Here is a 114,219-nt window from a genome sequence, read left to right on the forward strand (position 1 = left end):
CAGTTCCGGCTCGTCCGTGCCGGCGATCAGCGCGGGGTCCCAGCTCGGGTCGGCGTCGACCAGCACGAACCGGTCGGGGTGCTCGGCGGCGGCGCTGCGGACCAGGCCCCGGACCATCGCGTGGTGGAGGCCGACCACGTCACCGGGCGCGGCGGCGACGGCGTTGCGGGTGACGACCGCCAGCCGCGTCCGCCCGCCCGCCAAGTGGTCCCGGATCACGGCGAGCACGCTCCGCGCGCTCTCGTACGCCGCCTCGACGGGGTCCGCGCCGGGCGCCGCCTCGGGCACCTCGTGGACGATCGGCTCCGCGAGGTCACCGCCCGTCGAGGCCGGTTCGACGGGGACCCAGTCGAGTGCGTACAGGCTGTCCGGCACGGCGGCGGCGTCGCGGACGGTCAGCGACGTGATGACGGCGACCGGGGTGCCGTCCGGCTCGGCCACGGCCACGGTGTACGTGTCCGGCCCGGTGGCGGACAGGCGCACCCGCAGCGGCCCGCGGCCGGCGGGCCGGATCGCCACCCCGGTGAACGCGAACGGCAGGCCGGTGCGGTCGGTGAGGAACGCCATGGGGTGCAGGGCGGCGTCGAGCAGCGCGGGGTGCAGGGCGAACGGCTCCTCGGCGGGGAGCTCCACCTCGGCGTAAACGGTGTCGCCGACCCGCCGGGCCGACGTGACGCCCTGGAACGCCGGCCCGTACGCGTAACCGAGCGCGGCCAGCGAGTCGTAGAGCCCGTCGACGTCGAGGGGCTCACCGGTCGACGGCCAGTCCCAGGCGCTCAGCACCGGCTCCTCACCCAGGGTCCCGGTGGCGTGCCGCACCCACGCGTCGCCGTCGCGCGAGTACACCGTGAGCGGGTGGCGGCCGTCGTCCTCGGGTCCCACGACGACCTGGAGGTGCACCGGCGTGTCGTCGAGGACGAGCGGCGTTTCGAGCACCAGCTCCTCGACCGCCCGGCCGAGCCGGCCGGCCGCGTGGGCGGCCAGCTCCGCGAACGCGGTGCCGGGCAGGAGGACGGCGCCCGCACGGCGTGGTCGGCCAGCCACGGGTGGGTGGTGAGCGAGATCCGTCCGCTGAGCACCGCGCCGTCGCGCAGTTCCACGAACGTGCCGAGCAGGGGGTGGTCGCCCGACGCCGCCGGGACGGGCCGCAGCCAGTACGGCTCGCGCTGGAAGGCGTACGTCGGCAGGCTGACGGGCTCGGTGGTGTCCGGGAACCGCCAGTCGACCGGGACGCCGTGGACGTGCAGGCGGCCGAGCGGGGCGAGGAAGTCGTCCTGGTCGCGCCGGAGCGTGCCGGTGACCAGGAGGTCGGAGCCGTGCCGGTGGCCGGTCTCCTCGACAGCGGCGACCAGGACCGGGTGCGGGCTGACCTCCACGAAGACGGTGTGGCCGTGGTCGAGCAGCAGCCGGGTGGCGAGGTCGAATCGGACGGGTTCGCGCAGGTTGCGGTACCAGTAGGCGGCGTCGAGGACGGAGGTGTCGACCGGCTCGCCGGTGACGGTGGAGTAGAACGGGACCGCCGCCGGGTGCGGGGTGATGCCGGCGAGGTCGGTGAGGAGTCGGTCGCGGACCGCCTCGACCTGCGCGGAGTGGGCGGCGTAGTCGACGGGCAGGCGCCTGGCGCGAATGTCGTCGGCCTCGCAGGCCGTCAGCAGTTCGTCCAGCGCGTCCAGGTCACCCGACACCACCACACTGTCCGCCGAGTTGACCACCGCCACCGTCAGCCGACCGTCCCAACGGGCCGTGAACTCGACGGCCTGCTCGTGCCCGAGACCGACCGACACCATCCCGCCCCGGTCCGCCAGCGCCACCAGCGCCCTGCTGCGCAGCGCCACCACCCTGGCGGCGTCCTGCAACGACAACACCCCGGCCACGTACGCCGCCGCGATCTCGCCCTGCGAATGCCCGACGACGGCGTCCGGCTCCACGCCGTGCGCGCGCCACAGTTCGGCCAGCGCCACCATCACCGCGAACAGCGCGGGCTGCACCACATCCACCCGCTCCAACGAGCCACCGCCGGTCAGCACCTCCACCAACGACCAGTCCGTATAAGGCTCCAGAGCAGCGGCACACGCGTCGATCGCCGCCCGGAACACCGGCTCCGCGCCGTACAACTCCGCGCCCATCCCCACCCACTGGGCACCCTGCCCCGGGAACACGAACACCGACCGACCCAGCGGACGGACGACCCCGGTCACCAGACCCGGCGCCGTGCCACCCTCGGCCAGGGCGTCCAACGCCTCCGCACCGCGCACCACCGCACGGTGCTCGAAACGCGACCGCCCCGCCAACGCCCGACCCACCGCCACCGCGCCGGCTCCCGGCTGCTCGGCCAGGAAAGCGCCCAGCCGACGTGCCTGTTCGCGCAGCGCCGCGTCCGACTTCGCCGACAGCACCCACGGCACCATGCCACCCGCCGACCCCGCCGAAGCCCCGACCGGCTCCTCGGCCACCGCCTCGATCACCACGTGCGCGTTCGTCCCGCTGATGCCGAACGCCGAGACGCCCGCGCGGCGCGGATGGCCAGTCTCCGGCCACGGCCGGGCCTCGGTCAGCAGGGCGACCCGGCCCGCCGACCAGTCGACGTGGGAGGTCGGCGCGTCCACGTGCAGCGTCGGCGGCAACTGCCCGTGCCGCATCGCCATCACCATCTTGATCACACCGCGACACCGGCAGCGGCCTGCGTGTGCCCGAGGTTCGACTTCACCGACCCCAACCACAACGGCTCGGTGCGCCCCTGACCGTACGTCGCCAGCAGCGCCTGCGCCTCGATCGGATCACCCAGCGTCGTCCCCGTACCGTGCGCCTCCACCACGTCCACGTCCGACCCCGACAACCCCGCATGGGCCAACGCCTGCCGGATGACGCGTTCCTGCGACGGACCGTTCGGCGCCGCGAGCCCGTTGGACGCACCGTCCTGGTTCACCGCCGAACCCCGCACCACCGCCAGCACCCGGTGCCCGTTGCGGCGGGCATCCGACAACCGCTCCAACAGCACCAGACCGGCGCCCTCGCCCCAGGACGTCCCGTCGGCCGCCTCGGCGAACGCCTTCACCTTGCCGTCGACGGCGAGCCCCCGCTGCCGGGAGAACTCGACGAACCCCGCGGGCGTCGCCATCACCGTCACCCCGCCGGCCAGCGCCAGCGAGCACTCCCCCGCCCGCAGCGCCTGCGCCGCCAAGTGAATCGCCACCAGCGACGACGAGCACGCCGTGTCCACCGACACTGCCGCGCCCTCCAGCCCCAGCAGGTACGACACCCGCCCGGAGGTGGCGCTGGTGGCGATGCGGTGGCGAGGAAGCCTTCGAGGTCCGGCGGCGGCTGGTGGCCGTAGCCGGACGACCACAGGCCGGTGAAGACGGCCGTGCGGCTGCCGCCGAGTGCGGTCGGGTCGATCCCGGCGTGCTCGAAGGTCTCCCAGGCGGTCTCCAGCAGGACCCGCTGCTGCGGGTCCATCGCCAACGCCTCGCGCGGCGAGATGCCGAAGAACCCGGCGTCGAACCCGGCGCCGTCGGCGAGGAAGCCGCCCGACCGGGTGTAGGTCGTGCCCGGCCGGTCCGGGTCGGGGTCGTGGACGACGTCCCAGCCGCGGTCCGGCGGGAACTCGGTGATCGCGTCGACACCGTCCGAGACCAGCCGCCACAGGCCGTCCGGGGACTCCACCCCGCCCGGGTAGCGGCAGCCCATGCCGATGATCGCGATCGGTTCGCGCGCGGCCTCCTCCAGGTCGGCGAGGCGCCTGCCGAGCACCCCCAGGTCGGCCGTGGCGCGCTTGAGGTAGGTGCGGAGCTTCTCTTCGTCAGACATCGCTACTCCTCAGCGTGGCGGACTCGCCCGAGCGGATGACCTCGGTCCTGCGGTGCGCATCGTCCAGAAGGCTGAACAGTTCGTCGTCGCTGGCCTCGTCGACGCCGGCCGCGGAGCCGGTGCGCCGGGCGGTCCAGGCCGCGAGCAGTGCTTCGAGGCGGGCCGCGACGGTGTCGTGGTCGGCGTCGGCGGCCGCCGCGTCCAGGCTGGACTTGAGCCGGTCGAGTTCGGCGAGCAGGGGGTCCGGGCCGCCGGTGCCGTGCAGTCGCGCGTGCACGAAGGCGGCGAGGCGGGCCGGGGTCGGGTGGTCGAAGACGAGCGTGGCGGCAGGCGCAGGCCGGTGTCCGCGTCGAGCTGGTTGCGCAGCTCCACGGCGGTCAGCGAGTCGAACCCGATGTCGGTGAACGCCTGGTCGGGGTCGACCGCCTGCGGCGACGCGTGCCCCAGGACGAGGGCGACCTGGCCCACGACCAGGTGCAGCACGTCGGCCTGCGTCCATACCCGCTCGGCGGCCGGCCTGCGCCGGGGCCGCACCAACTCCCGCAGCAGCGCGGGCGGGTCACCGGCCCGGCGCAGCGCCGGCAGGTCGAACCTGACGGGGGCGAGGGTCGGGGTGCCCGCGGTCAGCGCGGCGTCGAACAGGGCCAGCGCGTCCGCCGTCGGCAGCGGCCGTACCCCGGCCCTGGCCAGGCGGTGCCGGTCGGTGGCGGTCAGGCCGCCGGTCATCCCGCTGGCCTCCGCCCAGTAGCCCCAGGCGAGCGACACGGCCGGCTGCCCCTGGGCGTGCCGGTGCGCGGCGAGGCCGTCGAGGTAGGCGTTGGCCGCCGCGTAGTTCGCCTGGCCCGCGCCGCCCAGCACGCCGGACGCCGAGGAGAACAGGACGAACGCCTCCAGGTCGGCGGTCAGTTCGTGCAGGTGCCGCGCCGCGAGGGCCTTCGGCTCCCACACCCGCGCGAACTGCTCCGGGGTGAGGGACTCCACGACGGTGTCGGCCAGCGTGCCCGCGGCGTGGACCACCGAGGTGACCGGGTGGTCGGCGAGCAGCCGCGCCACCGCCGCGCGGTCGGCCACGTCGCACGCCAGGACGTCGGCGGTCGCGCCCAGCGCCGCCAGCTCGGCGGTCAGCGCGGCCGCGCCGGGGGCGTCCGGGCCGCTGCGGCTGACCAGCAGCAGGTGCCGCACGCCGTGCTCCGCAGCGAGGTGGCGGGCGATCGTGGCGCCCAGGGTGCCGGTGCCGCCGGTGACCAGCACCGTGCCCTCGGGGCCGAGCAGCGAGGGCAGCGGTTCGGTCCGGGCCCGTTCGAGGCGGGGGACGTGAACGGCGCCGCCGCGGATCGCGAGCTGGGGCTCGTCGCCGGCCAGCCGGATCTCGTCGCCGTCGGCGGCGTCGACCAGCACGAACCGGCCGGGGTGCTCGGTGGCGGCCGACCGGACCAGGCCCCAGACGGCGGCGGCCTGCGGGTCGACGTCCTCGCCCGGCCGCACCGGCACGGCGTTGCGCGTGGCGACCACCATCCGCGGGGTGTCCGTGGCGAGGAAGTCCTGGACCACCCGCAGGGTCTCGACCGGCGAAGTGGCGTGGTGGACCGGGATGTCCGGCTCGCCGGTCGCCGCCTCCAGGAGCGGCCACGCCACCTGGTACGGCACGTCCTGCGTGGTGGCCGCGGCCGGTCGGCGCAGGGTCAGCGAGGCGATCTCGGCGACCGGTGCGCCCGACCGGTCGGCGAGGGCGATCGCGCAGGTGTCCTCGCCGGTCACGGTCAGCCGGATCCTGGCCGGCTCGGCGCCGCTCCGGCAGGAGATCCCGGCGAAGGCGAACGGCAGCTTCGCCCGGTCGTCGGCGACGGTCACGGTCTGGATCGCGGCGTCGAGCAGCGCGGGGTGCAGGGCGAACCGGGTGTCACCGGCGGGTGCGGCCACCTCCGCGTAGAGGGTGTCGCCGTCGCGCCAGGCCGCGCGCAGCCCCTGGAAGGCCGGGCCGTAGGCGAATCCGGCGTCGGCCAGGTCGTCGTAGAAGGCGGCGAGGTCGACGGCTTGGGCGGGCGGCGGCCACTGCCGGGCCCGCGCCCAGGGTGGGGTGCGTGCCGCACCCACGCGCCGTCCGTGCGCGAGTGGACCGAGACGCTGCGCCGGCCCGCCCGGTCGGGGCCGACGGTCACGGACACCTGCACGCCGTCCGCGACCACCAGCGGTGTCTCAGCGTCAGGTCCGACCGCCGGGCAGTCGACGTGTTCGCCGGCCCGGAGCACGAGGTCGACGAACGCCGCGCCGGGCAGCAGGGGCGAGCCCGCGATGACGTGTTCGGTGAGCCACGGCTGCGCGGCGGTGGCGAGCTGCCCCGTCAGCACGACGCCGTTGCCGTCCGGGAGTTCCATGGCGTCCCGCAGCAGCGGGTGGTCGATCCGGCCGTCACGGTCGGCGCGGGGGTGCCGGGGTGCAGCCAGTAGTGCTGGTGCTGGAAGGCGTACGAGGGCAGCCGCGCGCCCGGCTCCCGACCGGTGGGTTCCAGTCCACCGCGCCGTCCGCCCACAGCCGCCCCAGCGCCGAGAACAGCCGCTCCACGGAGTCATCGTGACGGCGCATCAGGCCGTTCGGCACCAGCGACGGGTGCGGGCCCACCTCCAGAAAACCGGTCACCCCCTGGGCCTTCAGCCACTCCATCGCGTCCGCGAACCGCACCGGCTCCCGTACCTGCCGCACCAGTACCCGGCTCCCCAGGTCCACCGGATGCCGGCCACGTGGAGACCACCGGAATCACCGGCTCACCGAACGACAACCCACGTGCGACCTGCGCGAGTTCGTCCAGCACCGGGTCCATCCGCGCCGAATGGAACGCGTGGCTGACCTCCAGCCGCCGCACCCGACGCCCACGGGCCCGCCACACCTCGGCAACCGCCGCCACCGCAGCCTCGTCACCCGACACCACGACCGCGTCCGGCGCGTTCACCGCCGCCACTCCACACCAGGCACCAGCGACTCCGCCACCTCCTGGACGCGACGCCTGCACCGACACCATCGCCCCACCACCGGCAACCCCTGCATCAACCGACCGGTGCTCACCAGGACACAGGCATCCTCCAGGGACAGCACCCCCGCCACATGGGCCGCCGCCACCTCGCCCACCGAATGCCCCACCACGAAATCCGGCCGAACCCCGCCACTCCACCAGCCGGAACAACGCCACCTCCAACGCGAACACCGCACCCTGGGTGAACCGCGTCTCCCCAACACCCCCTCCCCGTCCTCGAACAGCACCTCCACCGGCAACCCCAACAGCCCGCACACCTCGTCCAAACCCGCGCGAACACCGGAAACACCCGTACAGACCCCGACCCATCCCACCCACTGACCACCCTGACCGGAGAACACGAACGCCGACGCCCAGGGGAGGCGGCAGTGCCCGTGACGGGTCCGGGCTCTCCGTCGATCAGCGCGTCCAGGCCGGCCGGGCCCGTCAGCACGGCACGGTGCGGGAACCGGGCCGCGCGGCCAGGTCGGCGGCCACCTCGGCCGGTGTGACCTCGGGGTGCTCGGCGAGGAACCCGCGCAGCCTGCGGGCCTGTTCGCGCAGCGCCGCGTCCGACTTGGCCGACAGCAGCCACGGCACCGGCACGGCGACCACGGGGGTGGCCGTGGCGGTGGCCTCGGCCGGTGCCTCGATCACCACGTGCGCGTTGGTGCCGCTGATGCGAACGCCGAGACGCCCGCGCGGCGGGGACGCCCGGTCTCCGGCCACGGCCGGGCCTCGGTGAGCAGGGCGACCCGGCCCGCCGACCAGTCGACGTGCGAACTCGGCTCATCCACGTGCAGGGTTCGCGGCAGTTCCCCGTGCCGCATCGCCATCACCATCTTGATCACACCCGCCACACCCGCCGCGCCTGGGTGTGCCCGATGTTCGACTTCACCGACCCCAACCACAGCGGCTCGGAACGGTCCTGACCGTACGTCGCCAGCAGTGCCTGCGCCTCGATCGGATCACCAGCGTCGTGCCGGTGCCGTGCGCCTCCACCACGTCCACGTCCGACCCCGACAGTCCCGCGTTCGCCAACGCCTGCCGGATCACCCGCTCCTGCGACGGACCGTTCGGCGCCGTCACCCGTTCGACGCACCGTCCTGGTTGACCGCCGAACCCCGCACCACCGCCCGCACCCGGTGACCGTTGCGCCGCGCATCCGACAACCGCTCCAACAGCACAGACCGGCACCCTCACCCCACGCGTCCGTCCGCCGCCTCCGCGAACGCCTTCACCCGGCCGTCGGCCGCGAGGCCGCGCTGGCGCGAGAACTCGACGAACCCCGATGGCGTCGCCATCACGGTCACCCCGCCGGCCAGCGCCAGCGAGCACTCCCCGCCCGCAGCGCCTGCGCCGCCAGGTGGATCGCCACCAGCGACGACGAGCACGCCGTGTCCACCGACACCGCCGGACCCTCCAGCCCCAGCAGGTACGACACCCGCCCGGAGGTGACACTCGTCGCCGTACCGGTCGAGAGGTAGCCCTCCAGGTCGGGCGGCTGTGCCCCGGCGCCGTAGCCCGAAGACCAGATGCGGTGAACACGCCCGTCCGGCTGCCCCGCAGCGAGGTCGGGTCGATCCCGGCGTCCTCGAACGTCTCCCACACCGTCTCCAGCAGCACCCGCTGCTGCGGGTCCATCGCCAACGCCTCACGCGGCGAGATCCCGAAGAACCCGCATCGAACCCGTCGCATCCGCGAGGAAACCACCCCATCGCGTGTACGACCTCCCCGGACCACCCGCCGGATCGTAGAGACGACCCACGTCCCACCACGGTCCGACGGGAACTCACCCACCGCGTCCACCCCGCCCGCGACCAAGCCCCACAACTCCTGCGCCGAGCCCACCCCACCGGATACCGGGCCCCCAACCCCACCACCACGACCGGATCACCCGACACCGCGACCCGACCGGCCCGGGCGCGGCGGGGGCTTCGCGCCGGGCGCCGAGCAGGAGGCCCGCAGGTGGCCGGCCAGTGCGTCGGGGGTCGGGTAGTCGAAGACCATCGTCGCGGGCAGCCGCACCCCGGCGGCCGCAGCGAGGCGGTTGCGCAGTTCCACCGCCGTGAGCGAGTCGAAGCCCAGGTCCTTGAAGGCCCGGTCGGCGCTGACGGCCGAGGTGTCGGTGTGGCCGAGGACGGCGGCCGTCTGGCCGGTGACCAGGGCCAGGACGCGGCTGTGCTGCTCGGTCTCCGGCAGGGCCGCGAGTTCCCGGCCCAGGCCCGGCCGGTCCGTGCGCCGGGCGGGCCGGGTCCGGGTGAGGCGGCTGAGCAGGGGGCGGGTGGACGCCGCCGACAGGTCGAGGCGGGCGGGGACCAGCGCGGGTTCGGCGGCCCCCAGCGCCAGGTCGAACAGGGCCAGCGCCCGGTCCGTGGGCATCGGCAGCACACCGGCGCGGGCGAGGCGCTTGCGGTCGGTGTCGGTGAGGTTCCCGGTCAGCCCGCTGTCCTCGGCCCACTGTCCCCAGGCCAGTGACACGCCCGGCAGGCCCAGGGCGCGCCGGTGCACCGCGAGGGCGTCCAGGAAGGCGTTCGCGGCGGCGTAGTTCGCCTGGCCCGGGCCGCCCAGCACGCCGGCGGCGGACGAGAAGAGCACGAACGCGCTCAGGCCGAGGTCCTTCGTCAGCTCGTGCAGGTGCCAGGCGGCGTCGGCCTTGGGCCGCAGCACCCGGTCGATCCGGGCGGGCGTGAGGGATGCGACGACGCCGTCGTCGAGCACACCGGCCGCGTGCACGACCGCCGTCAGCGGGTGCGCGGCCGGAATCGCGTCCAGCACTGCCGCCAGCGCGTCCCGGTCGGCGACGTCGCAGGCCACCACCTCGGCGTCGAAGTCCACCTCCGCCGCGCTCCTGCCGAGCAGGAGGAGGTGCCGGATGCCGTGCCGCTCGCGCAGGTGCCGGGCGACGAGACGGCCCAGGGTGCCGGTGCCGCCGGTGATCAGCACGGTGCCGTTCGGGTCGAGCGGGCCGAGCGGGCCGGGTGCCGGGGTTGCCTCGGCCCGTACCAGGCGGGCGGCGCGGGCGGCGCCGTCGCGGACGACGAGCTGCGGTTCGTCGCCCGCGACGAGCACGCGGTCGTCGGTGTCGACGAGTACGAACCGGTCGGGGTGTTCGGCCTGGGCCGCGCGGACCAGGCCCCAGACGACGCTGGACGGCAGGTCGACGGGGTCCGGCCGGCCGCCCCGCGGGTCACCACGGCCAGTCGGCCGTCCCCGTCGCGCAGGAAGTCCTGGAGCACGCCCAGCGTCTCGGCGGCGACGGTGTGCGCGGCCGCCACGGGGTCCCCCGCCGGAGGCGTGACGTGGTGGACGGCCGGGGCTTCGCCGGTGCTCTCGACGGGCACCCAGTCGAGGCGGAAGAGCTGGTCGGTCCCGGCGGCCGGCAGGCCAGGCGCCCGGTGGCGCACGGTCAGCGCGTCGATCACTGCCAGCGGCCCGGAGTCGTCGGCGAGCGCGACCCGGAAGGTGTCGGGGCCGGTGGGGGTGAGGCGGACCCGGGCCGTGGAGCCGGCCTTGCGCATCGACACCCCGGCGAAGGAGAACGGCAGGCGGCCGGCCGCCAGCAGGGTCAGCGGCTGGAGTGCGGCGTCGAGCAGCGCGGGGTGGAGACCGAAGCGGTCGCGGGTGTCGGCGGGCAGCGCCACCTCGGCGTAGAGCTCGTCGCCCTGCCGCCGGATCTCGCGGACACCCGCGAACACCGGCCCGTACTCGTAGCCCTGGGCGGCGAGGTCGTCGTAGAAGTCGGTCAGGTCGACGGGTTCACCGGCCGGCTGCCAGGGCTCGCCGGTGTCGTACGGGTGGGGGCGGTCGGCGGTCGCCAGCACGCCGGTGGCGTGCCGCAGCCAACTGCCGTCCGTCCGGGAGTGCACGGTGACGGGGCGTCGGCCCGTCCCGTCCGGTGCGCCGACGACGACCTGGATCGGCACGGAACCGTCCTCCGGCAGGACCATGGGGGCTGCCAGCACCAGTTCGTCCAGGACGTCGCAGCCGACCTGCCGTCCGGCGTGCAGGGCGAGTTCCACGAACACGGTGCCGGGCAGCAGCACGGAGCCGAGGACGACGTGGTCGGCCAGCCACGGCCGGGTGGCCGTCGAGAGCCGGCCCGTGAACAGGACGCCCTGCTCCCCGGCCAGTTCGACGGCGGCCCCGAGCAGCGGGTGCCCGGCCGGGTCCAGTCCCGCCGCCGACACGTCGGTCTTCCCGGCGGTCGGGGTCAGCCAGTACGGCCGGTGCTGGAAGGCGTACGTCGGCAGCGGGACGTGGTGGGGCTCGCCGGGGAGGACCGGCGTCCAGTCGACGGCCACGCCGTGCGTGTGCAGGCGCGCCAGGGCGAGGTGGAACTCCTGCCTGCCGCTGCCGCGGCGCAGCGTGCCGGTGGCGGCGACGTCCAGCACCGGCACCAGGACGGGGTGCGGGCTGACCTCCACGAACACGCCGTGCCGGTCCTGCGTGAGGGCTTCGACCGCGAGGTCGAAGCGCACGGGTTCGCGGAGGTTGCGGTACCAGTAGGCGGCGTCGAGGGTGCGGGTGTCGACCGGCTCGCCGGTGACGGTGGAGTAGAACGGGACCGCCGCCTGACGCGGCGTGATGTCGGCCAGATCGGTGAGCAGGTGTTCGCGGATCGCCTCGACCTGCGCGGAGTGGGCGGCGTAGTTGACGGGCAGGCGCCGGGCGCGGATGCCGTCGGCCTCGCAGACCGTCAGCAGCTCGTCCAGCGCGTCCAGGTCACCCGACACGACGACCGAACCGGGGGCGTTGACCACCGCCACCGTCAGCCGACCGCCCCAACGGGCCGTGAACTCGACGGCCCGCTCGTGCCCGAGACCTATCGACACCATCCCGCCCCGGTCCGCCAAGGCGACCAAGGCCCTGCTGCGCAGCGCCACCACCTTCGCGGCATCCTCCAACGACAACGCGCCCGCCACGTACGCCGCCGCGATCTCCCCCTGCGAATGCCCCACCACCGCATCCGGCTCCACCCCGTGCGCCCGCCACAACTCCGCCAGCGCCACCATCACCGCGAACAACGCGGGCTGCACCACATCCACCCGCTCCAACGAGCCACCGCCGGTCAGCACCTCCACCAACGACCAGTCCACGTACGGCGCCAACGCCGCCTCACACGCATCGACCGCCTCCCGGAACACCCGCTCCGAGCCGTACAACTCCCCACCCATCCCCACCCACTGGGCACCCTGCCCCGGAAACACGAACACCGACCGGCCCGCCGCACCGGCAACTCCCGTGACGATGCGAGGGTCTCCGTCGGCGAGGGCGGCCAGGTCCGCCATGAGGTCGGCCCGGGTGCTGCCCACCAGGGCCGCCCGGTGGGCGAGTGCGGTGCGGGTGGTGGCGAGGGCCCGGCCGATCGCGGCCGGTCGGAGGCCGGGGTGGGCGGTGAGGTGGTCCGCGAGCCGCCGGGCCTGGGCGCGGAGGGCGTCGTCCGTCTTGCCGGACAGCAGCCACACGGTGGGCTCCGCGGAGTCGTCCGCGGCGGGCTGTTCGGGGGTCTCCTCGGGGCACTGTTCGATGACGACATGGGCGTTGGTGCCGCTGGCCCCGAAGGCCGAGATGCCCGCGCGGCGGGGACGCCCGGCCTCCGGCCACGGCCGGGCCTCGGTCAGCAGCCGGATGTCACCGGTGTCCCACTCGACGTGCGGCGTGGGCTCCTGGACGTGCAGCGTCGGCGGCAGTTCGGCGTGCCGCATCGCCATCACCATCTTGATCACACCCGCCACACCGGCGGCGGCCTGCGTGTGCCCGATGTTGGACTTCACCGACCCCAACCACAGCGGCTCGGAACGGTCCTGACCGTACGTCGCCAGCAGGGCGTGCGCCTCGATCGGGTCGCCGAGCGTCGTCCCCGTACCGTGCGCCTCCACCACGTCCACGTCCGACCCCGACAACCCGGCATTGGCCAGGGCCTGCCGGATCACCCGCTCCTGGGAGAGGCCGTTGGGCGCGGTCAGCCCGTTGGACGCCCCGTCCTGGTTGACCGCCGAACCCCGCACCACCGCCAGCACCCGGTGACCGTTGCGGCGGGCGTCCGACAACCGCTCCAGCAGCACCAGCCCCGAACCCTCACCCCACGCCGTACCGTCGGCCGTCGACGAGAAGGGCTTGCACCGACCGTCGGGAGCCAGCGCGCGCTGGCGGGAGAACTCCGTGAACTGCAGGGGTGTCACGCTCACGGTCACCCCGCCGGCCAGGGCCAGCGAGCACTCCCCCGAGCGCAGCGCCTGCGCGGCGAGGTGGATCGCCATCAGGGACGAGGAGCAGGCGGAGTCGATGGAGACGGCCTGGCCCTGGAGGCCCAGCAGGTAAGAGACCCGGCCGGAGGTGATGCTCGGCGAGATGCCGGTGGCGAGGTAGCCCTCGGTGTCGGGCGGCGCCTGGTCGGGGCTGCCGACGTAGCCGGAGGACCAGATGCCGGTGAAGACACCCGTCTGGGTGCCCCGCAACGAGGTCGGGTCGATCCCGGCGTGCTCGAACGTCTCCCACGCGGTCTCCAGCAGCACCCGCTGCTGCGGGTCCATCGCCAACGCCTCACGCGGCGAGATGCCGAAGAACTCCGCGTCGAACCCCGCCGCGTCCGCGAGGAACCCACCCGACCGCGTGTACGACGTCCCCGGATGATCCGCGTCCGGATGGAACAGCCCCTCCACGTCCCACCCACGGTCCGACGGGAACTCGCCCACCGCGTCCACCCCGCCCGCGACCAGATCCCACAGCTCCTCCGGCGACCCCACCCCACCCGGCAGCCGGCACCCCATCCCCACGATCACCACCGGATCGACCCCACCACCCACCGACGCCACCGACACCACCGGATCAACACCCTTGGGCGCGCCGGAGAGTTCGGCCGCGAGGTGGTCGGCGAGGTCGGCGGGGGTGGGGTGGTCGAAGACGAGGGTCGCGGGCAGCCGCAGGCCGGTGGCACCGGCGAGGCGGTTGCGCAGTTCGACGGAGGTCAGGGAGTCGAAGCCGAGGTCGCGGAAGGCGCGTCCGGGGGTGATCGCGGCGGCGTCGGAGTGGCCGAGGACGGTGGCGGTGTGGGCGGACACCAGGGACAGCAGGTCCGACGCGGGGGCCTTGGGCGTCGGCAGGGCCTGCGGCATCGCGAGGTCGGCCGTGATCAGTGCGGGACGTCCGGCGGCCAGCGCGGTGTCGAACATGGCCAGGGCGCGTTCGGTGCCGAGGGGGCGGACGCCCTTGCGGGCGAGGCGTCGGCGGTCGACCGCGGTGAGGTGGGCGGTCATGCCGCTCTCCTGCTCCCAGTGGCCCCAGGCCATCGACACGGCGGGCAGTCCGAGGGCCTGCCGGTGTGCGGCGAACGCGTCGAGGTAGGAGTTCGCGGCGGCGTAGCCGGCCTGGCCGGCGTTGCCGAGCACCCCCGCGGCCGCGGAGAACAGCACGAAGGCGGCGGGGTCGTGCTCGCGGGTCAGCTCGTGCAGGTGCCAGGCGCCGTCGACCTTGGGGCGCAGCACCCGGTCGAGCTGCTCCGCGCTCAGCCGTGCCGTGACGGTGTCGTCGAGCACGCCGGCCGCGTGGACGACGGCGGTGAGCGGGTGCGCGGCCGGGATGGTGTCCAGGACGGCCGCCAGCGCGTCGCGGTCCGCGACGTCGCAGCCCACGACCCGCACGTCGACGTTCTCCAGCTCCTCCGGGTGCGGCACCGCGCCGCCGCGGCGGCTGACGAGCAGCAGGTGCCGCACCCCGTAGCGGGAGACCAGGTGCCGGGCGACGGCCTGGCCGAGGGTGCCGGTGCCGCCGGTGATCAGCACGGTGCCGTCGGGGTCGATCGGTCGGGGCACGGTGAGGACGATCTTGCCGGTGTGCCGGGCCCGGCTCATCAGCCGGAAGGAGTCGACGGCCTGGCGGAGGTCCGCGGCGGTGACCGGCAGCGGGTCCAGCGTCCCGTCGGCGAGCATCGCCACGACCCTGGCGAGGATGTCGCCCCGCCGCGCGGGGTCGACGTCGTTGAGGTCGAAGGCCCGGTAGATCAGGCCCTCGGGCGAGCGGACGTCCGTCTTGCCCAGCTCGACGAACCGGCCGCCGGGCGCGAGCAGCCGGAGGGAGGCGTCGGTGAGTTCTCCCGCGAGCGAGTGGAGGACGACGTCCACGGCCGGGAACCGGTCGGCGAAGCGGGTGTCGCGGGACGAACCGATGTGGTCGTCCGCCAGTCCGAGGCGCCGCAGGGTGTCCCACTTGGCGGGGCTCGCGGTGGCGAAGACCTCCGCGCCGCTGTTCAGGGCCAACTGGACGGCGGCCATGCCCACCCCGCCCGCGCCGGAGTGGACCAGGACCCGGTCGCCGGGGCGCAGTTCGCCGAGGTCGAACAGCCCGTACCAGGCGGTGGTGAACGCGACGGGCACCGACGCCGCCGCGGTGAAGCTCCAGCCGTCGGGGATCGCCGTCAGGAGCCGGTGGTCGGCGACCGCGCGCGGCCCGAAGGCGCCGGGCATCATTCCCGTGACGCGGTCGCCGGGCCGCCAGGCCGTGACGCCGGGGCCGACCTCGATGACGGTGCCGGCCGCTTCGCCGCCCAGCGGGGGCCGGTCCGGGTACATGCCGAGGGTGATGAGCACGTCGCGGAAGTTCAGGCCGGCCGCGCGCACCGCGACCCGTACCTGCCCGGGTTCCAGCGCGGCCTCCGGGCAGGGCAGCAGGGCCAGGCCGTCCAGGCGCCCGGTGCCGGACTCGCTCAGCCGGTACGCGCCGTCGGGGGCGGCCGCTTCCGGCACGTACCTGGCCTGCCGCGGTACGAGGACGCCTTCCGGGCGCAGGGCCAGTTCGGGTTCGTCGCCGGCCGTCGTGGCGGCCCGGACCGCGTCCTGCTCGGACGCGTCGCCGACGTCGACCAGGACGAACCGGCCGGGGTGCTCGGCGGCGGCGCTGCGGACCAGGCCGCGCACGGCCGCGCCGGCCACGCCACGGGTCAGGACGGCCAGGCGGGCGGCCTCCCGCTCCGGGTGCTCGGCCAGGAAGTCCTGGACGAGGGCGCGGGCCCGTTGGACGAGGGCGTGCACGGAGTCCGCGTCGGCTTCCGCGGTGAGCACCGGGCTCGGCACCACCTCGGTCGGCGGGCCCGGGGTGAGGGGCACCCACCGGGTGTGCAGCACCGCGGCCCGGGCCTCGGCGGCCGGACGGACGGTCAGCGCGGTGATGTCCGCGACCGGGTGGCCGGACAGGTCGGTCAGTGTCGCGCGGTAGGTGTCGGTGCCCGTGCGGACCAGGTGGACCCGGGCCGACGACACACCGGCGGTGTGCACGGCGACGCCGGAGAAGGAGAACGGCAGCCGGACCCGGGTGTCGGGGCTGAGCAGGATCAGCGGCTGGAGCGCGGCGTCCAGGAGCGCGGGGTGGAGGCCGAAGCGGGCGCCGTCGGGGACGGACACCTCGGCGTACAGTTCGTCCTCGCCCTGCCACAACTCCCGCACGCCCCGGAACGCCGGTCCGTACCGGTATCCGAGTCCGGCGAGGACGGCGTAGAACCCTTCGGGGTCCACGGGTTCGGCGTTCCTCGCGGGCCAGTCGAGGCGACCGGCCGTCACCTGGCCGCCGAGGGTCCCGGACGCGTGGCGGACCCAGCCGTCGCCGCCCTTGGAGTGCACGGTGACCGGGCGGCGGCCGGCGTCGTCCGGGACGCCGACCGAGACCTGGATGTCCGTGGGGGTGTCCGAGAGCGCGAGGGGCAGGTGCAGGACGAGGTCGTCCAGGGTCCCGCCGGCCAGGGTGGCGAGTTCGAGGAAGGCGGTGCCCGGTAGCAGGACCGTGCCGTCGACGGCGTGGTCGGCCAGCCAGGGGTGGGTGCGGGTGGAGACGCGGCCGCTGTGCACGGTGGTCCCGTCGGGCAGTTCGACCGTGCTGCCCGCCAGCGGGTGCCCGGTGCCGTGGTCGCCGGCCGCGGGGGTCAGCCAGTAGGTGCTGCGCTGGAAGGCGTAGCGCGGCAGCTTGACGCCGTGCGGGCGGTCGTGCGGCCAGGTCACGGCGACGCCCTGGACGTGGAGGCGGGCCAGGGCGGTGTGGAACTCCCCTGCGGCGCCGTGGTCACGACGCAGGGTGCCGGTGGCGGCGACGTCCAGCGCGGGCACCAGCACCGGGTGCGGGCTGACCTCGACGAAGACGGTGTGGCCGTCGGCGGTGAGCCGGGCGACGGCGAGGTCGAAGCGCACGGGTTCGCGCAGGTTGCGGTACCAGTAGGCGGCGTCGAGGACGGAGGTGTCGACCGGCTCGCCGGTGACGGTGGAGTAGAACGGGACCGCCGCCGGGTGGGGCGTGATGTCGGCCAGGTCGGTGAGGAGTTGGTCGCGGATCGCCTCGACCTGCGCGGAGTGGGCGGCGTAGTTGACGGGCAGGCGGCGGGCGCGAATGTCGTCGGCCTCGCAGGCCGTCAGCAGGTCGTCCAGCGCGTCCAGGTCACCCGACACCACCACACTGTCCGCCGAGTTGACCACCGCCACCGTCAGTCGACCATCCCAGCGGGCCATGAACTCGACAGCCTGCTCGTGCCCGAGACCGACCGACACCATCCCGCCCTGATCGGCCAGCGCCACCAGCGCCCTGCTGCGCAGCGCCACCACCTTCGCGGCATCCTCCAGGGACAGCGCGCCCGCCACGTACGCCGCCGCGATCTCGCCCTGCGAATGCCCCACCACCGCGTCCGGCTCCACACCGTGCGCCCGCCACAGTTCGGCCAGCGCCACCATCACCGCGAACAGCGCGGGCTGCACCACATCCACCCGCTCCAGCGAGCCACCGCCGGTCAGCACCTCCACCAACGACCAGTCCACGTACGGCGCCAACGCCGCCTCACACGCATCGACCGCCTCCCGGAACACCCGCTCTGAGGCGTACAACTCCGCACCCATCCCCACCCACTGCGCACCCTGCCCCGGGAACACGAACACCGACCGACCCACCGCACCAGCCACGCCGGTCACCAGACCCGGCACCGACCGCCCCTCCGCCAGCGCCCTCAACGCCTCCGCACCACCCACCACCACGGCCCGGTGCTCGAACACCGTCCGGGCAGCCAGCGCACCCCCGACCGCCGCCGGACCCACCTCGGGGTGCGCGGCGACGAACGCGCCCAGCCGACGCGCCTGCTCCCGCAGCGCCAGCTCGGACCTGGCGGAAAGCGGCCAGAGGACCTGGTCGTCCGCGCGGTCCCGGGGAGAGGGTGCGGCGGAGTCGGCCTCGGCGGGCGGTTCGAGGGTGCTCTGCTCGATGATGACGTGGGCGTTGGTGCCGCTGATGCCGAAGGCGGAGACGGCGGCCCGCCGTGGCCGCCCGGTCCCGGGCCACGCGACCGGTTCGGTGAGCAGGCGGACCGCGTCGGAGGACCAGTCGACGTGGGAGGTCGGCGCGTCCACGTGCAGGGTTCGCGGCAACTGCCCGTGCCGCATCGCCATCACCATCTTGATCACACCCGCCACACCCGCCGCCGCCTGGGTGTGGCCGATGTTCGACTTCACCGACCCCAACCACAGCGGCTCGGAACGCCCCTGACCGTACGTCGCCAGCAGCGCCTGCGCCTCGATCGGATCACCCAGCGTCGTCCCCGTACCGTGCGCCTCCACCACGTCCACGTCCGACCCCGACAGTCCCGCGTTCGCCAACGCCTGCCGGATCACCCGCTCCTGCGACGGACCGTTCGGCGCGGTGAGGCCGTTGGACGCGCCGTCCTGGTTGGTGGCGGAGCCCCGGACGACCGCCAGCACCTCGTGGCCGTTGCGGCGGGCGTCCGACAGGCGTTCCAGCAGCAGCAGGCCGGCGCCCTCGGCCCAGCCCGCCCCGTCGGCCGCGGCGGCGAAGGGTTTGCTGCGGCCGTCGGGCGCGCTCGCCCCCTGCCGGGACATCTCGGTGAACAGGGTGGGTGTCGCGTTGACGGTGACGCCGCCGGCCAGGGCGAAGGAGCACTCTCCCGAGCGCAGCGCCTGGGCGGCCAGGTGCAGGGCCACCAGGGACGAGGAGCAGCCGGTGTCCAGGGACAGGGCCGGGCCGAGCAGGCCCAGCTGGTACGCCAGTCGGCCGGACCCCACGCTCGACGCGGTGCCGGTGACCTGGTAGCCCTCCAGGTCGTCGGGGACCGGTCCGGCGGCGTAGCCGGTGGACCAGAGGCCGGTGAACACGCCGGTGGGTGTGCCCGCCAGCGTGGTCGGGTCGATGCCGGCGTGTTCGATGGTCTCCCACGCGGTCTCCAGCAGGATGCGCTGCTGCGGGTCCATGGCGAGCGCCTCGCGGGGCGATATCCCGAAGAACGCCGCGTCGAAGTCGCCGGCGGCGTCGAGGAAGCCGCCCCGGGACGTGCTCGACGTGCGGGGGCGGCTTCCCGTCGGGTCGTGGAGGCGGTCGGTGTCCCATCCCCGGTCGGCCGGGAAGTCGCCGACCGCGTCCACGCCGTCCGCGACCAGCCGCCACAGGTCCTCGGGGGTGCCGACGCCGCCGGGGTAGCGGCAGCCCATGCCGATGACCGCGATCGGTTCGTCCGTCGCGGCCGGGGCCGGGGCCGGGGTCTGCGGTGCGTCCTGGTCGCCGGACAGGTGGGCGGCCAGCCGTGCCGGGGTGGGGTGGTCGAAGACGAGGGTGGCGGGCAGTTTCACCCCGAGCGCGGCGGTCAGGCGGTTGCGCAGTTCCACCGCGGTCAGTGAGTCGAAGCCCAGTTCCCTGAACGCCCGCCGGGGGTCGAGCCGTTCGGGGGCGGCGTGTCCCAGCACCGCGGCGACGTGGGTGGTGATCAGCTCCAGCAGGTCGGTGCCGGCGGCGGGGGCGCGGGTCGGGGGTGCTGCGTCCGGCCGTGGGTCTCGGGCAGGTCCCGCAGCAGGCGGCTCGGCCGCGCGTGGGTGTAGGCGCGGGCGAACTGCGCCCAGTCGGCCTCCGTGACGACCGCGAGGGCCTCGTCGTGGTCGAGGACGTCCTGGAGCGCGTCGAGTGCCCGGCCCGGGTCCAGTTCGCCGAGTCCGAGCAGGGTGCGCTGGCGCTGCACGGGCTCCAGGGCCGCCATGCCGCCCTCGGCCCAGATGCCCCAGGCGACGGAGGTCGTGGCGCGGCCCCGGGCGCGGTGCTGGGCGGCCAGGGCGTCGAGGAAGGCGTTGCCGGCGGCGTAGGCCGCGCCGTGGCCGTCGCCCCACACGCCCGCGGTGGAGGAGAACAGGACGAAGGCGTCGAGGTCCGGGAGGAGTTCCGCCAGGTTGGCCGCCCCGGCGACCTTGGCCGTGACGACCTCGGCGAACTCCGCCGGTGTCGTGTCGGCCAGCCTGGTCGCCCTGATCGCGCCGGCGGTGTGGAAGACCGCGCGGATGTCGCCGACGCGCTCGACCAGGTCCCGCAGGGCGTCCCGGTCGGCCACGTCGCAGGCCGCCACGGTCACCCGTGCCCCGGCTGCTTCCAGTTCGTCGCGCAGTCCGGCCGCGCCGGGCGCGTCGGGGCCGCGGCGGGCGGCCAGCACGATGTGCTCCGCTCCCTGCCGCGCGAGGCGGCGGGCCACGTGTCCGCCGAGCGCGCCGGTGCCGCCGGTGACCAGCACCGTTCCCCGCGGCCGCCAGGACCGGGTGGCCGGGCCCGCCGGGGCCCGGCGGCGCAGCCGCTTGGCGAGGCGCCGGGCGCCGCGGATCGCCACCTGGTCCTCGCCCGTGCCGGCGAGCACCACGAGCAGCGCGTCCACGCTCTCCTCGTCGGGCACGGCGGGAAGGTCGACCAGGCCGCCCCAGTGGTGCGGGAACTCCAGCGCCGCGGACGCGCCGGTGCCCCACGCCAGGGCCTGGGCCGGGTGGGTGACCGGGTCGGTGTCCGAGGTGCTCACGGCGCCGCTGGTCGCGCACCACAGCGGGACGGCCGCCGTCCTCACCGGGTCCGGGCTGCGCGCCGGGTCGAGGGCGCGGACCAGGTCCAGGGTGCGGACCAGGCCCGCCGGGAGCACCGGGTGGTCGGGGTGCGGCTCCTCGTCCAGCGCCAGCAACGACAGCACGCCGTCCGGCCCGGGCCGGGCGTCACCGGTGTCGGCCGCGTCCCAGGTGTCGGCCACCGGGAAGCCCCGTGCGCGCAGGGCCTCGGCCCACGGGTGCCCGGTCGCGGCCAGGACGAGCCAGCGACCCGGGTCCACCGGGGCTGCGGCACCGCTCGTCGGTGCCCAGGCCACCTCGTACCGCCAGTCGTCCCGGGGCACCGGCGGGGTCGCGGTCACCCAGTAGGGCTCGCGCTGGAAGGCGTACGTGGGCAGGTCCGCCCGGGGTGCGGTGCGGGGCAGGACCGGCGTCCAGTCGACGTCGGTTCCGGCGGCGTGGAGGCGTCCCGCCGCGGCGAGGAACTCGGTGAGGCCGCCGTGGTCGCGGCGCAGGGTGCCGATGGCGGCGACGTCCAGCACCGGCACCAGGACGGGGTGCGGGCTGACCTCCACGAACACGCCGTGCCGGTCCTGCGTGAGGGCTTCGACGGCGAGGTCGAAGCGCACGGGTTCGCGCAGGTTGCGGTACCAGTAGGCGGCGTCGAGGGCGGAGGTGTCGACCGGCTCGCCGGTGACCGTGGAGTAGAACGGGACCGCCGCCTGACGCGGCGTGATGTCGGCCAGGTCGGTGAGGAGTCGGTCGCGGACCGCCTCGACCTGCGCCGAGTGCGCGGCGTAGTCGACGGGCAGGCGCCGGGCGCGGATGCCGTCGGCCTCGCAGACCGCCAGCAGTTCGTCCACCGCGTCGAGGCCGCCGGACACCACGACGGCCGAGGCGGAGTTGACCACCGCGACGGTCAACCGGCCGTCCCAGCGCGACACCAACTCGCCCGCCCGCTCGGCCCCGAGGCCGACCGACACCATCCCGCCGTGCCCGGCCAGCGCGACCAGCGCCCTGCTGCGCAGCGCCACCACCTTGGCCGCGTCCTGCAACGACAACGCGCCCGCCACGTACGCCGCCGCGATCTCCGCCTGGGAGTGGCCGACCACGGCGTCCGGCCGCACGCCGTGGGACCGCCACAGGTCGGCCAGCGCCACCATGACGGCGAACAGGGCCGGCTGCACCACGTCGACGCGGTCCAGCGCGCCGTGGCGCAGTTCGTCGACCAGCGACCAGTCGGTGTGCGGGGCCAGGGCGGCGGCGCAGGCGTCGATGCCGGCGCGGAAGACCTCGGACTGCTCGTACAGGTCACGGCCCATCCCCGCCCACTGCGCGCCCTGCCCGGGGAAGGCGAACACGGTCCCGCCGGTACGGGTGGGCGGTCCCGGCGGGAGCGCGGCCAGGCCGGACAGCAGGTCGTCCCGGTCGGTGCCGACCACCGCGGCCCGGTGCTCGAACCGGGTGCGGGCGGCCAGGGCGCGGCTGATCCCGGCGGCCGGGACGTCGGGGTGGGCGGTCGCGTACGCGTGCAGCCGCTCGGCCTGGGCGCGCAGCGCGGCGCCGGTCTTCGCGGACAGCAGCCAGACGGTGGGGGCGGCCCGGTCGGCGGGCTCGGGAAGGCGGCCGGGGTCCGGGTCGGAGGACTGCTCGATGATCAGGTGGGCGTTGGTGCCGCTGATGCCGAACGCCGAGACGCCCGCGCGGCGCGGGCGGCCGCTGTCGGGCCACGGCCGGGCCTCGGTCAGCAGCCGGAGGCCGCCGGAGGCCCAGTCGACGTGCGGGGTGGGCGCGTCGACGTGCAGGGTCCGCGGCAGTTGCCCGTGCCGCATCGCCATCACCATCTTGATCACACCCGCCACACCGGCGGCGGCCTGGGTGTGGCCGATGTTCGACTTCACCGACCCCAGCCACAACGGCTCGGAACGGTCCCGGCCGTAGGCGGCCAGCAGGGCGTGCGCCTCGATGGGGTCGCCGAGGGTGGTGCCGGTGCCGTGCGCCTCCACCGCGTCCACCTCGGACGGCGCCAACCCGGCATGGGCGAGGGCCTGGCGGATGACGCGTTCCTGGGAGGGGCCGTTGGGCGCGGTCAGGCCGTTGGAGGCGCCGTCCTGGTTGACCGCCGAACCCCGCACCACCGCCAGCACCCGGTGACCGTTGCGGCGGGCGTCCGACAGGCGCTCCAACAGCACCAGACCGGCGCCCTCGGCCCAGGACGTCCCGTCGGCCGCGGCGGCGAAGGGCTTGCTGCGGCCGTCGGCCGCGAGGCCGTGCTGGCGGGAGAACTCGGTGAAGCCCAGCGGTGTCGCCATGATCGTGACACCGCCGGCCAGCGCCAGCGCGCACTCGCCGGCGCGCAGGGACTGGGCGGCCAGGTGGACGGCGACCAGGGACGAGGAGCAGGCGGTGTCCACGGACAGCGCCGGGCCGCGCAGCCCGAGGTGGTAGGCGACCCGGCCGGACGTGACGCTGGTCGCGACGCCGGTGAGCAGGTAACCCTCCAGGTCGTCCGGCAGGCCCGGTCCGGTCGCGTAGCCGGACGACCAGAGGCCGGTGAACACGCCGGTGTGGCTGCCGCGCAGCGAGGTCGGGTCGATCCCGGCGTGCTCGAAGGTCTCCCAGGCCGTCTCCAGCACGAGCCGCTGCTGCGGGTCCATGGCGAGCGCCTCGCGGGGCGATATCCCGAAGAACGGGGCGTCGAAGCCGGGTGCCGCCGCCAGGAACCCGCCCCGGTTGACGTACGTGGTGCCCGCGCCGCGCAGTTCGGGGTCGTACAGGGCGCCCAGGTCCCAGCCGCGGTCGTCCGGGAAGCCGCCGATCGCGTCCCCGCACTCCGCGACGAGCCGCCACAGGTCGTCCGGCGAGGCCACCCCGCCGGGGAAGCGGCAGCCCATGCCCACGATGACGACCGGGTCGTCGTCGTGGGCGGCCGGCGCGGCGGGGGCCGGCCGGTCGCCGGGGCCGGTGCGCAGCCAGTCGATCAGCTCCGCAGGCGTCGGGTGGTCGAAGACGAGGCCGGAGGGGAGGGGCCGGTCCAGGGCGGCGGCCAGGCGGTTGCGCAGTTCGAGCCCGGTGATCGAGTCGAAGCCGAGGTCCTTGAAGGTGAGCGCGGGATCGATGTCCGCGGGGTTGTCGTGGCCCAGCACGAGCGCGATCTGCGCGGTGACCACGGCGGCCGGGTCGCCCGCGTCGGCCGCGTCGCCCGGTTCGGGGTCGCCCGGGTCCGGGCCGGGCGCGGCGGTGTCCGCCGCGCGCGTCCCCGGGTCGGCCGGGGTCCGGCCGCTCTGCCCGGCTGCCGCTTCGGGCAGCCAGTACGGACGGCGCTGGAAGGCGTACGTGGGCAGGTCGACCGGCGCGGCCTCGGCGACGGCCGGGGACCAGTCGACGGGCACGCCGGCCACGAACAGCCGGGACAGCGCGGTCAGGAAGACGTCCGGCCCGCCCCGGTCGCGGCCGAGCGTGCCGGTGGCGACGCCGGGCGCGCCGGTCCGTTCGCGGGCCTGTTCCAGGAGCTGTTCGAGGGCGGGCAGCAGCACCGGGTGCGGGCTGACCTCGACCACGACGTCGTGCCCGTCCGCCAGCAGGGCGGCGGCGGCCAGGTCGAAGCGGACCGGCTCGCGCAGGTTGCGGTACCAGTAGTCGGCGTCGAGCGCCGTGGTGTCGGCGAGGAGGCCGCCGGTGACCGCGGAGTAGTACGGGACCGCGGCCTGACGCGGCGTGATGTCGGCCAGGTCGGTGCGCAGCTGCTCGCGGACCGCCTCGACGTGCGCGGAGTGGGAGGCGTAGTCCACCGGGACCACGCGGGTGCGGACGCCGTCCGCCGCGCAGGACTCGACCAGTTCGGCCAGGGCCTGCGTGTCACCGGACACCACGACCGAGCCGGGGGCGTTGACCACGGCGACCGTCAGCGCGCCGCCCCAGCGCGCCACGTAGTCCTCGGCCCGCTCGGCGGGCAGGGCCACGGACACCATGCCGCCCCGGCCGGTCAGCGCGACCAGCGCGCGGCTGCGCAGTGCCACGATCCGGGCCGCGTCGGACAGCGACAGCGCGCCCGCGACGTGGGCCGCGGCGATCTCGCCCTGCGAGTGCCCGACCACCGCGTCGGGCTCGACGCCGAAGGAGCGCCACAGGGCCGCCAGGGACACCATCACCGCGAACAGGGCGGGCTGCACGACGTCCACACGGTCGAGCGGGGCGCCGTCCAGGACGTCGGCCAGGGACCAATCGGTGTACGGGGCCAGGGCCCGGGCGCACTCGTCCATGGCGGACCGGAAGGCGGGGTGGGCGTCGTACAGCTCCCGGCCCATGCCGACCCACTGCGCGCCCTGGCCGGGGAACACGAAGACGGTGCGGCCCGGGGTGCCGGCCCGGCCGGCGGCGAGCTGGGCGGAGTCGAGCAGGACCGCGCGGTGCGCGAAGCGGGTCCGGGTGGTGGCCAGCGCGTGCGCGACCTCGGCGGCGGTCAGGTCCGGGTGGCTGCGCACGTGTGCGCGCAGGCGTCCGATCTGCGCGCGCAGCGCCTGTTTGGTCCGCGCCGTGACGATCCACGGCGCGGGCCGGGCCTCCGGGGCGGGCCGGGCCTCCGGGGCGGGCCGCCGGACCGGCGGCGCGGCCGGGTCGGGCGCCTGCTCGATGATCACGTGCGCGTTGGTACCGCCCATGCCGAACGAGGACACCCCGGCGAGCAGGGGCGCGTCCGGCCGCGGCCAGGGGGTCAGCGCGGTCTGGACCCGCAGCGCCAGTGCGTCGAGGGGGATGTCGGGGTGGGGGGTTTCGTGGTTCAGGCTGGGCGGCAGTGCGCGGTGGTGGACGCTGAGGACGGTCTTGAGCAGGCCGACGATGCCCGCGGCGCCTTCCAGGTGGCCGACGTTGGTCTTGGCGGACCCGACCCGCAGGGGGCCGTCGGCGTCGCCGGACCCGGCCGGGCCGCGGTAGGCCGCCGCGAGGGCGGCGGCCTCGACGGGGTCGCCGACGGCGGTGCCGGTGCCGTGCAGCTCCACGTACTGCACGTCCGCGGGACGCACGCCGGCGCGGGCCAGTGCTTCGCGGATGACCTGTTCCTGGGCCTGCGCGCTGGGCACGGTCAGGCTCCGCGTGGCGCCGTCGTTGTTGACCGCGCTGCCCCGGATGACGCCGTAGACGCGGTCCCCGTCGGCCAGGGCCCGGTCCAGCGGTTTCAGCACGAGGAGGGCGCCGCCCTCGCCGCGGACGAAGCCGTTGGCCCGGGCGTCGAAGGTGAAGCAGCGGTCGTCCGGGGACAGGCCGCCGAACTCCGCCGCCCCCGCCTCGCGGGCGGCGGTCAGGTTGAGGTTCACCCCGCCGGCCAGGGCGAGCGCCGACTCGCCGCGGCGCAGGCTCTCGACCGCCAGGTGCACCGCGACCAGTGCCGACGACTGGGCCGTGTCGACCGTCATGCTCGGTCCGCGCACCCCGAGGAAGTGCGAGACGCGGTTGGCGATGACCCCCCGGCTGGTGCCGGTGAGGGTGTGCGGCGTGACGGGGCCCGGGTGGGCCAGGGCGGTGTAGTCCTCCCACATCGAGCCGACGAACACCCCCGTCGGGCCGCCCGTCAGCGTGCCCGGCACGATCCGGGCGTCCTCCAGGGCCTCCCAGGCGAGTTCGAGCATGAGCCGCTGCTGCGGGTCCATGCCGGCGGCCTCGCGGGGGGAGATCCCGAAGAACGCCGCGTCGAAGCCGTCCACCCGGTCCAGGTAGCCGCCGTGCCGCACGACCTGCCGGCCCGCGGGCGGCGCGGTGATCGCGTCGGTCCCGTCGCACAGCAGTCGCCAGAACGCCTCCGGGTCCGGGGCTTTCGGCAACCTGCCCGCCATGCCGATGACAGCGACACGATCGGCGTCCGAATCCAGGGGAAAGCGCATCGCAGCGACACCTCGTGAGCCGGGGAATGAAGGAAGGCGGGGTGTTTCCGTAGCAGTCCCGATGGTGCGGCCCCGCCGCGCGGGCGGCCGGGGCGTGGAGCACGCGGGCAGCCCGGCGGCCCGGTGATATCCGAACCGGACTCGACCGCGCTTCGGGCGCCTGGATCAGTGGAGCGGTCCTCGGAAGGGACAGCGTGGACGACGCTCTCCGAGGAAGATGCGCTGGTGAGCTGAGCGTGGGGGGCCGAAGCGATGATCGTCCCGCCGCGGAGACGAGCATGGCAGCAACATCACGCCGTCGCCATAGGCCACGCGAAGGCTGGCTCAAACGAGGCACCTCGCAATGTCATATGCCTGCACGACAAAGGCGCCGTGGCGCGATTCGTGCTGTTCCCGGGAAACGCGCCGTTTCTCGCGGAAGTCCGTACGCCCCCCGCACCGTCACGCCCGGAACGGGTTCACGGGGCACCATCGACGCCGCCGGTGACAACGCCCTAGAATCCCGTTCGCACTCGCGCAGAAGAACGTCCTCGACCGTCGTCCGGCCACCCGGAAAAACCGCCGCACGGCGCTCACCGCCCGGATCGGGCGAACCGGCCACCGACGCCACCGAAGCCGTCGGCGACCCACCACCCGGCCGTCACCGTTCCCCGCACCGGTCCCGGCCGTTCGTGGCCCGGCGCCCGGCGCCCGGTCCTGGTGACGCCCAGTCAGGAGGCAGCGATGCAAGCCACGTTCCCCTTCACCACGCCGCACCACCTCGACAACGAGCCCGAAGCCGAGGCCCTGCTCGCGCAGGCCCCGGTCGTCCTCGCGACGATGGGGGCCGCGGACGTCTGGCTCGCCCTCTCCCACAAGGCGGTGCGGCAGGTCCTGAGCGACAGCCGGTTCAGCCGGGAGGCGGCCACGCTTCCGGGCAGCCCGCTGAAACTGTCCGTCGCCGCCGACCCGTTACTGGTCACCAGCCTGGACGGCGAGCGCCACGCCCGCCTGCGCAAACTGATGTCGCAGGCGTTCAGCCCGCGCATGGTCGACCGGCTCGAACCGCGGGTGCAAGCCGTCGTGGACTCCTTGCTCGACTCCCTCGAAGCCCCCGCGGATCTGGTGGCGGGTCTCTGCGCCCCCCTGCCGCTGATGGTCATCTGCGAGCTGCTCGGCGTGCCCTACTCCGAGGCGGGGGCCATCCGCAGGTGGACCAGGCGGCTGTTCGTCACGGACATCACTCCGGACGAACTGCGGTCCGCCCAGGGCGAGATGCAGGACTGGCTCGCCGATCTGGTGCGGCAGAAACGGGCGCGGCCGGACGACGGGCTGATCTCGGCCATGGTCGCCGCCAACGACGAGGGCGACCACCTCACCGAACCCGAGCTGCTGGCCAACCTGGAGGGCCTGCTGATCGCCGGCCACGAGACGACCGTCAACCAGCTGGGCAACTCGTTCCTGACCCTGCTGCGCCACCCGGACCAGCTCGCGCTGCTGCGGTCGGCACCGGACCTGATCGGACCGGCGGTCGACGAACTGCTGCGCTACAGCAGGCTCTTCAGCTCGGCGGAGGTCCGGGTCACGACCGAGCCCGTCGATCTGGAGGGCGTCCGCCTGGCGGCGGGCCAACCGGTGCTGCCGGTCATCGTCGCGGCCAACCGCGACCCCGGCGTGTACCCGGACCCCGGCCGCTTCGACATCACGCGCGAAGGACCGGCCGCGCACCTCGCCTTCGGGCACGGGCCGCACTTCTGCCTCGGCGCGGTGCTGGCCCGCCGGGAGATGCGGGTGGCGATCGGGTCCGTGCTGAAACGGTACCCGGGACTGCGCCTCGCCGTGGACGAGTCCGAGCTCGCCTACGTGCCGGAACTGGTCTTCCGCGGCCTGCGGGCGTTGCCGGTCACGTGGTGAGCCGCGGCCTCCCGGACCGCGGGCGCGGGAACCGGACGGACCACGGACGCGGGGACCGGACGGACCACGGACGCGGGACCGGACGGACCGACGGGACCGCCGGGCGGTCGACCGCCCGCGCCGACGCGAACACCCCCGTCCCGGGGGCGCTCGCCGGGCCGCGGTAAGCGCCGCCTAGGCTGGGCCCGAACGAAACCGGACCAAACCGGACCGGGCCACACCGGGCCGGCCGGGCCGCCGCGCGCGCGGCGGCCCGGCCGGCATGGACGAAAGCGGGGCCGCCCGATGGGCGACGGCATGACGGGGATGCACCACCACGGAGGGGGACCACTCCCCCCCTTCACCTTCTCCCGCGCCCTGGAGTGGTCGCCGGACTGGCCCTACCTGGTGTTCTGCGCGCTCGCCCTCGGCCTGTACCTGGCGGGCGCCGTCCGGCTGTGGCGGCGCGGCGACAAGTGGCCGGCCGGCCGGGTGGTCGCCTGGACGGCGGGCGTCGGCACCGTCCTGCTGGTCACCAACACCGGCCTGAACGACTACGGCATGGTGCTGTTCAGCGCCCACATGATGCAGCACATGGTGCTGTCCATGCTCTCCCCGATCCTGCTGCTGCTCGGCGGCCCGATCACCCTGGCGCTGCGCGCCCTGCGCCCGGCCCGCAAGGGCAGCGGCCGGGGCCCGCGCGAACTGCTGGTCGCCCTGCTGCACTCCACCTACGTGCGGATCGTCTCGCACCCGGCGTTCACCATCCCGGCGTTCATCGCCAGCCTGTACGTGCTGTACTTCACGCCGCTGTTCGACTTCCTGATGCAGTACCGGGTCGGGCACCTGGCGATGATGCTGCACTTCCTCGCCGTCGGCCTGCTGTTCTTCTGGCCGATCATGGGCGTCGACCCCGGCCCGCACCGCCCCGGCTTCGTGATGCGGATCATCGAGCTGTTCATGGGCATGCCGTTCCACGCGTTCTTCGGCGTCGCGGTGATGATGGCCTCCGGGCAGCTGGTGTCCACCTTCTCCGCCGCGACGGCACCCGCCGGGACGAACCTGCACGACGACCAGCAGCTGGCCGGCGGCATCACCTGGGCGTTCGGCGAGATCCCCACCGCGATCGTGCTGATCGCGCTCACCCTCCAGTGGGCCAAGTCCGAGGAGCGCCAGGCCCGCCGCCGCGACCGGGCCGCCGACCGGGACGGCGACGCCGAGCTGGAGGCGTACAACCGGTACCTGGCCTCGCTGGAGCGGGGCGCCAACCGCGCCACCGGCTGACCCCCGTACGGGACGACCCGCGACCCGCCACCCGCGTCCCGCCACCGCACGACGCACGACGCACCGCCCGGAACGGCTCCCGTTCCGGGCGGTGCGTCGTTCCGGTGGGGGAACCGGAGGGGGGTCAGCCGATGCCCTGGCGGTCGGGGGTCAGTGCGAAGGCGCGGTTGTCGGCGTCGCGGACGGCTTCGGCGACGGCGCGTTCGAGGAGGGCGCGCTGGAGCAGCAGCGGGGCGCGGCGGGGTTCGGGGGTGATCCGCAGCAGGTCGTCGAGGGCGGCGGCCAGGCGGCGGGTGACCTGGGGCTGGCCGGCGCCGCAGCCGCGGATCTCGGTGAACGCCAGGTCGACGGTGGCCTCCCAGCCGGGCACCGGTTGGACCAGCCGCACCGCGCCGTCCCGGTCGCGGTGGCGCAGCTCGCCGAGGTGGACCGGGGCCAGCACGGCGAGCAGCTGGTGGATCCGGTCGACGGCCTGGACGGCGGTGGTGGGGTCGTTGACGGCCGGGGAGAGCGCCCGGATGGCGATGTCGACGAGCTGGCGGAAGCCGAAGCTGAGGTCCTGGTGCATGGTCCGGTCGACGCCGACGTTCAGCGCGGTGGTGATCCGGCGCGGCCGGGGCGGGGTGCCGCCGACCACCACCACGGTGGGGGTGCCGGGGGCGATGAAGTCGCCGATCCGGGGCACCTGGTGCAGCACCGTGCCGTGCCGCCGGGCGACCCGGATCAGCCGGCGGATGTTGACGTCCCGCAGGACGCCGCCGCGTCCCTCGTGCAGCAGGGTCGGTCCCTCGTGCAGCGGGGTCGGTCCCTCGGCGGCCCCGCCGGGCGCCGGTCCGGCGGCCGGGGCCAGCCAGCGGTAGTCCTGGAGCACCCGCAGCGACTCGCCGGTGACCCGGTCGATCACGTGCGGCACCCGCAGCAGGCGCAGCGTCGCCTGCACGTACAGCACGAACAGCGCCAGGCTGAGCATCACCAGGGCGAGCGCGACCACGGTGGAGACGATCGGGACGGACACCGCGCGGGCCGGGTCGGTGGTGTCGTCGTAGCCGAGCTGGACGAGCAGCGTGTAGACGAAGGTGGCCAGGCAGGTGGCGAAGGTCGCCTTGATCAGGCGGCTGCGCACGTACAGCCGCAGCACCCGGGGGCTGAACTGGCTGGCGGCCATCTGGAGCGAGACCAGCGAGATCGAGAACACCACGCCGATGAAGGTCAGCATCGCGGAGCTGACGGTGGAGACCACGCTCTTGGCGGCCGAGCCGAACGAGAGCAGGGTGTCGGCGGCCTGCTCGGCCGCGGCCTCGGCGAAGATCTCCCGGTCCAGCAGGTCGGTCAGCCCGGCCAGCAGCACCGCGCCGAGACAGGTCAGCAGCGGGGCGAACCAGAACGCCTCGCGCAGGTGCTCCCGCAGCGGCGACAGCGCCCGGTACCGCGGCCGCCGCCCCTTCCCGCCGTGCTGCTCGCTCATCGGGCCAGGCTAGTCGCGGGGCGCGGCGGCGGGCGGGAAGGACGCGGCCGGGCGGGCGGCGGGGCGCGGGCGGCGGCGGGGCGGACTGCGGTGGCAGAGTGTGGACGGCGGCGGTGGGGCGCGAGCGTCGGTGGGCGGGCGCGCGGGGGTGGGGCGAGCGCCGCCGGTTGGGTGCGGTGAGGGGTGCGGCGGTCCGGGGGCGGGTAGGTCGCCCTCCTACGGGCGGCGGTCGGCCGTCCGGCCGCGGCGAGAGGAGCGGGTGTGGACGCCGGAGTGCAGAGGGCCGTCACCGGGCTGGAGGAGTCGCGGACCAAGCTCCGCGAGGAGGCGGTCGTCCCGCTGCGGGTGCGCCGCGAGGCCGTTCCGGCGGCGGACGAGCACCTGCTGCTGGGGGCGATCGCCCACCTGATGGAGTCCCTGCAGGAGCTGACCGACGTCACCGGCGACCGCCGCACCACCCCCGACGCCGGGCTGGCCCTGACCACCGCGGCCGGTCGGCTGGCCGGTGCCGCCGAGCTGCTGCGGGCGGCCGAGCAGCGGGCCCGGAAGAACGCCTGATCCGCTCCGGGCGCTCAACGGGTGGTGTGGGCACCGCCGTTGACGTGCAGGGTCTGCCCGGTGAGGTGGCGGGCGCCCGGCGAGGCGAGGAAGTGCGCGGTGGCGGCGACGTCCTCGACCGTGCCGGGGCGCTTGTCGTGGGTCTCCTCGATCAGGGCGCGGCGGCGCTCCTCGGCGAGGGCCCCGCCGAAGAAGCCGGTGCCCTCGACGTAGCCCGCCGCGATGACGTTGCAGCTGACCCCGCGGGGCGCCAGCTCGGCCGAGAGCGAGGCGTTCCAGGCGGCGAGGGCGGCCTTCGCGGCCCCGTACGCGCCGCCGCGCCGCTCCGCGCCGATCGAGCCCAGGCTGATCACCGTCCCGCCGGGTGCGAGCAGGGCGCGCACGGCCTCGGTGGTGAGGACGGCGCCGAGCAGGTTCTGCGCGAGGTTGGCCTGCCAGGCGGCGAGCACGTCGCCGAGCGGCGTCCCGGTGGCGGGGGCGGCGGGCAGCCCGCCCGCCGCGTTGACCAGCACGTCCAGCGTCCGGAACCGTCCGGCGAGCGCGGCCGTCGCCACCGGTCGGTCGCGTCGCACACCACCCCGTGCGCACCGAGCTCCGCGGCGACCCGCCGCACCGCCTCCGCCCGCCGCCCGGTCAGGTGCACCTCGTCCCCGTCGGCGACGAACCGGGCCGCGACGGCCCGACCGATCCCGCTGGTTCCCCCGGTGACGAGCACGGTACGGGTCACTGCTTCCTCCTGCGGCCGCGACTGCTACGTTTAGCGCTAAACATAGCCCAGGGACAGCAGGAGGCAACCCCCATGGCCGAGCCATCGGACCCGCCGGACGGCTCCACGGACGGCCGCAACGCGCCGGACGGCGCGCCGGACGGGCCTGGGTCGGAGGCGCTGGGGGACCGCTCGGCGGCGGCGATCGCGGCGGCGTGGCAGCGGGAACGACCGGGCACGCCCACCGACTCGATCGAGATCGTCACCCCGATCTGGCGGCTGGCCAAACTCTTCGCGGACGACCGCAACCGGGTGCTGCGAGCCGCCGGGATCGACGCGGCCACGCTCGACCTGCTGGCGGTGCTGCGCCGCTCCGGCGCGCCGTACGAACTGACGACCCGCGAGCTGACCCGGCGAACGCTGGTCACGGCGGGGGCGATCTCCCAACGGGTGGCCCGGGCGGAACGGGAGGGCCTGGTGCGCCGCTCCCCCGACCCGGCGGGCGGCCGGGCGGTGCTGGTCGCCCTGACGCCGGACGGACACGCCCTGATCGAACGCTCGGTGGACGCCGTACTGGGCCGCGAGGCGGACCTGGTCACCGGCCTCTCCCCCGCCGAACGCCACCACCTCGCCACCCTGCTCGACCGCCTGCTCACCGACCTGCACGAACGGATCGGGCCTACCGACCAGACCGCGCCGCCGCAGACGAAGTGACGGCTTAGCGGCACGGCAGCTCGACGGCCCGACGACCTGCCGGCACGGCGGCACAGCGGCACGGCGGCACGGCGGGCCCGATCGAGCCCGGCGACCAGACCGCACCGCCGCAGGTGAAGTGACCGCCCGACCACCCGGCCACCTGTCGAACCGACGGCCCAGCGGCCCGACGACCCGGCAACCTGGCAACCCGGCGGGCCCGATCAAGTCCACCGACCAGACCGCACCGCCGCAGGCGAAGTATCGGCCTGACCACCCGGCGGGCCCGATCGAGCCCACCGGCCAGACCGCACCGCCGCAGGTGAAGTGACCGCCCGATCACCCGGCGGCCCGTCCAACCAGCGGCCCGAAGACCCGGCGACTCGAGGACCCGGCGACCCGACGGCTCGATCCGTCGGCCCGGGACGCCCGGCCCCGGGCCCGGCGGGCGGGGGCTCGTCGGCGGGCCCGGGCCGGGCGGCTTCCTGTCGGCCGGCGGTGGGGCCGGCGGGGTCAGGGGCCGACCGGGAGCAGGGTGCCGTGGGTGAGGCGGAGCAGTTCTTCGGTGGTGGTGGGGAACACCGTGTGCGGGGTGCCGGCGGCGGCCCAGACCCGGGGTAGTCGGTGAGGGCCTGATCGACCACGGTCGGCAGCGGGCGGGGGTGGCCGGTCGGGGCGACGCCGCCGATGGGCTGGCCGGTGGCCTCCCGGACCTGCTCGGGGTGGCCCGGTGGAGCGGGCCGCGGCCCAGCGGGCGGCGAGGGCGGCGGTGTCGACGCGATGGCGGCCACTGGTGAGGACGAGCACGGGCTCGCCGTCGGAGACGAAGACCAGGCTGTTGGCGATCGCGCCGACCTCGCAGCCGAGCGCGGCGGCGGCCTCGGCGGCGGTGCGGGCGGAGTCGGCGAGGCGGCGGACCGTCCCGGGGAGGCCGGCGGCGGCGAGGGCGTCCGCGACCAGGGCGCTGCGGGTCGGGAGGGCGGAGGGTGCTGCTGGTTCCACGGTGGCTCCTCGGGGCATTCGCGTTCCACATACGGAACGTTCCGTGTGTGGAACGATAGACCGCATGCGAGCAACGGATCAACCGGCTTCGGCGAGCGCCGACCTCTCGGCGCGGATCGGCCTGCGGCTGCGCGAACTGCGCACCGCCCGCGGGCTCTCCCTCTCGGAGCTGGCCCGCCGTGCGGGCCTCGGCAAGGCCACCCTCTCGGGACTGGAGGCGGGCACCCGCAACCCGACCCTGGAGACCCTGTACGCGCTGACCACCGCGCTCGGCCTGCCGCTGAGCGCCGCCTTGCAGGCGCCCGAGCAGGCCGCCCGGGAGGCCGCGACCGGGCGGGCGCTGAACGCCGAGGTGTCCGGGCGGGTGCTGGACGCCGTGCTGCTGGAGCGGTTCGAGGACGCGGCGGCGGTCTCGGAGACGTACCGAATCCGAATCCGGCCGGGCGGGGTGCGCCGTTCGGCCCCGCACCCGCCGGGCACGGTGGAGCACCTGGTGGTGCTGACCGGCACCGCGCTGGTCGGCACCGAGGCGTCACCCGCCACGGTCGTCCCCGGCGGGCACCACAGCTGGGCGGCGGACGTCCCGCACCGCTACGAGGCGGTGGCGCAGGAGGTCGAGGCGGTGCTGGTGGTGCGCCACCCGCACGGCTGAGGCCACCCGGCCCCCGCCGAACCGGCCCCACGGCCCCACGGCCCGGGCGGCCTCAGCCCTGGAGCAGCAGCGTCCCCTGCGGGAAGCGTTCGCCGGGGGCGGGGGCGCGCAGGGTGCGGGCGGTCTCGGTGAAGCCGGCCGCGCGGAAGAGCCCGGCGAGGGTGTCGATCGGCCAGCGGTGGGCGGTGGTGACCTTGTGGTCGAAGGGGACGGGGCGGTCGGTGTCGCCGAGTTCGGGGTCGGCGGCGAAGAAGCCGGTGAGCAGCAGCCCGCCGGGGGCCAGGACGCGGCGCAACTCGGCCAGTACGGAGGGGAGTTCGGCGGGCGGGAGGTGGATCAGCGAGTAGCGGGCGAGGATCGCGCCGAGACCGGCGTCCGCCAGCGGGAGCGCCGTCAGCGAGCCCCGCACGAACGGCCGGGCCGGGTGGGCGAGTCGGGCCTGTCGCAGCATCCCGGCCGAGAGGTCCAGGCCGAAGGCGCGGACGCCGAACCCGGCGAGCAGTTCGGTCGCCTCTCCCGGCCCGCAGCCGAGGTCGCCCACCGGCAGTCCGCGCCCCGCCACCGCGGGTGCCGCGACCAGCCGCCGGATCGCCGCCAACTCGTCCTCCCGGCCGCCGAGTTCACCCCGGAACAGGTGGGCGTACAGCTCCGCCACCCCGTCGTACGCCTGCCCGACCCCACCGGTCGCCGTCATCGCCGCGTCCTTCCGCCGCCCCCGGTCTTCCCGTGGCGGCGCTCAGCCTAGCGGCGGGCGTCAGGCGGTCGCGGCCGGTCGCGGCCGGTCTCGGCCGGTCGCGGGGCGGTCGCGGGGCGGTTGGAAAACGGGTTGCGGGGGCTCGGGGCGAGGTGCCTAGACTCCAGGTATGGCCGTCGTCGCGCTCTGCCGCCGATTTACCGGCCCCCCGGCTCCCGATGGGTGCCGCAGGGGGCGGGTTCCGTCGCGCCGGTAGCGAGAGAGGCAGTGCTCCGGCGGAGCGGGTCGGCCCCCGGTGGCGGGTCGTGCCCAGGGGCCGGGGGGTGTGGTGTTACCCCTCGTCGTCCCGTCCGTCCGCCCAGTCCCGGAGGCCGCCATGTCCACCGACCCTGCCCGCAACACCGCCCCCATCGCCGTCCGCCACCTCTCCGCGGAGCAACTCGCCCGCGACCTCGCCGTCCGCGACCTGACCGACCCGGCCGCCGGGCCGCACGCCCTGCAACTGCTCGTCGACCGCGCGGCGGAGGCGCTGGCCGGGCGCTGGGGCTGCGCGGTGCGGGTGCACCGGGGCGAGCGGACGGTGACCGTCGCCGACAACTACGACCACCTCAACTACCGCGCGGACGACGTCACCCGGGACGCCCGCTACACCCGGTACGTCGACGACCGGCGGATGCTGCGCAGCCACTCCAGCGCGCTGGTCCCGGGCGCGCTGCGGGCGCTCGCCGCGCAGGAGGCGGCCGGGGAGGCGCCGGACGCGGTGCTGCTGGTCTGCCCGGGCCTGGTGTACCGGCGCGACAGCATCGACCGGCTGCACAGCGGCACCCCGCACCAGCTGGACCTGTGGTACCTGACCCGCCGGCCGGTCCCGGCCGGTCCGGCGGACCTGGCGGAGATGATCGCCGTGCTCGCGGACGCGCTGCTGCCGGGTACGGAGTACCGCACCGAGGAGCGGGTCCACCCGTACACCCTGGCGGGACGCCAACTGGACGTCGCGGCGGGCGGCGGCGGGCAGGGCGGCGGCGCGGAGGACAGCGCCTGGGTGGAGGTCGCCGAGTGCGGGCTCGCCCATCCGCGGGTGCTGGCCGGGGCCGGGCTGGGGCCGCGGTGGAGCGGGCTGGCGCTCGGGATGGGCCTGGACCGGGTGCTGATGCTGCGCAAGGGCGTTCCGGACATCCGCCTGCTGCGCTCGGCCGATCCGGCCGTCGCCGCCCAGCTCACCGATCTCGCGCCGTACCGGCCGGTCTCCGCGCTGCCCGCGATCCGCCGCGACCTGTCCGTCGCGGTGGACGGGGCCGACCTCGCCGAGGACCTCGGCGACCGGGTCCGGGACGCCCTCGGCCCGGACGCGGACCGGGTGGAGACGGTCGAGATCCTCTCCGCCACCCCGTGCCGTGCCCTCCCCCCGCAGGCCCTGGCCCGGCTGGGCGCACGCCCGGACCAGCAGAACCTGCTGCTCAAGGTCGTCCTGCGGGACCTGCGCCGCACCCTCACCGACGCGGACGCCAACGCGCTGCGCGACCGCGTCTACGCCGCCCTGCACCAGGGCGCCGTCCACCAGTGGGCCGCCCGCCCGGCGGGACCGTCCGCGCCGGAGGGACCGTCCGCGCCGGAGCGATGATCGGATCATCGTCCCGCAGGCGCTGAGCTGCCCGGACGTGCGCGCACGCGGGCTCGCTTGAGCCGGACGCGCGGCGGGAATCCAGCCGTTGACCGCACCTGCCGGCGGCGGCCCGCGCCGTCGCCGGACGCACCGAGGAGGGGAACCGTGGCACCGCAGAAAGCTCCGTCCGGGAAGCCGACCGGCATGGGCGGCGCGCCCCCGCCCCCGCCCGGTCCGGCCAACCCCCCTCCCCCGCACGGGAAGTGACCGGACGAACGGTCACTTCCCGTAGCGGGCGACGCGCTCCCGGAGGGCGGCCCCGGCCTGCGGCCACTCCTCGTCGGTGATCGAGAACATCGCCGCGTCCCGCAGCCGGCCGCCCTCCCCCGGGGCCCAGGAGCGCGACCAGTTGCGCAGGACGCCCTCGAAGCGGGCGCCGACGGCGGCGATCGCGGCGCGGGAGCGCTCGTTGCGGGCGTCGGTCTTGAGGTCGACCCGGCGGACGTTCCACTCCTCGAAGGCGTGCCGGAACAGCAGCAGCTTGGACTCGGCGTTGACGCCGGTGCCCTGCGCGGAGGCGGCGAGCCAGGTGAAGCCGATCTCGACGGCGTACAGGACGCCGGTGTCGGGCAGGGTGCGCGGGTCCAGGAAGGCGGTCGCGCCGACGGCCCGGCCGGTGGCCGTGGAGATCTGCGCGTACGGGGCGACCAGCCCGGTGTCGGCCCGGCCGCGCTGGGTCTCGACGTACCCGGCGACCTCGTCGGCGCGCGGCACCCAGGTGAAGCCGTAGCTGTCCCGGCCCTCCTCCGCCGCCCGCGCCAACTCCGCGGCGTGCCGCTGCTCCAGCGGCTCCAGCCGCACCAGCCGCCCCTCCAGCACCGGGCCCTGCAGTCGGTACGCCATGCGTGCTCCACCCTCCGTACGTGCGCGCGGGATCGTTCCCGGCAGCAGCGAACCGGGCGCGCCGGCGCGGCGTCAACGGGGTTTCGCCCGCCGGAAGCGGCCGGGGCGGTGGGGGACGGCCGCGGACGGCGGCGCCGCTCCCGTCCCGGGCGGCCCCGCCGCCCGCGGGGTGGGGGGCGGATCGTCAGGACCCGGCGGTGAGTTGGGTGAGGACGGCGAGGAACTCGGCCTCGGCGGCGGCCTTGTCGAGGCCGAGGGAGGTGAGGACGCCGTCGCCCGCCTCGTGTTCGAGCAGGGCGAGCAGCAGGTGCTCGGTGCCGACGTAGTTGTGGCCGAGGCGCAGGGCCTCGCGCATGGTGAGTTCGAGTGCCTTCTTGGCCCCGGCGTCGTAGGGGACGAGTTCGGGGGCGTCCTCGACGGCGGGCGGGAGTGCGGCCAGGGCGGCCCGGCGGACGGTGTCGAGGGGGACGCCGCTGGTGACGATGTAGGCGGCGGCGAGGCCCTCGGGCTCGGCGAGCAGGCCGAGCACCAGGTGCGCCGGGCGGACCTCGTCGTTGTGGGCGTCCTTGGCGGCCTGGTGGGCGGCCATCACCACGTTGCGGGCGCGCGGGGTGAAGCGGTTGAAGCCCTGCGCGGTGTCGATCGCGGTGACCTCGCCCGGGTCCTTGGGGACGAAGCGCTTCTGGGCGGCCTGGCGGGTGACGCCCATGCTGCGGCGATGTCGGTCCAGGACGCGCCGGAGCGGCGGGCCTGGTCGACGAAGTGGCCGATCAGGTGGTCGGCCACTTCGCCGAGGTGGTCGGCGACCAGGACCGCGTTGGAGAGCTGGTCGAGCGCTTCGGGGTACGAGTTCTTGATGCCCTCGATCAGGTCGTCGAGCCGGACGGAGGGTTTCGCTCCAGAGGTGTCAGCCATGAGGCAACCTTAGGTTGACAGTCGCGGAGTGTCAACCTTCGGTTGACAGTAGGTGGCGGGGCCGGTTCCTACCCGCCGGTAGCGGGTGTTTCGGCCGAGTTCACCCGACCGCCGTCCGCTGTCTTGTCCGTGTCACGGAGGCCCGAGTTGACTGCACAACATCGACCGGCCCTCACCCCCGGAGTTCCCGTGACCACCAGCCGCAGCACCCGTCTCGCCGCCGTACTCACCGCCGCCGCAGCCCTGTTGACGGTGCCTCAGGCCGCCGCGCACGCCGAGACCGCGCCCGCCGCCGTCGCCCCGCTGGACGTGCTCAGCTACAACACCTTCCTGATGAGCACCTCGCTCTACCCCAACTGGGGCCAGGCCCAGCGCGCCCAGGCGATCGCCGGCGCGGACTTCTTCCAGGGCCACGACGTGGTCGTCCTCCAGGAGGCGTTCGACAACGCGGCCTCGGACGCGCTGGCCGCGAAGGCGTCCGCCGCCTACCCGTACCGCACGCCGGTGGTGGGCCGCTCCACCGCCGGCTGGGACGCCACCTCCGGCAGCTACAGCAGCACCACCCCGGAGGACGGCGGGGTGCTGCTGCTGAGCAAGTGGCCGATCCTGCGCAAGGAGCAGTACGTGTTCAAGGACGCCTGCGGCTCGGACTGGTGGTCCAACAAGGGGTTCGTCTACGCGCAGATCAACGTGAACGGGCAGCGCACCCACGTGGTGGGCACCCACCTCCAGTCCACCGACTCCGGCTGCGCGAGCGGGCAGGCCGCGGACGTCCGGGCCAAGCAGCTACGGGCGATGCGGGCGTTCCTGGACGCCGAGCAGATCCCGGCGAACGAGCCGATCGTGCTGGCCGGCGACCTGAACATCGACTCGCACGGCGGCGAGTACCCGGCGCTGCTGGCCAACGGCAACCTGGCCCCGGCGACCACCCGCACCGGCTGGGCGAACTCCTTCGACACCGTCGACAACTCGATCGCGGCCTACCGGTACCCGGGCGAGCCGAAGGAGGACCTGGACTACGTGCTGTACCGGGCCGACCACGCCCGCCCGCAGCAGTACACCAACACCGTGCACCGCTTCCACTCCGCGCCGTGGACGGTCAGCAGCTGGGGCACCTCGTACACCTACACCGACCTGTCGGACCACTACCCGCTGCTCGCGGGCTGAGCCCGGCGGGAGACGGCGGCCGGACGCGGCCGGACGCGTGCGCCGCCCGGGAGTCCCGGGCGGCGGCGCGCGGGGCTACCCGCGGGGCTGGGCGAAGCGGACCATGTTGCCCGCCGGGTCGCGGAAGGCGCAGTCGCGGACGCCGTAGGGCTGGTCCATCGGCTCCTGGAGCACGTCGGCCCCGGTGGCGCGGATCTTCTCGAAGGTGGCGTCGCAGTCGGAGGTGCGGAAGTTGACGGCGCGCAGCAGGCCCTTGGCGAGCAGTTCGGCGGCGGCCCGGCAGTCGGCCTCGGTGGCGCCCGGGTCGGCGACCGGGGGCTCCAGCACGACCTCGACCTCGGGCTGGGCGGCCGAACCGAGGGTGACCCAGCGCATCCCCTCGAAACCGACGTCGTTGCGCACCTCCAGGCCGAGCGCGTCGCGGTAGAAGCCGAGCGCGGCGTCGTGGTCGTCGACGGCGATGAAGCACTGCGAAAGCTTGATGTCCATGCCCCGACGCTACTGACCCGCCCCGGCCCGCGCTTCTCCGTTCCTGATCCGTTCCCGGCCCGGCCCGCCGCGACCGGCCGGGCGCGGGCCGGTCACCGCGGCCGTCCGGTGTCGGTGCCGCGGATCGGCCGGGTCAGGTACATCGCCACGCACGCGGTGATGTGCTCGGCGGCGCTGTGGTCACGGGCCCGGTACGCGCTGGGGCTCTCGCCGACCAGCTCGGTGAACCGGGTGCTGAACGAGCCCAGCGAGGTACAGCCGACGGCCATGCACACCTCGGTGACGGACAGGTCGCCCCGGCGCAGCAGCGTCTTGGCCCGCTCGATCCGGCGGGTCATCAGGTAGCTGTACGGGGTCTCGCCGTACGCGGCGCGGAAGCTGCGCTGGAAGTGGCCGACGGACATCAGCGCGACCTTGGCGAGGGCGGCGACGTCCAGCGGTTCGGCGTAGTCGCGGTCCATGGTGTCGCGGGCCCTGCGGAGGCGCTTGAGGTCGTCGATCTGCACGGCGCCCAGGGTAGTCGCGGAGCCGGACGACGGGCGGCGAGCGGCGAGCGGGACGTGAGGGACTGGAGGTGAGGAGTAGGGGCGGGCGCAGGGGGTAGGGAGCGAGGGCGGCGAGCAAACCCGATCATCTGCTGATCGATCGTCACATTTCGGGGCAGGGTCGGCATTCGGGTGAGTTCCGGGTGCGTCGGATTCCCGCTCCGGGTTTTCCCGCTGCTAGTTTCTGAGTCACGCGAGGGAGCCGGGTGGAGTGGCCGAGAGGCGAGGCAGCGGCTTGCAGGGCCGTGTACATGGGTTCGATTCCTATCTCCACCTCCTCGCTCCCCTCGATGTCCGCCCCCCGCCCGGTTGGCCGGGCGGCAGTCGAGGAAGGAATGGCCCGATGGCCATCGCCACCGTCAATCCGGCCGACGGCCGCACCGTCGAGGTCTTCGATCCGCTGGACGAGGCGGGCGTGGAGCGCCGGCTCGCCCGGGCCCAGTCCGCGTTCGAGTCCTGGCGGCTGACCACCTTCGCGCACCGGGCCGAGCTGATGCAGCGGGCCGCCGAGCTGCTGGAGCAGGCGAACGAGCAGGTCGCGCGGACGATGACGCTGGAGATGGGCAAGCCGCTGGCGCAGGCCCGGGCCGAGGCGGCGAAGTGCGCCAAGACGATGCGCTGGTACGCGGAGCGGGCCGAGGGGCTGCTCGCCGACGAGCACCCGGAGCCGGGCGACGTGGAGGACTCGGGCGGGGTGTCGGCGTACGTCCGGTACCGGCCGCTGGGGCCGGTGCTGGCGGTGATGCCGTGGAACTTCCCGTTCTGGCAGGTGGTGCGGTTCGCCGCGCCGGCCCTGATGGCGGGCAACGTGGGCCTGCTCAAGCACGCCTCGAACGTGCCGCGCACGGCGCTCGCGCTGGAGGAGCTGTTCGCCCGCGCCGGGTTCCCGCAGGGGTGCTTCCAGACCCTGCTGATCTCCTCGGGCACGGTCGAGGCGGTGATCCGGGACGAGCGGATCGCCGCGGTGACGCTGACCGGCAGCGAGGGCGCGGGCCGCTCGGTGGCGGCGGTGGCCGGGGACGAGATCAAGAAGACGGTGCTGGAGCTGGGCGGCAGCGACCCGTTCCTGGTGCTGCCCTCGGCGGACGTGCCGGCCGCAGCCGAGCGGGCGGTGACCGCACGGGTGCAGAACAACGGGCAGTCCTGCATCGCCGCCAAGCGCTTCATCGTGCACACGGACGTGTACGAGGAGTTCCTGTCCGCGTTCACCGCGCGGATGCGGGCGCTGACGGTCGGCGACCCGATGGCGGACGGCACCGAGGTCGGCCCGCTGGCCACCGAGCAGGGCCGCACCGACCTGGAGGAGCTGGTCGCGGACGCGGTGGCGCTCGGCGCGACCGCCGAGTGCGGCGGCGGCCGGCCGGACGACCCGGCGCTGGCGGACGGCTGGTACTACCTGCCGACGGTGCTGACCGGCGTCACCCCCGGATGCGAATCCACCGCGAGGAGGCGTTCGGCCCGGTCGCCACCGTGTACCGGGTCGCCGACCTGGACGAGGCCGTCGCCGTCGCCAACGACTCGCCGTTCGGCCTGAGTTCCAACGTCTGGACCCGGGACGACGCGGACCGCGAGCGGTGCGTGCGCGACCTGCGGGCGGGCGGGGTCTTCTTCAACGGGATGACCGCCTCGCACCCGGCCCTGCCGTTCGGCGGGGTCAAGCGCTCCGGTTACGGACGGGAGCTGTCCGGTCACGGCATCCGGGAGTTCTGCAACATCACCACGGTGTGGTCCGGGAGCTGACCCGGCCCCCGGCGCGGGCGCGGCCGTGGACGCGGCCGCGCCCGGGGCGGGAGGGCTCAGGCGTGGTGCGGGTGGGCGTGGCGCGGGTGGGCGTGCTCGTGGCGGCCGACGAACTGGGCGGCGAACGCGACGATGGTCACGCCCCACACCACCGAGAACACCAGCAGCAGCCAGAGCTGGCCGACCTGCGGCGCGACCAGGCCCAGGCCCAGCGACAGGGCGAGCAGGAAGACCAGCGAGGAGTTGTGCTTGGCGGTCAGCCAGGCGGCCATTCGACGGATCGGGTTGGATCGCGGCGTTCCGGTAGCGGTCGCGGACATCGCTCTCACCTCCGCAGAGTTCAACGTCTGTTCGAGTATCCCGCTGGTCAGCGCACCCGGCAGCCCGGGTAGCATCACGGCGAGTACCGACGAGGGGGCCGTTGATGCCGATACGCGGGGACCTGCGCGGGGGGCTGCGCGCGCTGGAGCGGCAGGCGTCCGGGCTGCCGGACGGCGCCGAGCTGTACCGGCTGCGCCCGGACGGGCGGGTGCTGCGCGCCGACCGCGCCGGCGCCCGGGAGCTCGGCCCGCAGGACCCGGACAGCGGGCTGCTGCGCTTCATCGACGACCGGCAGTGGGCGCACTACTTCGTCGGGGACGCCGCGACCTCCCCGGAACGCCCGTCGAACGCCACCTACAAGCTCGGCCTGGTCGCCCCGCACAGCGCGTTCACCCCGCACGCGCACGGCGGTGAGCACCTGGTGCTGGCGCTCGGCCCGGCCTCCTGCGGCCTGTACGACGCGCGCCGGCGGCAGGTGGTGGAGGTCCGGCTGGCACCGGGCACGCTGATCCGGATACCCGAGCTGATGCCGCACTCGTTCGGCAACCGGGGCCGGGACCGGCTGGCGATCCTGGCCGCGAACACCGGCTACGGCATCGACCACGAGGACTACGCGATCACCGCCGAGGCCGCCGAGCGGCGCGGCGAGGACGGACTCGCCGCCGCGCTGCGGGAGGTCGCGGCGGCCCAGCGCCCGGGCACGGTCACCTTCCGGGAGCGGCTGGCGCTCGGGCTGCGCCGGGCCGCCGCCGCGCTGGAGGACACCCGGTGAGGCCGGCCGGGGCGGATGCCAGGTGCGGCCGGGGCGGCCGGGGCGGTTGGCGTGACCGGGGCGGTTGGTGCGGTTGGCGTGACCGGTACGGCCGGTGCAACGTCCCGGCTGTCGGCTGCGTCTGATGGAGTGTCCGGTGACGGCCCGCCGAGATCAGCCCCCCGACCGAGGACGCCCGTCGCCCTGGGAGGACGCCCGATGATCTGTCCGCACTGCCACGTCGACCGCCGGCAGCGGGAACGCACCGGCCACACCTGCTCGAACTGCCGGAAGGTGTTCGCGCTCGATCCGAAGGTCGAGCCGGGACGCCTGCACGACACCAAGTTCCGCGAGTTGGTGGCGAAGGCCGCCCCCGGCGGGCTGCGGATCACCGTCGAGCAGCTGTACTGGGTCAACGAACGCCGCCTGTACCGCTTCCCGACCGGACAGGAGCGGCGCGGCAGCGTCACCGGCGGGATGGTGCTGGCGATGGCCGTCGTCCTCGTCGTCTCGCTCTCCGTCGGCATCGGCGGCCTCGCCCACCTGCTGCTCGACCCGCTCGCGTTCCTCTTCGGCTGGCTGTCCTACCGGCAGTTCCAGGGCGCGAAGCAGTACCGTCCGCCCCGGCCGTTCGGCACCTGGGTGCGGCCGGAGGACTTCGAGCGGCGGGTCGCCGGGCGCTGGCGCCAGGTGTACGGCGCGTTCCCGGACGGGCTGGCGGAGCTGCCGACCGCCGCCCCCACCTGGCCGACCCGCCCTCGGGCCGTGGTGCTGTGCGAACTGCCCGCCGTGCTCGCCTTCCTGTGCGTCAACGGCTTCGCCGAACGCCACCGGGTGGCACTGGCCCGGACGCCCGCGCAGCTCCCGGCCGGACTGCCCGTGGTGGTGGTGCGCGACCTGTCGCTGGCCGCGCTGGCCCGGACGGCGCGGCTGCGCGCCGAACTGCCGGACCGCCGGGTGGTGGACTGCGGGCTGCTGCCCCGCGCCGTCGACGTCCCCGCGCGGGCGGTACGGCTGCGCACCGGCGGCGCCAAGCGGCTGGCGGTGCCCGACGCGCTGGCCGGCTCCCCCGGCTGGCAGCGCCTGCCCGACCGGGAACGGGAGTGGCTGCTCGACAACTGGTCCTCCCCGCTGATCGCCCTGCCGCCGGTGAAGCTGATGGCACTGCTGGACAAGGCCGTCGAACGGGCCGTCGCCGTCCCCGCCGCAACCGCCCGGACCGGGGCCGCCGCCGAGGTCGAGAGCCCGGCGGAGACCCGGCGGCGGGCCGAGCGGATCGGCTTCCTCACCTGGCCGCAGGCGGTTCCCGCACCGCGCGCCGGAACCGACACCACCCCGGCTCCGCGCCCGACGGACGGCACCCGATGACCGCGCGCACCACAGGCCCGGGCCGCCCGCCCGCACGCCTCGCGCCCGCCCAACGTCCTTCCACCCGAAGCTCGTTCACCCGGTGCGGGGCCGCCCGTTCGGGAGGTTCGCTGTGACACTTGCGATATCGGCGATATCGGCGATACCGGTGCCCGACCGGCTGCTGGACCGCGCCCTCCGGTCGGCCGCCGAACGCTGTGCCCGGCCCGGCGGACTCGCCTTCACCGCCCGGCAGTTGTACTACGAGACGGACCGGACGCTGTTCCCGCTGCACCGGGGGCCGCACCGCCTGCGGTACACCACCCGGCCGCTGCTGTCCGAGCCCCGGTTCGCCGCCGCGCTCGCCCGGCACCCCGCACTGGACGCCCTGCCGGACCTGGTGGCCCCCGCGCCGCACCGGCCGGGGCCGGAGGGCGACCTGTACGACTACGCCTTCCCCCGGCTGCTGGTCTGCCAGGACCCGGCGATCGCCGGGATGCTGCGCGCCAACCGCCTTCACCTGGAAGGGGCTTGCCCGATCCTGACCCCGGAGCGGCTGCCGCTGGACGGGCGACTGCTGGCGGCGATGGCGCGGGCCGACGGGGCGGTGGTGCACGTCCTGCACGACGCCTCCCCCGCCGGGCTGGAGCTGTTCGTCCGGGTGCGCGCGCACGCCGGGCCGCGGCTGCGGGTGCGCACGGCGGGGCTGCTGCCGCGGCACGCCGCCGCCCTGCACCTGGCCGCGCCGGGTGGACGACCCCGGTGCGCGGTCGAGGATTTGCCCGCCGAGCTGCAGGCCGCCGAGCGGGCCTGGCTGGCCGGCGGCCGGGTCGCCGAGCTGGCCGCGGTGCGTCCGGCCCGGCTGCTGCGGGCCGTCCTGCGCACCGTCCGCGGCGGCGGCTTCGCCCCGCCCGCCCGTCCGGCCGCGCCCACCCGGGCCCGCGACACCGGCTTCCTGACCTGGCCGACGCCCTGACCCCCCGAGGACGTGGACGATGACCCAGCCACCCGAAATCACCTACAGCGACGAGCTGTTGGCCGACGGCACGGTGCACCGCCGGTACTCCGACGGCCGCAGCGAGTGGCGCAGCCGCGGCGCCGACGGCCGCGTCCACTGGCGGGACGACCGGGGTGACGCGGGCACCGACGAGCGGCTGGGCCGCGACCTGGTCAAGCGCGTCCACGCGGACGGCCGGGTCGGCTACGGCCGGGACGTCGGCTACGGCCGCACGGTGTGGGGCCAGGGCCGGTACGTGCTGGTCAACCGCAGCTCGTTCCCGGGCCGGGTCGGCGTGGTGCTCGGCGCGCTGGGCCTGGGCGCGGGCGTGGCCGCCGCGCACTACGCGCCCGAACTCCTCTCGGCCGACGAGGAGGAGGAGTTGCGCCGGGAGGCCGAGCGGGCCCGCGCCGGGGGCGACGGCGGCAGCGGCGGGGACGGCGGAGGCGGCGGGGACGGCGGAGGCGGGGACGGCAGCTTCGACGACGGAAGCGACGACGGGGGCGACGACCACCGGCACGACGACGGCTTCGATCCGGACGGCTTCGACTCGGGCGGGTTCGGGAGCGCCGGGGACGGCGCCGACGGCGGCGATCCGCGGGACAACGACGGCTGGGACGGGGACGACTTTGGCTGAGCAGCACCCCGGGACGACGGCCCGCACCACGGCCCCGCCCGGCACCCCCGCCCGACCCCACCACCTCAACCACCTCAACCACCTCAACCACCCCACCCGTCCGGCCCGCTACGCGGTCAGCTCGCTGCCCGGCCCGGTCGGGCCCGAACCCGGCCTGGTGGCGGGCCCGTTCGAGGCGGACGGGCGGCGGCTCGCGGCGGCGCTGCTGACCGGGGAGCCGGGTTTCGCGGACGGCCCGTTCACGGTGGACGGGCGCACCGCGGTCGGCGAGGTGACGCTGCACAACCGGACGGAGCTGCTGGCCGCCGCCGGGCGTCCGGCCGAACCGTCCTGCCCGGACGGGGAGTTGCTGCTGCGCTGCTGGTTGGCGCTGGGCCCGGACGGGCTGCGGGCGGCGGACGGGATGTTCACCCTGGCGGTGCTGGACGGGCCGGACCTGGTGCTGGTGCGCGACCACGTCGGTGCCCGGACGGCGTTCCACTGCCGGACTGCGGGCGGCGGCTGGGCGGCGTCCAGTTCGCTGCGGGCGCTGCGGACGCGCCCCGACGTGGAGACCGGCTTGAACCTGTCGGCGGTCCGCTCCTTCCTGACCTTCGCCTACCTGCCGGGCGAGGAGACCCTGCTGCGCGGCGTCCACGAGCTGCTGCCCGGCCGGGTGACCCGGCTGCGGCCGGACGGGCGGGTGGACGTCGAGGGGTTCTGGGAGCCGCAATCCGGGCCTTCCGAGGGCGAGTTGTCGACCCGGCACTACGCGGAGGGCCTGCGGGAGCTGCTGGAGCGGGCGGTGGCGCGGCGGCTGCCGGACGACGGGCGCGAGGTGGCGGTGCTGCTGTCCGGCGGGGTGGACAGTTCACTGGTGACGGCGCTGGCGGCGCGGCTGCACGGGGGGACGGTGCGCACGTACTCGATCAGCTTCGGTGCCGAACTGCCCAACGAGCTGGGCTACTCGGGCCTGGTGGCCGCGCACTGCGGGACGGCGCACCGGGTGCTGACGGTGCCCGGGGAGCAGGTCGCGGCGCGGCTGGCGGACACCGTGGCGCTGTTGGACAGCCCGGTCGGGGACCCGCTGACGGTGCCGAACCTGATGCTGGCGGAGGCGGTGGCGGGCGACGGCATCGCGGTGTCGCTGAACGGCGAGGGCGGGGACCCGGTGTTCGGCGGGCCGAAGAACCTGCCGATGCTGGTGTTCGAGCTGATGCGGGACGACGACGCGGCGCGGGCCCGGGCGGACGCCTACCTGCACACGTACCGCAAGTGCTGGGAGGACCTGCCGGCGCTGCTCACCGGCGAGGCGCTGGCCGCGCTGGAGTCCGCCCCGCACCCGCGCCGACACGTCGCCCCCTACCTGGCGGATCACCGGTTCCCTTCCCTCCTGGACCAGTTGCTGCACTGCAACCTGCGCACCAAGGGCGCGCACCACATCCTCACCAAGGTGGAGCGGCTGACCGCCTCGCAGGGCGTGCAGGGGCGTTCGCCGCTGTTCGACCGGCGGGTGGTGGACCACGCGTTCGCCACCCCGCCGGGGCTCAAGCTGCGCGGCACGGAGGAGAAGTGGATTCTCAAGGAGGCGGTGCGCGACCTGCTGCCCGACACCGTCACCTACCGGCCGAAGAGCGGCATGCGGGTGCCCGTGCAGCAGTGGCTGCACGGCCCGCTCAGCGAGCTCGCCGCCGACCTGCTGCTCGGGCCGACCGCCCGGGCCCGGGGCCTGTTCCGGGCGGACACGGTGGAGACCTGGATGCGCGGCGGCGGGCTGCTGCTGCCCCGCCAGGGCGGCAAGCTGTGGCTGCTGCTCACCCTCGAACTGTGGCTGCGCGCCTATGACGTGTGAGAAGTGCCACGAGAAGACCGGTGGGAAGCCCGGTGAGAAGACCTGCGAGCACGAGGGAGAAGCGCCGATGGAACTGATCGATCCCCGCACCGGCGGTGTCCGCCGTACCGTGGTGCCCGGCCGGGCGGACGAGGTGGCGGCGGCCGTGGCCGGGGCCCGGGCGGCCCGGGCCGGGTGGGCGGCGCTGGCGCCGCGGGAGCGGCAGCGGCGGCTGGGCGCGCTGGCGGAGCTGGTCGAGCGGCACGCCGGGGAGTACGTGGCGGCCGAGTGCGCCGGGACCGGGAAGCCGGTGGCGGAGGCGGCGAACGAGGTGGCCGAGGTGGCCGACCTGTTCCGGTTCTACGGGGGCGCGGTGCGGGCCGCGACGGCGCCCGCCGCGGGCGACTACCTTCCCGGTCACCAGAGTTGGGTGCGCTGGGAGCCGGTCGGGGTGGTGGCGGCCGTGGTGCCGTGGAACTACCCGCTGCTGATGGCGGGTTGGCGCTGCGCGCCCGCGCTGGCGGCCGGGAACCCGGTGGTGCTCAAGCCCGCCGAGACCACCCCCGACAGTGCGCTGCTGCTCGCCGAGCACGCCGAACAGGCCCTCGGCCCGGGCGTGTTGACCGCGCTGCCGGGCGACCGGGAGACCGGTCGGCTGCTGGTCGGCGCGGGCTGCGACCTGGTCGCCTTCACCGGCAGCCCGGCGGGCGGCGCGGACGTGGTCGCCCGGGCCGGGCTGACCCCGGTCAGTCTCGAACTCGGCGGCAACAGCCCGGTGCTGGTGCTGCCGGATGCCCCCGCCGACACCTGGCGGCAGCTGGCCGCCGCGTGCACGTACAACGCGGGGCAGAGCTGCGCCGCGCCCGCCCGGGTGATCGTGCTGGAGCCGGTCTACCGGGAGGCGGTGGCCGCGCTGGCCGCCGCGATGGCCGAGCGGCGGGCCGGGCGGGACTTCGGCCCGCTCAACAACCCGGACCAGGCGGCCCGTTACGACCGCGTCCTGGCCTCGTCCGGGGCGAAGTCCGTGCACACCGCGCCGGGGCGCGGCGACGGGCTGTGGCGGCCCGCGACGGTGCTGGCCGACCTGCCGGACGACGACCCGGCGGTGGTCGAGGAGGTGTTCGGTCCGCTGCTGACCGTGCAGCGGGCCGCGACGCTGGACGAGGCGGTGGCGCTGGCCGAGTCCGTGCCGCAGGCCCTGGCCGCCTCGGTCTGGACCACCGACCTGTCCACCGGCCTGGCCCTCACCGACCGGATCTCGGCCGGCGAGGTCTGGCTGAACTGCCACCTCGCCCAGTCCGCCGAACTCCCGCACAGCGGCCGCCGCTCCTCCGGCGCGGGCACCGACCTGTCGGCGCTGGCCCTGCGCGAGTACCAGCGGCCCAAGACGGTCACGGCCCGGCTGCTCTGAGCCGCCGGCGGCCGTCCGGTGGGAGGATCGGGGCATGGACGGGGAAACGCTGGCGGGCGGGTGGGCGAACGCGGGGGCCGTGGTGCGGCGCGGGGACGTGGTGGAGCGGCCCGCGCCGCCGCACGCCGGGGCGCTGCACGCCTTCCTGACCGGGCTGCGGGCGGGCGGCTTCCGGGGGGCGCCGGTGCCGGTGGGCCCGGTGGCGGACGGGCGGGAGCGGTTGGAGTTCCTGCCGGGCGAGGTCGCCCTGCCGCCGTACCCGGCCTGGGCGCTGGGCGAGGACGCGCTGGTGTCGGTGGCCCGGCTGCTGCGCCGCTGGCACGGGGCCGCCGCCCGGACGCCGTTCGACCCGGCGGCGGCCTGGCCCGGCGAGTTCGCCGACCCGGAGGGCGGGCCGCTGCTGTGCCACAACGACGTCTGCCCGGAGAACGTGGTCTTCCGCGCGGGCGGGGCCGCCGCACTGATCGACTTCGACTTCGCCGCTCCCGGCCGCCCGCTCTGGGACGTCGCCCTGACCGCCCGCTACTGGGTGCCGGTGCTCGACCCGGCGACGGCCGCCGAGACCGCCCGCGCCGACCTCGAAGTCCCGGCCCGGCTGGCCCTGTTCGCCACCGCCTACGGCCTCCGGCCGGCCGACCGCCTGGCCCTGCCGACCGTCCTGGAACAGGCCACCGCCGTCTGCCGCACCTTCGTCGCCCGCCGCGTCACGGCCGGGGACCCCACGTTCACCCGGTACTTCGACGCGTACGGTGGCTGGCCCCGCTGGGACCGCCTGCAATCCTGGCTCGCGGACCGACGCCCCGCGCTGGAGCGGGCGTTGACGCCCTGACCCGCCCGCCCGGCGGCGGGGAGGAGGCCCGGAGCGGGTGGGCGGCCCGCCCCCCGGATGGACGCCCCGGCGGGCGGTGGGGGCGGGCAGTCCGTACGGTGCGGTTCGGGGGCGGAAGTCCGGGGGGACACCCGAGTGAGAGGTAAGCACTGGCATGGCTGGGAAGTTCGAGCTGTACGTGGACGAGTCGGGCAACCACCGCTTCCGCCTCAAGGCGAGCAACGGTTCGGTCGTGGTGATCGGCGAGCCGGAGGAGTCCCGCGAGCAGTGCCTGAAGAGCATCGAGTCGATCCGCAAGCTCGCGCCGTACGCGCAGTTGCAGGAGACTCCGGCGCACGCCTGACGGCGGCGCACCGGCCGGGAGCCGCGGGCGGTGGACCGCGGCGGGCCGGGAGCGCGGGCCCGTGACGACCGAGTTGTCGGGTCGTCACGGGCCCGTCGGCGTCGCGGCGCGGCGGGGGCGGTCCGGGGCATGCTGGGCGGGGACGGCCGGAGGCGAGCGAGGGGGTTGCGGTGAGCGGGCGGGAGATCATGGCGGCGGCGGGGGTGCTGTTCCCCGACGAGCGGGGGCGGCTGCTGGTGGTGCGGAACGCGTACCGGGCCAAGCACCCCATCGCGGTGCCCGGCGGCGGCTGGGAGCCGGCCGACCCCTCGCCCCGGCACACCGCCGTCCGGGAGATCCGCGAGGAGCTGGGCGTCACGCCCGTGCTGCGCGAACTCGCCTGCCTGGACTGGTCGCGGGACCACGACCGGCCGCCGATCGCCGCGTTCCTGTACTGGGCCGACCCGCTGACCCCGGAGCAGCTGGCGGCCGTCCGGCTGGAGCGGGCCGAGCTGGACGCGATGGTCCACCTGCCGTCCGAGCTGCTGCTCTCCGCCGTGCCCCCGCTGCTGTCGCGCCGGATGGGGGCGTGCGTGCTGGCCCCGCGCGCCGCCGCCCCGCTGGAACTCGCCGACGGCCTGCCGGTCGGCCACTCCGCGCTGCACCTGCCGCCGCGCCCGGCCCCCGCGTACCTCGGCGCGACCGCCCTGGAGGGGCTGCTGCCCCCGGCAGCGGGCGGGACGCACCGCCGCCGCCGCTGGACAAGGCGACCTACTACGCGACCCGCCCGCGCATCCGGGCCAAGGCCCGGACGCTGTTCACCGACCCGGACGGGCGGGTGCTGCTGGTGCGCCTGGCGCCGTGGCGGGGCGAGTCGCCGTGGGTGCTGCCCGGCGGGTCGATCGAGGCGGACCGGGAGCTGCCCCGGGCGGCGGCCCGCCGCGAGACCCTGGAGGAGCTGGGCTGGCGGCACGAACCGGGCCGCCTGCTGGCCGTCGACTGGGTGGGCGGCCGGACGTCGGGGCGGGGCGGGCGCCGGAGCCTGCCCGGTCGTCGGAGCCGCCGCACCTGTCGCTGGTGTACGACGGCGGGACGGCGGGCCCCGGGATGCTGGCGGCGGTCCGGGTCCAGGAGGAGGAGATCGCCGAGTGGCGGCTGTTCACCCCGCGGGAGGCCGCGGCGGTGCTGAGCCCGCCGCAGGCCCGGCGGCTGGCGGCCTGCCTGGCGGTGCGCGCGCTGCCGCCGACGGCCGGGCCGGTCGAACTCGTCGACGGCGTGCCCCCGGTGAGCGGCCCCTGAGCGGTCCCTGAGCGGCCCCCGTACGGCCCGGGGTGACGCTGCCGGGGCGGCGGTCGGCGGTTCGCGGCGGGTACCGGGGGCCCGGCCGGGTATGAATAGGCAGGTCGGAGCGGTGCCCGCCGCTGTGGCGGGCGGATCACGGAGATCGGGAAGACCGGGAGGTGCGGGGTGGGGAAGTCGCTCGGGTCCGAGCTGGACGGCCGCGCGGTGCGGGCGCTCGGCGGCGGCAGTCGGCTGCTGCTGCGCCTGGACGGCGAGCTGCTGCTGACGGTCGAGAACGACTTCCGGCTGCGGCACGGCGCGGAGGTCGAGCACTTCTACCCCGCGCTGGGCCTGACCACCTCCGGCGCGCTCGGGCGGCTCGCGGACGCCGTCATCACCGCGACGACCGTCACCCCGGCCGGGGGCCTGGAGCTCGCCTTCGACACCGGCCAGGTCCTCGCCGTCGCCCCCGACCCGGCCCCCGGCGGGCCGGTCCACCCCTGGCAGCTCTCCTCCCCCGCCGGGCTGCTGTGCACCGGCGGCCCGGACGGCTCGTTCGGCCCGTGAGGCCCGCGTCCACCCCGTGAGGCCCGCACTGACGGTGCGTCGCGGGCGGTGCGCCCCGGGTGCGGCCCGGTACCCGGGTGTGACGGCCGTTCGAGGCGGGCAACAATGGGCGGATGGAACTGCTGGCACAGGATGTGGACGTCCCAAGTGCGGCGCTGAACAGGGACGTTGAGCCGCTGATCAGAGCGCTGCGGCCGGCCCTGAGCGGCCCCGGTTTCGCCGCGTTCGCGGCCGAAGCGGCGGGCCAGGGGCTGGTGTTCACCGCCGCGTACGACAACTCGCCGACCGGACGGGGCCGTTGCGTGGGCGTGGCGACGCACCGGACGTTGGCGACCAGCCGGGGCGGGTGCTGTTCGTCGACGACCTGGTGACCGATCCGGCGCTGCGCTCGGGCGGCGTCGGGTCCTGGCTGCTGGCCGAGTTGGCGCGGCGGGCGGCCCTGGCGGGCTGCGCGCGGGTGGAGCTGGACTCCGGGGTGGTCAACCAGGGCGCGCACCGCTTCTACCACGCGCGGCGGATGTCGGTGGTGGCGTTCCACTTCTCGCTGGACGTGTCGCCCGGCCACCGCTGAGCCGAGGAGGGGGAACCCCGGCGGCGGACCCCGCGTCACTAGGATGGCGGCCGGTCGACACGGCTGACCGGCGCGGCTGACCGGTACGGCCGACCGGCGCGGGTGGGCGGGGAGAAGGGGCGGAACGTGTTCGGAATCATCAGGCCGTGCAGACACCGGTTGTCGGAGCGCCTGCACGCGTCGTGGACGGCGCACCTGTGCGGGCTGTGCCTGGCCCTGCGCGACGGCCACGGGCAGTTGGCGCGGACGGCCACCAACTACGACGGTCTGGTCGTCTCCGTCCTGGTCGAGGCGCAGTCGCCGCGGGCGGCGGACCGGCGCACGGCCGGGCCGTGTCCGCTGCGCGGCATGCGCACCGCGCCCGTGGCGACGGGCGAGGGGCGCGGCTGGCGGCGGCCGTCTCGCTGGCGCTGGCCTCGGTGAAGGTCCGCGACCACGTGCTGGACGGCGACGGCGTCTTCGCCGCCGGCCGGTGGCGGCCGGTGCCCGGCGGGTGACCCGGCGCTGGGACCGGCAGAGCGCGGGCGGCGCCGCCGCCGTCGGCTTCGACACCGGCGTCCTGCTCGCCGCCGCCGGGCGCCAGGGGGCGGCCGAGTCCGCGGTGACGGCCGGCGGGCCGCTGCTGCTCGCCACCGCGCCGACGGAGGAGGCCACGGCGGCGGCCTTCGCGCACACCGCGGTCCTGGCGGGCCGGCCGGGGAACGCCGCCGCGCTCGCCGAGGCGGGTCGGCTGTTCGGGCGGCTGGCGCACCTGCTGGACGCCGCCGAGGACCGCGCGGACGACGAGGCCCGCGGGCTGTGGAACCCGCTCACCGTCTCCGGCACCACCGGGCCCGAGGCCGAGCGGCTGTGCCGGGACGCCGTCCACGGCATCCGACTCGCCCTCCGGGAAGTCGAGTTCACCGACCGGGCGCTCGTCCACCGCCTGCTCGGCCACGAGACCGAGGAGGCCGTGGACCGCGTCTTCGGACGCCGCGCCCACCACCGGGCCTGCGCGAACGCCGCCGCGCGCACCTCCCCGCCCGACGCCGACCCGGGCGCCCCGTCGGCCCCGGAGCACACCCACGACGTCAGGAAGCCGAAGCAGCCCCGCTCGCTGATCCCGGGCTGCGCGGTCTGGCTGACGATGGCCTGCACCTGCCAGTTGCTCTGCTGCGACCACGACGACCCGTTCACCCGCGAGCGGCGCGAGGGGTTCTGCCAGCGGCACGACTGCGACTGCGGCGACTGCTGCGACGCGTGCACCTGCGACTGCTGCGACTGCTGCGGGGGCGACGGGTGTTGCAGCGGGTGCGACTGCGGCTGCGACTGCTGACCCCGGGACGCCCGGCCGGCCAGTCACCTACGGGAACACCACGGAACAGCCCGGAACACCACGGAACGGAAGCAGGACGATGACGGGACAGCGGGACTTCGCACCGGCCGCGGAGCTGACCGCCGAGTGGGGCGGCCGGCCGGCGCTCCAGGCGCTGGGCGAGTCGGCGGACCCGTTCGAGTTGGCGGCGGTCCCGGGCACCTGGCGGCCCAAGGACCGGCACTTCGGCGTGCACCGCGACGGCCGGCTGGTGGCGCACGCGGGGTTCGTGGTGGCACCGGTCGAGGTCGGCGGGCGGCGCTTCGAGGTGGCCGGGATCGGCGGGTGCTGGTCTCGCCGCACTGGCGCGGCCACGGCCTGGCCCGGGCCGTCGTCGCCGCCGCGCTGGACGCGGCCCGGGCCGACGGCCTGGAACTCGCGATGCTGTTCTGCCTGCCCGACCGGGCCCCGCTGTACGCCCGCCTCGGCTGGACGCCGCTGCCCGGCCCGGTGACGGCCGATCAGCCGGACGGCCCGGCGCCCGTCGCGCTCGGCGCGATGTGGACCGCGCTCGTCCCGGGCGCGGCCTGGCCGGCGGCGGGGCGGTCCGACTGCACTCGCTGCCGTTCTGACGCCGGGTCAGCCCACTGCCCTTGCGGGGAGGTGAGTTGGCGCCGCCCGGCGGGTTCGCCTGACGGGGTGTCGGCAGGCAACCGTTGCAGGGCTGTTGCACGAGGTGTGAGGCGGGCCACAGCCCGGGTGGAAGGTTCGTGATCGACTCGGCGGATGGCTTGGATGTGGACGGTTCGGTGGGTGTGGGGGCCGCGGTCGCGGTCGCGGCGATCGGGGCGGCCGCCGGGTGCGGGTCCCTCACGGCGGGCGGGGGCACCGCGGCGGGGTCCGCGGCACCGCCTGCCACGGGCAGCGCGGGCCCCTGCGGGGCGGCCCCGGCGGCGCGGCCGGACGGCTGGACCCGGGACGCGGTGCGCGTCCTCGCCGTCAGCGCGGACTGCCTGGAGTACGAGGTGACCAACCCGGGCACCGAGGCCGTCGACGTCGCGGTGTCGTTCGGCTGGTCGGGCACCGAGGCCCGGCTGTCGTCCGACGCGACGGGAACCCGGACGGCGGTGGCACCGGGGGCGACCGTCCGGGGCACCTTTTCGCTGACCGGGCGGGACGCCCGGCCGGACCTCCCGGTGGGCGCGGACCCGACCTTCTCGGGCGCCGCGCGCTCCACCCGCTCCCCCGGCCCGTCCGGCGCCGCGGCGCCGTCCCGAAGGTGCGGATCGTCAGGTGCGCAGCGTGCCGACGGCGGAGGCCCCGTCGACCGGCGGCGCCTGCCCCGCCGCCGGAATCCGGGTCTACGCGGACCGGGGCGACGCGGCGATGGGCTGCGGGTGGTGGGGCTGCACCTGGAGAACTGCGGGACGAAGGACGTCACGCTGAACGGCTACCCGCAGGCCCAGCTGCTCGACGAGGCACACACCCCGCTGGACGGCGTCCAGGTGCTGAAGGGCGGCGCGGCGATCGCGACGAGCACCGGCGCGGACGCCCCGCCCCGGCGCTTCACCGTCGCACCGGGCGGGAAGGCGCAGGCGACGCTGGTGTGGCGCAACACCGACGACGCCTCCTCGGCCCCGGTGAACGCGCCGTACGTGCGGGTGCGGGCCACCCCGGACGCCGCGCCGGTGATGGTGACGCCGGAACTCGACCTGGGCACGACGGGGCGGATCGGCGTCGGCGCGCTGGCAGCCGGACGAGTCCTGACGTCCGGCCGGTCCGGGACTGCGCGCTCCCGGCCCCGGCGGGGCGGGCGGGGGCGGGCCTCAGCCCACGTGGACGCGGGGGCGGCGGGAGCGGTCGGGTTCGGCCTCGCGGAGCACTTCGCGGGTGACGGGAGCGACCTCGCCCTGGCCGAAGAGGAAGAAGCGCAGGAACTGGGCGAAGGGGCTGCCCTCGGTCCATTCGAAGTAGATGTGCGGGAGTTGGCCGGTGGTGTCGCGCACGTGCAGCAGGGTCGCGGCGAGCGCGTTGGGGATGCTGGAGTGTTCGAGGGTGAGGACCCGGTAGCGGTCGTGCAGGACCTCGCCGCGGACGTGCAGTTCGGCCTCGAAGTCGGACGCGTCGCGGACGGTGACCTCGACGAAGACCAGGTCGTCCTCGGGCGGGATGTCGTTGTCGGCGCGGATCTGGTGCACCTTGTCGCGGTACTCGGCGAGGTCGCGGCCGGCCGGTTCGTTGGCGATGAAGCGGATCGTGCGGTGCGCGGTGTCGCGCACGAAGCGTTCCGCAACCTGGTCCAACCGGACGTCGGTGACCCGGAGTTCGAAGGACCGGGCGAGCCGGGAGGCGAGCGAGACCAGCACGATCGCGGCGATGAAGCAGGCGCCGATCTTCACGCCGTCCGGGCGTTCGGCGATGTTGATGCCGGTGGTGTAGAGGAAGACCCCGGCGATGACCGCGAAGCCGACGGTCCAGCCGCGCTGGCGGACGGCGTGGGCGGCGATGGTGACGGCGATCGCGGCGGAGGTGATCAGCACCAGGACGCCGGTGGCGTACGCGCCGCCCTGCTTGTCGACGTTGGCGTCGAACAGCCAGGTGATCAGGAAGGCGGTCGCGGTGAGCACCAGCACCATCGGGCGCACCGCGCGGGCCCAGTGCGGGGCCATGCCGTAGCGGGGCAGGTAGCGGGGCATCAGGTTGAGCAGGCCGGCCATCGCGGAGGCGCCGGCGAACCACAGGATGGCGATGGTGGAGAGGTCGTAGACGGAGCCGAACGCGCCGCCGAGGTAGTGGTGGGCGAGGTAGGCGAGGGCGCGGCCGTTGGCGGGGCCGCCGGGCTCGAAGTCGTCGGCGGGGATGAGCAGGGTGGTGATGAGGCTGGTGGTGATCAGGAAGCAGCTCATGATGACGGCGGCGGTGGTGAGCAGCTTGCGGGCGCCGCGGACGCGTCCGGTGGGGCGCTCCTCGGTGTCGTCCGGGTCGCCCTCGATGTGCGGCATGACGGCGACGCCGGTCTCGAAGCCGGACAGGCCGAGGGCGAGCTTGGGGAAGACCACCAGGGCGACGCCGATCATCGCGAGCGGGTCGCCGTGCTCCAGGCTGAGGGCGTGCGTCCAGTCGGTGACCACGGACGGGTCGGTGGCCACGTGCCACAGGCCGACGGCGACCACCACCACGTTCAGCGCCAGGTAGACGGCGACCAGGACGACCGCGATGCCGATGGCCTCGCTGAAGCCCTTCAGGAAGACGCCGCCGAGCAGCGCGACCAGCAGCAGGGTGATCAGCACCTGGTGACCGCCCAGCGCGCCGCGCAGGTGCGGGTTCTCGACCAGGTGGGCGGTGGCGTCGGCGGCGGACAGGGTGATGGTGATCACGAAGTCGGTGGCGGCGAAGCCGAGCAGCGCGAGGACGAAGAGCTTGCCCTTCCAGAACGACAGCAGCCGTTCCAGCATGGCGATCGAGCCCTGGCCGTGCGGGCTCTCCTGCGCGACCCGGCGGTAGACCGGCAGGGCGCCGCACAGGGTGACCAGCACCAGCACGAGGGTGGCGACCGGGGAGAGCAGGCCGGCCGCGAGTGCGGCGATGCCGGGTTGGTAGCCGAGGGTGGAGAAGTAGTCCAGGCCGGTCAGGCACATCACCTTCCACCAGCGCCGGCCGTGCTGCTGGTCGGGGCCTCGGCGTGCGGGCCGGGGTACTGCTTGGCCATGTCGGAGAGGCCGTCGAGCAGCCAGGCGCGCAACCGCTGCCGCGCCGTCCGTCCGTCCGCGGGGGCGGTGTCGACCACTGTGCTGCTCCTGTCCGGGAGGGGGCCGCCCGGGGCCGCCGGTGCTCCGGCCCGCCGGGCGGACTCCCAGGTCAATGTAGGTCACGTCCGCCGCCGTCCGGGCAGGCCGGGGCGTGGCCCGCGCTTCTTTGGCCCGGGCGGGGGGCGCCCGGGCGGAGTGCGGTCGCGGGACGCTGACGGGCCGTCCGGGCGGGGCCGGTGGACGGTTCGCCCGGGCGCGGGGGTTCGTGCCGGTCCGTCCGGTCCGGGACCATCGGCCCGGTGCGCGGGGCCTCTTGCCCCTGGCCGCGCGCCGAAGGGTTTCGACACGCTGCCATGGTCACGGCCGCCCGTGGGGGCGGTCGCGCCGCCGAGGAGAGGAACTCTCGCGCGCCCCGTCCGCGCCGCCCCGTCCTGGCGTGCCGCACGGCGCACTGTGGCGGCGGGCGTGGGTGCGGGCACGGCGAGGTGAAGGGTGTGGTGCGCGGCGGGCGGTTCGAGCACGTCCGGGCGGAAGCCGTCAAGGGCCGGCCGGGTCCCGGTCCGGGCGGCGGTCGGGGGCGGGTGGCCCTGTCGGCGGGCGGGGCGGGTTTGGCAGACTGCGGGGTGTAGCGGGGTGCAGGGGTCTGCGAGGAGGAGTGCTGCCATGTCCGAGGGTTCGGCGCCGATCAGGGTGTTCCTGCTGGACGACCACGAGGTGGTCCGCCGCGGGGTGCACGACCTGCTGGACTCGGAGCCGGACCTCCAGGTCGTCGGCGAGGCCGGGACGGTCGAGCAGGCGCTGGCCCGGGTGCCGGCGCTGCGCCCGGACGTCGCGGTGCTCGACATGCGGCTGCCGGACGGCGACGGGGTGACGGTCTGCCGGGAGTTGCGTTCACGGATGCCGCAACTCGCCTGCCTGATGCTCACCTCGTTCGACGACGAGGAGGCACTGCTCGACTCGATCATGGCGGGCGCGGCGGGCTACGTACTCAAGCAGATCAGCGGCACCGACCTGGTCACCGCGATCCGCACGGTCGCCTCGGGCCGGTCGATGCTGGACTCGGGCGCGGCGACCCGGCTGATGGCCCGGCTGCGCGGCGACACCCCGGCGCCCGCGCCGGAGTTCCCGCACCTGACCGACCGGGAGCGGGAGATCCTGGCGCTGATCGGCGAGGGCTGACCAACCGCCAGATCGGCGAGCGGGTGTTCCTCGCCGAGAAGACCGTGAAGAACCACATCTCCCGGCTGCTGGCCAAGCTCGGTGTGGAGCGCCGCGTCCAGGCCGCGGTGATCGCCACCCATCGACCCTGGCCGCGCAGCCGGGCGGCAGCGGTGGCGGCGGCAGCGGCGAGCGGGGGTTCTGAGCCCCGGGGCCGTTCCGGCGGCTGAGGGGTGACCGGTCGGTCAGCGGACCGCGCCCAGGAAGGCCGGCGCCGTCGAGACGTTGGGCTCCACCGCGTCCGCGCTGTCCAGCACCAGCCCCGTTCCGGGCGGCTCCACCGGTCCGCAGCCCGGGCGGGCCAGGGGCGGTCCGACGGCCGCGCCGCGGACTTCGGCACGCTGTCGGAGCGGCTCGCCCCGCCGACCAGGGCCGTCATCGGCAACGTCCCCGCCTGACAGCCGTGCGGGCCGTCCCTGCTCACCCGGTGGCGGGCGCGGACCCTCCGGCGGTCGGGGTGCCCTGGCCCGCAACCGGGTTGAGCGCGTGGAGGCGGACGGTGTCGCTACGCCGGTCGAACCACAGGGTGGCCCGGTGGCCGTCGCCGCTGCGGTCGAGGTCGTCCGAGCGGACCCACTCGGGGTCCTCGGGCCCCTGACCGTCGAGCGGTGCGGTGAACCAGGAGGTGGCGGAGATGTCCGCCTCGGCCGGGCCGCCGGGGACGAAGGGGTGGGCCGCCGTCAGTTCACCGAGCCGGCCGGGGCGAGCCGGGCCAGGCCGACGATCACCAGGTCCGGCGAGGGCAGGCCGCGGTCGTCGTGGTCCCGGCTGCTCGTCCACCTGGCGTCGGTGAGCGGGCCGAGCGCCGGGAACACCCGCTCCAGCGCCGCGTGGCCGGTGTGCCGCCCGCCACCGCCGCCACCGTTCGCGCCGCCAGCGCTGCCGCCACCGTCCACCGCCCGGCGGAGCGCCCACCAGGCGGGCAGGACCGTCGCGGCCGCCCCGATCCGGGTCGGTCTCCGTCGCTGCACCACGTTCCTCCCGCTCCGTCGTCAGCCCAACGGGAGGGCGTAGACGGGCTCCTGGCCGAAGGCGGTGAAACCGGTCCTCCGCAGGACCGGCCCGGAGGTGGCCGGGTTGCTCTTGACCAGGGCCATCGTCGCTCCGTTCGCCGCCGCGTAGTCGAGCCGGGCGGCCAGCACCGCCCGGTACACCCCGCGGCCCCGCCGGGCCGGGACGACCACGCCGCCGGTCAGCCGGGCGACGCCGTCCACGACCGCCACGCCGCCCGTTCCGACGGGCTCACCGTCCAGGTAGGCGACGAGCGTGCCGCCCGGCCCGCCGGGGTGGCCTTGGCGTTCCTGGCCGCGGTGCGCTCCAGCCGGGTGGCGGGCGGGAGTTCGCCGCCGAAGCCGGTGACCTCGACGGCGGCCCCGTCCCGCACCGTCACGAAGTCGGTGGCCCAGCGCAGTTCCACCGGTGCGGTCGGCGGCCGGAGCGCCGGTGCGCCGTCGGCCAGGTCCGCGGCCAGGATCTCCAGGCCGAGCTTCACCCGCCCGCCGCGCGCGGCCAGTTCGTCGCGCAGGCCGGGCGGGTCGCCGATCAGCACCTGCCAGTCGAGCACCGGCGGTCCGAGCGTCCGGGCCCGTGCCAGCACGGCGTCCACGGCCGGGGCCAGCGGTCCGGCGGGGGTGAAGGAGACCACCGACAGGTCGAACCCGTAGTAGTCGGGCAGCCGCAGGATCGTGTACCCGGCGTCCTCGACGACCTCGGCGTCGTCCGGCATCCACACCCAGGCCGCCCCCGCCGCGGCGACCGCTTCGGTCGAAAGGCTCATCCGCCCAACCTAGACGCCCCGGTCGCCGGGCCCGGCGGGGGTCCGGCAGGCTGTTGCAGAACCATGACGGTCTTCGTCCCGCGCCCGTTCCCGCCCGGCGAACATCCGGCAGGTGCACGTAGGACGGTCCGCCCGGCTGATCATCGGGGAGCGGAGCGGATGCAGGGGGCGGGCGGTGCGGGGAGGAGGGCGAACTTTTCCGGTTCCCGTGTCGATCCGCGCCCGTGCCGTTCGACCTTGGGGTAGAGAGGGTCGGAACACGGCCCCGAGAACGAGGAGAGCGGCGATGGCGAAGTACATGCTGATCATGCGGGCGACGGACGAGACGCTCGCGAAGATGATGGAGACGCCCTTCGAGGAGATGCTCGCAACGGTGGGGCGGTTCAACGAGGAGCTGATCCGGGCGGGCGTGCTGGTCGCCGCCGAGGGCCTGGACGACGCGTCGCAGGGCGCGGTGGTCGACTTCGACGGCGAGGTGCCGGTGGTCACGGACGGGCCGTACGGGGAGACGAAGGAGCTGTTCGGCGGGTTCTACCTGATCGACGTCGCGTCGAAGGAGGAGGCCGTGGAGTGGGCGAAGCGGCTGCCGGCGATGCCGGGGGCGAAGTGCGAGGTGCGGCGGGTGCCGGGCATCGAGGAGTTCCCGCAGGACAACGAGTGGATCGTCAAGGAGCGGGCGTGGCGCGAGCGGACCGGTCAGCTCTGATGCCGGCCACCGACGACGGCCCGCCGGTCACCGAGGCGGCGCGGCGGGCCGTCGCGGCGGTCTGGCGGATCGAGTCCGCCCGGGTGGTCGGCGCGCTGGCCCGCTGGACCGGGGACTTCGCGCTGGCCGAGGACGTCGCGCAGGAGGCGCTGGCGGAGGCGCTGGTCCGCTGGTCGCGCGACGGCGCGCCCGCCGAGCCGGTGGGCTGGCTGCTGACCACCGCCCGGCGGCGGGCGGTGGACGCCTTCCGCCGCCGCTCGGCGCTGGACAGCCGGTACGCGCTGCTGGCGGGCCCGCTCGCCGAGGGCGAGGCGCACGCGGGCGCGGCGCCCGGCGGCGGGCGGCCGACGACCTGCCGTGGGACCCGGACCGGATCGACGACGACGTGCTGGCGCTGGTGTTCACCGCCTGCCACCCGGTGCTCTCGCCCGAGGCCCGGGTGGCGCTGACGCTGCGCGTGGTGAGCGGCCTGTCCAGCGAGGAGATCGCCCGGGCGTTCCTGGTGCCGGTGCCCACCGTGCAGGCCCGGATCACCCGGGCGAAGAAGACGATCGCGGCGGCCCGCGTCCCGTTCGAGCTGCCGCCCGCCGAGGAGCGGCGGGCCCGGCTGGCGCGGTGCTGAGCGTGCTGTACGTGGTGTTCACGGAGGGGTCGACCGCGACGGCGGGCGCGGACCTGCTCCGTCCGGACCTCGCGTACGAGGCGATCCGGCTGGCCCGGACGCTGGCCGCCCTGCTGCCGGACGAGGGCGAACCGTACGGCCTGCTGGCGCTGTTCGAGCTGACGGCGGCGCGCTTCCCGGCCCGCACCGGGCCGGACGGGGAGGCGGTGCTGCTGGAGGACCAGGACCGCGGGCGCTGGGACCGCTCCGCGATCCGGCGCGGGGTGGCGGCGCTCGGCCGGGCCGCGTCGACCGGGCGCGGTCTGGGGCCGTACGGGTTGCAGGCGTCGATCGCCGCCTGCCACGCGGTGGCGCCCTCGGTGGCGGAGACCGACTGGGAGCAGGTCGTGCTGCTCTACGAGGCGCTCGGCCGGATCGCCCCGTCGCCGGTGGTCGAGCTGAACCGGGCGGTCGCGGTCGCGATGGCGAGCGGCCCGGCCGAGGCGCTGGCCCTCGTCGACGACCTGCTCGCCACCGGCCGGCTGCCCGGCTCCCACCTGCTGCCGAGCGTGCGCGGCGAACTGCTCTCCCGCCTGGGCCGCACCGCCGAGGCCCGCGCCGAACTCGAACTCGCCGCCCGGCGCTGCGGCAACGCCGCGAACGGGCCGTCCTGCTGCGCAAGGCGGCGGCGCTGGGCTGACGGCGGGTCCGGCGCCCCGGTCCTGACGGATCGTCAGTGGCCCAGCGGGACGCTCCAGTTGAGGACGGTGCCGCCGGCGGGCGGGGCGGTGACGGCGAGGGAGCCGCCGAGGGTGCGGGCACGCTCCTCCAGGTTGCGCAGGCCACTGCGGCGGCCCTGGGCGGGGATGCCGACGCCGTCGTCCTGGACGGTCAGCGCGACCTGGCCGCCGGCCGCCTGGAGGGTGACCTCGACCCGGCCGGCCCGGGCGTGCCGGGCGGCGTTGCTGAGCGCCTCGCCGAGGACGGCGACCAGGTGGTCGGCGACGGCGGGCGGCACGTCGGTGTCGAGCAGGCCCTCCATGCTCAGCCGGGGCGCGAAGCCGAGGGCGGCCTGCGCCTCCTCGACCACGTGCACGGCCCGGGCCCGCAGGCCCTGCCCGGCGCCGGCCTCGCGCACCCGCAGCCCGAAGATCGTCGAACGGATGATCTTGATGGTCTCGTCCAGGTCGCCGACCGCCCGCAGGACCCGGTCGGCCGCGCCGGGGTGGTCGATGAACCGGGACGCGCTCTGCAGCGTCATGCCGGTGGCGAACAGCCGCTGGATGGCCAGGTCGTGCAGGTCGCGGGCGATCCGGTCGCGGTCCTCCAGGACGGCCAACTGCTCGGCGTCGCGCCGCCGTTCGGCCAGCTCCAGGGCGAGCGCGGCCTGGTCGGCGAAGCCCAGCAGCGGGTCGATCTCGCGCTCGGTGAACTCCGGTTCGCCGCTGCCGCGCACCAGCAGCAGCACCCCTCGGTGTGGCCCTCGGCCCGCCCCAGCGGCACCGCGACGGCCGGGCCCATGCCCTCGAAGCGCGGCACGCAGCCGGGGTAGCGCGGGTCCTGCGCCAGGTCGGGCGAGGTGACCGGGAAGCCGGTCGCGCAGGCCGCGCCGGAGATCGTGCCGTCCAGCGCCACCGCCACCCCGACCCGCCGTTGACGTCCCCGCCGAGGGCCAGTTCGACCCGCAGGCCGCTGTCGTCGGGCAGCGCGGTCAGCACCTCGGCCAGCTTCGCGCCGGAGATGTCGCAGGCCCGCTGGGCGATCAGCTCCACCACCTGGGTGCGCGAACTCCCGGACAGCAGACGTCGGTTGATCTCGGCGGTGGCGGTCAGCCAGCGCTGCCGGCGCTGCGCCTCCTCGTACAGGCGGGCGTTGTCGATGGCCACGCCCGCGGCGACCGCGAGGGTGGCGATCACCGACTCGTCGTCGTCGTCGAACCCGGCCGCGCCGCGCTTGTCGGTCAGGTAGATGTTGCCGAACACCTCGTCGCGCACCCGCACCGGCAGGCCCAGGAAGGTCCGCATCTCGGGGTGGTGGGCGGGGCAGCCGGTGGACGCCGGGTGCTCCGTGAGGTTCTCCAGGCGCAGCGGCTGCGGGTGCCGGATCAGCTCGCCGAGCAGGCCCTTGCCGGTCGGGTAGGGGCCGATCCGGGCGATCTCCTCCTCGTCCAGGCCGACGGTCAGGAACTGCGAGAGGGTGTCGCCGTCGGGGCCGATGATGCCGAGCGCCGCGTACTTGGCGTCGGCGAGGACGGCCGCCGCCTCCACGATCCGGCGCAGCACCTGGGTAAGTTCCAGCTCCCGGCCGACCGACAGGACGGCCTCCAGCAGGCTGTGCACCCGGTCCCGGGTGCCCCGGGCCACGTCGATCCGGGCCTGCAGCTCGGCCAGCAGCTCGTCCAGCCTCAGCTGCGGCATCCGCGACCGCGGTTCCTCCTCGCGCACCGCGTTCCTCCCTCGTCCGTGGCTCCGCCGCGCACCGATTCTCGCAGACGCCCGGGGCGGGTGGACCGACGGGGTGCGGATGCGGTAGGCGCTCCGCGCGCCGGGAACCGGCAGGTCACGACCGGAACGGGCGTACCGGGCAACGGTTTCGGCGGGACGGGCATCGGTCTCCGCAGGACCACTGGTCTCGGCGGGACGGGCGGCGCGCCCGGTGGTGCGGGCGGCTCAGCGTCCGGCACTGCGGTGGGCTCAGCGTCCGGCGGTGCGCAGCACGAGCGCGGCGAGCGCCTCGGGGGCGCCGGCCTGGTGGCGGACACCGGGGAAGGCGTTGACGTCGACGGCGACCGGGCCGTCCGGGCCCGGCAGCAGGTCGACGCCGTACACCTGGAGCCCGAACGCCTCCCGGCGGCCAGGGCGATGGCCCGCTCGTCCGGGTCGGGCGTCCAGGGGCGGCGCTCCGGCCCGCCGGGCTCCAGCTCGGAGCGGCGCTGCTCGGCGAAGACCTGCCCGCCGACCACCCACAGCTTGCGGTCCCAGCCGTCGCCGGACACCGGCCGCTGGAGCAGCACCGGCTCCCCCGGCCAGCGCTCGGCGAGCGCGCGCCACTGCGCGGGGGTGTCGGCCCGGGCCACCAGGTCCTCCTTGCGGCTGTGCCGGCTCTTCACCACCACCGGCCCGGGCCAGGCGAGTTCGGCGAGGACGCCGCCGCCGAGGGTGGCGGCGAACGGCAGTCCGGCGGCCCGGGCGGTGCGCTCCATCCAGGCGCGGTCCTGGCAACGGGCGGTGACGGCGGCCGAGTTGAGCACGGGCGTGCCCGCCCGCTCGTACCGCTCGGCCCGCCGCAGCGCGTGCGGGTCGCGCGCCTTGAGCAGCACCACGTCCGCCGGTTCGTCCCGGCCGACCGCCAAGTGCCCTTCCCGCTGGAGCAGTTGAAGGGCCCCGGCGAGCAGCGGGTGGCCTGGTTCGCGGGCGACCAGGGCGATCCGCAGCGGTCGGGACGCCGGGGCCGGCCGGGGCGGCCGGGGCGGCGTCACCGGGCGGCCCGGGCCTCGGGGACCCCGGCGTCGGTGAGCAGCGGGCCCGCGCCGGGGGTGGGCCAGGAGGAGCCGGTGCGGGCCAGCCGGACCACGGCGTCGGCCACCCGCTCGACGGCGTCCGGGACTTGGCGGAGGCTCGGGAAGTCGTTGATGTCGACGACCACCGGGCCGTCCGGGCCGATCAGCACGTCCAGCCCGTACAGGTCGAGGCCGAACACCTCGCCGACCTGCGCGGCGAGCGCGGCGACCTCGCGCGGCAGCGGGACGGGCCGCTCCACGGCGGGGCGGTTCGGGTGCAGCGGCGAGGTGCGCCGGGTGGCGAACAGTTCGCCGCCCGCGCAGTACACCTTCAGGTCGCAGCCGTCGTTGCGGACGTACGGCTGGGCGATCAGCAGTCCGCCGTCCGCGGGCGCGGCCAACTCGGCCAGCTGCTCGGGCCGTTCGACCAGGTGGACGGCGCGCCCCGAGGAGCCGTCGGCGGGCTTGACGACCAGCGGGTAGCGGCGGGCGTCGATCGCGGCGAACGCGGCCGGGTCGGCGGCGGCCCAGGTCCGCGGCATCGGCAGGCCGTGCAGCGCGGCGACCACGGCGGCCTGCGCCTTGTCGCGGACCGGGCGGATCGCCCGGGCGTCGTTGACGGTGGTCAGACCGGCCGCGGCGGCGGACTCCAGCAGCCCCAGACCCGGGCCGCCGGAGACGGTCTTGAGCACCCACGCGTCGTGCTCGCCCGCGCGCACCAGTTCGGCGAGGTCGAGCAGGTCGGCGCCCGGGCGCAGCACGTCCACCCGGTGGCCGGTGGCCCGCAGGTGCTCGACCACGGCCAGCGGCATCCCGTCGTTGCGGTAGTGCTCCTCGACCAGGAAGCAGAACCTCATGCGCCCCACCCCATTCCCACTGTTCCCACTGTTCCCCTCCGCCCCCGTCGGACTCCCCCGGGGCGAATCGCGTCCGCCCACCCTGCCATGGATCATCCGTCGGATTTCACCCAGGGTGTCCGGGAACGGATACAGCCGCGTCACAGCTGCCCTGACGAGGGCTGGAACCGACTTCCCTGGGCATGACGTTCACATGACGCCCCCTTGGCAGACCCTTTGAGGAGGACCGTGTGTCCCCGCAGCTGCGCCCGCACGCCCGGCACGACCTGACCGGTCGTCCCGCCCCGGCCCGACTGGCCTACCCGGCGGACGACGTCCTGGTGGTCTCCGGGCTGCCCGGCAGCGGCAAGAGCACCCTGATGCGGCGCTGCGCCCGCGCCCGGGTGATCGACTCCCAGCACACCCGGGCCCGGTTCGCCCGCGCCCTGCCCGGCGTCCCGTACGCGCTCTACCGGCCGCTGGTCCGGCTCGCCCACTACCTGCGGCTGCGCGCGGCGATACGGGCCGGCGGTCCGCTGGTCGTCCACGACTGCGGCACCCTGCCCTGGGTGCGCCGCGCCCTGGCCCGGACCACCGCCCGGCAGGGCCGCCGCCTGCACCTGCTGCTGCTCGACGCCAGCCCCGCGCAGGCCGCCGACGGACAGCGCCGCCGCGGCCGCCGGGTCTCCCGCTACGCCTTCGCCCGCCACCGCCGCGCCGCCGCCGCACTGCGCGCCCTGGTCACCGCCGACGGCCCGCTGCCCCCCGGCGTGGCCTCCGCCGTCCTGCTGCCCCGCGCATCCGCCGCCCGCCTCACCACGATCGAGTTCACCCCGGCCCCGGCCTCGACCCCGGCCCGCAACACCTCCTCCCGGCACCCCGCACCGCCCCGACCGCGCCCATGGCCGTCCCGGCCGGCGGCTGAGGACGCCTGACGGCCCGGCTCCGCCACCTGACGGACCGCCAAGCGCCTACGTCCCGGTTCGGCCCGCCACCGGCTGCGGCCGGCGGTCGACCGGCCCGCGCCGCCTGACGGACCGCCGACCGGCCACGGCTCGCCCGTCGCGGCCCGGCCGCGCCTCTCGCGTCGCGGGTTGCGGCGAACGCTGAGCCGCTCCGCGCGTCGCCCGCCGGGGCCGTGGCCTGCGGTCGGCCGTGGCTAGTCTCCGGCCATGGTCACCCCCGAACGCACCCCGGAGCGCGCCGCGCGCCCGCGCCCGGGTCCGCGCACAGCGCGCCGGCGGCTTCGCAGCCGCAGGCCCCGCGGCCTCCGCAGGCCCCCCGGTCCCCGTCGCACGGCCCGCTGGCCCGGCGGGTCGCCGATCGGCTGTCCGTGCAGTTCCGCGTCCCGGTCGAGCCGCAGTACGAGCCGGTCGGGCAGCGCTGGACGCTGCGCTGGTACGACGGGCCGACGGTGGACGCCGTCCGGTGCGCGCTGGAGCGGCTGTTCCCGGACGGGGCGGCCGGTGCCTTCGCGGTGCGCCGGGACCTGACCACCCGGGCGCTGGCGCTGGCCGCGATCCGGGAGACCCGGGCCGGGGCGATGCACCGCTCGGTGGGCAGTTGGGGCCAGCGCTACCACCTGGAGCAGTTGCTGGCCGGGCAGGAGCACCCCGACCGGCCGACCGACCCGCGCGAAGCGGCCATGCTGGAGCGGCTGTTGGCGGCGGCGACCATCGAGGCGGCGCGCGGCCCGGCGGCCCCGGACCTGTCCCGGGCGTTCGACCTGGTGGCCGGGACGGGGTGGCCTGGCTGCTGCCCGAGCACCGGCTCGCCGGGCCCGCCGACCGGGACGCGCTCGCCCTCGCCCCGCTGGAGTACCTGACCTCCCGCTACGCCACCGGCGTGCACCGCACCGCGTGGAGACCGCGCTGGCCGTCCTGCCGCTGCGCACCGCCGTCGCCGCCGCCCACCGGGACCGCACCCCGACCCGGACGCCGCCCGCGCGGCCCTCGCCCTGCTGCCCGCGCTGCGCGCCCAGGTGTCCGCGGAACTCGACCTGATCGGCGAACGCCTCGCCGCCTCGACCACCGAACCGGCCGCGGACGCCGACCTGGGCGCGGACGCCGACCTGGGCGCGGAATCGGACCCCGCAGTCACCGGAGCCGTCACCGGAGCCGTCACCGCCGCCACCACCTGAGCACCCTCCCGGCAGCGTATCGATCCACATTCTGCCTGTTCACGGCCGTTTCCGGTAGGACCGAGCGCACGTCCGTCCTCCCTTGTCCGACCCGCCCCGCGGGCCGCAGACTCGTCCGCATTCCCCCTTTGGACGAGATCGATGGGAGCCGTGTGTCCTCACACGTGGATCAGGAACTGGCGTTGCGGGCGCGGGTGCTGCTGGCGGGCAGCGAGCCGCCCACCCCGTGGCAGGCGTACCGGGCGCACCGCCTGCTGGCCGGGGAGAACCCGACGGTGCACCTGCCGAGGCTGGCGCTGGCGGCGATCGAACTGACCGCCCACCACCCGGTGTTGCTCCGGTCGAATCTGCAACGGGCGCTGCTGGCCGAGGCGTTGGACGTCGCGGCGGCCATCGCGCCGGACGACCCGTATCGGCCCGAGGCGCTGCGGCAGATCCGGAAGGCGTACGTGGAGCGGGCCGGGCAGCTCGGCTTGCCGCTGCCGGAGGAGTGGACCTGACGGTGCGTCAGAGTTCCGCGTCGCGGGCCAGCAGGGCGGCCTGCACCCGGTTCTCGCAGTCGAGTTTGGCCAGGATGCGGCTGACGTAGGTCTTCACCGTCGCCTCGCTCATGTGCAGGCGGGCGCCGGTGTCGGCGTTCGACAGCCCCTCGCCGAGCAGCTCGACCACGGCGCGTTCGCGGGCGGTGAGCACGGCCAGTCGGCGTCTGGCCTGTTCGCCGCGCGCGGCCGCCGGGCCGCCGGCGAGGCTGTCCACGATGTGCCGGGTGGCGGCCGGGAGAGGAAGGCGTGGCCGGTGGCGGCGGCCCGGACGGCCTGGATCAGCTCGCCCGGCGCGGTGTCCTTGAGCAGGAAGCCGGCGCCGCCGGAGGTGATCGCCCGCAGGACGTTCTCCCGCTCGCCGAAGGTGGTGAGCACGATGGCCCGGGTGCCGGGCGCGGCGCGGGGCAGTTCGGCGAGCGCGCTCAGCCCGTCCAGGACCGGCATCCGGATGTCCAGCAGCAGGACGTCCGCGGCGAGTTCGCGGGCCAGCCGCAGCGCCTGCGCCCCGTCGGGGGCCTCGCCGACCACCTCGACGTCCGGGGCGGAGGTGAGGATCATCCGGATGCCGGCCCGGATCAGCGGCTCGTCGTCGGCCACCAGGACACGGATCACCACCCGTCCTCCCCTTCTCCGCCTGCGCCCGTTCTCGGCTCACACCTTGCCATGGAAGTGCTGCTTCTCCACCAGCAGGCCGTCCTCGAAGCAGAACCGGACCACGTCCTGGTCGCCGTCCAGTCCGCTCTCCCGGTCGCCGTCGAACCAGCGGCAGTGCGCGCCCGCCGGCACCGGCGGGCCGATCTTCCGGAAGTCGTGGGTGAGGAACTCGCTGCCGACCGGCAGCCGTTCGTTGACGGACTGCTCGCCCTGGCCGACCTCGATGCTGTCGTACAGCCGGGCCGGGACGGTGGCGTCCCGCATCGAGCTGACGAACATGACCGCGCCGAGCACGGCGACCGCGGCCACCACCCCGAGCACCGCGAGCGCGCCGAGCGCGCAGCCCACCGCGGGGCTCCGGCGGCGCTTCTCCGGTTCGGCCGACTCGACGGCCGGCAGGGCGAGTTCCTCGTCCTCGGGGACGGCGGCGCGGGCCCCCTCCGCGGTGTAGGGCAGCATCCCGGCCAGCCGGAAGCCGCCGTCCGGCAGCGGCCCGCTGTGTACCATCCCGCCCAGCAGCCGGGCCCGTTCGCGCAGCCCGGTCAGGCCCTGCCCGCCGGAGACCGCCGCGGCGCCGTCCCCGCCGGGGCCGTTGACCACCTCCACCACCAGGGCGTCCGGCTCGTAGCGGACGGTCAGCTCGATCGCCGCGCCCGGGGCGTGCTTGTGCGCGTTGGTCAGTCCCTCCTGGGCGATCCGGTACGCGGCGTGGCCGGTGGGCGCGGGCAGCGGGCGGGGGGCCCAGGTGGCGCAGCTCGATCCGGGCGCCGGCCGCGCCGGAGGTCTCGACCAGGCGGTCGACGGCGTCGACGCCGCCGGGGGCGGTCGCGGTGTCCTCGCGCAGCAGGCCGACCACCTCGCGCAGTTCGCGCATCGCGCCGGTGGCGGCCTGGCGCAGCACGGCGACGGCCTCGCGCTGCTGCGCGCCGAGGGTGCGGTCGACCTCCAGGGCGCCGGTGTGCACGGCGATCAGGGCGAGCTGGTGGCCGAGGCTGTCGTGCATGTCCTGGGCGATCCGGTGGCGTTCGCGCAGCCGGGCCTGCCGGGCGATCATCACGCGTTCGCGCAGCAGTTGCGCGTTGTGCTCGCGCAGGCTGGCGAGCAGGGCGACGCGCTGGGCCCGGTAGCGGCCGATGACGGCGGGCAGCACGCCGATCAGCAGGTACCCGGCGACGCACAGGCCGAGCAGGACGGGCAGCGGGAAGTGGTCGCGCCGGTTCTGCAGGACGCCGACGCCGACGGTGCCCAGGAAGCCCAGTGCCAGCACCGCCGGGGCCCGCCACGGGCGGCTGATCCGGCGGCCGGCCGCGTACCCGGCGGCGACCAGCAGCGGCAGGAACCCGGTCGGCCCGCCGACCCCGGCCGCCGACGCCACCAGCACCGTCCCGGGCAGCCCGCGCCGCAGCGCGAACAGCACCGCGCACGCCCCCACCACCAGCCCGGACGGCCACCCCCCGCTGTCGCCCGCCTGCAACAGCGCCGCGAGCCCGCACACCAGCAGCCCGCCCAGCACCTCCCGGCCCGCCGCCGCCCACCCCCAGGGCCCGGGGAACGCCCGCCCGATCCACGTCCGCATCCTCACCCGCCCGACCCTAGCCACCCCGCCCCGCCCCCGATGCCCCCGAAAGTCGCCCGCCCGCCCCGACCATCGTCGCTCCGGGCCCTCCGCCGGACGGTCTCACGATCGGGGGCCGGTCAGCCGTCCGTGCTCGGGGGGTGGACGGTGAGGTGGCCGTAGGGCGCGAGGGTGGCGGGGAGGTCGCCGGGGGCGTGTCGGAGGGTGGCGTCCAGGAAGGCGAGGGTGGTCGCGGCGACGAGGCGGGGGGCGGCGGTGCGGCCCAGGGTGCCGACGATCGAGGGGACCGGCGGCAGGTAGAGGGGGGCGTCGGTGAAGGCGAGGTGGGCGGCGTCGGGGACGGTGAGGCGGTAGCTCGTCGCGGTGTCGGCGGTGAGGGCCTCGGTGAGGCGGGGCAGGTAGCGCGGGTCGGTGCCCGGGGTGAGGTCCTGGGTGAGGGCCAGCACCGGCTGGTGCAGGGCGGGGTCGCGGGGCCGTGCGGGAAGCCGTCCAGGTCGATGACGGCGTCGATCCGGGGGTCCCGCCGGGCCGCCTGGAGGGCGGCGGCGCCGCCCATGGAGTGGCCGGTCGCGGCGACCCGGCCGGTGTCCAGGCGGCCGGCCAGCGGGTCGGCGCCGCCGGGCCGGTCCAGGTCCTCCAGCCGGGTGAGGACGAAGCCGAGGTCGGCGGCCCGGACGGCCGTCCAGTCGGCCGCGAGCCGCTCGTCGGTGTCCCGGTCGCCGCTGGAGGCGGTCGCGGCGCGGACCGTCCGGCCGTCGTCGAGGACCACCGCCGCGGAGTCGTACGGGTGGTCGACGGCGGCCACCAGGTAGCCGTGGCCGGCCAGTTCCTCGGCCCAGGCGGTGTTCTGGGTGCGCGCCCCGCCCGAGCCGGGGGAGAACAGCACCACCGGGAACCGCTCGTCCCCGCCGGCCACCGGGGCGTCCGCGACGGCCCGGGTCCGGGCGTGCGCGGCGCCGTCGAACAGGAAGCCGGGCAGCCCGACGCCGTCGGCGAGCGCGTCGGCCACGGTGCGCGCCTCCTGCGGCGTGCGTCCGAGGTACGGGGCCGCGGCGTGCCCGCGGAGCTGGACCGCGCGGGGTACCAGAGCTGGACGACGACCGTGCGCCGGTCGTCCGGGTCGGCGGTGAAGGTCTCCGGGCGGTCCTGGTCGGTCCACTGCACCACCCGGGTGCCGACCGCGAAGGGGCCCGACGGCTCGGGGAACACCGGCACCGGGAACGCCCAGGCGGCCACCGGCCCCGCCGCGATCAGCCCGAGGCAGGCCGCCGACCCCGGCAGCGCCAGCCACCACGGGGCCCGCCGGGCCGGCCGGGCGGGGCGACGGCGCAGCCGCCGCAGCGGCGGGGCCAGGACGGACGACAGCGCGAACGGCAGCGCGACGGCGCCGCCCGCCAGCACCGGCAGCAGTTGCCAGCGGACGCCCAGCCCACCCAGCACGGCGGCGGACAGCGCGAACACCGCCCCCGCCGCGACGGCGGCCCGCGGGCGGGCGGCCGGGGGAAGCCAGCGGGCCGCCACCAGCGCGACGGCGCTCAGGACGGCCAGGAACTCCGGAAGGGACAGCGAAAGCCCCGTGATGGTCTCGGTCACGCCGCCATCCTCGGCGCGGGCCGCCCCCGCCACATCGCCCCCGGGTCGCCTCCGCGCTGCCCCCGCGGTCGCAGCCGAACACCCCTGGCGGGCGGCCGTTCTGCGACCTCGGGAGGTACCGGGACTCCTCCTGCGGTCGTACCCCGGCCCGCCGCCCTCCGACGCCGGGCGCATGTGCGCCGCCGCCCCCGCGGCCTACCGTGGCAGCACCGCGCGACGCGCCGCGCCGCACGAACGCGGCACCGAACGCGGCACCGAACGACCGAACGGCAGGGACGCGTGTGATGACCGAGGCCGCCGCAGGGCCCGGCACGGCCCACCCCGGCCCCCGCCGGGAGACCGCACGGCGGGTGGGGACGGCCCTGCGCCGCCGGATCGATCAGCTCCAACTCCCCTCCCCCGTAAGGGAGTCGCTGCCGACGGCACTGCTCCTTTCCCTGCTGCTGATCCACGTCGCCGCCACCCACGCGCCGCGCGAACTCCCGGTGGCCGCCGCCCTCACCACCGCGCTCGTACTGCCGCTGCGGTGGCGGCGCCGGGCCCCGCGCTCGGTGTTCGCTGCGGTGGCCGCCGCGGCCGGCGTCCAGTGGCTGGTCGGCGTCCAACTACCGGCGGACGCGGCCCTGTTGGTGGCCCTGTACGCGGTGGCCGCGCACGCCGGACGGCCCGACCGGGCGCGACCCGACACGGCGGGGCCCGACACGGCGGTACGGCACGACACCGCGGTACGACCCGACACGGCGGTACGACGCGACACGACGGTACGACGCGACACGACGGCGCGGCGCGACACGCTGCTCGCCTGCGCCGTCCTGACCGGCGGGGCCCTGCTGGCCTGCCTGCGCTGGACGACCGGAGGCGCGTTCCAGGCCCCTTCCTCGCCCTGGCCGCGACGGTGGTCGCCGCCGCCACCCTGGGCACCAACGCGCGGACCGGCCGCGCCTACCTCGCGGTCCTGGCGGAACGGGCCGCGCGCCTGGAGCAGCAGCAGGACCAGCAGGCCCGGCTGGCCGTCGCCGAGGAGCGGACCCGGATCGCCCGGGAGGTGCACGACATCGTCACCCACAACCTGTCCGTCATGGTCGCGCTCACCGACGCCGCCGTCCACGCCCGGCACCACTCGCCCGACAAGGCCACCGCCGCGATGCTCCGGGCCGCCGAGACCGGCCGGCAGGCCCTGACCGACATGCGGCGCTCGCTCGGCCTGCTGCGCACCGACGAACCGGACGCGCAGCGCCACCCGCTGCCCGGCATCGCCCAACTGGCGGACCTGGCCGACCGGATGCGCGCCGCCGGGCTGCCGACCCGCGTCGACGTCCGGGGCGAGCCCGCCCGGCTGCCCGCCACCGTCCAACTGACCGTCCACCGCCTGGTGCAGGAAGCCTTGACCAACACCTTCAAGCACGCCCCCGCCGGCACCCGCGCCGAGGTCCGCATCCGCTGCACGGCCACCGCCGTCACCGTGGACGTCACCGACGACAACCCGGGCCAGCCCCTACCCGTACCCGTGGGGCACGAGACCCCGGCCACGAGACCCCCGGCCACGGCATCGCGGGCATGCGCGAACGCGTGGCCGCCCACGGCGGGACGCTGCGGGCCGGACCGCTCCCGGGCGGCGGCTGGGCGGTCCGCGCCCGCCTCCGGCTCGACGGCGTCCCGGCGGGGTCCGCATGACGATCCGGGTCCTGATCGCCGACGACGAAGCCCTGCTCCGGCTGGCCTTCGGCACCATCCTGGAGGCCCAGCCCGACCTGACCCCGGTCGGCGAGGCCGCGGACGGCGCCGAGGCCGTGCGCCTCACCCGGGAACTGCGCCCCGACGTCGTCCTGATGGACGTCCGGATGCCCGGCACCGACGGGATCGAGGCGACCCGGCAGATCACCCGGCTCCGCCCGCGCAGCAAGGTGCTGATCCTCACCACCTTCGACCTGGACGCGTACGCCTTCGCCGGGCTCGGCGCCGGCGCCTCGGGCTTCCTGCTCAAGAACACCAGGCCCGAGGAACTGCTCACCGCGATCCGCAACGTGGCCGCGGGCGACGCCGTCCTCTCCCCCCGGATCACCCGCCGCCTGCTGGAGGACTTCCGCCCGTACCTCCCCGACGGCGCGGGCACCGACCGCGACGAACGGCTCGCCCGCCTCAGCGCCCGCGAACGCGAGGTGCTCGTCCAGGTGGGCCGCGGCCTGTCCAACGCCGAGATCGCCGCCGCCCTCCACCTCGCGGAAGCCACCGTGAAGTCCCACCTGGGCCGCGTCCTGCACAAACTCGACCTCCGCGACCGCGTCCAGGCCGTGGTCTTCGCCTACGACTGCCACCTCGTCCGCCCGACCTGACCAGCCCCGGCCACCGCCCGCCGAGACGTCCGGCCCACCAGAACGTCCCCGCCGGAACGCTCCCGCCCGGGCGTCCCCCGCCGGAACGCCCCCGTCAGGGCGTCCCCGTCAGCCGCGCGATCAGTACCGCGGTGTCGTCCGCCCGGTGGCCGTCGTGGCGGGCCTGGCCGAGGAGGAGGTCGGCGAGTGGTTCGAGGGGGAGGTGGGGGCGTGGGCGAGGGCGGTGCGGAGGCGGTCGATGCCCTCGGCGAGGGGGGCGGCGGCGGATTCGACCAGGCCGTCGGTGTAGAGGACGAGGGTGGCCCCCGGCGGCAGCCGGATCTCGGTGGCGGGGAAGTCGAGGCCGTCGTCGATGCCCAGCAGCGGCCCGCCGTCCAGGTCGAGGACGGTGGTGCGGCCGTCGGGTGCGCGCAGCAGCGGCGGGGGGTGGCCGGCCCGGACGGCGCGCAGGGTGCGGGTGGCGGGGTCCAGGCGCAGCAGGCAGCAGGAGGCGAGCAGTCCGGCGTCGAGGTCGACGAGCAGGTGGTTGGTGCGGCGGGCGACCGTCTCGACGGGGTCGTCCCCGCTGGCGAACGCCCTTACCGCGCTGCGGAGTTGGCCCATGAGCGCGGCGGCCTTGACGCTGTGCCCCTCGACGTCGCCGATGATCAGGACGACGCCGCCGTCGGGGGTGGGCAGGACGTCGTACCAGTCGCCGCCGATCTCCATGCCGCGGGTGCCGGGCAGGTAGCGGGCGGTGATGTCGAGGCCGGGGACGGCGGGCAGCCGGTGCGGCAGCAGTGCCTGTTGGAGGCCGCGGGCGACGGCGGACTCGGCGTCGTAGAGGCGGGCGCGTTCGAGGGCCTGGGCGATCAGGCCGCCGAGGGCGGTGAGGACGGAACGGTCCTCGGAGGTGAACACCCGGGGGCGGTCGAAGCCGAGGATGAGGCTGCCGACGGGGTGGCCGGAGGCGATCAGCGGGAGGAAGGCCCAGGCGGCCATCTCGTCGCGCGGGATGCCGGGGTAGGCGGCGGAGAGCTCGTTCCCGGACTCGAAGAAGATCGGCGCGCCGGTGGTGAACACCTCGGTGCCGGGCAGCCGGGCCCGGATCGGGGTGCCCTCGAACGGGTCGAGGAAGCCGGCGGGGTAGCCGGTCTCGGCGACCAGGTGCATCCGTCCGCCGCGGGCCAGGTAGAGGGCGAGTTCCTGGCCGCCGAAGCCGGGCAGGATCTGCTCGGCGACGGCGTCGGCGACCTCGCGGACGGTGACCGCCTCGGTGAGCGCGGAGGCGAGTTGCAGCAGGTGGTAGACGCCGCCGAGGGAGGCCGGGACGGCGGGCGGGGCCTCGGGGAGCGGGGTGTCCTCGGTGGGGGCGGCGGGCACGATCCGGCCGGTGAGGCCGTGCGCGTCGGGGTAGAGCGAGAAGGCCAGCCAGTGGCCGGGCGGGCGGCGGGCGAGGAACGCGGTGGGCTGCTGGGCGAGCATCGCGGAGCGGTAGCGGTCCTCGTAGGCGGGGTCGGCGAGCCAGGCCAGCGCGTCCCAGGGGCGCCGGCCGAGCAGTTCGGCGCGGGGGGCGTGCAGCAGCAGCTCGGCGCTGTGGTTGACGTAGCCGATCCGGCCGTCCGGGTCGAGGGCGAAGACGCCGTCGCGCAGGCGTTCCACGGCGGCGGTGGTGGCCGCGGCGGCGCTCGCGTCGACCACGGCGACGACCAGCCGGGCGGAGCCGGTGACGGGGTGCCCGGACAGGTCGAGCTGCCGGGTGCCGCCGCCGGGGTCGCGGAGCCGGACCCGGTGGGTGAACGGCCGGCCCTGCCGGGCGGCGTGCCGGGCGGCTTCGCGCAGCGGGGCGATGTCCTCGGGACGATCCGGTCCAGCAGGGCGGCGGTGCGGCCGTCGTACGGGCCGGTGCCGAGGATCTCGCGCAGCCGTTCGTCGGCGGTGAGCCGGCCCTCGGCCAGGTCCCAGTCGAGGAAGCCGAGCCGGATGCCGTCGCCACCGGGCACCGGCAGCGGCACCACGACGGGCGGGCGCTCCCCGCGGGCCCGGTCGCCGTACGGCAGCAGGCCGGTGGCCAGGCGGTTGCCGGCGGTGCGCAGCTGGCGGCGGGTGGCGGCGGGCGGGCGGGCGCCGCCGGCGGGCCAGAAGACGGCGATCACGCCGAAGGTCCGGTCGCCGACGGTGACGGGCGTGGTGGCGGAGGCGTGCGCGTACGGGAGCCCGACGGCGAGGCGGGGGTAGCGGCGCATGGTGTCGTCGGCGTCGGCGAGCACGATGGTGCGGCCGGCCCGGTAGGAGTCGGCGACCGGCAGGGGCGCGGCGACGGCGATCCGCCGGAACGGTTCGATCAGGCTGAGCGGGATGCCGACGACGGCGGCGACGGCCAGCGAGCGGCGGTCGGCGGAGTGCAGGTAGAGCACGCCCCCGTACGCGGCGGTGGCCCGGACGGCGCGCAGCAGGCCGTCGGCGAGCAGCGCCTCCGCGGCCGTGCCCCAGCGCGGGCGGGCGGCGCCGGGCGGGGGGCCGGTGCGCGTCGCCGGTTCGGGGTCGGTCCGTGGGGGCGGGCCGGACGGGTCCGCCGGGACACCCGGGCGCATGTCTCACTCTGTACGCCGCCGCCGGGGTCGAGTCAAACGGGGGACGGTGTCGCTCCGTCCGGGTGACGCTCCACGGCGTGTCGGTACGACAGATACGACAAGGGGATCATCTGCCGGTATGGCGACCCCCTCCACCGTGCCCTCCAGCACTCCCAGCGCTCCCGGCACCCCCGGTGCCCGCAGCACCCGCACCCCACCCGCCGCTCCGGGCCGGGACGCCGCCACCGCCGGGGCCTGGCCGCCCTCACCGCGCTCGCCACCCTCACCGTCGGCTGCTCCGCCCTGCACGCCCAGGACCCCGCCCGCACCTCCGCCCCGGCCGCCCCGCCCGCCACCGGCGCACCCGCCGTACAGGCCGTCCCGGCGGCCCAGGCCCAGGCCCAGGCGGGTCAAGCGGCGCAGGCCCAGGCAGCGCAAGCCGCCCAAGCGGCCCAAGCCGCGCTCGCCGCCCAGGCCGCGCTCGCCGCGATGCCCGCCGCCCGGCCGCAGGCCGCCGCCGGGCAGGAACTGAACGCCCGGGTGTCCGCCGCCGAGCAGCGGGCGGGCGTGCAGCAGGCCCTCGCCGCCGCCCGCCGCTGGGGCCTGGCCGCGCTCCCGCTGCGCGCCCCCGCCCCGCCCGCCGTCAAGCCCGAGCTGGCCGACGGGCCCGGCGTCAAGCGCGCCCCGGGGCTGCCACCGGTGGTCTACCGCGTCCCGACCACCGACAAGGTGGTGTTCCTGACCGTCGACGACGGCGCCGAGAAGGACCCGCAGTTCGCGGCGATGGCCGCCGAGCTGGGCGTCCCGATGTCCGCGTTCCTCTCCGACTACCTGGCCCGCTCCGACTACGGCTACTTCCGCGCCCTCCAGGCCCACGGCGTCACGCTCGACAACCACACCCTCACCCACCCCGACCTGCGCCGCCTCGACGCCGACGCCCTCCGGCACGAGATCTGCGACCAGCAGGACCACCTCCAGCAGGTGTCCGGCACCCGCCCCCGCCTGTTCCGGCCCCCCTACGGCGAGTACACCGAGGCCGCCCTGCGCACCGCCGCCTCCTGCGGCGTCACCGCCTTCCCGCTGTGGAACGAGGAAGCCTTCCCCGACCACCTGGAGTGGCGCTACGCCGACCAGCAGTTCCACCCCGGCGACATCGTCCTCACCCACTTCCGCGCCCCCTCCACCGACTGGAAGGGCACCATGCCCGACATGCTGCGCCGAGTCGTCGACGCCGCCACCGCCCAGGGCTTCGCCATCGCCCGCCTGGAGGACTACCTCTGAGCCCCCGGCCCCGCGCGGACCGCTACGATGCCGTCCATTCGTCATCGGACCTGTTCCGAACCGGGGCCACCATGAGGACCGAACTGCGCCTGGTGCGCGTCGTCGCTTTCCTGCGCGTCACGGGGGCGCAGCTGCTCCTGCTGTCGGTGATGGGCTCCATGCCGGCCCTGCTGTGGCGTCCGAGCCGGTACGCGCCGACGACTCTCGCGGTGCTGTACCCCGCGATGTTCGCCGTTGGCCTGCTGGGCACCGCGGGGTACGGGATCGCCTTCTGCGCCAGGCGCCTGGCGCAGGAGCCGGACGACCTCCCCGCCCACCTCGAACCGCTGCCGGAGGAGCAGGAGTCGAAGCTGGTCTCGCTCCGGGCGACGTCCCTGCTGCTCCCGCTCGTGCTGGTATTCGGCACGATCGGCGCGGCGCAGCGGTTCCCCTCCTGTCTGCTGGCGGTGGGGGGGGTCCGCCGGGCTGCTCGTGGTCTCCCGGTGGACGGCGGCACGGGAGCGCGAGCGCGGCGGCCGGCTCGTCTACCTGCTCGTCCCCGGCGCGGACCACACCGGCACCCGGCTGTGGATCGACCGCACCGCGTCTCCTGACCGCATCCCGTCTCCTGACCGCACCGCGCCCTGACCGCGACCCGGTGAGGCCCTCGCCCCGCCGTCAGGCCCGCGTCCTCGCCGCCGCCGTTTCCGCGTCCGCCACGTGCCCCGTGTCCGCCACGTGCGCCGCGTCCACTACGTGCCCCGTGTCCGCCACGTGCGCCGTGTCCGTCGCGGTGGTCGGGTCCGTCCGGTCGCCGGGGGCGGGGGCGACCGCGACGCGGGGGGGGCGTGCGGGTGGTGTTCGCGGAGGAAGCCGATCAGGTGTTCGCGCAGTTCGCAGCGGAGTTCGAAGGCGTCGCCCGCGTTGGCGGCGGTGGCCAGGGCGCGCACCACCAGGGTGGTCGGGGTGGTGTCGACGACCTGGAGGGCGCTGCCCTCGCCGTCCCAGTGCGGGTTCTTGGCCAGGTAGGTCTCGAACTCGGCGCGCAGCAGGTCGACGGGGGTGCTGTGGTCGAGGTGCAGCAGCGCGGTGCCGGTGATCCGGTCGGAGCGGCGCGACCAGTTCTCGAACGGGCGGCCGGCGAAGTACGACATCGGCATCACGATCCGCCGCTGGTCCCAGGTGGCGATCACCACCGCGGTCAGGGTGATCTCCTCGACGGTGCCCCACTCGCCGCCGACCACCACCACGTCACCGATCCGGGCCAGGTCGCCGAAGGCCATCTGGATGCCCGCGAACAGGTTGGAGAGCGCGCTCTGCGCGGCGATGCCCGCGACCACGCCGACCAGCCCGGCCGACGCCAGCAGGCTGGTGCCGACCACCCGGACCGCCGGGAAGGTCATCAGCATCCCGGCCAGCGCCAGCAGCGCGATCGCCGCCTGGAGGATGCGGCTGAGCAGGCCCACCTGGGTGCGGGCCCGCCCGGCCCAGGCGGCGTCCCGGCGCCGCACCGCGAGCCGCACCGCCCGTCCAGCACCAGCGCGGCGGCCCGCGCGGCCAGCCAGGCGCACGAGCCGATGGTGGCCAGCACCAGCAGGTGCCCGATCCCGTCGGGCGCCCGCACCCACGGCATCGCGGCCAGCAGCAGCCCGCAGCCGGTCACGGCGAGGATCGGGCGGCGGCAGCCGCGCAGCACCCGGGGCACGTTCCCCGCTCGCGCGGGCAGCCGTCGCGTCGTCACCTCCACGACCCGGTCGACCCCGTACAGCACCAGGGCCACCGTCGCGCCGACCACCACCAACCGCACCGCGCTCCACCACCACACCTGCCCTGCCTCCTCACCACTCGGCTCCGGGTCCTCCGCCCGCCTTTCCGTCCCCCGTGCGTTCACACCCCCGGCGGGGCATACGCGCGAGTGCCGTCCGTCACTGTGAGGAGCCCGAGCCGTGAACCCGTTCGAACGCGCCCTGCGCGCCGTCGACCGCACCCAGCAGCGCCGCCGACCACTGGCCGTCGTGGTCGGGGTGGTCAAGAAGTACGGCGACGACCGGGGCGGGCTGCTGGCCGCGCTGATCACCTACTACGGCTTCGTCTCACTGATCCCGCTGCTGCTCCTGCTCTCCACCGTGCTCGGCTTCGTCCTGCACGGGCACCCGGACGCGCAGCAGGCCGTGGTCGACTCGGCGCTCGCCGACTTCCCGATCATCGGCGACCAGCTGCGGGAGAACGTGCACTCGGTGCAGGGCAGCGGGCTGGCGCTGGTGATCGGTGCGGCGGGCCTGCTCTACGGCGCGCTCGGCATCGCGCAGGTGCTGCAGCACGCGATGGCCGAGGTGTGGAACGTCCCCAACTTCCAGCGTCCCGGCTACTGGTCCCGGCTCTGGCGCAGCCTGGCGCTGTTCGCCACGCTCGGCACCGGCCTGCTGCTGAGCACGGCCGCGGCGGCCCTGGTCGGCGCCGCGCTGGGCGGACCGGCCGCCCGGATCGGCGGGCTGCTGCTCGCGGCGGTCCTCAACACCCTGCTGTTCCTGGCCTGCCTGTGGATCCTCACCCCGAAGGAGGTCCCGGTCCGCTCGCTGTGGCCGGGCAGCTTCCTCGCCGGCCCGCTCTTCACCCTGCTCCAGGCGTTCGGCGCCGCCCTGGTGACCCACCAACTGCGGCACGCCACCGCCGTCTACGGCTTCTTCGCCACCGTGATCGGCCTGCTCTCCTGGCTGTACCTGGCCGCCCAGGTCACCGTGTACGCCGCCGAGGCCAACACCGTCCTGGCCCGCCGCCTGTGGCCCCGCTCCCTGCTCCAGCCGCCGATGACCGGCCCGGACGAGCAGGTGCTGGGGGACATCGCCCGCCAGGAGGAGCGCCGCCCCGAACAGCGCGTCGACGTCGACTTCACGGACGAGCCCCGGGAGGACGCGCCCGCGAAGGACACCCTCTCGAAGGACGCCTCCACGAAGGACTCCCCCGCGAAGGACGTCCGGCCGAAGAACGTCCGGCCGAAGGACGAGCCCGCGAAGGACGCCCCGCCGGAGGGCCGTCGGGGCGGTTCGACCGCCGCCTGAGCACCGGCTGTCCATGATGCGGATGCCCCGGTGGACGCGGGCTCCGGCGTGGTCGACTGGGCGTCACACCCGCTGCCCGGCCCAAGGAGCCCCGCCATGCTGTCCGCGCTGCCCTCGCTCGACGGGCTGGAGTTCGCCCCGGTGTCCCGTCCCGAGCAGGGCGAGGTCGACCCCGGCACCCGGTTCGCGTACCACGAGGACGAGGGCCTGGTGTGGGCCGACTACCAGGGCGGCGAGGTGGTGCACGGGCACCTGGTCGGCACCCGCACCGGGGACACCGTGGACTTCCGGTACGTACAGCTCAACCGGGCCGGGGAGACCAACTCCGGTCACTGCACCAGCGTCCTGACCCGGCTCGCCGACGGCCGGCTGCGGCTGGACGAGACCTGGCGGTGGGAGTCCCGCCCCGGCTCGGGCACCAGCGCGGTCGAGGAGGTCCTCCCCTACTGACGGCCCCGCTCCCCCGGCCGTCCCCAGCTGTCGGTGGCCACCGGTAGCGTCCGGGCCATGACTGATCGTGAGACCTTCGCCCCGCTGGTGTTCGTCGAGTACGACCACAAGCCCGGCTCGTACGGCCTGCTGCTGACCGACGACCGGATGGTCGAGGTGGACGAGGTGTTCGAGGCGGCGGGGCAGCAGAACGGCGGCTACGGCTGGGAGGCGGTGGCCCGCTCCGCCGTCCGCTCGCGGGCGCCGCAGTTGGAGGGCCGGTTCCGGTACGACCCGGAGGCCGGCATGTTCGTCGCCTACGGGGAGGACGCGGCGGCGCTGCGCGAGCTCGGCGCGCTGCTCTCGGGGCCTTCCACGACCGGCCGGGCCTGCGCGAGTTGATCGACGCCGCCGAGCCCGACTGGTTCGACTGACGACCGCCCCCGTCCGTCCCGTCCCGCATGCGGGAACGCCGACGGCCGCCCCTCCCGACATGAGGGGCGGCCGTCGGCGTCGTGCGGGTGGTCCGGTCCTACCGGAGTCCGATCGGGGTTCCGATCAGACGGTCAGGACCTGGCCCGGGTAGATGACATCGGCGGAGGAGCCGATGGTCTGGGCGTTGGCGCTGAACAGCGCGTCCACGGTGGTGCCGTTGGCGGCCGCGATGGCGCCGAGGGTGTCACCGGACTTGACGGTGTAGGTGCTGCCACCGGTGGTGTTGCCGCCGCCGGTGTGGCCGGCCTTCTTCCAGGACTGGTGGCCCTGGTAGGAGGACTTGCCGCTGTCGGCGGTGGTGTTGGTGTTGGTGGAGGCCGCGTCGGAGTCGGTGGTGGCCGACTTCGCGGACTTGGTGCCGGTGGTGCTGCTGCTCGCGGAGTCGCCGGTGGCGCTCGACTTGCTGGTGTTGCTGCTGGCGGTGCTGCTGCTGGCGGTGCTGGTGCTGCTGGACGAGGTGTCGACCTGCGCGGCGGCGCCGCCCTGGGTCAGACCGGCCTGCACGGAGCAGACGGGCCAGGCGCCCGGGCCCTGCGAGGCCAGGACCTTCTCGGCGACCGCGATCTGCTGCGCCTTGGTGGCCTGGTCGGCCTGCGGGGCGTAGGCGGTGCCACCGAAGGCGGCCCAGGTGGAGGAGGTGAACTGCAGGCCACCGTAGAAGCCGTTGCCGGTGTTGATCGACCAGTTGCCGGTCGACTCGCACTGGGCGACCTTGTCCCAGGTGGACACGTCCGCGGCCGAGGCCGAGGTCGCCGTCACGAGGCCGGCCACCGGGAGGACGGCCACCGCACTGCCCGCGACGATGGCGGCCCGGACGCGGTTGCGCTTCCGGTTGCCCTGCTCGGCGGTGGTGGCGGTCTTGGTGGCGGCAGTCTCGTTACGGAAGATCATGCGATTCCTTTCGGATGCCCCGGGCAGGCAAGGCGGAACCAGGAGCCCGACGGGCCCTGCGGTCTCTCGCGCTTGTGGATCGGACGGTGCGGTCGAGGTCCGACCTGCTCTCCGTCGCGGTCACCCTGCCCGTCGGGCGGCTCGGTGGCCGCACCGGGGCGTTGGTTTCGGGTGATCCCGGGTAGTGCGCCCTGCACTGGTTACGAAGCTACGGGCGCTCGGGCCGAACTCCAAGCATTCGAAGGTTTACGCAGGTCAGGACCCCGTTACCGCCAGTACAGCGGCCTCCGCGACCCGGCCCGGCCGCCATTTTCCGGGCCCGGGCGGGGTGGGGCCGGCGGCGGCTGTGACCGGGCTCACCGGTTCCGGCCGCCTCCGGCCGGGGAACCGCACACCCTCCGTGGCCCCCCGCTGACGGCGCGCCGACTGTCCAGCGATCCGCCTATGGGACGGGCCACAGCGGCCACCCACCGTCCACCCGGCCGTCACCCGCCGTGGCCGGGACCGGCCCCGAACTCCCCCGTCAGGACAGCGCGGTGAGCACCCGCGGCCCGTCCTCGGTGACCGCCACGGTGTGCTCGGAGTGCGCTCCGCGCGAACCGTCCGCCGAACGCAGCGTCCAGCCGTCCGCGTCCACCCGCAGCTTCGCCGAACCGGTGCACCACCACGGCTCCAGCGCCAGCGTCAGCCCGGGCCGCAGCTCCAGCCCGCGCCCGGGCCGCCCGACGTTCGCCACGTGCGGGTCCTCGTGCATGGTGCGGCCCAGGCCGTGCCCGCCGAAGTCGGTGTTGATCCGGTAGCCCGCGCCCTGGCCGACCGCCGCGATCGCCGCCGAGATGTCCCCGATCCGGTTGCCCGGCACGGCCGCCGCGATCGCCGCGTCCAGCGCGGTACGGGTCGACTCCGCCAGCCGGACGTCCCGCTCGTCCGGGGTGCCCACGATGACGGTGACCGCCGAGTCGGCCACCCAGCCGTCGATCGACACCGCGAAGTCCAGGCTCAGCACGTCGCCGTCGCCCAGCACGTAGGGGTGCGGCTGCCCGTGCAGCACCGCGTCGTTCACCGACAGGCAGATCACGTTGCGGAACGGCCCGCGCCCGAAGGACGGCGCGTAGTCCCAGTAGCAGGACTCGGCCCCCCGCCGGTCCACCAGCTTCCGGGCCCGCAACTCCAGGTCCATCACGTCCCGCCCCACCTCGGCCAGCCCCGCCAGCTCGGCCAGCGTCTCGGCGACGAACCGGCCGGTGACGGCCATCTTCTCGATCGCCTGCGGAGTCTTCAGCTCGATCACGGCACCGCTCCCTGCACGACGACCACCCGGCCGCCCGGTCGAAAGAACCACCGGTATTCAAATACCAGCAACGGACAGTGACACGCTAGCAGCCCCCCGGTATTCAAATACCGCCCACCCTCCGGAACGCCCCGCGAAGGCTGTGACTGCGATCGATAGGTTGCGAATGCGAGCTGTAGTTTGCGAGCGGCGGTCCGCAGGCCGACCGCGTCACGTTGGGTAGGGAGGCTCGGCGATGACCGTACCCGCCTCGGAGGCGGTCGTCCGGATTGTCGGGCATGCCTCGTAGGCTCGGCCCATGAATGATCAGATCTGGGTTGGCGTTCGGGAGCGCGTGCGCGCGCTGGGGGTAAGCCCGGCCAGTGCCGGCGTGTTCGGTTCTCGGGGACACCGGTTCGCCTTGGACGAGCCGCTGACCTCGGCCGAGTTGGTCGACCTCGAAGCCCAGATAGGTGCTGTCCTGCCTGAGGAGTACCGCGAGTTCCTTCTCCAGGTCGGAGCTGGCGGCGCCGGTCCAGCGTATGGCGTCTTCCCCGTCCGGCGGATCCAGGGCCGCTGGCGTTGGGAGGGAGATGGCGCCGACCTCGCGGACCTGACCAGGCTGAACGAGCCCTTCCCCCGGCAGGGCCCGGACCAGGAGCACGTGAGGGCGCTTCTGGAAGAACGGCCAGAGGAAGAGGACTTCGAGGAGATCGAAGACTTCGACGACGCTATCGAGTCCTGGGACGAGCGATGGGAACCCGTGATGTTCTCACCGAACCGCACGGTCGGCGCCGTCGTCATCTCGCACCTGGGCTGCGCCGCCCGCCAGTGGCTGATCATCAGCGGTCCCGAGCAAGGGCGGATCTGGTCCGACAACCGGGTGGACGACGAGGACCTCACTCCGCTGCTGGATAAGCACGGCGAGCCGACAACCTTTGCTCGGTGGTATTTGACGTGGCTCGATGAGAGCGAACGTCGGCAGCAGCAGGACAGCCCTTCATAGCGTTTGCTGGCCGAACGATCGCCAGCCGCCAGATACCTTGCCGATTCAGCAACAGTTGTCGTGCTGACCTGAGCGGAGAACCGCACGTCAAGTACCACTTTTGGCGACAACTGGCGCGCTTGAGTCGCAAGTAGCGGTCATGTGCGGTCTCTGGCAGCGCCGATCGCGACAGCGGGAGCGCCTGATGCCCTCGCCCTTGCAGAGCACCGGACTGGAGCCGTTCGTGGCCGCTGGATCAACCAGGGAATGGCACAGGACGAGTACCGCGACTTCGTACTCGCCGGTCGGCCTCGACACCAGGCGCCGAGCTGACGGCCGCTTGCGCACCGGCTGAGCACCGATCGTCAGATTCCTTGCTGGTTCAGCGTCAACTGTCGCACTGACCACCCCGGGCGACCGGCCATCGAGCGGCACTGCTGACGACTGCTACCGCACTGGATCGCTGTCGCAGAGAGCCACCACCGCCGAACAACTCCTCGCAAGGTATCGCTCGCAACGGCTCGCAAACTACAAATCGCAACACCAGGTCGCAGAAGCCTGGCTCGCAAACTATCGATCGCAGTCACAAAGGCCACCTCGGCGAAGCACGACAACCCCCGAACCACCGGAGACCCGCCCTCCCCCAACACGCCCCGGCACACCGCCTGCCCGGCCAGCACCGGACACGTCGGGCACCTACTGCCTTGACCGAAGCGCCACACGAGCGCAGGGAACAGCCCTGGTCGCCGCCGGGGGCGGTGATCGCGCAGGGACCATCCCCGCGGACGCGGGGAGCAGTCGTGCGCCGTGAACTGCCCGACCTCCGGGACGGGTCCATCCCCGCGGGTGCGGGGAGCAGACCGCGGCCGCCCTCGACACCGACCTGCGCGCGGGTCCATCCCCGCGGGCGCGGGGAGCAGGGCGTCATCTACGCCTACAACCACGTCGGCTGGGGTCCATCCCCGCGGGCGCGGGGAGCAGCCTCTTGGACCTGGGGGTTTACGCGTCGGCAGGGCGCAAAACTGCAACTTTCGCCGATCCCGGCATACCGGACATAACTTTCGATCCCTTTCTGCCGTGGTTCATCGTTTCCCGAAGCGGCGCAGTTTGGAGGCAGTGCTCCAGCCCGGCTTGGCGGAGCTGGGCGCCGGAGCCGTGGTGGTGTTCGGTCGGTGGATGAGGGTGAGGCCTTCGTGGTCGACGGGTTTCCAGGTGTGGTCGTGGGTGTGGAAGGTGAAGCCCTGTTCCGTGTTCGAGGTGTGGATCAGGAGGGCCCGGCCTTGGCCGGCGTGCTGTCGGACTTCGGCCCACAGGACGTCCCGTACGCGTGCGGACGGGGAGCCGATGAACACTCCGGCGGAGATTTCGAGGAGCCAGCGGGTGAGCAGGCCCCGCAGGCCGACGGGGCAGTTGGTGAGGACGATGACGGTCACCAGTTGCCCTCTCCGTAGTTGACTCCGGCGGCGACGTACTGGCCGTGGTCGGACTGGAGGCTGACGGTGTCCTCGTCCGCGACGGCCGACTCGGCGACGAGCAGGCGGCGGATGTCGGCGACGATCCGCTCCTGCAGGCGCAGTTCGTGGATGCGGTTGCGCAGGGCGCGGCGGGTGCGGGCACCGATGTCCTCGGGGGACTCGGCGGCGACGTCGAAGGCGACGGGGATTCCGACGTCGGTCTTGTAGAGATCGGCGATGTCGAGGACGAAGGAGAGTTCGTGGCCGGAGTGCACGAACCCGAGGGCGGGTGAGCAGCCGAGGGCGGCGATGACGGCGTGCGAGACGCCGTACATGGCTTGGGCGGCTGCGGTGATGGCCTGGTTGGGCGGGTCTCCGGAGGTGAAGTCGCCGGGGGTGTAGTGGCGGCCTTTCCAGCGGATGCCGGTTCTGGCGGCTTCGGCGCGGTAGAAGTCCCGCATGCGGGTTCCTTCGCGGCCGAGCAGTTCGCGGCGGGTGAGGCCGGCCGGGTCCTCGTCGGGGAAGCGCAGCCGGTACATGGCCCGGGCGGTCTCCAGCCGGGTGCGCGGGTTCGCCCAGCGGAGGGCCTGGGCTTCGGCCAGGGCTGATGAGCGGGACAGGGAGCGGCCCGTCGCGTAGGAGCGGACGCCGTGTTCGCCGGTCCAGACCACGCCCGCGCCGGTCTCGCCGAGGACGGTCATCGCCTGGTGGGTGATGCGGGTGCCGGGGCCGAGGAGCAGGGTGCCGATGGTGGCGGAGGGGATGTGGGTGGTGCCTTCGGCGGTTTCGACGGTGAGGGCGTTGGAGTCGCGGTGGATGGTGCAGCGTTCGAGGTAGAGGAAGGAGAGCCGGTCGGCGGCGCGGGCGAGTTCGCGAGGGCTGCTGGCGGGGCGGCGGCTGACGGTGCTCACCGGGTCAGCCGATCGGGGCGAGGGTCATCAGGCCGCAGCCGTAGGCCTTGGCTTTGCCGAGGCCGCCGGTCAGTACGGCGCGCAGGGCGTCGGGGTCGGTGACTTCGAGGCGGCCGTCGAAGGTGACGGCGGTGAGGGTGACGCGTCCGGTGGCGCCGTGCTTGGAGAAGGCGAGGCTGCGCTGTCCGTGGACGGCGAGTTGGTGTTCGTCGCCGTGTTCGGTGTGCCGGCGCTCGGCGGGTTTGGCCAGGATGCGGAAGCCGCCCGCGTCCTGGCGTTGGAGCAGCCACTGCGTCTGGTGCCGGGCGGTGAGGTGGGCGGTGCGCTTGGTGGGTTCGCCGTCCTTGGTGCGGACGTGGTGGACGGGGTTGGCGGTGAGGCGGAAGTTCCAGCTGGTGCCCTTGTCGAGGCGTTCCAGGAACGGGGCGTAGGCGTAGGTCTGCCAGCCCGCCGTGCCGGTGGCGGCCGCGGCGGGCCAGCCGGCCTGCTCCACGAGGTGGGTGAGGTCGGGCCGGGACGGGCCGACGACGTACAGCTGGACTTCGGCGGTGGCGTTGTGGTCGGTGCGCCACAGGACGCGCGGGCCCGGTGCGGTGGGCAGGATCTCGGGGAAGGCGGACATGACCGCGGCGTGCAGGTGCTGGGGCGAGGACAGCAGTCGGCGGGCGCCCGCGCGCGCGGTGTTGAAGCGGAAGCGGGTCAGGTACATCAGGCGCTTTCCAGGTGTGTCGTCGGGTCGTGGGCGGGCACGGGTGCCTTCGCGAGGTGCGGCTTGGCGTGGGGGTTGGGCACGGTGACGGTGGTGGCGCGGACGGTGCGCAGGCCGTGGCGGCGCCGGCGGACGTCGAAGCTGAGGGGCTGGTCGCGCAGCACGTCGCCGTCGCCGTCGGTGGTTTCGCTCAGGACGGTCAGGTCGACGTTCGCACGGTCGCGGTGGCGCTGCTGGTGCCAGGCGGAGGCCCGCCAGGGGAGGCGGGCCAGGACGGCTTCGAGGTCGCCGTCCTGATGGACGCTCAGCTCGTCGGGCAGGTCCAGGGGCCGGGCCGGCGGGCAGGAGCGGCGCCCCAGGTAGGGCAGGTAGACAGGGGTCCGGACGGCCCGGTGGAGGCGCTCGACGAGCGGGGCCGGGCCTTCGACGGCCGCGACGAAGACGGCGTCGGCCAGGTAGAAGCGCTCGGAGAGCGGCATCGACTCGCCGGTGTCGAAGTGGTGAGCGGTCTGGTAGTCGCGCAGCCGGGCGCCGGGCTGGTCGACGCGGACGCCGAAGCGCAGGGCGGCGAGTTCGGCGAGCGCGGTGTCGTCGCCGCGTTCGACGCCGAGCGCGGCGGCCAGGAGCCCGATCACGCCGCTCTTGGTGGGGGCGTTCTCGGTGGTGCGCCGGGCGAAGCGGGAGGTGGCCCCCCACGACTGCAGGGGGCCGGCCAGTTGCAGGGCCAGCACGCTCATCCGCGCCGCTCCAGGCGTGCGGCGACGGCGGCGCCGACGGCGGTCACCAGGCCGGAGAGCCGGGGGACTTCCTCGCCGAGGGAGGAGAGCTTGGCGGTGGCGGGCCCCACCCGCAGGACCCAGGTCCGGGTGCTGTCGTCGCCGTAGGCCCGCTCGATCTCGGGGGCGTAGTCGGCGAGGCGGGCGCAGGCGGGGGCCAGGTGGCCGCCGTCGACGTCGGGGGTGACGGGCTTCTCGAAGGCGCCGACGAAGCTGACGGGGCGTGAGGTGCGCAGGGTGACGAGGACGGCGTCGGGCAGGGTGTGGTTGCCGAAGGTGTTGATCTTGCCGGTGGGCAGGGAGGAGACGAACGCCTCCAGGAACGCCTCGACGGCGCGGCGCACCGGGGTGGCGGGCGGCTCGTTCTCGTCGAGGCCCCGGCCGAGGTTGCGCCCCAGCAGGTCGACGTCGAGGGCCGCGTACCGGTAGAGGGTGGCGGAGTTGAAGTCGACGGTGCCGATCATGCCCGCGCCCGGTTCGGCGTCGGTGTTGCGGTCGTCGACGGCGGTGAAGTAGTCGGACTCGGTCTCGCTGCGGTGCACGCCGAGGGCGTGGGCGACCTGGGCGGCGGCGTCGACGTTGATGTCGGTGGAGTCGGCGACCATCCGCCCGAACAGGGCGATGTCGACGGAGTGCCGGCCGTCGGCGATCTTCTTGGCGCGGGCCTTGGCGTCCTTGTCCTTGAAGAACGCCTTGATGTCGTCGGCGCCCTCGACGGCCAGGGCAGCGAGGTGGTCGAGCTGGCGGGAGCTGAGGAACATCAGGTAGGAGGACTCTGGGGCCGGGTCGTCGCCGCCGCTCTTCTTCGCCTGCTCGACCTTGCGCTTGGGCGGCTCGATCTTCGAGCCGGTCGCGGTCTGCAGCACCTCCGCCGCCAGCGCCAGCGCCCGGTCCTGACCGGTGCCCGGGGCCAGCGCGGTGATGCGCTCGGCGAGGAGTTCGGCGACCCGCTTGGTGCGCACCCCGAGCTCGGCCGGGTCGAGGATGGTGTCGAAGTAGCGGCGGGTGGCGCGCTTCCACGCCTGGCTGGAGACCCGGGCGCGGGTGGCGCCGCCGTACACCGCGGTCTTGGGCGCGCCCGTGTCGTCGCGGTTGAGGTTGCTCGGCGGGACGCTCTGCAGGGCGTGCACGTCGAGGATGGTGCGGCGGCTGGTCACTGGGCGCTGTCCTTGTTGTGGTCGGTGTCGGTGTCGGCGGTGCTGTCGGTGTCGGCGGCCTTGGTGCCCTCGGCCTGGTCGGCGGGCTTGGCGCGGTGGGCGTGCAGGGAGCGGCCCCAGGAGCGCCGGACGCTGTCCGGCCCCCACGGCCGCTGCTGCCACTGGTAGAGCTGCTCGGCGAGCAGGGCGTAGTCGAGGGCGATCTCCTCGCGGCGCAGCAGCAGGACGATCTCGCGCAGGCGGGTGGCCAGGACGGGCATCGTGGGTGCGGAGCCGGCCCGCACGAAGCGCTTGCGGGTCGGCTCGTCCAGGTCGCCGCCGGGCATCAGGCGGCGTACGGCGGTGCCGAGTTCGTCGCCGCCGGGTCGGTGCATGCGGGTGCCGCGGGACTGCTGGTGCAGGGCGTACAGGGTCGCGGCCGTGTACAGGGCGGTGTGCGCGGCGTCCTGTTGCAGCGCCGGATCGGCGTGGAGGGTGTCGCTGTCGAGCAGGCCCCACAGGTCGGGGATCGTGGCGGTGTCCTTGCCGGCGCCGCGGCGCAGCCGGGCGAGGGCGGCGACGGCGTCGGGGCGGTCGTCCAGGTAGCCCTTCTGCAGGCGGCCGATCTCGCTGCCGGCGAGGGTGCCGACCGGGCCGAGCGCGCGGCGGCGCTGTGCGGGGGCCGGTGGGGCGGTGGTCATGCGGTCGCCCTTTCGGGGTCGGGGGCGGTGTCGGGGTCTGCGGGTACCGGGGCGTCGGAGGTATCGGTGGCGAGGGGTGCCGGGGGCCGTCTGTGGAATCGGGCTGCGGGGTGGTGGGGTGGGCCAGCGGCAGGGCGCGCTTGAGGCGGCTGCGGAACCACAGGTCGGCGGAGTCGGTGCTCAGCCAGGCCTCGCCCTGCTTGGTGACGACGATCCGCCCCTCCCACGCGGTGTCTCCGGCTTGGGCGATGAGGCCGTCGGCGAGGGTGGAGACGATCCGGCGGACCTGCTGCTGCCAGTCGGTGCGCAGTGCGGCCGGGTCGTCGCCGTCGCGGATGGCGGCCAGCCAGAGCCGGTAAGGGCCGTCGAGGGCTCCGAAGCCGGCGTCCCGTGCGCTCGCTCTGGGGGTCTCGGACTCGCTGCCTGCCGCCCGCGCGAGGTCGGAGGCCAGGTCGCCCAGGGCCCGGACGGCGAGATCCGCGTCGGTGGACGCGATCTTCGCGGTCTCGCCCAGCCGGGAGTCCCGCTCGCTCAGCACGACCAGCGCGAACGCCACCGCGTCGCCGGCGATCTCGTCGATGACCGACTGCTGGGTGCCGTACACGGCGCCGAAGGTCCGCAGCCGCATCCGGCGCCCCTTGGGCAGGATCTCGTCCGCTTCCAGCCGGGCCAGCCAGTGCACCAGCCCCGGCCTCAGTTCCGGCGCCGGGTCTGCGGCCGCGCCCTGGAGTGGGGCCGCGGAGGCGATCAGCGAGCCCAGACCGCGCCAGGCCGCCCGGGCCGGGTCCACCTCCCTGGGCAGGTACACCGACGACCGGCCGAGCTTCTTCTCCTGCGCCGGGCTGCGCCGCCAGCCGGTCATGGGCTCGGTGCCGAACCTGTTCCGCGGGACGAGGGGGTCGCCGTAGGTGAGGACGACGCCGTGCACACTGTCGTGGTCGGCGTGCAGCCGAATGCGGCGGGACTGCCAGGTGTATAGGTCGCGCGGGCCGGTGGGACGCGAGGCCAGGTCGTCGGCCGCGCCGGGGCCGGCGGGCGGGCGCCGCCAGGCGGGGAGGTCGCCGTGGACGGTGCTCCAGTGGTCGGCGGCGATCAGGTTCAGCAGTAGCGTCTCGCGCAGGTCCGTGCCTTCGGCGAGCACCGCCCCGAGGTTGCCGGCCCAGGCCGGGCCCTGGGGGTAGGCCTTGCCCGCTCTGGCCCGCGGGTCGCCCTCCACGCCGGTCTTGATGCCCGAGGTGTCATAGGCCTGGGCGTGCACCACCCAGCGGGCGGCCTCCGCGAACGGGATGCGCTCGACGCCGGGGAATCGGGCGGTGAAGAACGGGTTGCCGTTGGGTACGTCCGCCACGATCCGGTTCAGCGGGAAGACCTCGTCCTTGCCGGTCCGCAGCTGCGCGCACTGGAAGAACGGCGTGCGCGGATGGAGGAGGTCGAAGCGGTCCCGGTGTTCCTCCAGGTAGGGCAGCACCGGGTGCAGCGCCTGCGGGTCCTCCCACAGGTCGGCCCATTCATCTGTGTCGCCCGGGCCGTCCAGGGCGTCGTGGGCGATGGCCAGCAGCAGGCGGGTGAGGGCGAATTCCTGAGTGGGGAGTTCGCAGGCCAGCCGCCTGATTCCTGCGGCCTGCTCGAATACTTCGCGCAGTGACAGTTCGCCCTCGCGGCCGTCGGCCAGCAGGACGGGAATCCACGCCTGCTCCGTCAGGTCGAACACCTTTGTCCCGTCCGGGAATTGCGTGCGGTCATGCGTCGGCACTCGACACCTCGAGTCCGTTCTCGCGGGTGTACATGAGTCGGAACCCTGCCAGAAGGGTCGGACGACCGGGCCTGATCGGAAGGAGCAACTGCCCTGCCAGCCAAGGATTTTCCTTGACCTGCCAACTTTCGAAATAGAACTGCTCAAGTTCGGCAACAACTCGGTCAATGACGTACGGCTTGGCAAGGTGCGCCGGCAGGCGCAGCTCGCAGGCCGCCGCCGCTTTCGCCGCCTTCGGCGACGGCACCGAACCGGTCGGCAGCGGCAGCCCTCCCCGTCCCTGCCCCGCCCAGCTCACCGTCGCCAGCGAGCCGTCCTCCAACTCCTCGACGACGACCACCTCGATGCTCTCCGGGCTGTCGCGCACCTGGGCCCGCCCGGCACGCGTGTCGTCCGCATCACCCGTGCCCCCGGCCAGCCAGCCCATCAGCGACCGGCCCTCCTTCCCCACCTCCCTGATCCGGAACACGTCCGCCGCCTTCGCCTTCTTCACCTGCAACTGCTCGTGGACCAGCCGCGCCTCCTCCAGCACCGGCGCCCACTGCGCGGGCCCCACCGGTCCGTCCCCGTACGCGGCCTGCACCAGAGCACTGATGTCGTCGGGAAGGGACAGGCTCCGTCCCCCCTCCAGGTGGGGGTGCAGCACGGCGAGCGAGCGCAGCAGCGCGTGCCGCCCGTACACCGCCTCCGATCCGCGCACCGGCGCGGGCACCGCAGCGGACCGGTCGACGCCCGTCAGCAGACACCTCGCCTCCCGCAGCCGCGCGGGACGGCCCGGCCGCCGGTGGCGGTGCAGGCGGCCCACCCGTTGCAGCAGCAGGTCCACCGGCGCCACGTCGCTCACCAGCAGGTCGAAGTCCACGTCCAGCGACTGCTCCGCCACCTGGCTGGCCACCACAATGTGCCGGCCGGGCCGCCGCGAGCCGTCCGGGCCGAACAGTTCCAGCAGCGCGCGGTCGTTCTCGGCCCGGTCGACGTCGATGAACCTGGCGTGCGCGACGGTCACCGCCCCCGCCCGAACCGGCCGCGCAGCACCGCGGCCGCCTCCAGCACCCGGTCGACGGTGTTGCGCACCACCAGCGCGCACCCGCCCCCGGCCAGTTCGGCCTCCAACCGGTCCGCCAGCACCTCCAGGTCGTCATCGAGCCGCTCCAACCGCACCTCTCCCCCGCGGCCGGACGCCGCCGGACGCCCCAGCAGGGGGTCGTGTCCGGCGCACACCGCCGTCAGCAGCGGATACTCCCGCACCTGCTCCACAGCGGCGAACCGCCCGTCGTCGCCCTCGCCCTCGCCGACGCCCGCGTACGCCTGCGCCAGCTCCGGCGGCGTACGGCCGGAAGCGTCGCCGACAGCACCACCACCGGCACCCCGTACGCGCCCAGCCAGCCCAGCACCGGTCCAGGTAGGCGTTCATGTACGTGTCGTACGCGTGCGCCTCGTCGATCACCACGACCTTCCCCGCCACCGCCAGGTGCCGCAGCACCAGGTGGCGGGCCTTCAACCCGGCTAACAGCAACTGGTCGACCGTCCCGACCACGAACGACGACAGCAGGCCCTTCTTCCGTCCGGCCAGCCACTGGTGCGCCACCAGCTCCGCCGGCCCCGCCCCTCCTCGCCCGCCTTCGGCACCCGCTCCGCGCCGTCCACGTCCACCGCCGCCACCCGCTGCCGCGAGCGGGCCCGCAGCTCGGCGGCGTCCCGGTTCAGCGCCGCCTTCGAATGCGCCAGCAGCACCGACAGCCGCTCACCGTCCCCGGCCGGCAACCGGTCCAGCCAGTCCAGCAGCCGCGGGAACATCGCGTTGCTCGTCGCCATCGTCGGCAGCGCGAAGAACACCCCGCCCGCCCCGGCCCGCGCCGCCAACACCTCCGCCGCCGCCAGCGCCGCCTCCGTCTTCCCCTCCCCCATCGGCGCCTCGACGATCAGCAGCCCCGCCCCCGGCATCGCCCGCGCCATCTCCACCGCCGCCGCCTGCACCGGCCGCACCACCGCCCCCGCCGGAAGGTCGAACCTCGACGCGAACAGCTCCGCCGTTCCGGTCTGCGGCACCCGCGGCCGCCACGGCCCCGGCAGATCCAGCCCCCGCCACGCCGCAGCCACCCGGCGCCCGCCGTCGAACCCGGCCTCCAGCGGGAAGTACGGGAACAGGTCCGGATTGCTCGCGATCCAGTCCGCCATGATCACCAACCCGGACAGCACCACCTGCACCGGCTGCGGCAGCCGCACCCCCCGCCACTCCCCCAGCCTCCCCTCCACCCCGAACTCCACCGCGCACGCGTCCAGCAACTCCCGCTGGACCCGCCGCCACACCGCTTCGCTCCCGCCCGGCGTCCGTAACAGCTCCGCGCGCCCGTCCAGATCCAGGAGCGCGACCTGCTCCGGCGGAACGCCGTGGTGTCCGCCCACCACCACCGCGAATTGCCCCGTCGCCCTCCCCGGCCACGCGTGCCGCTCCTTCAACCACTCCTGCAGCAGCAACTGACCCGCCAGACCGTGCGGCGCCAACCGCCGATCCGCACCCAGCCCCGCCCGGTACGGCATCTCCAACCCCGCATCACGCATCCGGTCCGCCAGAGCGTCCACCTGGCACGCGAACGCCGGCGTCGCCTTCCCGATGTCGTGCACCCCCGCCAGCCACACCACCAACCGCCGCCCGTCCACCACCCCCTCCGGCAGCACCCCACCCACCAACGCCCGCACCCGCTCCGGCACCCAGCAGTCCCACAACAACCCCGCCACCGCCGCACTGTCCTGCATGTGGCACCACAACGGCAGCCACCCCTCGCCGTCCTTGTCGTGCTTCGCCCACACACTCCGCGCCCCCGCCGACAACCGCGACCGCAGATCGAACCCGCCGCCCACCCACCCACCCCTTCCATCCCTACAGCTCCGGCGGACAACCGGAGATGACGGGCGATCATATGGACCACCGACGACCGCACCCCCTCCCAGGACGAAATCCCGACGACCTACGAACAGCCGGTGCAACGCCACCACCGCGTGCATGCCCCACCGCGAAGACGTCCCAGCCCAAGAGCACGCATCAGGCAGGCTGCCCCGGAGCTGCGAGAAAGGCCGTACGGCGGACATCGGGGGACACACTGCCGCTGTCAGCGCAGAGGATGAACACACCTGGACCCACGGCCTACAAATCCCCGAACACTTGGACCAGCCAATGGCCGAGATCCGCGCCCGGTGTCGTACCGCTGTGGGAGCATCCAGCCCCGCTCTACCGGTCCTTGAAACCTCCACAGCACCAGCAAGCAGACGGCGAGCCGCAGCAGCGGGACGCCACCCTCAACCGCCGACCGAAGAACCAAACAGCCGCAGCTTCCGCCCGTGCCTTGAAGACTCTGCCCAGCCATGCGAAAGCAAGTGACGCAATGTCACTTATGTCCGAATCTCGACAAGTAGCAAATTTCTGGGGCCCTGACGCATAACACTGCAGGTCAACAAGACTGCTCCCCGCGCCCGCGGGGATGGTCCCGGCGTCACCGGCGCGTCCACCGGCAAACCGTCCTGCTCCCCGCGCCTGCGGGGATGGTCCCGGTACTGCGGAAGCGGTCGTTTGAGCGACTGTCTGCTCCCCGCGCCTGCGGGGATGGTCCCCTCGCCGACCAGCAGCAGAAGGGCTGACCACCACTGCTCCCCGCGCCTGCGGGGATGGTCCCCCGCCTGGGGCGTAGTGCCCGCGCCTCCGCCCCTGCTCCCCGCGCCTGCGGGGATGGTCCCGCCACCCCAACCCGCCTGCTGTCGGGGTTTGCTGCTCCCCGCGCCTGCGGGGATGGTCCCTCCTGCGCCTCCATGAAAACGCTGGCCAACTCCTGCTCCCCGCGCCCGCGGGGATGGTCCCGCCCCGGCCACCGAACTGGTGGAGGCCAAGACCTGCTCCCCGCGCCCGCGGGGATGGTCCCTCGCCGCCCTCCAGCTCGTCGGCGACGTCACGCTGCTCCCCGCGCCCGCGGGGATGGTCCCGCAACCGGGTGTGCAAGCAGCTTCGCTTGCACCTGCTCCCCGCGCCCGCGGGGATGGTCCCGACATGCCCTTGCCCGACCAGGTGAGCAGCTCCTGCTCCCCGCGCCCGCGGGGATGGTCCCTGCTGGACGAGGGCCCGGAAGCCGGGGGCAACCTGCTCCCCGCGCCCGCGGGGATGGTCCCCGCGTCCGGGTGGAGTACCTGAACGACTTCGGCTGCTCCCCGCGCCCGCGGGGATGGTCCCAGGAGGAGTGCGGCGATACCGAGGACGACCAGCTGCTCCCCGCGCCCGCGGGGATGGTCCCGTTCCATGCCGCCGCGCTGCTCCTGGCCGAACCTGCTCCCCGCGCCCGCGGGGATGGTCCCAGCTCTTGCATCTGCGGCCCGCCGACCCGTTCCTGCTCCCCGGCCGCACGGGGATGGCCCCCACGCCTGGTTGATGACGTTCTCGTCGCGGCCCTACTCCCCGCGCCCGCGAAGGTGGCGCCGCGGTTATGAGCGCTGGTGGCGGCACGATCCCCTGCTCCTCGCGTCCGTGGGGATGGCCCCCCGCACATCAACGACCCGGTCGGCTGGCTCCTCCGCTCCCCGCGGCCGCGGCCCCCGTCCCGCCGAGTCCCGCCCTGCTCCCCGCGCCCTCGGGGAAGGCACTACAAGTTCAGATTGTGTAGCGGATCAGGTTCGTTGTGGTGAGGCCGAAGTCGAAGGGAGGCGGGATCGGGACGGTGTCGCCGAACTTTCCGGTCCACTGCTGACGGTACGACCCGTTTGACGGCTCGGAGAACAGGACAACCGTGCCCTCGCGAGGATCGACCATCAAGTAGAGAGGGATGCCCATCAGTGGGTAGTCGCGGACTTTGCCGACCAGGTCGTTCTCGGGGTTCGACACGGAGACGATCTCTACGGCGATCTCGGCGAGTTCCGCCGGAACCTCGTTCCCACCAAGCTCTACTACTGACACCGGGATGTACGTCAGGTCCGGGTTGCGGAGCTTGCCGACGTTCGGCGAGGCCAGATCCGTGTTCTCGCTGGGCATCAGCTCCGCCGGCCGGTGAGCGTCGAACTGCTCCCGCACGATGAGCAGGTTCCGCTGATGGATCACCGACGGCCCGGCCATCATGATGATCTCATCACCCGACACCTCGACCTTCCACCCAGCAGGAGGTGTCAAACTCTGCGCGAACTCCAACAACTGCGCGTGGCGTTCAGGAACACGGAACTCAGCCATACCGCCATCCTCCCACCCCGAACTCAGGCCAACACCCACACTCCGCACTCCACCAGCACGCCCTCAATCTGCTCCCCGCCGCCCGCGGGGATGGTCCCATGGGGGTCATGAAGATCGCGGAGCGTGCCTGGCTACTCCCCGCACCTGCGGGGATGGCTTTCCGGCACGACGTCACCCGCGAGACACAACCAGCTGCTCCCCGCGCCCGCGGGATGGTCCTCGGTGGCCGCCGGGTGCTACGCCCAGGACGGGCTGCTTCCCAAGCCGGCGGGGTTGAGGTGTCGGAGAGCCGTGGGAGTATGCGCCCGCGCCACCTTGCTCCTTGACACCTCCACAGCACCACCGACGTCGGAAAACCGTAGCGCTGGCACCACACCCTCCACCACCAATTACAGGGCCCCGAGCTCCACCCACATCTCGAAGACCCAACCCAGCCAGAGGAAAGAAGGTGACGCCATGTCGCTTATGTCCGAATCTCGGAAAGTAGCAAATTCCTGAATCTCCGGCGCATAACACTGCAGGTCAACAAGGCTGCTCCCCGCCCGCGCGGGGATGGCCCCCCCGCCGATGACCCGCTGACGGTCCTCTTCGACTGCTCCCCGCCCGCGCGGGGATGGTCCCTCCAGTCCTTCGTAGACGAGTTCTGTCCGGGCCTGCTCCCCGCTCGCGCGGGGATGGTCCCGCTGGCGTCGATCTCCTCGGGGCTGTCGCCGCCTGCTCCCCGCCCGCGCGGGATGGTCCCTCCCCGCCATACTTTGGGTGCTCGAACCAGCGCTGCTCCCCGCCCGCGCGGGGATGGTCCCGCCGCGCAGAGCACGGTCCAGTTCGTGCTGCGCTGCTCCCCGCCCGCGCGGGAATGGTCCCGAAGCCATCATCCGGCTCGGGCCGCCGCCGATCCTGCTCCCCGCTCGCGCGGGATGGTCCCAACTCGGAGGCGAGCGTGCTCTTACCGGTCTGCTGCTCCCCGCCCGCGCGGGGATGGTCCCGCGCAAGGAGGTTGGCACCCGTCTCGACGTCGCTGCTCCCGCGTCCGTAGGGATGGTCCCTGATCCCGGTGTATCGGAGGGCATGGGGGAGCGATCAGAGGGCTGGTGGCGGTGTGATTTGGCAGAGGACGACGAGCTCGAGGCGTGGGACTACGTAGTAGGCGAGGAGGCCGCCTGCGACGTCGAGGTAGTGCATCGGTTCGCCGCTGCCCTGGTAGGTGGTCCCGTCCAGGTAGAGGGCTTCGGCGGCCCGGACGAGCTCGGCGGCCCTCTGCTCGACAGCAGCGAGAAAGTCGGCCGGCGCTCCGGCAGTGACGTGCTGCTTGCTGGGCAGGTACTCCCAGCTCCAGGTCATCCGTTCACCGCGGCGTAGGCGGCGCGGTAGATCTCGGCGACGGCGGTGGCGTGCTCTCTGCACTCCTGCACGGTGCCGGCGTGGTTGGCCAGGTAGTTCGCCCGGTGGTAGGCCCGGGCGGTGGCCGGGTGCCGTTCGATCTCCACCACGGCGGCCCAGTACGCAACGAACGCCCGGATCGGCTGGACGCTACCGCTGGTGATGGCCTCGGCCATGGCCTTCGTCTGCCCGTCGACCATCTCGGGGAGGCGGTCCGCGGCAACGACGGCCAGGGCGGCTTTGAGCGCGGCCGGGTTCTGCTCGGGCCGGGGGATCAGCTCGACTCCGTCATGCACGGGCTGACTCATAGCGGCACTCCCTCTCTCCTCTGCTGCGAGGCTACTCGCTCCGTAAGGCGCACTTCACTCACCCGTAGAAATCAGCCGTCCTCCGCTCCCACCACCTTCGCATCCGCAGGAACAACGCTTGGGCACAACACCAGCAAGGGGCGCACACCGGGCGGCCACGTGCGGTGTCGGAGTGCCATGGGAACATGCCCGAACAACCGCGCTCCTTGACGCCTCCACAACACCATCCACACGGCTCCTGCTCCCAACGCATGCGGGAATGGCCCCAAGCCCCGGGGGACCGTCCTGATCCCCAACTGCTCCTCGCTCCTGCGGGGATGGACCCTAGGCGGACGGTCTGCGACGCTCCCAGCCCGGCTGTTCCCCGCGCCCGGGGGGGATGGCCCCTGTGCGATCTGGCCGACGAGCTGGATCAGGTGCTGCTCCCCGCACTCGCGGGATGGCCCCGTGTACCGGCAATGGAAGCCGGCCGACGAGGCCTGCTCCCCACGTCTGCGGGGATGGTCCCATCTTCTGCTCGTACTCGGCGAGGACGGGCACCTGCTCCCCGCCCGCGCGGGGATGGCCCTCTGTGCGCCGAGCCGCGGGTGCTCCGCCTGTCCCGTGCCGGCCCCTGAGCGGGGCGCCGACCTCCGGCCGTCGTCAGGGGATCGCCAGGTCGTGCGCTCCGGTGATGCAGTGCCAGACGGCCGCTCCGGCGGCGAGAGTGGGATACAGGCCGGTGTGATGGTCGGCGCAGGTGGGCCATACCACCCAGTGCGCGTCGGCGACGAAGGTTTGGACCGTCACCGCTGTGGCGGCCAGCGCCTCCGGGAGACCGATGGCACGGATCTGCTCGCCGTATACCTCGACCTCGCCCGACGGCTCGTAATCGCTGTGCGCGATGGCCCGGACGTACAGGTGGAGCTCAACACCCAAGTCCCGCTCGACTGCGGCCCGCAGCAGGTCGAGGGCTGTGCGGGCGAGCGCGACCCGGCGTTCGAACAAAAGGTCGATCAGGTAGGCCGGGGGTATCTCGCCGTGCATGTCGAAGACGTCCGCCAGCCACTGCCGCCCGCTGTCCGAGAGCGGGGCCAGCCAGGATCCGATGTCGGGATCGCGGCTCAGGGTCTCACTTCAGTCGGCGAACGCCGCGTCCCGTAGTTGCGGCATAGCCTCCGCGCCTCCCGCAGGTGGTGGCACCGCGCCGGCAACCGAAACGGCCCGGTCACGGCCTCGTCATTGCCAGTATGGGGCCGGGACCGGGGATTTCCGCTCCCCGCCCGCGCAGGAGTAGGTCCGCTGCCTCATGTCGGAGGGCCATGGGAGTATGCGCCCACGCCACCGCGCTCCTTGACACCTCCACAGCACCACCGAACAACAGCCGACCATCGCCATGCCGAACGTCGGCTACCCGGTGCGGAACCAGGCGACCACCGATCCCTGCCTCATCCACGTCCTGAAGGATCACCAGCCGGTCCGGGAAAGAAAGTAACCTGATGTCGCTAATGTCCGAATCCCTGAAGCTTACGAATTCCGGGCCCACCGGCACGTAACACCGCAGGTCAACAAGACTGCTCCCCGCGCCCGCGGGGATGGTCCATGCTCCTGTACGCCCTCGCGCTCGTCTTCCTGCTGCTCCCCGCGCCCGCGGGGATGGTCCCTGGCGGATGCCCGCCGACCCCGTCTCCGCCTCCTGCTCCCCGCGTCCGCGGGGATGGTCCCGCGGCGTCCAGGCCCGGACGGTCGGTCACGTAGCTGCTCCCCGCGCCCGCGGGGATGGTCCCTCTCACTGCGCCTGCCGACCGGGTGGGGCCGCCTGCTCCCCGCGCCCGCGGGGATGGTCCCGCGGCGAGCGCGTCGCCGTTGACGAGCGGGGACTGCTCCCTGCGCCCGCGGGGATGGTCCCGAGACGGTGGAGCTGGCAGCTTCTAGGAACCGCTGCTCCCCGCGCCCGCGGGGATGGTCCCTGCGGGCCGGTGACGACCTGGTCGACGGTCCCCTGCTCCCTGCTCCCCGCGCCCGCGGGGATGGTTCCCCGAACTTGGCCAGCTCCTTGACGATCTCCAGCTACTCCCCGCGCCCGCGGGGATGGCCCCGCCTCAGGGGCGGCGTCGGTGAAAATCCCGATCTGCTCCCCGCGCCCGCGGGGATGGCTTCCCGCTCGCTCGCTGCTGCGGCACTTGGGTCGAAGCGCTGTTCCCAGCGCCTGCGGTGAGAGCCCGGACAGCGTTACCTGACCGAGTGTCTCTCCATTTGCTGCCCGCGCTCGGGATGGTCCCGCCGCGCCGTCGTCGCCACCATCACTCTCGACCTGCTCCCCGTGCCTGCGGGGCCGATGTCGGAGGGGTGGCGGGGTGGGGCTTGGAGGTCGCGCTGGTTCAGGGCGCGGAGACAGCCCCGCCCCGCCGCGCGGACGCCTAACCCGCGAACCGCCGTCCATACTTGGGAGTCCCGGCCGGCCGGAGGGGAGGACCGTCGGCGCGGCCTCCGGGGGCGGTAGTGGTGGAGCGGGTGGGCGTACGGGAGCGGGGCCCGCGCTGGTGCGCGGGCCCCGCTCGGTGTCCGGTCGCTCCGGGGTGCTGTCCTGGCCGTCGGCTACCAGCGGTACCAGCGGCCGCGGCTGCCACCGGCGTTGGTGCCGCGGGCGACGAAGCCCACCACCCACACCACCAGCACGATGATCGCCACCCACCACAGGGCCTTGAGCGCGAACCCGGCGCCGAACAGGATCAGCGCCAGCAGCAGAACCAGAAGAAGGGGAACCATGATGACCTCCACGCAGTCGGTGTCGATGCGCCGTATGCCCCTGAGCTGGACGGATATTCACATGAATCCGTGAGGGCCGCCGGGGCATGCGGTCGCGGGCCGGCTGGCCCAGGGCGGGGGGCGGCAGTTCAGCGGCTGGTGGCGTCGAGGAGTGTCTCCACAGCGGCGCGGGCGCGGGTGGCCGGGGTGGGGTCGCCGTCGATCGCGGCGGTCACGATGGCGCCCTCGGCGAGGAGTTGGACGGGGGTCGGGTCGGTGAGGCCCGCTGCGCGGGCCCAGTCGGCGAGTTGGGCGTGGAAGGCTGCCTTGTGGGCGCGCACCTCGGCGAGGACGGTCGGGGAGGTCGGGCCGAGTTCGCCGAAGGCGTTGATCCAGGCGCAGCCCCGGTAGCCGGGCTCGGCGAACCAGTGGCCCAGCCAGTCGAACGCGGCGAGCAGCCGGGCGCGGGGGTGGCGGCCGCGGTGGTCTCGACGGCGGCGGCCAGGGCGGCCCGCCAGCGCAGGTCGCGGCGGCGCAGGACGGCCACCACCAGGTCGTCCTTCGCGGGGTGCAGGCGGTAGATGCGTTTGAGCGGCAGGCCCGAGGCGGCCCGCACCTCGTCCATGCCGACGGCGCGGATGCCCTTCTCGTAGAACAGGGCTTCGGCGGCGTCCAGCAGGGCCTCGCTGTCCTGGCGGGTCTGCTCCTCGGTGTGCGGGGCGGGCATCGGCGGCTCCGGTTCGGCGGTGCTTGAGGGGGCTTGAAGGGGCTGGAGAGTGCTTGACGGTGCTTGACGTGGAGAACGGTCGTTCCCTAGCGTAGGCGCCGGCCGGATGGAGAACGGTCGTTCTCGATCCGGCGACCGCCACGACGCCGCACCGCAGGAGGCACCATGCCCGAGGACCGCCCGCCGCTCCCCCCGTTCACCCGCGCCACCGCCCTCGCCAAGGTCCAGGCCGCCGAGGACGCCTGGAACACCCGTGACCCGGCCCGGGTCGCCCTCGCGTACACACCCGACACGGTCTGGCGTAACCGCGACACCTTCCTCACCGGCCGCGCCGAGGTCACCGCCTTCCTCGCCGCCAAGTGGCGGCGCGAGCGGGAGTACGCCCTGCGGAAGGACCTCTGGGCGTTCGAGGACGACCGGATCGCCGTCCGGTTCCAGTACGAGTGGCACGACGCGGACGGCCAGTGGTGGCGCAGCTACGGGAACGAGCTGTGGGAGTTCGACCGCCACGGCCTGATGCGGCGGCGCGAGGCCAGCATCGACGACGTCCGCATCGACGCCGCCGACCGCCGCATCCACGGCCCGCGACCGGCCGCGGAGCGGGGCGGACCGGAACTGCCGCTGCGCTGAGCTGCCCGTCTGAGCTGCCCGCCTGGGCGGCGGGCCGGGCGGTTCAGTAGCGTGTCCGCATGGTGCGAGTCCCCTGACCCCGAGCAGATCGAGGCCGGCCGCCGCCTGGGTGCGCTGTTCCGCGAGACCCGGGCCGGTCGTGACCCCGCCACCGTCGCCCACAGCGCCGGGATCTCCCCCGAGACGCTGCGGAAGATCGAGATGGGCCGGCTGCCCAGCCCGGGCTTCGGCACCGTCGTCGGCCTCTGCGCCGCGCTCGACCTGCCGCTCGACACCGCGGCCCACGTCTGGCTCGGCGAACCCACGGGCTGCCCCCCGCTCAGCGGGAGCGGGGGACACGAGTAGCCGCCCCGGGCCCGGGTCCGGGGCGGCAATCGGCAACCGGCAACCGGCAACCGGCAACCAGTGGTGAGTGGTCAGGCGAGGACCAGGTACTGGCGGCCGTCGAGGAGTTCGCGGACGGCGTCCAGGTGGCCGGCGTGGGTGGCGGTCTCGGTGATCACGTGCAGGACGACCTCGCGCAGGGTGTCGTAGCGCCAGCCGTCGAAGAAGTCCGGCCACCAGGCGGGGGACGCGTCGAGGGAGGCGGTGGAGAGGAAGACGTCGGAGAGCGCCGCCTGCCCGCGGTAGAGGGCGAAGACCTCCTCGGCGGTCAGCTCCGGGGCGGGCTGCCAGGCGTCGCCGGCGTCGAGGATCTCGTCGATCGCGGTCCGGTCCCCCGCCGCGACCGCGCGGAACCAGAACTTCTCGTCGTCCAGGGCGAGGTGGTGCACCAGCCCGAGGCAGCTCCAGCCGGAGGGGAGGACCGGGCGGCGCAGGGCCTCCTCGTCCAGGCCCTCCAGGATGTCCAGGACGTGCTTGCGCTTGCCGTTCAAAACACCCAGCAGCGTGGTCAGTTCGGTGTCGGCCATGGGCCGGACCGTACCCCGTCCCACCGACGGCACGCACCCGGAACGGGGCTCAGGCCAGGGCCAGGACCGCGTAGCGCTCGTCGTGGACCGGGCCGCCCCACAGCGCCGGGTCGGCTTCGAGGGGTTCGACCCGCAGGTCACGGACCAGGGGGCGCAGCGCGGCGACCAGGACGGACGCGGTGACGCCGCCCGCCCAGGGCAGGCCCTCGGCACCCGGGGCGTAGGGCTCGACGGGCGTGTCGGCCTCGCGCCAGCGGCCCTCGACCAGCAGCAGGCGGCCGCCCGGGCGCAGCAGGTCGGTCCAGGCGTGGAGGGCGGCGTGCGGGTCGGGGAGGGTCCAGAGCAGGTGGCGGGAGAGCACCGCGTCGTACCGGCCGTCACCGGTCGGGGGGAGGCTCGCGTCACCGACCAGGAAGCGCCCGTCCAACCCGGCGGCGGCCAGCTTGGCCCGGGCCCGGTCGACCATCGCGGGGGCGAGGTCGACGCCCGTCACCCGGTGCCCGGCCTCGGCGAGGAGCAGGGAGAGCGAACCGGTGCCGCAGCCGACGTCCAGCACGTCGAGCCCCGCACCGGGCAGCCACCCCGCGAGGCGCCGCCGCCAGGCCCGCCGGGTGACGTCGTCGCGCAGGCCGTGGTCGGGCTCCCGGTCGAACGCGGGGGCGGCGGCGTTCCAGTAGGCGGCGATCGGGCCGAGCGGAGGTTCGTCCATCCGGGCAGGGTCCCACCCGCCGGTGACAGTCGGCGGTCCCGGTCGGCTCGGCTCCCTCCGCCGGCTCGGCCCCCCTCCGCCCCCTCCGCCGTCTCAGCCGTCTCAGCCGGCCAGCGCGAGACGTACCGCGAACACCGCGACCAGGCCGTACCCGGCGGCGTGGGTGAGCCGGCGGGCCCGGGGGCCAAGCCGCGCCCCGGCCAGTGCCCCGGCTGCGGCGAGCACCTGCTGCCAGACCAGGGAGGCCAGGAAGACGCCGACGACGAACGCGGCGGAGCCGTCACCGGCAGTGCTGCCCCGGGCGGTGGTCAGGGCGGTGAAGTAGAGGGCGGTGGTCGGGTTGACGGCCGTGAGCAGCGCGAACCGGAGGAAGGAGCGGGCCACCACGGACGCCTGACGGGGCTCGGCGGGCTCGGCAGGCTCGGCGGGGCCGGCGGGGCCGGCGGGCCCCACGGACGCGGCGGGCCGTGCGGGGGCGGTCGAAGCGGTGGTGGCGAAGCGGCGTAGGCCGAGCAGTCCGTGGGCGGCGATCGCGGCGAGCAGGAGGGCGGAGGCGGCCCGTACCGCGCTCTCGTGTCCGGTCAGGAGGGTGGCGACCTGTGGTCCGGCCAGCACGGCGGCTGCCGCGTACGCGCCGTCGACGGTGGCCACGGCGGTGGCGGCGCCCGCGGCGGGGGCCCAGCCCCGGCGGCCCTCCTGGAGGAGGAGCACGCCGATCGCGCCGAGCGGCAGCGCCACTCCGAGCCCGGCCAGTGCACCCGCGACCAGCGTCTGTGTCATTCCGACACGATGGCGCTCGCGCCCCGTCCGGCGCACCGCATTTTCTGCGGGCACCGGGCACCGGACGCCGGGCACCAGACGCCGGTCCCGGTCAGCCGTGCCGGGTTCCGCCGCGGCGGCGGTGGGCCGCGGCGACGGCCCGGACCGAGCGGTAGGAGAGCACCGCGAGGGTCGATTCGGCGGACAGCACGGAGGCGGTGCTGCGCCAGGAGCCGAGCGAGAGGACTGAGAGCGCCGAGCCGACCGAGCCGATCGACAGGAAGGACCCGACCGAGCCGACGGACAGGAACGAGCCGATCGAACCGATCGAGAGGAACGAGGCGGTCGAGCCGAGCGAGAAGCCGTCGGCCGCTGCCGCGCGCAGCCGTTGCGCGCGGATCTTCGGGGTAGGTGGTCGGACGGACATGTCCCCTCCTTCTGCACCTGTCGGCCTGTCGGCCTGCTGGCCTGCTACCTGCCCCCAGCCTTCCGCCGGGACCCCGCCCGCGCAAAGGCGCCGGTCGCCGGGGGTGCCGGGTCCGGCGGCGGCGGGGGCGGAGCTGCTTGGATGGGGCGTTCGTCGGGCCCACCGGGTCCGGTGCGTCGGGTGTGAGGGAGGAGCGGGTCCGGTGAGTACGGTGTCCGCCGAGGTGCTGTCGTTGGTCCTGCTGGCGGCGGTGCTGGTGTGCGCGGTCCGACGGCCGTTCGGGTGGCCGGAGGCGGTGGTGGCGGTGCCGGCGGCGGGGGTGCTGGTGGCGGTGGGGGCGGTGTCGCCGGCCGCGGCGTGGGCCGAGGTGGGGCGGCTGGCGCCGGTGGTGGGGTTCCTGGCGGCGGTGCTGGTGCTGGCGCAGCTGTGCGACGACGAGGGGCTGTTCGAGGCGTGCGGCCGCTGGATGGCGGGGGCTTCGGGCGGGCGGCCGGTGCGGCTGCTGGGGCAGGTGTTCGCGGTGGCGGCGGTGGTCACGGCGGTGCTCAGCCTGGACGCGACGGTGGTGCTGCTGACCCCGGTGGTGATCGCCACGGCGGGGACGCTGGGGGTGCGGCCCCCGCACGTGTACGCGTGCACGTGTACGCGTGCGGGCACCTGGCGAACACGGCCTCGCTGCTGCTGCCGGTCTCCAACCTGACCAATCTGCTGGCGTTCACCGCCAGCGGTCTGGGGTTCGGCCGGTTCACGGCGCTGATGGCGCTGCCGTGGCTGGCCGCGGTGGGGGTGGAGTACCTGGTGCTGCGGCGGTGGTTCGCGGCCGAGCTGGCGGTGCCCGCCGAGCGGCCGGTGGCGGCGGGCGGGGTGCGGCTGCCCCGGTTCGCGCTGTGGACGGTCGCGGGGACGCTGGCGGGTTTCGCGCTGGCCTCGGCGGTCGGCGTCTCCCCGGCGTGGGCCGCGGCGGCGGGCGCGCTGGTGCTGGCGGTGCGGGCGCTGGCCGGTCGGCGCAGCACGCCGCGCCGAATCCTGTCGGCGGCGGCCGTCCCGTTCCTGGCCTTCGTGCTGGCGCTGGGCGTGGTGGTGCGGGCGGTGGTGGACAACGGGCTGGCCGACCGGCTGGCGGCGGTGGTCCCGGCGGGCGACACGCTGCCGGTGCTGTTCGCACTGGCCGGGCTGGCGGCGGTGCTGGCCAACCTGGTCAACAACCTCCCGGCGACGCTGCTGCTGGTCCCGCTGGCCGCCCCGTCCGGTCCCGGCCCGGTGCTGGCCGTGCTGCTCGGCGTGAACCTCGGCCCGAACCTGACGTACGCGGGCTCCCTCGCCACCCTGCTGTGGCGCCGGATCACCCGGGAGCGGAAGGTCGACGACGGCGGTCCGCGGCTGTTCACCGCGCTGGGCGCGCTCACCGTGCCGACCACCCTGGCTGCGTCCGTCCTGGCCCTCTGGGTCTCGCTGCGCCTGTTCTGAGCGGTGGCGGCGGCCGTCCAACGGTGGTCGTCCGACGGCGGTCGCCCCGCAGGCCGCCGCCCTGACGCCGCCCTGACGCCGCCCTGGCGCCGCCCGGACACCGCACGCACACCGCCCGGGCGGCGGGCGAACTGACCGGGTGTCAGCTCCCGTTCGCCGGGTTTTCCGATGATCGGCGGTGTGAGATCCGCCACGGCCGGGGGAATTGCGTAGACACGGCCGGGTGAGGCAGGGTGAATCGGCGTCAGGCCCTGCGCACGGCCCCGCACACCCGCCGACTCCGGTCGGCGGGCCGATGACTTGAACGACCGCGAGGCCGTGCGCCGCTCGATCCACCCGCCGCTCCGGGCCCGTCCGGGGCGGCGGCCGAGTCCGCGTCTCCCGTGACCAGTGTTCGACGGAGGCCAGCGCCAGGGGCAGATAACGCGCCCGTGCGGTCACAGGACGGGCGACGCCGGAAGGAAACCATGTGACTCGGATCTCGGTCCGGGGCGTCGCTGTCGCCTCCGCCACCGCGGTGACCGCCGTCGGAGCGGTCGTGGGTGCGGCCGCCGGCAGTGAGGGCAAGGCCGTCCAGACGGTCGACGTCGCGAGCGCCACGCTGCTCGCCGACGCGCCCACCGGTGCGCAGGCCCAGAACGTCAGCGACGGCATCGGCCGGCAGGCCGACGCCCAGCAGGTGTCCGCCGACACCGCCGCCCGGAAGGCCGCCGCCGAGGCCGCCCGGCAGAAGGCCGCGGCCGACGCCCAGGCCAAGGCCGACGCGGACAAGGCCGCCGAAGCCGCCAAGGCGGCCGCGGAGAAGGCGGCCAAGGACGCCAAGGCCGCCGAGGAGGCGGAGGCGAAGCGGTCCACCGAGCAGGCGAACCGCGATTCCGCGCGCAGCGTGCTGGCCAGCGTCCCGGCCGGTTCGGTCCAGGACATCGCCCGGGGGATCATCGGCAGCGACACCCAGTTCCAGTGCTTCAGCCAGATCGTCACCCGCGAGAGCGGCTGGAACTACACGGCGAGCAACGCCTCCTCCGGCGCCTACGGCCTGGTCCAGGCGCTGCCGGGCTCCAAGATGGCCTCGGCCGGCGCGGACTGGCGCACCAACCCCGCCACCCAGATCAAGTGGGGCCTCAACTACATGAACAGCCGCTACGGCAGCCCCTGCGGCGCCTGGTCGTTCTGGCAGTCGCACCACTGGTACTGACCGGCCCCGACCGCGGCTCCGCGGTGGCGGAGCACGGCGCACGACGTACGGCCCGAGGCCCGCGCGACCCCCGTGGTCGCGCGGGCCTCACCGTTCCCGCACGTCACCTTCACCTCCCGCGTCCCGGGAGTCGCGTCCCGGCTCACTATGCTTCGCCTCTGCCGAAGGTTCCCTCCCGTTTTGCGTTATCCGCCGCCGGCCGGTGGATCTCCCAGGGTGTGAGGGCAGGACGCGAGAACACGAGGACGGACCGGGCTGTGGACAGTGGACGGGCGGCGGCGCTGGTCGGGCGGGCGCAGTGCGGTGACCGGCAGGCGGTGGCGGAGCTGGTCGGCGGCCACCTGCCGCTGGTCTACAACGTGGTGGGGCGGGCCCTGTCGGGGCACCCGGACACCGACGACGTGGTGCAGGAGACGATGCTGCGGGCCGTGGACGGCCTGGCCGGGCTGCGCGATCCGGCCGGGTTCCGGAGCTGGCTGGTGGCGATCGCGCTGAACCAGGTGCGGCGCCGGTTCCGGGACGCGGACGCGGTGGACGCGGTGCCGGACCCGGCCGCGGTGGCCGATCCGGCCGCGGACTTCGTGGGCCTGACGATCGTCCGGCTGGGCCTGTCGGAGCAGCGCCGCGAGGTCGCGGAGGCGACCCGCTGGCTGGACGACGGGGACCGCGAACTGCTGGCGCTGTGGTGGCTGGAGGCGGCGGGCGAGCTGTCGCGGACGGAGCTGGCGGCGGCGCTGGAGATATCGCCGCAGCACGCGGCGGTGCGGGTGCAGCGGATGAAGGGCCAGTTGGAGGCGGCCCGGGTGGTGGTGCGGGCGCTGGCCGCGGTGCCGGGTTGCCCGTGGCTGGCCGAGGTGACGGCCGGTTGGGACGGCGTGCCGGGCGCGCTGTGGCGCAAGCGGATCGGGCGGCACGCCCGGGAGTGCGCGGTGTGCGGGGAGCAGCGCCGCGGCCTGGTCCCGGCGGAGGGGCTGCTGGCGGGCCTGGCGCTGGTGCCGCTGCCGGACGGGGCGCGGTTCGCCCAGGAGCTCGCCGCCGCCTCCTCCCACGGTGGCGGCGACGGCACCGGCGGGTCCGCGCCGCGGGCCGGGCGGGCGGCGCACCGGCGGGGCCCGTCCGCGGGCGGTGCGCACCGGGCGGGGGCGCGGCGCGGTCACCGGCGGGCCCGGCGGCGCGGCCCGGCCCCGGTGGTGCTGGGCGGCGGGGTGGTGGCCGCGGTGGCGGTGGTGGCCGGGCTGCTGGTGGTGGTCGGCGGGACGGACACACCGCCGGCGGTGGGCGCGGCCGAGCCGCCGCCGCCGTCCGTGGCGGCACTGGTGGACCCGGCGCAGGGCACCGCCCCGGCGGCCGACGGGGACGCCTCGCCGTCCGCCGCGCCGTCCGGGTCCCCGTCCGCCTCGGCCTCCCCTCGCCGAGCGCGCCGGTCTCCTCCGCCGCCCCGTCCCCGTCCGCGTCGGCCTCCGCCAAGGCGTCCGCCCCGGCGGCGCCCGGGTCCGGGTCGGCCGCACCGTCGGCGAACCCGGCGGCGGCCTCCGCCGCGAAGCGGTCGACGGATCTGGCGCAGCAGGTGGTGGACCTGGTCAACACGCAGCGCGCGCAGGCGGGTTGCGGGCCGGTGCGGTCCAACGCGAAGCTGGCGACGGCGGCGCTGCGGCACTCCGAGGACATGGCGGCGCGCAACTTCTTCGACCACACCAACCCGGACGGGGCCGGTCCGCAGCAGCGGATCGACGCCGTCGGGTACGCGTGGAGCGGCTGGGGCGAGAACATCGCGCGCGGGCAGAAGGACGCGGCCGCGGTGATGGAGAGCTGGATGAACAGCCCGGGTCACCGGGCGAACATCCTGAACTGCAAGTTCACCGAGCTGGGTGTGGGGGTCCACCTGGGCACGGGTGGCCCCTGGTGGACGCAGGACTTCGGCACGCCGCGCTGAGGCCGGAGCCGCGAACGGCGCGGAGACCGCCGTCCCCCGCCCCCGCCCCCGTCTCCGTTCCCGGTCGAGCGGTCAGTCGGTGGTGGCGTGGGTCCCTTCCCGCGGGCGGGGGACGGCGTCGGCGGCGTCCGCGGTCAGTACGGTCTCGCGCAGGTCGGCGAGTGCCTCGTCCACCGAGTCGTGGACGTCGAAGATCCGCTCGATCCCGAAGAGCTGGAGGATCTTGCGGGTGTGGACGTCGGGTCCGGGCAGGACCAGCCGCAGTTGTCCGTCGCGGGAGGACAGCATCCGGCGGGTGGCGACCAGGACGGCGAAGCCCGTGGAGTCGCAGAAGTCGACCCGGCTGATGTCGACCACCATCCGCAGGCAGCCGTCGGTGACCAGTCGCTGGAGGCGTTCGCGGAGGGCAGCGACTCCGCTGATGTCCACCTCCCCGGCCACCTGGACCACCGTCCAGCCGTATCGCTCCCCGTAGCTCACGCTCAGTGCCACGCTGTTGCCTTTCTCTGGTGCCGCTTGGGGTATGCGGCCCCTGCCCGTTTCCTCCGGCGGCAACCCTGTTCCAGGTGACGATTTGGCGGTCGAACGGAGTAATTTCCGCGAAATGTCATGGCCAGGGACCGTTGAACGGTCGAATTCGCTGGCCGACCCGATGATCTGCACAGGATTTCCTCCGGTTGGCGGTACCCCGGGGGTGGCCTGCCGGTACAGAGCCGGGAGGACTAGCCGGGCGTGTTCTCCCGCTCCTGGAGGACCTGGCGCATGCGCTGTCCGGTGGCGTCCGGGGCGATCAGGGGGGCCGGGTAGCCGGCGGGGCGGCGCGGGGACTGCCAGGGGCGGTGGATCTCGCGGCCGGGGAGGTCGGCGAGCTCGGGGAGCCAGCGGCGGACGTAGTCGCCGGACGGGTCGTAGCGGTCGGCCTGGGTGAGCGGGTTGAGGACCCGGTTGGGGCGGGTGTCGGTGCCGGTGCCGGCCACCCACTGCCAGTTCATCTGGTTGTTGGCGAGGTCGCCGTCCACCAGGTGGTGCAGGAAGTGCGCGGCGCCGGGCCGCCAGTCCTGGCGGAGGGACTTGGTGAGGAAGCTGGCGGTGAGCAGCCGGGCCCGGTTGTGCATCCAGCCGGTCTCGGCGAGCTGCCGCATCCCGGCGTCGATGATCGGGAAGCCGGTGCGGCCCTCCCGCCAGGCGGCCAGTTCCTCCGGGTCCTCGTGCCAGTGGCCGGGCCGGTGGCGGTAGTCGGCGCGGGCGGCGTCGGGGCGGGCGGCGAGCACCTGGTAGTGGAAGTCGCGCCAGACG

The 114,219-nt window shown here is 75.0% G+C and carries 82 protein-coding genes, 1 tRNA gene, 32 pseudogenes and 2 CRISPR repeat arrays (2 of these 117 cut by a window edge); of the genes and pseudogenes, 50 read left to right on the forward strand and 65 right to left on the reverse strand.

Translation table 11 applies throughout. From position 1 onward, the window contains the following. The 16 genes and pseudogenes from QMQ26_RS38640 to QMQ26_RS04290 form a co-directional block, all read right to left on the reverse strand. A pseudogene (locus tag QMQ26_RS38640) lies at nt 1–3,807 on the reverse strand (type I polyketide synthase); its annotated part reaches 30 nt to the left of the window's first position; the annotation flags it as partial. Nucleotides 3,808–3,928: 121 nt separating this feature from the next. Next, nucleotides 3,929–5,313: pseudogene (locus QMQ26_RS38645) on the reverse strand (type I polyketide synthase); the annotation flags it as partial. 216 nt (nt 5,314–5,529) lie between these two features. Then, a pseudogene (locus tag QMQ26_RS38030) lies at nt 5,530–5,811 on the reverse strand (polyketide synthase dehydratase domain-containing protein); the annotation flags it as partial. Between the two features lie 161 nt (nt 5,812–5,972). After that, nucleotides 5,973–6,377 (reverse strand): annotated as a pseudogene (locus QMQ26_RS38035) (hypothetical protein); the annotation flags it as partial. Beyond that, the gene (locus QMQ26_RS38040) at nt 6,374–7,006 is read right to left on the reverse strand and encodes an acyltransferase domain-containing protein (protein ID WP_404814059.1); all 633 of its coding nucleotides are present in this window, start codon (nt 7,004–7,006) and stop codon (nt 6,374–6,376) included. The pseudogene QMQ26_RS38035 and the gene QMQ26_RS38040, both read right to left, overlap by 4 nt. Beyond that, nucleotides 6,904–7,176: pseudogene (locus tag QMQ26_RS38045) on the reverse strand (hypothetical protein); the annotation flags it as partial. The pseudogene QMQ26_RS38045 and the gene QMQ26_RS38040, both read right to left, overlap by 103 nt. An 85-nt stretch (nt 7,177–7,261) precedes the next feature. After that, nucleotides 7,262–7,474 (reverse strand): CurL C-terminal domain-containing protein, encoded by a 213-nt coding sequence (locus QMQ26_RS37255; RefSeq protein ID WP_318552188.1) that lies wholly within the window; start codon nt 7,472–7,474, stop codon nt 7,262–7,264. Continuing rightward, nucleotides 7,468–7,665, reverse strand: coding sequence for a hypothetical protein (locus QMQ26_RS37260; protein WP_404814256.1), 198 nt, complete (start codon nt 7,663–7,665; stop codon nt 7,468–7,470). The genes QMQ26_RS37255 and QMQ26_RS37260 overlap by 7 nt, the downstream gene beginning before the upstream one ends. Before the next feature lie 3 nt (nt 7,666–7,668). Next, nucleotides 7,669–7,916: pseudogene (locus tag QMQ26_RS37265) on the reverse strand (hypothetical protein); the annotation flags it as partial. Beyond that, nucleotides 7,844–8,017: pseudogene (locus QMQ26_RS38050) on the reverse strand (hypothetical protein); the annotation flags it as partial. The pseudogenes QMQ26_RS38050 and QMQ26_RS37265, both read right to left, overlap by 73 nt. Continuing rightward, nucleotides 8,014–8,423, reverse strand: a pseudogene (locus QMQ26_RS38055) (beta-ketoacyl synthase N-terminal-like domain-containing protein). The pseudogenes QMQ26_RS38055 and QMQ26_RS38050, both read right to left, overlap by 4 nt. Then, nucleotides 8,375–8,647, reverse strand: a pseudogene (locus QMQ26_RS37280) (beta-ketoacyl synthase N-terminal-like domain-containing protein); the annotation flags it as partial. The pseudogenes QMQ26_RS37280 and QMQ26_RS38055, both read right to left, overlap by 49 nt. A 60-nt stretch (nt 8,648–8,707) precedes the next feature. Then, nucleotides 8,708–9,886: a type I polyketide synthase gene (locus QMQ26_RS38650; protein WP_449768966.1), complete on the reverse strand. Its 1,179-nt coding sequence runs from the start codon at nt 9,884–9,886 to the stop codon at nt 8,708–8,710. A gap of 39 nt (nt 9,887–9,925) precedes the next feature. After that, nucleotides 9,926–9,973 (reverse strand): annotated as a pseudogene (locus QMQ26_RS38655) (hypothetical protein); the annotation flags it as partial. A gap of 329 nt (nt 9,974–10,302) precedes the next feature. Beyond that, nucleotides 10,303–19,563: pseudogene (locus tag QMQ26_RS38660) on the reverse strand (SDR family NAD(P)-dependent oxidoreductase); the annotation flags it as partial. Further along, nucleotides 19,554–26,468, reverse strand: coding sequence for a type I polyketide synthase (locus tag QMQ26_RS04290; RefSeq protein ID WP_404814061.1), 6,915 nt, complete (start codon nt 26,466–26,468; stop codon nt 19,554–19,556). The gene QMQ26_RS04290 and the pseudogene QMQ26_RS38660, both read right to left, overlap by 10 nt. A gap of 771 nt (nt 26,469–27,239) precedes the next feature. Here QMQ26_RS04290 and QMQ26_RS04295 point away from each other — a divergent pair. Together QMQ26_RS04295 and QMQ26_RS04300 are read left to right on the forward strand one after the other, a co-directional pair. Then, nucleotides 27,240–28,409, forward strand: a complete 1,170-nt coding sequence (locus QMQ26_RS04295) for a cytochrome P450 (protein ID WP_100834947.1) — start codon at nt 27,240–27,242, stop codon at nt 28,407–28,409. 306 nt (nt 28,410–28,715) lie between these two features. Further along, nucleotides 28,716–29,672 (forward strand): cytochrome c oxidase assembly protein, encoded by a 957-nt coding sequence (locus QMQ26_RS04300; protein ID WP_282204805.1) that lies wholly within the window; start codon nt 28,716–28,718, stop codon nt 29,670–29,672. 124 nt (nt 29,673–29,796) lie between these two features. Here QMQ26_RS04300 and QMQ26_RS04305 read toward each other — a convergent pair whose 3' ends face one another. Further along, on the reverse strand, nt 29,797–31,137 hold the full coding sequence (locus QMQ26_RS04305) for a DUF2254 domain-containing protein (protein ID WP_282204806.1): 1,341 nt from the start codon (nt 31,135–31,137) through the stop codon (nt 29,797–29,799). 261 nt (nt 31,138–31,398) lie between these two features. On the opposite strand from QMQ26_RS04305, the gene QMQ26_RS04310 reads away from it, so the two are divergent. Continuing rightward, a complete protein-coding gene (locus QMQ26_RS04310) occupies nt 31,399–31,695 on the forward strand; it encodes a hypothetical protein (RefSeq protein WP_100834949.1) in 297 nt (98 codons plus the stop codon). 14 nt (nt 31,696–31,709) lie between these two features. Here the strand turns inward: QMQ26_RS04310 and QMQ26_RS04315 are convergent, their stop codons facing one another. Then, nucleotides 31,710–32,267 carry an SDR family oxidoreductase gene (locus QMQ26_RS04315; RefSeq protein WP_318552192.1) on the reverse strand — a complete coding sequence of 186 codons (558 nt, stop codon included), beginning with the start codon at nt 32,265–32,267 and terminating at the stop codon, nt 31,710–31,712. Between the two features lie 41 nt (nt 32,268–32,308). Continuing rightward, nucleotides 32,309–32,422, reverse strand: a pseudogene (locus tag QMQ26_RS37290) (SDR family NAD(P)-dependent oxidoreductase); the annotation flags it as partial. Nucleotides 32,423–32,494: 72 nt separating this feature from the next. Between QMQ26_RS37290 and QMQ26_RS04320 the strand changes: the two are divergent. Beyond that, the gene (locus QMQ26_RS04320; RefSeq protein WP_282204807.1) at nt 32,495–33,115 is read left to right on the forward strand and encodes a MarR family winged helix-turn-helix transcriptional regulator; all 621 of its coding nucleotides are present in this window, start codon (nt 32,495–32,497) and stop codon (nt 33,113–33,115) included. A gap of 492 nt (nt 33,116–33,607) precedes the next feature. Here QMQ26_RS04320 and QMQ26_RS04325 read toward each other — a convergent pair. Further along, nucleotides 33,608–34,114, reverse strand: a pseudogene (locus tag QMQ26_RS04325) (YbaK/EbsC family protein). A gap of 46 nt (nt 34,115–34,160) precedes the next feature. Here QMQ26_RS04325 and QMQ26_RS04330 point away from each other — a divergent pair. After that, complete coding sequence (locus tag QMQ26_RS04330; protein WP_282204809.1) at nt 34,161–34,748, forward strand: helix-turn-helix domain-containing protein; 588 nt, start codon at nt 34,161–34,163, stop codon at nt 34,746–34,748. 52 nt (nt 34,749–34,800) lie between these two features. Here the strand turns inward: QMQ26_RS04330 and QMQ26_RS04335 are convergent, their stop codons facing one another. Then, on the reverse strand, nt 34,801–35,442 hold the full coding sequence (locus QMQ26_RS04335; protein WP_100834953.1) for a class I SAM-dependent methyltransferase: 642 nt from the start codon (nt 35,440–35,442) through the stop codon (nt 34,801–34,803). Between the two features lie 376 nt (nt 35,443–35,818). Here QMQ26_RS04335 and srmL point away from each other — a divergent pair, with 376 nt between their 5' ends. After that, a complete protein-coding gene (gene srmL / locus QMQ26_RS04340; protein WP_282204810.1) occupies nt 35,819–37,063 on the forward strand; it encodes a PheS-related mystery ligase SrmL in 1,245 nt (414 codons plus the stop codon). 261 nt (nt 37,064–37,324) lie between these two features. On the opposite strand, the gene QMQ26_RS04345 is transcribed toward srmL, so the two are convergent. Next, nucleotides 37,325–37,948, reverse strand: coding sequence for a GNAT family N-acetyltransferase (locus tag QMQ26_RS04345; protein ID WP_282204811.1), 624 nt, complete (start codon nt 37,946–37,948; stop codon nt 37,325–37,327). A 184-nt stretch (nt 37,949–38,132) separates the two neighbouring features. Next, nucleotides 38,133–38,863: pseudogene (locus QMQ26_RS04350) on the reverse strand (Clp protease N-terminal domain-containing protein). A 189-nt stretch (nt 38,864–39,052) separates the two neighbouring features. On the opposite strand from QMQ26_RS04350, the gene sph reads away from it, so the two are divergent. Next, nucleotides 39,053–40,030 carry a sphingomyelin phosphodiesterase gene (gene sph, locus QMQ26_RS04355; RefSeq protein WP_282204812.1) on the forward strand — a complete coding sequence of 326 codons (978 nt, stop codon included), beginning with the start codon at nt 39,053–39,055 and terminating at the stop codon, nt 40,028–40,030. Nucleotides 40,031–40,105: 75 nt separating this feature from the next. Here the strand turns inward: sph and QMQ26_RS04360 are convergent, their stop codons facing one another. Together QMQ26_RS04360 and QMQ26_RS04365 are read right to left on the reverse strand one after the other, a co-directional pair. Further along, nucleotides 40,106–40,519 carry a VOC family protein gene (locus QMQ26_RS04360; protein ID WP_282204813.1) on the reverse strand — a complete coding sequence of 138 codons (414 nt, stop codon included), beginning with the start codon at nt 40,517–40,519 and terminating at the stop codon, nt 40,106–40,108. Nucleotides 40,520–40,611: 92 nt separating this feature from the next. Then, a complete protein-coding gene (locus QMQ26_RS04365) occupies nt 40,612–40,980 on the reverse strand; it encodes a helix-turn-helix transcriptional regulator (RefSeq protein WP_100838304.1) in 369 nt (122 codons plus the stop codon). A gap of 289 nt (nt 40,981–41,269) precedes the next feature. Between QMQ26_RS04365 and QMQ26_RS04370 the strand changes: the two genes are divergently transcribed. Both QMQ26_RS04370 and QMQ26_RS04375 read left to right on the forward strand, forming a co-directional pair. Next, nucleotides 41,270–41,340, forward strand: a tRNA-Cys gene (locus tag QMQ26_RS04370). Between the two features lie 67 nt (nt 41,341–41,407). Beyond that, nucleotides 41,408–42,804 (forward strand): annotated as a pseudogene (locus QMQ26_RS04375) (NADP-dependent succinic semialdehyde dehydrogenase). Between the two features lie 56 nt (nt 42,805–42,860). Here the strand turns inward: QMQ26_RS04375 and QMQ26_RS04380 are convergent. Further along, a complete protein-coding gene (locus QMQ26_RS04380; protein ID WP_282204814.1) occupies nt 42,861–43,124 on the reverse strand; it encodes a hypothetical protein in 264 nt (87 codons plus the stop codon). A 104-nt stretch (nt 43,125–43,228) separates the two neighbouring features. Between QMQ26_RS04380 and QMQ26_RS04385 the strand changes: the two genes are divergently transcribed. The 16 genes and pseudogenes from QMQ26_RS04385 to QMQ26_RS04460 form a co-directional block, all read left to right on the forward strand. Further along, nucleotides 43,229–43,897, forward strand: a complete 669-nt coding sequence (locus tag QMQ26_RS04385; RefSeq protein ID WP_282204815.1) for a cupin domain-containing protein — start codon at nt 43,229–43,231, stop codon at nt 43,895–43,897. Nucleotides 43,898–44,095: 198 nt separating this feature from the next. Further along, the gene (locus tag QMQ26_RS04390; protein WP_282204816.1) at nt 44,096–45,244 is read left to right on the forward strand and encodes a hypothetical protein; all 1,149 of its coding nucleotides are present in this window, start codon (nt 44,096–44,098) and stop codon (nt 45,242–45,244) included. 112 nt (nt 45,245–45,356) lie between these two features. After that, complete coding sequence (locus tag QMQ26_RS04395; protein WP_282204817.1) at nt 45,357–46,199, forward strand: hypothetical protein; 843 nt, start codon at nt 45,357–45,359, stop codon at nt 46,197–46,199. 19 nt (nt 46,200–46,218) lie between these two features. Continuing rightward, nucleotides 46,219–46,857: a hypothetical protein gene (locus QMQ26_RS04400; RefSeq protein WP_282204818.1), complete on the forward strand. Its 639-nt coding sequence runs from the start codon at nt 46,219–46,221 to the stop codon at nt 46,855–46,857. Nucleotides 46,858–47,014: 157 nt separating this feature from the next. Beyond that, nucleotides 47,015–48,688 carry an asparagine synthetase B family protein gene (locus tag QMQ26_RS04405; RefSeq protein WP_404814155.1) on the forward strand — a complete coding sequence of 558 codons (1,674 nt, stop codon included), beginning with the start codon at nt 47,015–47,017 and terminating at the stop codon, nt 48,686–48,688. 67 nt (nt 48,689–48,755) lie between these two features. Continuing rightward, nucleotides 48,756–50,078: an aldehyde dehydrogenase family protein gene (locus QMQ26_RS04410; RefSeq protein WP_282204820.1), complete on the forward strand. Its 1,323-nt coding sequence runs from the start codon at nt 48,756–48,758 to the stop codon at nt 50,076–50,078. 34 nt (nt 50,079–50,112) lie between these two features. Then, complete coding sequence (locus QMQ26_RS04415) at nt 50,113–50,907, forward strand: phosphotransferase (RefSeq protein WP_282204821.1); 795 nt, start codon at nt 50,113–50,115, stop codon at nt 50,905–50,907. A 154-nt stretch (nt 50,908–51,061) separates the two neighbouring features. Further along, nucleotides 51,062–51,250, forward strand: a complete 189-nt coding sequence (locus QMQ26_RS04420) for a YegP family protein (RefSeq protein WP_100834967.1) — start codon at nt 51,062–51,064, stop codon at nt 51,248–51,250. A 188-nt stretch (nt 51,251–51,438) separates the two neighbouring features. Continuing rightward, nucleotides 51,439–51,705, forward strand: a pseudogene (locus QMQ26_RS04425) (NUDIX domain-containing protein); the annotation flags it as partial. 371 nt (nt 51,706–52,076) lie between these two features. After that, complete coding sequence (locus QMQ26_RS04430; RefSeq protein ID WP_282206416.1) at nt 52,077–52,418, forward strand: NUDIX domain-containing protein; 342 nt, start codon at nt 52,077–52,079, stop codon at nt 52,416–52,418. 278 nt (nt 52,419–52,696) lie between these two features. After that, a complete protein-coding gene (locus tag QMQ26_RS04435; RefSeq protein WP_100834969.1) occupies nt 52,697–53,077 on the forward strand; it encodes a DUF6188 family protein in 381 nt (126 codons plus the stop codon). A gap of 113 nt (nt 53,078–53,190) precedes the next feature. After that, entirely contained in the window at nt 53,191–53,448 is a 258-nt protein-coding gene (locus tag QMQ26_RS04440) for a hypothetical protein (RefSeq protein ID WP_282204822.1), read from the forward strand. After that, a complete protein-coding gene (locus QMQ26_RS04445; RefSeq protein WP_282204823.1) occupies nt 53,424–53,648 on the forward strand; it encodes a GNAT family N-acetyltransferase in 225 nt (74 codons plus the stop codon). Before QMQ26_RS04440 ends, QMQ26_RS04445 begins: the two co-directional genes overlap by 25 nt. Nucleotides 53,649–53,774: 126 nt before the next feature. Further along, nucleotides 53,775–54,963, forward strand: a pseudogene (locus QMQ26_RS04450) (DUF5685 family protein). 324 nt (nt 54,964–55,287) lie between these two features. Beyond that, a complete protein-coding gene (locus QMQ26_RS04455; RefSeq protein WP_282204824.1) occupies nt 55,288–55,716 on the forward strand; it encodes a GNAT family N-acetyltransferase in 429 nt (142 codons plus the stop codon). A gap of 626 nt (nt 55,717–56,342) precedes the next feature. Beyond that, nucleotides 56,343–56,627 (forward strand): annotated as a pseudogene (locus QMQ26_RS04460) (DUF4232 domain-containing protein); the annotation flags it as partial. A 141-nt stretch (nt 56,628–56,768) separates the two neighbouring features. On the opposite strand, the pseudogene QMQ26_RS04465 reads toward QMQ26_RS04460, so the two are convergent. Beyond that, nucleotides 56,769–58,651, reverse strand: a pseudogene (locus QMQ26_RS04465) (amino acid transporter). A 703-nt stretch (nt 58,652–59,354) separates the two neighbouring features. Here QMQ26_RS04465 and QMQ26_RS04470 point away from each other — a divergent pair. After that, nucleotides 59,355–60,079, forward strand: a pseudogene (locus tag QMQ26_RS04470) (response regulator). 510 nt (nt 60,080–60,589) lie between these two features. On the opposite strand, the gene QMQ26_RS04475 reads toward QMQ26_RS04470, so the two are convergent. The 3 genes from QMQ26_RS04475 to QMQ26_RS04485 are packed head-to-tail and all read right to left on the reverse strand — an operon-like array spanning nt 60,590 to nt 61,686. Further along, nucleotides 60,590–60,880, reverse strand: coding sequence for a hypothetical protein (locus QMQ26_RS04475; RefSeq protein WP_282204825.1), 291 nt, complete (start codon nt 60,878–60,880; stop codon nt 60,590–60,592). 21 nt (nt 60,881–60,901) lie between these two features. Continuing rightward, nucleotides 60,902–61,132: a hypothetical protein gene (locus QMQ26_RS04480; protein ID WP_282204826.1), complete on the reverse strand. Its 231-nt coding sequence runs from the start codon at nt 61,130–61,132 to the stop codon at nt 60,902–60,904. Beyond that, complete coding sequence (locus QMQ26_RS04485; RefSeq protein WP_282204827.1) at nt 61,102–61,686, reverse strand: hypothetical protein; 585 nt, start codon at nt 61,684–61,686, stop codon at nt 61,102–61,104. The genes QMQ26_RS04480 and QMQ26_RS04485 overlap by 31 nt, the downstream gene beginning before the upstream one ends. Before the next feature lie 286 nt (nt 61,687–61,972). Here QMQ26_RS04485 and QMQ26_RS04490 point away from each other — a divergent pair, with 286 nt between their 5' ends. The 4 genes and pseudogenes from QMQ26_RS04490 to QMQ26_RS37295 form a co-directional block, all read left to right on the forward strand. Continuing rightward, nucleotides 61,973–62,392: a YciI family protein gene (locus QMQ26_RS04490; RefSeq protein ID WP_100834977.1), complete on the forward strand. Its 420-nt coding sequence runs from the start codon at nt 61,973–61,975 to the stop codon at nt 62,390–62,392. Then, on the forward strand, nt 62,365–62,841 hold the full coding sequence (locus tag QMQ26_RS04495; protein ID WP_282204828.1) for a sigma factor: 477 nt from the start codon (nt 62,365–62,367) through the stop codon (nt 62,839–62,841). The genes QMQ26_RS04490 and QMQ26_RS04495 overlap by 28 nt, the downstream gene beginning before the upstream one ends. Next, nucleotides 62,811–63,014, forward strand: a complete 204-nt coding sequence (locus QMQ26_RS04500) for a sigma factor-like helix-turn-helix DNA-binding protein (protein WP_282204829.1) — start codon at nt 62,811–62,813, stop codon at nt 63,012–63,014. Before QMQ26_RS04495 ends, QMQ26_RS04500 begins: the two co-directional genes overlap by 31 nt. Before the next feature lie 14 nt (nt 63,015–63,028). After that, nucleotides 63,029–63,241 (forward strand): annotated as a pseudogene (locus QMQ26_RS37295) (DUF6596 domain-containing protein); the annotation flags it as partial. A 485-nt stretch (nt 63,242–63,726) separates the two neighbouring features. Here the strand turns inward: QMQ26_RS37295 and QMQ26_RS04505 are convergent. From QMQ26_RS04505 to QMQ26_RS04515, 3 genes and pseudogenes are all read right to left on the reverse strand, one after another. Beyond that, nucleotides 63,727–65,410 (reverse strand): annotated as a pseudogene (locus QMQ26_RS04505) (GAF domain-containing protein). Further along, the gene (locus QMQ26_RS04510) at nt 65,398–66,471 is read right to left on the reverse strand and encodes an ATP-grasp domain-containing protein (protein ID WP_282204830.1); all 1,074 of its coding nucleotides are present in this window, start codon (nt 66,469–66,471) and stop codon (nt 65,398–65,400) included. The pseudogene QMQ26_RS04505 and the gene QMQ26_RS04510 overlap by 13 nt, the downstream one beginning before the upstream one ends. Then, nucleotides 66,468–67,349, reverse strand: coding sequence for an ATP-grasp domain-containing protein (locus QMQ26_RS04515; protein ID WP_282204831.1), 882 nt, complete (start codon nt 67,347–67,349; stop codon nt 66,468–66,470). Before QMQ26_RS04515 ends, QMQ26_RS04510 begins: the two co-directional genes overlap by 4 nt. A gap of 230 nt (nt 67,350–67,579) precedes the next feature. On the opposite strand from QMQ26_RS04515, the gene QMQ26_RS04520 reads away from it, so the two are divergent. The 5 genes from QMQ26_RS04520 (at nt 67,580) to QMQ26_RS04540 (ending at nt 69,968) form a co-directional block, all read left to right on the forward strand. Then, on the forward strand, nt 67,580–68,263 hold the full coding sequence (locus QMQ26_RS04520) for an AAA family ATPase (RefSeq protein ID WP_282204832.1): 684 nt from the start codon (nt 67,580–67,582) through the stop codon (nt 68,261–68,263). A 398-nt stretch (nt 68,264–68,661) separates the two neighbouring features. After that, entirely contained in the window at nt 68,662–69,153 is a 492-nt protein-coding gene (locus QMQ26_RS04525; RefSeq protein WP_282204833.1) for a hypothetical protein, read from the forward strand. Nucleotides 69,154–69,187: 34 nt separating this feature from the next. Further along, nucleotides 69,188–69,331, forward strand: a complete 144-nt coding sequence (locus tag QMQ26_RS04530; protein ID WP_282204834.1) for a hypothetical protein — start codon at nt 69,188–69,190, stop codon at nt 69,329–69,331. Further along, complete coding sequence (locus QMQ26_RS04535; protein ID WP_282204835.1) at nt 69,310–69,468, forward strand: hypothetical protein; 159 nt, start codon at nt 69,310–69,312, stop codon at nt 69,466–69,468. Before QMQ26_RS04530 ends, QMQ26_RS04535 begins: the two co-directional genes overlap by 22 nt. A gap of 164 nt (nt 69,469–69,632) precedes the next feature. After that, nucleotides 69,633–69,968 (forward strand): hypothetical protein, encoded by a 336-nt coding sequence (locus QMQ26_RS04540; RefSeq protein WP_282204836.1) that lies wholly within the window; start codon nt 69,633–69,635, stop codon nt 69,966–69,968. A gap of 7 nt (nt 69,969–69,975) precedes the next feature. Here QMQ26_RS04540 and QMQ26_RS04545 read toward each other — a convergent pair. The 4 genes and pseudogenes from QMQ26_RS04545 to QMQ26_RS04560 all read right to left on the reverse strand — a co-directional run bounded on the left by QMQ26_RS04545 (nt 69,976) and on the right by QMQ26_RS04560 (nt 73,833). Further along, nucleotides 69,976–70,622: pseudogene (locus QMQ26_RS04545) on the reverse strand (response regulator). Nucleotides 70,623–70,661: 39 nt separating this feature from the next. Beyond that, nucleotides 70,662–71,273: an ATP-binding protein gene (locus QMQ26_RS04550; RefSeq protein ID WP_282204837.1), complete on the reverse strand. Its 612-nt coding sequence runs from the start codon at nt 71,271–71,273 to the stop codon at nt 70,662–70,664. A 283-nt stretch (nt 71,274–71,556) separates the two neighbouring features. Beyond that, a pseudogene (locus QMQ26_RS37300) lies at nt 71,557–72,240 on the reverse strand (histidine kinase); the annotation flags it as partial. Between the two features lie 119 nt (nt 72,241–72,359). Further along, nucleotides 72,360–73,833, reverse strand: a pseudogene (locus tag QMQ26_RS04560) (alpha/beta hydrolase family protein). A 284-nt stretch (nt 73,834–74,117) separates the two neighbouring features. On the opposite strand from QMQ26_RS04560, the gene QMQ26_RS38665 reads away from it, so the two are divergent. From QMQ26_RS38665 to QMQ26_RS04570, 3 genes and pseudogenes are all read left to right on the forward strand, one after another. Further along, nucleotides 74,118–75,014: a DUF7134 domain-containing protein gene (locus tag QMQ26_RS38665; RefSeq protein WP_449768967.1), complete on the forward strand. Its 897-nt coding sequence runs from the start codon at nt 74,118–74,120 to the stop codon at nt 75,012–75,014. Then, nucleotides 74,912–75,268 (forward strand): annotated as a pseudogene (locus QMQ26_RS38130) (sensor histidine kinase); the annotation flags it as partial. The gene QMQ26_RS38665 and the pseudogene QMQ26_RS38130, both read left to right, overlap by 103 nt. Nucleotides 75,269–75,503: 235 nt before the next feature. After that, nucleotides 75,504–76,166 carry a response regulator gene (locus tag QMQ26_RS04570; RefSeq protein ID WP_282204838.1) on the forward strand — a complete coding sequence of 221 codons (663 nt, stop codon included), beginning with the start codon at nt 75,504–75,506 and terminating at the stop codon, nt 76,164–76,166. A gap of 120 nt (nt 76,167–76,286) precedes the next feature. Here the strand turns inward: QMQ26_RS04570 and QMQ26_RS04575 are convergent, their stop codons facing one another. Beyond that, nucleotides 76,287–77,846, reverse strand: a complete 1,560-nt coding sequence (locus QMQ26_RS04575; RefSeq protein WP_282204839.1) for a SpoIIE family protein phosphatase — start codon at nt 77,844–77,846, stop codon at nt 76,287–76,289. Between the two features lie 440 nt (nt 77,847–78,286). Further along, nucleotides 78,287–78,739, reverse strand: a pseudogene (locus QMQ26_RS04580) (GAF domain-containing protein); the annotation flags it as partial. A gap of 468 nt (nt 78,740–79,207) precedes the next feature. Here QMQ26_RS04580 and QMQ26_RS04585 point away from each other — a divergent pair. Together QMQ26_RS04585 and QMQ26_RS04590 are read left to right on the forward strand one after the other, a co-directional pair. After that, nucleotides 79,208–79,999 (forward strand): polysaccharide deacetylase family protein, encoded by a 792-nt coding sequence (locus QMQ26_RS04585; protein ID WP_282204840.1) that lies wholly within the window; start codon nt 79,208–79,210, stop codon nt 79,997–79,999. A 71-nt stretch (nt 80,000–80,070) separates the two neighbouring features. After that, the gene (locus QMQ26_RS04590; protein WP_282204841.1) at nt 80,071–80,592 is read left to right on the forward strand and encodes a hypothetical protein; all 522 of its coding nucleotides are present in this window, start codon (nt 80,071–80,073) and stop codon (nt 80,590–80,592) included. Between the two features lie 138 nt (nt 80,593–80,730). Here the strand turns inward: QMQ26_RS04590 and QMQ26_RS04595 are convergent, their stop codons facing one another. After that, nucleotides 80,731–81,489: a mechanosensitive ion channel family protein gene (locus QMQ26_RS04595; RefSeq protein ID WP_282204842.1), complete on the reverse strand. Its 759-nt coding sequence runs from the start codon at nt 81,487–81,489 to the stop codon at nt 80,731–80,733. Continuing rightward, complete coding sequence (locus tag QMQ26_RS04600) at nt 81,381–81,803, reverse strand: hypothetical protein (protein ID WP_282204843.1); 423 nt, start codon at nt 81,801–81,803, stop codon at nt 81,381–81,383. The genes QMQ26_RS04595 and QMQ26_RS04600 overlap by 109 nt, the downstream gene beginning before the upstream one ends. Nucleotides 81,804–81,924: 121 nt before the next feature. Here QMQ26_RS04600 and QMQ26_RS04605 point away from each other — a divergent pair, with 121 nt between their 5' ends. The 3 genes from QMQ26_RS04605 to QMQ26_RS04615 all read left to right on the forward strand — a co-directional run bounded on the left by QMQ26_RS04605 (nt 81,925) and on the right by QMQ26_RS04615 (nt 83,868). Next, nucleotides 81,925–83,037 carry a YhjD/YihY/BrkB family envelope integrity protein gene (locus tag QMQ26_RS04605; RefSeq protein WP_282204844.1) on the forward strand — a complete coding sequence of 371 codons (1,113 nt, stop codon included), beginning with the start codon at nt 81,925–81,927 and terminating at the stop codon, nt 83,035–83,037. Nucleotides 83,038–83,133: 96 nt separating this feature from the next. Further along, nucleotides 83,134–83,487, forward strand: a complete 354-nt coding sequence (locus QMQ26_RS04610) for a hypothetical protein (RefSeq protein WP_100834991.1) — start codon at nt 83,134–83,136, stop codon at nt 83,485–83,487. 57 nt (nt 83,488–83,544) lie between these two features. Then, the gene (locus QMQ26_RS04615) at nt 83,545–83,868 is read left to right on the forward strand and encodes an immunity 51 family protein (RefSeq protein ID WP_282204845.1); all 324 of its coding nucleotides are present in this window, start codon (nt 83,545–83,547) and stop codon (nt 83,866–83,868) included. Between the two features lie 156 nt (nt 83,869–84,024). Here the strand turns inward: QMQ26_RS04615 and QMQ26_RS04620 are convergent, their stop codons facing one another. Further along, nucleotides 84,025–84,852: a LysM peptidoglycan-binding domain-containing protein gene (locus QMQ26_RS04620; protein ID WP_282204846.1), complete on the reverse strand. Its 828-nt coding sequence runs from the start codon at nt 84,850–84,852 to the stop codon at nt 84,025–84,027. 523 nt (nt 84,853–85,375) lie between these two features. After that, nucleotides 85,376–86,143, reverse strand: coding sequence for a type I methionyl aminopeptidase (map, locus tag QMQ26_RS04625; RefSeq protein ID WP_282204847.1), 768 nt, complete (start codon nt 86,141–86,143; stop codon nt 85,376–85,378). Nucleotides 86,144–86,441: 298 nt separating this feature from the next. Between map and QMQ26_RS04630 the strand changes: the two genes are divergently transcribed. Continuing rightward, on the forward strand, nt 86,442–87,128 hold the full coding sequence (locus QMQ26_RS04630) for an SMI1/KNR4 family protein (protein WP_282204848.1): 687 nt from the start codon (nt 86,442–86,444) through the stop codon (nt 87,126–87,128). A 1,061-nt stretch (nt 87,129–88,189) separates the two neighbouring features. Here the strand turns inward: QMQ26_RS04630 and cas2e are convergent. The 16 genes and pseudogenes from cas2e to QMQ26_RS04695 form a co-directional block, all read right to left on the reverse strand. Then, complete coding sequence (gene cas2e, locus QMQ26_RS04635; RefSeq protein ID WP_282204849.1) at nt 88,190–88,540, reverse strand: type I-E CRISPR-associated endoribonuclease Cas2e; 351 nt, start codon at nt 88,538–88,540, stop codon at nt 88,190–88,192. After that, the gene (cas1e, locus tag QMQ26_RS04640) at nt 88,537–89,472 is read right to left on the reverse strand and encodes a type I-E CRISPR-associated endonuclease Cas1e (protein WP_282204850.1); all 936 of its coding nucleotides are present in this window, start codon (nt 89,470–89,472) and stop codon (nt 88,537–88,539) included. The genes cas2e and cas1e overlap by 4 nt, the downstream gene beginning before the upstream one ends. Before the next feature lie 4 nt (nt 89,473–89,476). Then, entirely contained in the window at nt 89,477–90,181 is a 705-nt protein-coding gene (cas6e, locus tag QMQ26_RS04645; protein WP_100834997.1) for a type I-E CRISPR-associated protein Cas6/Cse3/CasE, read from the reverse strand. After that, the gene (gene cas5e, locus QMQ26_RS04650) at nt 90,181–90,918 is read right to left on the reverse strand and encodes a type I-E CRISPR-associated protein Cas5/CasD (RefSeq protein WP_282204851.1); all 738 of its coding nucleotides are present in this window, start codon (nt 90,916–90,918) and stop codon (nt 90,181–90,183) included. Before cas5e ends, cas6e begins: the two co-directional genes overlap by 1 nt. After that, the gene (cas7e, locus tag QMQ26_RS04655) at nt 90,915–92,114 is read right to left on the reverse strand and encodes a type I-E CRISPR-associated protein Cas7/Cse4/CasC (RefSeq protein WP_282206417.1); all 1,200 of its coding nucleotides are present in this window, start codon (nt 92,112–92,114) and stop codon (nt 90,915–90,917) included. Before cas7e ends, cas5e begins: the two co-directional genes overlap by 4 nt. Continuing rightward, nucleotides 92,111–92,794 carry a type I-E CRISPR-associated protein Cse2/CasB gene (casB, locus tag QMQ26_RS04660; protein WP_282206418.1) on the reverse strand — a complete coding sequence of 228 codons (684 nt, stop codon included), beginning with the start codon at nt 92,792–92,794 and terminating at the stop codon, nt 92,111–92,113. Before casB ends, cas7e begins: the two co-directional genes overlap by 4 nt. Before the next feature lie 247 nt (nt 92,795–93,041). Next, a pseudogene (gene casA / locus QMQ26_RS37305) lies at nt 93,042–94,547 on the reverse strand (type I-E CRISPR-associated protein Cse1/CasA); the annotation flags it as partial. Beyond that, nucleotides 94,534–95,553 (reverse strand): hypothetical protein, encoded by a 1,020-nt coding sequence (locus QMQ26_RS37310; protein WP_318552193.1) that lies wholly within the window; start codon nt 95,551–95,553, stop codon nt 94,534–94,536. The gene QMQ26_RS37310 and the pseudogene casA, both read right to left, overlap by 14 nt. Then, nucleotides 95,550–95,795 carry a hypothetical protein gene (locus QMQ26_RS37315; protein WP_318552194.1) on the reverse strand — a complete coding sequence of 82 codons (246 nt, stop codon included), beginning with the start codon at nt 95,793–95,795 and terminating at the stop codon, nt 95,550–95,552. Before QMQ26_RS37315 ends, QMQ26_RS37310 begins: the two co-directional genes overlap by 4 nt. Nucleotides 95,796–96,053: 258 nt before the next feature. Then, nucleotides 96,054–97,409, reverse strand: coding sequence for a CRISPR-associated endonuclease Cas3'' (locus QMQ26_RS37320; RefSeq protein WP_318552195.1), 1,356 nt, complete (start codon nt 97,407–97,409; stop codon nt 96,054–96,056). Nucleotides 97,410–98,005: 596 nt separating this feature from the next. Then, nucleotides 98,006–98,950: a CRISPR direct-repeat array (repeat unit 29 nt; unit sequence CTGCTCCCCGCGCCCGCGGGGATGGTCCC). A gap of 230 nt (nt 98,951–99,180) precedes the next feature. Then, complete coding sequence (locus QMQ26_RS04670) at nt 99,181–99,750, reverse strand: Uma2 family endonuclease (protein WP_282204852.1); 570 nt, start codon at nt 99,748–99,750, stop codon at nt 99,181–99,183. Nucleotides 99,751–100,830: 1,080 nt separating this feature from the next. Then, the gene (locus tag QMQ26_RS04675; protein ID WP_176184664.1) at nt 100,831–101,091 is read right to left on the reverse strand and encodes a hypothetical protein; all 261 of its coding nucleotides are present in this window, start codon (nt 101,089–101,091) and stop codon (nt 100,831–100,833) included. Then, entirely contained in the window at nt 101,088–101,438 is a 351-nt protein-coding gene (locus tag QMQ26_RS04680; protein ID WP_282204853.1) for a hypothetical protein, read from the reverse strand. The genes QMQ26_RS04675 and QMQ26_RS04680 overlap by 4 nt, the downstream gene beginning before the upstream one ends. Nucleotides 101,439–102,080: 642 nt before the next feature. Continuing rightward, the gene (locus QMQ26_RS04685) at nt 102,081–102,464 is read right to left on the reverse strand and encodes a hypothetical protein (RefSeq protein ID WP_282204854.1); all 384 of its coding nucleotides are present in this window, start codon (nt 102,462–102,464) and stop codon (nt 102,081–102,083) included. A gap of 527 nt (nt 102,465–102,991) precedes the next feature. Beyond that, a CRISPR array of direct repeats spans nt 102,992–103,577; the repeat unit is 29 nt; unit sequence CTGCTCCCCGCGCCCGCGGGGATGGTCCC. A 438-nt stretch (nt 103,578–104,015) separates the two neighbouring features. Then, nucleotides 104,016–104,186: a hydrophobic protein gene (locus tag QMQ26_RS04690; RefSeq protein ID WP_100835002.1), complete on the reverse strand. Its 171-nt coding sequence runs from the start codon at nt 104,184–104,186 to the stop codon at nt 104,016–104,018. A gap of 128 nt (nt 104,187–104,314) precedes the next feature. Beyond that, nucleotides 104,315–104,892: pseudogene (locus QMQ26_RS04695) on the reverse strand (TetR/AcrR family transcriptional regulator). Between the two features lie 165 nt (nt 104,893–105,057). Between QMQ26_RS04695 and QMQ26_RS04700 the strand changes: the two are divergent. Together QMQ26_RS04700 and QMQ26_RS04705 are read left to right on the forward strand one after the other, a co-directional pair. Beyond that, complete coding sequence (locus QMQ26_RS04700) at nt 105,058–105,522, forward strand: nuclear transport factor 2 family protein (RefSeq protein WP_282204855.1); 465 nt, start codon at nt 105,058–105,060, stop codon at nt 105,520–105,522. Between the two features lie 51 nt (nt 105,523–105,573). Continuing rightward, nucleotides 105,574–105,867, forward strand: a complete 294-nt coding sequence (locus QMQ26_RS04705) for a helix-turn-helix domain-containing protein (RefSeq protein ID WP_282204856.1) — start codon at nt 105,574–105,576, stop codon at nt 105,865–105,867. Nucleotides 105,868–105,938: 71 nt separating this feature from the next. On the opposite strand, the gene QMQ26_RS04710 is transcribed toward QMQ26_RS04705, so the two are convergent. The 4 genes from QMQ26_RS04710 to QMQ26_RS04725 all read right to left on the reverse strand — a co-directional run bounded on the left by QMQ26_RS04710 (nt 105,939) and on the right by QMQ26_RS04725 (nt 108,328). Next, nucleotides 105,939–106,433 (reverse strand): mycothiol transferase, encoded by a 495-nt coding sequence (locus QMQ26_RS04710; protein WP_100835006.1) that lies wholly within the window; start codon nt 106,431–106,433, stop codon nt 105,939–105,941. 49 nt (nt 106,434–106,482) lie between these two features. Next, the gene (locus QMQ26_RS04715; protein WP_282204857.1) at nt 106,483–107,142 is read right to left on the reverse strand and encodes a class I SAM-dependent methyltransferase; all 660 of its coding nucleotides are present in this window, start codon (nt 107,140–107,142) and stop codon (nt 106,483–106,485) included. A gap of 102 nt (nt 107,143–107,244) precedes the next feature. Next, complete coding sequence (locus tag QMQ26_RS04720) at nt 107,245–107,922, reverse strand: LysE family transporter (protein WP_282204858.1); 678 nt, start codon at nt 107,920–107,922, stop codon at nt 107,245–107,247. Between the two features lie 91 nt (nt 107,923–108,013). After that, nucleotides 108,014–108,328, reverse strand: a complete 315-nt coding sequence (locus QMQ26_RS04725; protein ID WP_282204859.1) for a hypothetical protein — start codon at nt 108,326–108,328, stop codon at nt 108,014–108,016. Nucleotides 108,329–108,530: 202 nt separating this feature from the next. Here QMQ26_RS04725 and QMQ26_RS04730 point away from each other — a divergent pair. The 4 genes and pseudogenes from QMQ26_RS04730 (at nt 108,531) to QMQ26_RS04745 (ending at nt 112,923) form a co-directional block, all read left to right on the forward strand. Beyond that, nucleotides 108,531–109,795 (forward strand): annotated as a pseudogene (locus QMQ26_RS04730) (SLC13 family permease). Between the two features lie 469 nt (nt 109,796–110,264). Beyond that, entirely contained in the window at nt 110,265–110,990 is a 726-nt protein-coding gene (locus QMQ26_RS04735; RefSeq protein ID WP_100835010.1) for an aggregation-promoting factor C-terminal-like domain-containing protein, read from the forward strand. Between the two features lie 362 nt (nt 110,991–111,352). Further along, nucleotides 111,353–111,724 (forward strand): annotated as a pseudogene (locus QMQ26_RS04740) (sigma-70 family RNA polymerase sigma factor); the annotation flags it as partial. 881 nt (nt 111,725–112,605) lie between these two features. Beyond that, complete coding sequence (locus QMQ26_RS04745; RefSeq protein ID WP_282204860.1) at nt 112,606–112,923, forward strand: CAP domain-containing protein; 318 nt, start codon at nt 112,606–112,608, stop codon at nt 112,921–112,923. A gap of 72 nt (nt 112,924–112,995) precedes the next feature. Here QMQ26_RS04745 and QMQ26_RS04750 read toward each other — a convergent pair whose 3' ends face one another. Together QMQ26_RS04750 and QMQ26_RS04755 are read right to left on the reverse strand one after the other, a co-directional pair. Further along, nucleotides 112,996–113,415, reverse strand: coding sequence for an STAS domain-containing protein (locus QMQ26_RS04750; protein ID WP_159072992.1), 420 nt, complete (start codon nt 113,413–113,415; stop codon nt 112,996–112,998). 230 nt (nt 113,416–113,645) lie between these two features. Further along, nucleotides 113,646–114,219: pseudogene (locus QMQ26_RS04755) on the reverse strand (cryptochrome/photolyase family protein); it runs 769 nt beyond the window's last position.

The sequence above is a fragment of the Kitasatospora fiedleri genome, from assembly GCF_948472415.1.
In the GTDB taxonomy this organism is placed as follows: Bacteria; Actinomycetota; Actinomycetes; order Streptomycetales; family Streptomycetaceae; genus Kitasatospora; species Kitasatospora fiedleri.

Coding starts and splice junctions, on each gene's coding strand:
- QMQ26_RS38665 (WP_449768967.1), top strand. CDS start 74,118: ATGACCGAGGCCGCCGCAGGGCCCGGCACGGCCCACCCCGGCCCCCGC.
- QMQ26_RS04720 (WP_282204858.1), bottom strand. CDS start 107,922: ATGACACAGACGCTGGTCGCGGGTGCACTGGCCGGGCTCGGAGTGGCG.
- QMQ26_RS04300 (WP_282204805.1), top strand. CDS start 28,716: ATGCACCACCACGGAGGGGGACCACTCCCCCCCTTCACCTTCTCCCGC.
- QMQ26_RS04295 (WP_100834947.1), top strand. CDS start 27,240: ATGCAAGCCACGTTCCCCTTCACCACGCCGCACCACCTCGACAACGAG.
- QMQ26_RS04380 (WP_282204814.1), bottom strand. CDS start 43,124: ATGTCCGCGACCGCTACCGGAACGCCGCGATCCAACCCGATCCGTCGA.
- QMQ26_RS04320 (WP_282204807.1), top strand. CDS start 32,495: ATGGCCGAGCCATCGGACCCGCCGGACGGCTCCACGGACGGCCGCAAC.
- QMQ26_RS04620 (WP_282204846.1), bottom strand. CDS start 84,852: ATGATCTTCCGTAACGAGACTGCCGCCACCAAGACCGCCACCACCGCC.
- QMQ26_RS04365 (WP_100838304.1), bottom strand. CDS start 40,980: ATGGACCGCGACTACGCCGAACCGCTGGACGTCGCCGCCCTCGCCAAG.
- QMQ26_RS04570 (WP_282204838.1), top strand. CDS start 75,504: ATGACGATCCGGGTCCTGATCGCCGACGACGAAGCCCTGCTCCGGCTG.
- cas5e (WP_282204851.1), bottom strand. CDS start 90,918: ATGAGCGTGCTGGCCCTGCAACTGGCCGGCCCCCTGCAGTCGTGGGGG.
- QMQ26_RS04440 (WP_282204822.1), top strand. CDS start 53,191: ATGGAACTGCTGGCACAGGATGTGGACGTCCCAAGTGCGGCGCTGAAC.
- QMQ26_RS04415 (WP_282204821.1), top strand. CDS start 50,113: ATGGACGGGGAAACGCTGGCGGGCGGGTGGGCGAACGCGGGGGCCGTG.
- QMQ26_RS04400 (WP_282204818.1), top strand. CDS start 46,219: ATGACCCAGCCACCCGAAATCACCTACAGCGACGAGCTGTTGGCCGAC.
- QMQ26_RS04710 (WP_100835006.1), bottom strand. CDS start 106,433: ATGGCCGACACCGAACTGACCACGCTGCTGGGTGTTTTGAACGGCAAG.
- QMQ26_RS04675 (WP_176184664.1), bottom strand. CDS start 101,091: ATGACCTGGAGCTGGGAGTACCTGCCCAGCAAGCAGCACGTCACTGCC.
- QMQ26_RS04690 (WP_100835002.1), bottom strand. CDS start 104,186: ATGGTTCCCCTTCTTCTGGTTCTGCTGCTGGCGCTGATCCTGTTCGGC.
- QMQ26_RS04590 (WP_282204841.1), top strand. CDS start 80,071: ATGAGGACCGAACTGCGCCTGGTGCGCGTCGTCGCTTTCCTGCGCGTC.
- QMQ26_RS04335 (WP_100834953.1), bottom strand. CDS start 35,442: ATGACGGCGACCGGTGGGGTCGGGCAGGCGTACGACGGGGTGGCGGAG.
- casB (WP_282206418.1), bottom strand. CDS start 92,794: ATGACCACCGCCCCACCGGCCCCCGCACAGCGCCGCCGCGCGCTCGGC.
- QMQ26_RS04685 (WP_282204854.1), bottom strand. CDS start 102,464: ATGCACGGCGAGATACCCCCGGCCTACCTGATCGACCTTTTGTTCGAA.
- QMQ26_RS04585 (WP_282204840.1), top strand. CDS start 79,208: ATGCCCGCCGCCCGGCCGCAGGCCGCCGCCGGGCAGGAACTGAACGCC.
- QMQ26_RS04385 (WP_282204815.1), top strand. CDS start 43,229: ATGCCGATACGCGGGGACCTGCGCGGGGGGCTGCGCGCGCTGGAGCGG.
- QMQ26_RS04345 (WP_282204811.1), bottom strand. CDS start 37,948: ATGGCGTACCGACTGCAGGGCCCGGTGCTGGAGGGGCGGCTGGTGCGG.
- QMQ26_RS04670 (WP_282204852.1), bottom strand. CDS start 99,750: ATGGCTGAGTTCCGTGTTCCTGAACGCCACGCGCAGTTGTTGGAGTTC.
- QMQ26_RS04610 (WP_100834991.1), top strand. CDS start 83,134: ATGCTGTCCGCGCTGCCCTCGCTCGACGGGCTGGAGTTCGCCCCGGTG.
- QMQ26_RS04360 (WP_282204813.1), bottom strand. CDS start 40,519: ATGGACATCAAGCTTTCGCAGTGCTTCATCGCCGTCGACGACCACGAC.
- QMQ26_RS04725 (WP_282204859.1), bottom strand. CDS start 108,328: ATGTCCGTCCGACCACCTACCCCGAAGATCCGCGCGCAACGGCTGCGC.
- QMQ26_RS04420 (WP_100834967.1), top strand. CDS start 51,062: ATGGCTGGGAAGTTCGAGCTGTACGTGGACGAGTCGGGCAACCACCGC.
- QMQ26_RS04630 (WP_282204848.1), top strand. CDS start 86,442: ATGAATGATCAGATCTGGGTTGGCGTTCGGGAGCGCGTGCGCGCGCTG.
- QMQ26_RS04490 (WP_100834977.1), top strand. CDS start 61,973: ATGGCGAAGTACATGCTGATCATGCGGGCGACGGACGAGACGCTCGCG.
- QMQ26_RS04700 (WP_282204855.1), top strand. CDS start 105,058: ATGCCCGAGGACCGCCCGCCGCTCCCCCCGTTCACCCGCGCCACCGCC.
- QMQ26_RS04330 (WP_282204809.1), top strand. CDS start 34,161: ATGCGAGCAACGGATCAACCGGCTTCGGCGAGCGCCGACCTCTCGGCG.
- QMQ26_RS04615 (WP_282204845.1), top strand. CDS start 83,545: ATGACTGATCGTGAGACCTTCGCCCCGCTGGTGTTCGTCGAGTACGAC.
- QMQ26_RS04390 (WP_282204816.1), top strand. CDS start 44,096: ATGATCTGTCCGCACTGCCACGTCGACCGCCGGCAGCGGGAACGCACC.
- QMQ26_RS04680 (WP_282204853.1), bottom strand. CDS start 101,438: ATGAGTCAGCCCGTGCATGACGGAGTCGAGCTGATCCCCCGGCCCGAG.
- QMQ26_RS04305 (WP_282204806.1), bottom strand. CDS start 31,137: ATGAGCGAGCAGCACGGCGGGAAGGGGCGGCGGCCGCGGTACCGGGCG.
- QMQ26_RS04715 (WP_282204857.1), bottom strand. CDS start 107,142: ATGGACGAACCTCCGCTCGGCCCGATCGCCGCCTACTGGAACGCCGCC.
- QMQ26_RS04485 (WP_282204827.1), bottom strand. CDS start 61,686: ATGAGCCTTTCGACCGAAGCGGTCGCCGCGGCGGGGGCGGCCTGGGTG.
- srmL (WP_282204810.1), top strand. CDS start 35,819: ATGTCCACCGACCCTGCCCGCAACACCGCCCCCATCGCCGTCCGCCAC.
- QMQ26_RS04410 (WP_282204820.1), top strand. CDS start 48,756: ATGGAACTGATCGATCCCCGCACCGGCGGTGTCCGCCGTACCGTGGTG.
- QMQ26_RS04290 (WP_404814061.1), bottom strand. CDS start 26,468: ATGGCGGGCAGGTTGCCGAAAGCCCCGGACCCGGAGGCGTTCTGGCGA.
- cas6e (WP_100834997.1), bottom strand. CDS start 90,181: ATGTACCTGACCCGCTTCCGCTTCAACACCGCGCGCGCGGGCGCCCGC.
- QMQ26_RS04515 (WP_282204831.1), bottom strand. CDS start 67,349: ATGAGGTTCTGCTTCCTGGTCGAGGAGCACTACCGCAACGACGGGATG.